We start from the raw sequence: 113,204 nt of genomic DNA, 5'->3' as shown, positions 1-113,204 counted from the left end.
GTGGCGGGCAGATCATCGTGCTCAGTTCGCTGTCGGGTTTTGCGCCGCTGCTCTATCGCAGCGCCTACAACGCCAGCAAGCATGCGCTGCATGGACTGTTTGAAACCCTGCGTTATGAGCTGAAAGGCTCCGGGGTCAATGTGATGCTGGTGTGCCCGGGTTTCACGGCCACCGACCTGCGCAAGAATGCTTTGGTTGGCGATGGCTCGGTGGCGGCCCAGCCGCCGTTGGCGATGGGTAAGGTGGCGTCAGCGCAGGATGTCGCCGAGGCGATTTATCAGGGCGCGCTGAAGCGTCGGCGTCTGTTGGTGTTGTCGAATGTCGACTGGCGCGCACGGGTGCTGGCGCGATTCTTCCCGCGGGTGTTTGAACGCGTGCTGTTACCGCGCTTGTCTGGCCTGAAACCTCAGCGCGCGGGGCGCTCCTGATGCCAGGCACGCCGCGTTCAGGCGTTGCCGTATCACTCGATGTCGGGCTGGCTGCTGCGCAGCATAAACAGGCGAAATAGCACGACGCTGGAAAACAGCTGGAGAAAGCGGCTGGTGCAGTCCAGTAATAGGCTGGCCAGGGCATTGTCGGCGATGGCTGCGTTGGACTGGCTCCAGCCGTCGAGCAGCCACAGCGGCAGCATGACAATCAGGATGCAACCGAGCATGGGCCAGAAATAACCGCTGCTCATCTCGAAGCTTGTATGCAGTGCTTTCATTGGGCCCAGGCCACGCAGGACCAACAGGTACTCGGCAAACGCCAGTTTGACCATCAGCCATAGCCCCGGCAGCACGAATAACGATGCGCCAAGCAAAATAGCCAGGGTGTTGAGTCCTGCCAGTACAGCAAAGCTTGGCCACAGACGCAGGCTTGCGGCGAGCAGGTCGCGGGCGGGTGGTTGCACACCTTGGCTGCGCGCATCGAGAAACAAAATCAGCGCGGCGCTGTAGAGCGGGTAGAACAACAGGCCAGCGAGCAGGCGCCAGAGCGCCGCAGACTCGGCGGCGACCAAACCACTGACCTGTTGCAGCAGCAAGCCTTCAAGCACGATCAGCGGCAGGCACAGACGGGTAATCGCCGCCAGGTTGTGGGTAAAGAAATACCAGGCGTCACGCAATACAAAGAACAGGTTCATGATGGGCCGCGTTGAGGAAGGCAGCCGCCACTTTAGCCGATTGCTCCAGGGCCTCCAATTGATGCCGGCGCTGCCTGCATTGATCTTCAGGCATACTGCCCGGCGCTTATTGCCCTGTTATGAGGATTGCCGGTGAAGAAGATCGCCGTATTCGCCGATGTACAGAACCTCTATTACACCGTGCGCCAGGCCTATGGGTGCCACTTCAATTACGCCGCGTTGTGGGCTGATATCAGCCAGCATGGGCAGATTGTCGAGGCTTACGCCTATGCCATCGATCGCGGTGATCAGAAGCAGCAGCAGTTTCAGCAGATCCTGCGCAACCTCGGTTTTACCGTCAAACTCAAACCCTATATCCAACGCAGCGATGGCTCGGCCAAGGGTGATTGGGATGTGGGCATTACCATCGACATCATGGACGCCGCGCCGCATGTCGATGAGGTGGTGCTGGCCTCGGGTGATGGTGATTTTGACCTGTTGCTGGAGAAAATTCGCAGCAGTCATGGTGTCGAGGCTGTCGCCTATGGCGTGCCAGGGCTGACAGCGCAATCGCTGGTGCGCGCGGCGAGCCGTTATGTGCCGATTGAAGGCAGCCTGTTGCTGAGAAACTGATCAATGCTTGCAGATTCCATCGCGGTACTCGACTTCGAAACCACTGGCATGTCGCCGGCTCAGCAGGCTCGTGCAACTGAGATCGGGGTGGTGATAGTCGAGGGCGGGCAGATCGTCGCTCGTTATCAAAGCCTGATGAACAGCGGTGCCTGGGTGCCGCCCTTTATCGAGCAGCTCACCGGTATCAGCAATGCCATGTTGCGCACGGCACCGCCTGCCGCGCAGGTGATGCAGGAGGTGGCGGCGTTTGTCGGTGATCGCCCGCTGCTGGCGCACAACGCCAGCTTCGACCAGAAGTTCTGGGATGCCGAGCTGGCGCTGATTCGTCGTCAGCGCGTGCAGCCGTTTGCCTGTTCACTGTTGTTGTCGCGTCGCCTGTTACCGATGGCGCCGAGCCACAAGTTGGGCAATCTCAACCGCTGGGCGGGCTTGCCGGATACCGGCCAGGCGCACCGGGCGCTGGCCGATGCGGAGATGGCCGCCAACCTGACCTGCTTTATGGCGGCGCTGCTGCGTGAGCGTCATGGCATAGCCGATATTTCCCATGAGCTGCTGTGTAACCTGCAGCGGGTACCGGCGGCCAAGATGTCTCAGGCGTTGCAGAAAATACGCGATCACGCGCGTGGCTGAAGTGACGCCTTCGTACCTTGTTACATCTGGGTACCGAGTTGCGCGCGGGACTGAATTAAGCTGAGCAAGCGCTTATCTCGGCGTTTCTCGGCAGAGGCATCAAGCATGTTTGGTTTGTTTAAAAGCGACCCCGCTAAGAAGTTGCGCAAGCAATACAGCGCCAAGTTGGAAGAAGCCATGCAGGCTCAACGCAACGGCGATATCCGCAGTTACGCCACCCTGAGTGAAGAGGCGCAGGCGTTGTGGGTTCAGCTTGAACCGTTGGAGCGCGATAAGCCCTGACTGTTCGGGGAATGAAAAAGGCTGCCCTGGGCAGCCTTTTACGTTGCTGCGGTGCTCAGCTGGAGCGTTGAGCGGCGACCTTATGCGTGGCTGTCCTTGTGCTGGAACTGCCGGCGGTACTGGTTGGGTGATAGCTCTGTGTGTTGGCGGAATAGCCGGGCGAAGAAGCTGGCATCGTCGTAACCCACTTCATAACTGATGGTCTTGATGCTCTTACGCGTGGCGCTGAGCAGGCCTTTGGCCGTTTCAATGCGCAGGCGTTGCAGGTAATGCAGAGGTTTATCGCCCGTGGCCGTCTGAAAACGCCGCATAAAATTACGAATGCTCATGCCGTGTTCGCGGGCGACATCCTCGAAACGAAATTTGTCGGCGAAGTGACCTTCCAGCCACTGCTGGATCTGCAGAATGGTCATGTCATGGTGCAGCTTCTGCCCGCCAAAACCAATGCGCCCAGGGGCGTAGTTGCGTTGCACTTCATAGAGGATGTCGCGGGCCACGCCCTGGGCTACGTTGGCGCCGCAGAAGCGCTCGATTAAGTAGATGTACAAGTCGCAGGCCGAGGTGGTGCCGCCGGCGCAGTAAAGGTTGTCGGCATCTGACAAGTGTTTCTCTTGGTTGAGCAGTACCTTGGGGAAGCGCTCGGTGAACTCGTTAAAAAACCGCCAGTAGGTGGTCGCTTCCTTACCATCGAGCAAGCCGGCCTGGGCCATCCAGAATACGCCGGTGGCTTCGCCGCAAATCACGCTGCCGGCAGCATGGCGCTGTTTCAGCCAGCTGAGTACCTGCGGATGGCGTTGGCACAGCGCGTCGAAGTCATCCCAGAACGCCGGCAGAATGATCACGTCGGCATCCTCCAGCGCGCCGTCGACTGGGATCAGTACATCACTGAAGCTGCGCACCGGCAGACCGTCGGGGCTGACCAGGTGGATCTCGAAGGTCGGTGTCAGGCCCAGGCCCTGCTGTTTGCCGTAGCGCAGGCTGGCCATGTGGAAGAAATCCTTGGCCTGCATCAGCGTCGAGGCAAATACGCCTTCGGTGGCTAGGATGCTGACGCGGTGCAGCGGCGCTGGTGACGAAATCAACATAAATATTGTTCTTATAGGGGCTAAGTGGTCATGAGCTGGCTGGATCGTCTTATTTATTGGCGCTTGTGTCCAGTGTAACCAAGCGTTTGCTTGGCTAAAGTCGAGGCCACTTTAAACGCTACTCGCTTAGTAGGTGTTGCCATGATCCCCAGAACGATTTTCAGCGCTGAACACGAACAGTTTCGCGACAGCGTGCGTAAGTTTCTTGAGCGGGAAGCCGTGCCATTCCATCAGCAATGGGAGAAGGACGGCCACATCGATCGTGCGCTGTGGAGCAAGGCCGGGGAGGCGGGGATGCTTTGTTCGCATCTCCCCGAAGAGTATGGCGGCATGGCGGCGGACTTTCTCTACAGCACGGTGGTGATCGAGGAGGTGGGGCGCCTGGGCCTGACCGGTATTGGCTTCTCGCTGCACTCCGACATCGTGGCGCCTTATATTTTGCATTACGGCAGCGAGGCGCAAAAACAGCACTACCTGCCCAAATTGGTATCCGGTGAAATGGTGACCGCCATCGCCATGACTGAACCGGGTGCCGGTTCTGACCTGCAGGGCGTTAAAACTACTGCGGTGCTGGACGGCGACGAGTATGTGATCAATGGCTCGAAGACCTTTATCACCAACGGCTTTCTCGCTGATCTGGTTGTGGTCGTGGCCAAAACCGACCCAAAAGCCGGCGCCAAGGGCACCAGTCTGTTTTTGGTGGAAGCCAACACGCCAGGCTTCTCCAAGGGTAAGCGCCTGGAAAAGGTCGGGATGAAGGCGCAGGACACCTCCGAGCTGTTCTTTCAGGATGTGCGGGTGCCCAAGGAAAACCTGCTGGGCCAGGCCGGTATGGGCTTCGCTTATCTGATGCAGGAACTGCCGCAAGAGCGCCTGACCGTCGGTGTGGGGGCGTTATCGTCGGCCGAGGCGGCGTTGCAGTGGACGCTGGACTACACCCGCGAGCGCAAGGCGTTTGGCAAGGCGGTGGCAGACTTCCAGAACACCCGCTTCAAGCTGGCTGAAATGGCCACTGAAATTCAGATCGGTCGCGTATTTGTCGATCGCTGCCTGGAGCTGCACCTGCAGGGCAAGCTGGATGTGCCGACCGCGGCGATGCTCAAGTACTGGGGCACCGACTTGCAGTGCAAGGTGCTGGATGAGTGCGTGCAGCTGCACGGCGGCTACGGCTATATGTGGGAGTATCCGGTGGCGCGCGCCTGGGCTGATGCGCGAGTTCAGCGCATCTATGCCGGCACCAATGAGATCATGAAAGAAATCATCGCCCGTTCGCTGTAATCATTTGCGGAATAAAACAAGCCCGGCAATTGCCGGGCTTTTTTGTGCCGCTGTAACGGTCAGGGCGCTGGGTTGGGTTGGGCTTTGTGAATCGCTTCGATACCAGCCAGTACCTCGGCGGAGAGTTTCAGCTCGCTACTGGCCAAATTGCTGTCCAGCTGCTCCAGGCTGGTCGCGCCGATGATATTGCTGGTGACGAACGGCTGTGCAGTGACAAACGCCAGCGCCATTTGCGCGGGATCCAGGCCATGCTCGCGTGCCAGGGCAACATAGCCTGCGCAGGCCGCTTCCGATTCTGGGTTGGTGTAGCGGGTAAAGCGGCTGAACAGGCTGATCCGCGCATCGGCCGGGCGGGCGCCACCCTCGTACTTGCCACTGAGCATGCCGAAGGCCAGGGGCGAGTAGGCCAGTAGGCCGCACTGTTCGCGGATGGCAATTTCTGCCAGGCCCACTTCGAAGCTGCGATTGAGCAGGTTGTAGGGGTTCTGGATCGATACGCTGCGCGGCCAGCCGCGTTCTTCAGCCAGCTGGAGGAATTTCATGGTGCCCCAGGGCGTTTCGTTGGACAGGCCGATATGGCGGATTTTACCGGCCTTGACCTGCTCATCGAGGGCTTCGAGGGTGTCTTCCAGTGGGGTGAATTCACTGTCCTGATGGTGATAGCCGAGTTGGCCGAAGTAATTGGTCGGGCGTTCTGGCCAGTGCAGTTGGTAGAGGTCAATCCAGTCGGTCTGCAGGCGCTTGAGGCTGGCATCCAGTGCTGCGACGATGTGCGCACGGTTGTGCTTGAGTTGGCCGTCACGGATATGGCTGATGCTGTTGCCGGGGCCGGCAATCTTGCTGGCCAGTACCCAGTCAGCGCGGTCGCCGCGTTGCTTGAAGTAATCGCCGATGATTTGTTCGGTCTTGCTGTAGGTTTCGGCGCGCGGCGGGACCGGGTACATCTCGGCGGTGTCGATAAAATTTATACCGTAAGCCTTGGCGCGCTCGATCTGGGCGATACCCTCGTCGGCGCTGTTCTGTTCGCCCCAGGTCATGGTGCCGAGGCACAGGCTGCTGACCGTGATATCGGTGCGGCCGAGTTGGCGATAATCCATTGCAAGCTCCTTAAAACGACGGGTTGGCGTAAGTGTGTTGAAATTCTCCGCGAAATCTGCATAATTGCGCACCTCTTTCTGCAGTGGAAGTGATGCGCCGCCTGCCGAAGAATCTTGCCGTATTACGGACGCGCTGACCCGAGCCCCCGATAGCGCCTGTTTTCGGCTGCCTTTGACCTTGTCAAAGTAAGCACTATTCAGTAAGATCCGCCGTCTTATTTATCAGGGCGGCCCCTGAGGCTATAAAGAATGAAAACTTTTACTGCTAAACCGGAAACAGTTAAGCGCGACTGGTTTGTCGTCGACGCTGCAGGTCAGACCCTGGGTCGTCTGGCTACCGAAGTTGCAAGCCGTCTGCGTGGCAAGCATAAGCCTGAATACACTCCGCACGTTGATACCGGTGACTACATCGTGATCATCAACGCTGAGCAGATTCGCGTTACCGGTGCCAAGACCACTGACAAGATGTACTACTCCCACTCCGGTTTCCCGGGCGGCATTAAGTCGATCAACTTCGAAAAGTTGATCGCTAAAGCCCCTGAGCGCGTGATCGAGACCGCGGTTAAAGGCATGCTGCCGAAGAACCCGCTGGGTCGCGACATGTATCGTAAGCTGAAAGTGTATGCGGGCGCTGCTCACCCCCACACTGCTCAGCAGCCCCAAGAACTGAAGTTTTAACGGAATAGTTCATTATGTCGGCGACTCAAAATTACGGCACTGGCCGTCGCAAGACTTCAACCGCTCGTGTTTTCCTGCGTGCGGGCACTGGTAAAATCTCCATCAACAACCGCACTCTTGAAGGTTTCTTCGGTCGCGAAACTGCCCGCATGGTAGTTCGTCAGCCGCTGGAACTGGTTGAGATGACCGAGAAGTTTGATGTGTTCATCACCGTTGTCGGTGGTGGTGTAAGTGGTCAGGCTGGCGCAATCCGCCACGGCATCACTCGCGCCCTGATGGACTATGATGAAACTCTGCGTCCTGCACTGCGTAAAGCTGGCTTCGTGACTCGCGATGCCCGTGAAGTTGAACGTAAGAAGGTTGGCCTGCGTAAAGCGCGTAAGCGTCCGCAGTACTCCAAGCGTTAATTCGCTACCTGCGTTCAAAAAGACGCCCAGCTTCCTTTCGGAGCTGGGCGTTTTTTATGGGTGATTATTTGCTCTGCGGCATCATGCCGCATCCGCGAATGGCCTGATTTGTAAGGGGTTGCGCCTGCTCTGTATGGGTAATTACCTTGTCAGTAGAGGGGCTTTTCTTTACCATTTGGCAAATTTTTTGCGCGACTCGATTTTTACCTAGTATAGGCCTGACCAACAGGCCATAAAGCTGATGGGAGACGACTGAATGAGCAATGACGGCGTGAATGCAGGCCGGCGTCGCTTCCTGGTAGCGGCCACCTCTGTGGTGGGTGCTGCAGGAGCGGTGGGTGCCGCGGTCCCGTTCGTGGGATCCTGGTTCCCTAGTGCCAAGGCTAAAGCTGCCGGAGCACCCGTTAAGGTGAACGTCAGCAAAATTGAGCCTGGCCAGCAGATGGTTGCGGAGTGGCGGGGGCAGCCGGTGTTTATCGTGCGCCGTACTGAGGAAATCCTCAGTAACTTGGTGAAAATCGAAGGGCAGCTCGCTGACTTCGACTCCAAGGCGTCCGACCAGCCGGGTTATGTCGATCCGAAAACCCGTTCGATCAAGCCGGAGTTGTTGCTCTTGGTAGGTCTGTGTACTCACCTGGGTTGTGCGCCGTCCTTCCGTCCGGAAGTTGCGCCTGCAGATTTGGGTGCGGACTGGGTCGGTGGTTATTTTTGCCCATGCCACGGCTCGCGTTATGACCTCGCCGGTCGCGTGTACAAGGGTCAGCCTGCGCCCCTGAACCTGCCGGTTCCACCGTATACGTACGAGACGGATGATGTGGTCATCATCGGTGTGGATCAGGAGAAAGCATCATGAGTAAATTCATGGAATGGGTCGATGCGCGCTTTCCCGCGACCAAGATGTGGGAAGACCATCTCGCCAAATACTATGCACCCAAGAACTTCAACTTCTTCTACTTCTTCGGCTCGCTGGCTCTGCTGGTACTGGTGAATCAGATTGTTACCGGCGTCTGGCTGACCATGAGCTATAACCCGTCGGCTGAAGAGGCGTTTGCTTCTGTCGAATACATCATGCGTGATGTGGAGTACGGCTGGATTCTTCGCTACCTGCACTCTACGGGCGCTTCGGCATTCTTCGTCGTGGTGTATCTGCATATGTTCCGCGGCCTGCTCTACGGTTCTTATCAGAAGCCGCGCGAGCTGGTGTGGATCTTCGGCATGTTGATCTACCTGATGCTGATGGCTGAAGCCTTCATGGGCTACCTGCTGCCGTGGGGTCAGATGTCCTACTGGGGTGCCCAGGTGATCATCTCGCTGTTCGGTGCCATTCCGGTGATCGGTGCGGACCTGACTCAGTGGATTCGTGGTGACTACCTGATCTCTGGTATTACCCTGAATCGCTTCTTCGCCCTGCACGTGGTGGCGTTGCCCATCGTGATTCTTGGCTTGGTGGTGCTGCACATTCTGGCGTTGCACGAGGTTGGTTCGAACAACCCGGACGGCGTTGATATTAAGAAGAAAAAAGATGAGAACGGCGTTCCGCTCGACGGCATCGCGTTCCACCCGTACTACACCGTTAAAGATATCGTCGGTGTCGTGGTCTTCTTGTTTATCTTCTGCTTCGTGATCTTCTTCTTCCCGGAAATGGGTGGTTATTTCCTCGAAAAGCCGAACTTTGAAGCGGCTAACCCGTTCAAGACGCCTGCGCACATTGCTCCGGTTTGGTACTTCACACCGTTCTACGCAATCCTGCGTGCGGTCCCTGACAAGCTGCTGGGTGTAATCGCCATGGGCGCAGCTATCGCGGTGTTGTTTGTGCTGCCATGGTTGGACCGTAGTCCGGTCAAGTCGATGCGCTACAAGGGGTGGATGAGCAAGATCTGGTTGCTGATCTTCTGTGTGTCCTTCGTGATTTTGGGTGTGTTGGGTGTGTTGTCGCCGACACCAGGTCGTACGTTGCTGTCGCAGGTGTGTACCTTCCTGTACTTCGCGTACTTCATCCTGATGCCGTTCTACACCAAACTCGAGAAGACCAAACCGGTTCCGGAAAGGGTGACTGGCTGATGAAAAAGCATTTTGCAGCACTAATTATTGCGCTTCTGCCAACCTTTGGCTTTGCCGCCTCTGTTGCTGAGTATCCGCTGGACAAGGTTGATATTGATCTGACCGATAAAGCAGCTTTGCAGGATGGTGCGCGTACCTTCGCTAACTACTGCATGGGTTGCCATTCGGCCAAATACCAGCGTTATGAGCGTGTCGCCAATGATCTGGGGATCCCGCATGACGTCATGCTGGAGAACCTGGTCTTCAATGACTCGAAAATTGGCGATCACATGAAGATCGGCATGCAGCCTTCCGATGCCAAGGCTTGGTTCGGCGCTGCGCCGCCCGACCTGACTCTGGTTGCTCGTGTGCGTGGTAACGATTGGTTGTACACCTACTTGCGGACCTTCTATGAAGACACCGCGCGTCCATTGGGTGCCAACAACAAGGTGTTCCCGAACGTGGGTATGCCGAACGTATTGGTGGGGTTGCAGGGTCGTCAGTACATCGGTTGTAAGCAGGTTCAGGTGGTTGAGGATGGCAAGAAGCTATTCGATCCGCTGACGGGTACACCGATTACTCATGAGGCTTGCGATCAGCTGACCATCGAGCCTAAGACCGGTGCGCTGAGCACTGAAGAGTTTGACGAGAAGATCCAGAACCTGGTGACCTTCCTCGCTTACTCGGCCAACCCGGTTAAATTGCAAAGTCAGCGTATCGGTACTTACGTTCTGCTGTATCTTGCCTTCTTCTTCGTGTTCGCCTATCTGCTTAAGCGCGAGTACTGGAAGGACGTGCATTAAACCGTTGCATCTCCGCTGTTGACCTGCGCGCCCCTTTGGGCGCGCAGGTCTTTCTGCTTTACATAACTTTATAAGCGAGGAGGACCGCCATGGGCGTGACCAATCGGTTGGCCTGTTACTCCGACCCCGCCGACCACTATTCCCACCGCGTACGCATTGTGCTCGCCGAGAAGGGTGTCAGCGCCGAGATCATCAGTGTCGAAAAGGGCCGCTACCCGGCCGGTCTGCTGGAGGTTAATCCCTACGCCAGCCTGCCTACACTGGTGGATCGCGATTTGGCTCTGTATGAGTCAACAGTGGTGATGGAATACCTGGATGAGCGCTACCCGCATCCGCCCTTGTTGCCGGTGTATCCGGTGGCTCGTGCCAATAGCCGTCTGCTGATTCATCGCATTCAGCGTGACTGGTGCGCGCAGGTGGACCTGATTCTTGATTCGCGCAGCAAAGAGCCGGCTCGAGCTCTGGCGCGTAAAGAGCTGCGTGAAAGCCTGACCGGCGTATCGCCGCTGTTTGCCGATAAGGCGTATTTCCTCAGTGAAGAGCTGAGCCTGGTGGATTGCTGCCTGCTGCCGATCCTGTGGCGTTTACCGGTGCTGGGTATAGAGCTGCCAAAGCCGGCGAAGCCGCTTTTGGACTATATGGATCGCCAGTTTGCCCGTGAAGCGTTTCAGGCCAGTCTGTCGCCTGCTGAACGTGATATGCGTTAACCCGAGGAGGTAGAGATGAAGTCGAGTCGTCCTTATCTGGTGCGTGCTCTCTATGAGTGGATCGTCGACAACGACTGCACTCCGCACTTGCTGGTTAATGCCGAGTATCCAGGCGTGCAAGTGCCTAGCGGTTTTGCCAGTGATGGGCAGATCGTTCTGAATGTTTCGCCCACTGCTGTGCGTCACCTGCATATGGATAACGAGGCGGTCAGCTTTGAGGGGCGCTTTGCCGGAGTTCCGCAGCGCCTGTATGTCCCCGCAGCCGCCGTGCTGGCGATCTATGCGCGGGAAAATGGTCAGGGCATGGTCTTTGATTCGGAGTCGTCGATGCTCGACGGTGGCGAAATCGATGATCCGGATGATCAGGGGCCGCCTGATGGCGAGCCGCCGCGTCCAAGTGGTCGGCCAAGTCTTAAAGTGGTCAAGTAAACAAAAAGGCGATCCTAGGATCGCCTTTTTTATTGCTGTGAAGCAGGTGCCCTTGGCGTTGCAGCTATCAGTTGGTGTACTGGAACAGCTTTACCACTTTCTGCACGCCAGACACGCTTTGCACCAGGTTGGTGGCGTGGGTGGCTTCGGCTTGCGAGACCAGGCCGAGCATAAACACGACGCCGTTCTCGGTGATGACCTTGATGCGTGACCCCGGCACATTGCTGTCAGCAAGCATCTGCGTCTTGATGCGGCTGGTCAGTAGCGAGTCATTGCTGCGTGCCAGCAGTGACGTTGGCTGCATAACCTGCAGTTCGTTGTGCACCTTGCTGACATTGTTGACTCTGCGGGCGGCTTGTTCGGCGAGGCCTTTAAGCTCGTTACGCGGTGTTTGCCCGGCCAGCAGCACCACCCCGTTATAGCTGGTGACGACGATGTGTGAGGTCGGGCTGGTCAGATCGATGTGCGCGCTGGCCACGCGGGAGCTCACTTCCGGAGCAATAAACTGGTCGTCAATCTTGTTGCCGACACTGCGGTTGCCACAGCCGGCTAGAACGAGGGTCAGTGCAAGTGTGGCCAGGAGCAGAGGTGAGCGGCTCATTCGTCACTCCCAAACAGTTGGCAGTCGATCAGGTCGCACAGGCAGTGAATGGCCAGCAAGTGGACTTCCTGCACGCGTGCGGTGACTTTTGATGGAACGCGGATTTCCACGTCTTCTGGCAGTAACAGTGAGGCCATGCCGCCGCCGTCGCGTCCTGTGAGGGCCACTACGGTCATTTCGCGGTCGTGGGCTGCCTGGATCGCCTGAATTACATTGGCCGAGTTACCGCTGGTGGAGATCGCCAGCAGCACGTCACCGGGTTGGCCCAGGGCGCGAATCTGCTTGGAGAAAATTTCGTTGTAGCTGTAATCGTTGGCAATCGAGGTAATGGTCGAGCTGTCAGTAGTCAGGGCAATGGCTGGTAGGCTCGGGCGCTCGCGCTCGAAGCGATTAAGCAGCTCGGAGGAAAAGTGCTGAGCGTCGCCGGCCGAACCGCCATTGCCGCAGGTGAGAATTTTGCCCTCGCTGAGCAGGGCCTGGACCATGGCCTGGCTGCCTTGCTCGATAACGGGGATGAGCACTTCCATAGCCTGCTGCTTGGTTTCAATGCTGGCTTGGAACAGGTGGCGAATACGGGCTTGCATATCCATTGGAGATATAACCTTCAGTGGGGCGTCTGTTCAGGTATCAAAGGCGTTTTGAATCCAGTCCAGTTTCGCGGGGGCTTGGCTGTCGGCGGTTATGGCAATCACATCAAAACGGCATGGGTACTTGGCCCACCGTGATTCTTTTTGCAGGAAGTGCTGGGCCGCGCTGCTGAGTTTCTCACGTTTGCGTGCATCCACGCTCTCTGCCGCACCGCCCCAGGCGCTATGGCGCCGATAGCGAACTTCTACGAATACTACTGTATCGGCGTCGAGCATGACCAGATCGAGCTCGCCGAGCCGGCAGCGCCAGTTTTGCGCCAGCAGGCGCAGGCCGTGCTGCTCAAGATGCTGTCGCGCGAGGGCTTCGGCAGCATCTCCGCATTGTTGCGCGCTAGTGCGTTCGGTCAATTGAGGTGCTCAGGCAGCGATTGCACCTGGCCATCGCGGAATTCGGCCCAGGGTAATTGCCGCTCAATACGTTGTGTTGGGCTTAGGCTAAGCGTGCCGGTCAGGCCTTGCAGGCGGGTGTCCGGTAGGGCTTTGAGTTGGTTCAGGCGCGGGGTGAGCAGGTAGGCGTCCGCACCCATTGCGTAAAGGCGTCCAAGGCTGGTGCCGGCTTGCGGCCATTGTGCGCTGGCTTGTTGGCGCAGCGGATCGTTGACGTTGAGTAGCCAAGGCGTCTCGCAAAACATGATGCCGTTGAGATCAAGGTACTGCGCCTGGTTGTGGGTGCCGGTAAACAGGTGCGAGGTGGCGTACACCGGCACATCACCGGCGTATTGGAAGGCTAGGGTTGGTTTGATCTGCTGGGCTTGCTGTGGGGTGGCGGCGAGGAAGATAAAGTCGACGTCGCGGCGGCGCGAAGGCGCTGCTGCTACAGCTGTACCTAGGGTGTCCTGCAGGCGCTTGCCACGGGCTTCGCTTTCGCGCAGTTGGAATAGCTCGGCGATCTGCCGCGCCAGCTCAACCGGCTGGTCGACATGCTCGGCGGCGATCAGAGTGCCGCCCTGGGCTTGCCAGTCTTGGCGGAAGGCGGCAAGCACGCGGTCGCCCCATTCGCCCGCAGGCACAAGGGCGACAGCGCGACGCATGCCATCAGCCCAGGCGCGGCGGGCCACTTCGCGTGCTTCGTCCTCGGCAGCCAGGCCGAACTGGAACAGCTGAGCCGGGCCTTCCTGGGTGCCTTCGCTGTAATTCAGGGCGAGGGTGGTGATGGGCAGTTGTTCGCGGCTATTCAGTTGGCTGACCAGGTTTTTTTCCAGCGGGCCGATCACCAGTTGCACGCCGGCGGCCTTGGCTTGGGCGTAGAAGGCGTCCATTGAGCCAATGCGTGAACTGTCGAACAGCTGGATGTTGGGCGGGTTCTGCCCAGCTTGCTGTGCTTGATAGTGAGCGGCCAGGAAGCCGTCACGCAGGGCGCGAGCGACGCTGGCCAGCTGACCATCCTGTGGCAGCAGCAGGGCGATCTCGGTTAGCGGTTGGCTGGAGAGTTTTTTTAGCTCGACCAGCGGTTGAGGGAGCTGCTGGGCGGCCGGATGCTGAGGGTTTTGTTCAATCCAAGTGTCGATGGCGGCCTGTTGTTGCTCGAGCGTTGCAGCGTTTTTGATGGCGCGTGCGAGCGCCAGCCAGCCGTCTAGGTCGGTATCACCGCTCGCCTGCAGCTCCGTCAGTGGCAGGTTGGAAACCAGGCTCCAGATCGTTTCATTATTTTGTAGCGCGCTGGTGCCGCTGAGCAGGGGGGCAATAAAGGCGCGCTCGCGGGCGGCAGAAAGATTCTGCCCGGTGGCTTGCAAGGCGCTGGCGCGGACGAGCTGGCTGCGCACTTGTTGCTCAACAGGCAGCTCGCCGAGGCGTTCCATGCTCGGGTGGCTCAGGGCGCGCAAGGACGCTTTGGGTTTGTTGTCGTGCATATCCAGTTCCGCGCGCAGGGTGCTGGCAAAAATCTGCTGCGCGGGGCTTAGGCTTTCCAGTGATACCTGTTGGAGAATACTGCTGGCGCGGGCAAAGTCCTTTTGTGTGTACGCCAGGTCGGCTGCTGACAGGCGCAGCGGAGCGGCCTGCTCAATTGGGCTCTGCTCTGCTTGCTGCAGCAGTTGTTCGATGCTGGCTTGCGGTGTGCGCGGCAGCTCTCCCAAGGTTGATGAGGGTTGGCTGGCGCAGGCGGCGAGTAGGCCGGCAAGGCAGAGAACAGAAAGGGGGCGCAGGCAGGCGATCATGTAAGCGTTCCTGATACTTGATCAAATTGAGTGTCGAATTGTACCCAAGCCCGCCGGGTGACGCGATGTCGAAGGTTGGAAACGGGCTACAATGCGCGCTTTGCTGATTTGAGAGGCCAGTGCTGTGACCCCTTCCGCTGCTGCGAATTCGCCCCTGGGCAGTCTTTATGTGGTTGCCACGCCGATAGGCAACCTGGATGACATCAGTGCGCGAGCACTGAATATCCTGCGCAGCGTTGCTCTGGTCGCCGCAGAGGACACCCGTCATTCGGCGCGGCTGATGCAGCATTTCGGTATCGGTACGCCGCTGGCGGCCTGCCATGAGCACAATGAGCGTGACCAAGGGGGCGTTTTCTCGCACGTCTGCTGGCCGGTGATGATGTCGCGCTGATTTCCGATGCGGGTACGCCGCTGATTTCTGATCCGGGCTATCACCTGGTACGCCAGGCGCGCGCTGCCGGTATTGCGGTGGTGCCCGTACCAGGAGCCTGCGCATTGATTGCTGCACTGTCTGCTGCGGGTTTGCCGTCGGATCGCTTTATCTTCGAAGGCTTTCTCCCGGCCAAGGCGGCTGGGCGGCGTGCACGGCTTGAGCAGGTAAAAGAAGAGCCGCGCACGCTGATCTTCTATGAGGCGCCGCATCGCATCCTCGAATGCCTGCAGGATATGCAGGCGGTGTTCGGTGATGAGCGTCCGGCCTTGCTGGCTCGCGAACTGACCAAGACCTTCGAAACGCTTAAAGGTATGCCGCTCGCTGAGCTGGCGGCCTGGGTAGCAGCTGACAGCAATCAGCAGCGCGGTGAGTGTGTGGTGTTGGTGGCTGGCTGGCAGGCGCCGGAAGGCGAGGAGGCGGTGAGCAGCGAAGCGCTGCGTGTGCTGAACCTGCTGTTGGCGGAAATGCCGCTCAAGCGCGCGGCGGCATTGGCGGCGGAGATCACTGGAGTGCGTAAAAACGTGCTTTATCAGGCGGCGCTTGAGCAGCAAAAAGACCTTTAATCCTTGTTCTGTAAGGCGTGTGCCGTTAATCTTGCCGGCGGAGAGTCGATCGGACAGTCGCTGCCGTGTTGCGTTCTGCGTAATGCGGGGGAGGAAAGTCCGGGCTCCATAGGGCGGAGTGCCAGGTAACGCCTGGGAGGCGTGAGCCTACGGAAAGTGCCACAGAAAATAACCGCCTAAGCACTTCGGTGCCGGTAAGGGTGAAAAGGTGCGGTAAGAGCGCACCGCGCGACTGGTAACAGTTCGTGGCTAGGCAAACCCCACTCGGAGCAAGACCAAATAGGGTTCCATTGGCGTGGCCCGCGCTGGAACCGGGTAGGTTGCTAAAGGCGTGCAGTGATGTACGTCGTAGAGGAATGACTGTCCTCGACAGAACCCGGCTTACAGATCGACTCTCCACCTTCCCCTCTTCTGCGCTTCAATGTTTTGCCTCCTTTCTAATACCGAAAAAATCTTACTCTTAACAAACTACTTTAACTTTGAAGTTCAGTGCCCTGTATTGGCTTGTTTTTGCGTTCGCGCCTTCAGGTTATTTCTCCGTTTACCCCCTCGCTATGCTCGCTAAATCGCCGTTCTATAAGGAGTTTTCCCGCTATGGGTGCCTTGACGGTGGGGGGCGTGCGTTCCTATAGTGTGCGCGAGTGGCAAGAAGTGGCATAAAGTGGGTTTCTTAGGCACGGATAGCCAATAAAAAGGGGAAGCGCGATCGTGTTTCGCGGAGCAAACGCCATCAGTCTCGACGCCAAAGGGCGGCTCGCGATGCCAAGTCGGTATCGGGATGAGCTTGTGTCGCGTTGTGCTGGCCAGCTTATTGTCACGATTGACGCCATCGATCCCTGCCTATGTGTCTATCCGCTGTCTGAGTGGGAGCTGATTGAAGCCAAGCTCCGTGAGCTCGCCTCATTCCGTGAAGAAAACCGCCGTTTGCAGCGTCTGCTGATCGGCAATGCTGTTGACCTTGAGTTGGACGCCAGTGGGCGCTTTCTGGTACCGCCGCGTTTACGCGAGTACGCCAAGCTGGATAAGCGCGCGATGCTGGTTGGCCAACTCAATAAATTCCAACTGTGGGATGAAGATGCCTGGAATGCCGTGGCCGATGCCGATTTGGCCGCGATCAAGCAACCGGGTGCCTTGTCCGACGACTTACGTGATTTGATCCTGTGACCATGACCAGTAACTACCGCCATATCACTGTGCTACTCGACGAGGCTGTCGAAGGGCTGGCTGTGCGCGCGAGTGGCTGCTACCTAGACGGTACCTTTGGTCGCGGCGGGCATAGTCGGTTGATCCTAGAAAAGCTTGGCTCAGATGGTCGCCTGCTAGGGTTTGATAAAGATCCCCTGGCGATTGCCACGGGGAATGCGCTAGCGGCCGAAGACGGCCGCTTTGTCGTTGTGCAGCGCAGCTTTGCGGAGATGGCAGATGAACTCGCGCAGCGCGATCTGGCCGGCAAGGTCAGCGGCATTCTGCTCGATCTAGGCGTGTCTTCGCCGCAACTCGATGATGCCGAGCGCGGCTTCAGCTTTATGCATGACGGCCCGCTGGACATGCGCATGAATCCGGATGCAGGTGTCAGTGCTGCTGAGTTTATTGCCAGCGCTGGCGAAGAAGAAATAGCCCGGGTGTTCAAGGAGTACGGTGAAGAGCGCTTTGCCAAGCGTATGGCTCGCGCTGTGGTTCTGCGCCGCGCCGAGCAGCCGTTTGAGCGTACCGCCGACTTGGCTCAGGTGCTGACCGTGGCCAATCCGGCCTGGGAAAAGGGCAAGAACCCGGCAACGCGTGCCTTTCAGGGGCTGCGTATCTATATCAACAACGAGCTGGGCGATCTGGAGAGTGGCCTCGATGCAGCCCTGGAAAACCTGGAAGTGGGCGGCCGCCTCGTTGTGATCAGCTTTCATTCGCTGGAAGACCGCATCGTCAAGCTGTTCATGCGCAAGCACGCCAAAGGCGAGATGGACAAGTTGCCGCGTGACTTGCCCATCATCCCGAAAGCCTTCGAGCCGCGTTTGAAACTCATCGGTAAGCCGGTATTTGCCTCCGAAGCCGAGCTTGCGGCCAATCCACGTTCGCGCAGTGCGGTGATGCGCATTGCCGAGAAGGTGCGATGAGCGCGCTTTTCGCCAAGCCTTTGCCAGGTGGCAGCCTATTCATGCTGCTGCTGTTTCTGGCTGTGTTGGTGTCTGCGATTGGGGTGTCATACAGCGCCCACTGGAACCGCCAGCTGCTCAATGACCTGTATGCCGAACTCAGCGTGCGCGATAAGGCTCAGGCCGAGTGGGGTCGTTTGATCCTTGAGCAGAGTACCTGGACTGCACATAACCGTATTGAGGCGTTGGCCACCGAACGGCTGAGCATGCGCATCCCTGATGCCGCTGAAGTCCGCATGGTGGCGCCATGATTGGCCTCGAAGGCGCGCTCTATCCATGGCGCTTTCGCTTAGTGCTGCTGTTGCTGGCGCTGATGGTGGGCGCTATTGCCTGGCGTATTGTCGACCTTCAGGTGTTCGATCAAAGCTTCCTGCAGGCCCATGGCGATGCGCGCAGCGTGCGGCATATCCCGATTCCCGCACACCGCGGGCTGATCACCGACCGTAACGGCGAGCCGCTGGCCGTTAGTACGCCCGTGACCACCCTGTGGGCTAATGGTAAGGAACTGCAAAGCGGCAAGGCCAAGTGGGATGAGCTGGCCGCTGCGCTGGGTCAGGACCCCAAGGCATTCGGTGTGCGCCTGCAGGCCAATGCCGGGCGTGAGTTTATGTACCTGGTGCGCGGGCTGACGCCTGAGCAGGGCCAGCGCATTCTCGATATGAAAGTGCCAGGCGTATATGGCATTGAAGAATTCCGCCGCTTCTATCCAGCGGGTGAAGTGGCTGCCCACGTGGTGGGTTTTACCGATATTGACGACCGCGGCCGTGAAGGCATGGAGCTGGCCTTCGAGGATTGGCTGGCCGGCGTGCCCGGCAAGCGTCAGGTGCTCAAGGACCGGCGCGGTCGGCTGATTAAAGATGTACAGGTTGCGCAGAATGCCAAGGCCGGTAAGACCTTGGCATTGTCGATTGACCTGCGCCTGCAATACCTCGCGCATCGTGAATTACGCAATGCGCTGCTCGAATTCGGTGCCAAGGCCGGCAGCCTGGTCATGGTGGATGTGCGTACCGGTGAAGTGTTGGCAATGGTCAACCAGCCTACCTATAACCCGAACAACCGGCGCAACCTGCAGCCCGCGGCGATGCGTAACCGGGCGATGATTGATGTATTCGAGCCCGGCTCAACCATGAAGCCGTTCTCCATGAGTGCTGCCTTGGCCAGTGGTCGCTGGAAGGCCTCGGATACCGTCGATGTGTATCCGGGCACCCTGCAGATTGGCAAGTACACCATTCGTGACGTCTCGCGCAGCAGTGGCCCGCTTACCCTCACCGAAATTTTGATCAAGTCGAGTAACGTCGGCATGAGCAAGATTGCGTTTGATATCGGTGGTCAGTCGATCTTTGAAGTGATGCAGCAAGTCGGCTTGGGCCAGGATACCGGCCTCGGCTTCCCAGGTGAGCGTGTTGGCAACCTGCCGAACTACCGTGAGTGGCGCAAAGCCGAAACGGCCACGCTGTCTTATGGCTATGGCTTGTCGGTGACCGCTGTACAACTGGCCCATGCCTATTCGGTGCTGGCCAACAATGGCCGCAGCACGCACCTGTCCCTGGCGCGTGTTGACCGTAAACCCGATGCCGTTCAGGTGATCCCTGAGAATATTGCAGTGACCATGCAGGGCATGTTGCAGCAGGTCATTGAAGCCCCAGGTGGGGTTTACCGCGCCAAGGTGCCGGGCTACCACGTGGCTGGCAAGAGCGGTACGGCGCGCAAGGTTTCAGTGGGTAGCCGTGGCTATCGGGACAATGCGTACCGCTCACTCTTTGCCGGTTTTGGCCCCGTTAGCGACCCGCGTATTGCCGTGGCCATCGTGATCGATGAGCCGAGCCAGGGCGGTTACTACGGTGGCCTGGTCTCCGCACCGGTATTTGGCAAGGTCATGGCCGGAGCCCTGCGCCTGATGAACGTCGCCCCAGACAACCTGGTAGAGCCGCAAACCGCGGCCGCCGAAATTACTAAAGGAGGGCGTATCTGATGCCTATGCCCCTCAGCAAATTGCTGCCCGAAGCCGCCAGCTCCACCCTGATCCGCGAGTTGACCCTGGACAGCCGCAAGGTTCGTCCTGGTGATTTGTTCTTGGCCGTGCCCGGTACCCAGCAGGACGGTCGTGTGCATATCGCCGATGCCATTGCGCGTGGCGCTGCGGCCGTCGCCTTTGAAGCCGAAGGCGCGGCTGACATGACGGCCAGCAGCAGTGAATTGGTCGCGATCAAAGGCTTGGCGGGCCAGCTTTCGGCGATTGCCGGGCGTTTCTACGGTGAGCCAAGCCGTGGCCTGAACCTGGTAGGTATTACCGGCACTAACGGCAAAACCAGTGTCAGCCAGTTGTTGGCTCAGGCGCTGGACCTGCTGGGTCAGCGCTGCGGTATTGTCGGCACGCTCGGCAATGGCTTCTACGGTGCGCTCGAACAAGGGCTCCACACCACGCCAGACCCCATCGGCGTGCAGGCCACCCTGGCCGATATGAAAAATGCCGGTGCTCGTGCGGTGGCGATGGAAGTCTCGTCCCACGGCCTGCATCAAGGGCGCGTGACTGCGCTGGCGTTTGATGTGGCGGTACTGACCAACCTATCCCGCGACCATCTGGATTATCACGGTTCGATGCAGGCTTACGCCGAGGCAAAAGCTGCGTTGTTCGCCTGGCCGGGTCTGCGCTGCCGGGTGCTTAACCTGGATGATGCCTTTGGCCGTGAGTTGGCGGTTGCTGTGCATGAGTCGCGCCTGATCAGCTACAGCCTGGAAGACGCAAGCGCGTACTTGTATTGCCGTGATGTACAGTTTGACGAGCAAGGCGTACGTGCCACGCTGGTAACCCCGCGCGGCGAAGGCAGTCTGCGTAGTTCGCTGCTCGGTCGCTTCAACCTGAGCAACCTGCTGGCGGTGGTCGGTGCGCTGCTCGGCCTGGATTATGCGCTGGATGAAATTCTCAAGGTGTTGCCGCAGCTGCAGGGTCCTATTGGTCGCATGCAGCGTTTAGGTGGCGCCACTTCAGGGCGCGCCAAGCAGCCGTTGGTGGTCGTTGATTACGCGCACACCCCGGATGCTCTGGAAAAGGTTCTCGAAGCCCTGCGCCCGCACGTTAAGGGTCGCCTGCTGTGCCTATTTGGCTGCGGTGGCGATCGCGACAGCGGCAAGCGCCCGCTGATGGCCGCTGTGGTTGAACGCCTGGCCGATGCGGTGTTGGTCACCGATGACAACCCGCGCACCGAAGCACCAGCACAGATTTTCAGCGACATCCGCGCCGGCTTCGTCAGCCCCGAGTCGGTGCAGTTTGTTCATGGCCGTGGCCAGGCGATTGCCCAGCTGATTGCTGCAGCCAGTGCCGATGATGTGCTGGTGTTGGCCGGCAAGGGCCATGAGGACTATCAGGAAATCAACGGCGTACGTCAGCCGTTCTCCGACTTGGTCGAAGCTGCTAACGCGTTGGCAGCATGGGAGGCGGCGCATGCTTAAGCCGCTGCTATTGAGCGAAGTGGCTGCACCGCTGAACGCGCAGGTAATCGGTGCGGACGTGGCATTCAGCGCCGTCAGCAGCGACAGCCGGGCGATTCAGCCAGGTCAGCTGTTTGTCGCCCTGGCAGGCCCGCGTTTTGATGGCCATGACTACCTGACAGAAGTCGCCGACAAAGGCGCAGTGGCCGCTCTGGTTGAGCGTGAGGTGGCAAATGCACCGCTGCCACAGCTGCTGGTGGCCGATAGCCGTTTGGCCCTCGGCCAATTGGGCGCGCTCAATCGCCAGGCGTTTAATGCCCCAGTAGTGGCGATTACCGGTTCCAGCGGCAAGACCACGGTCAAAGAAATGCTCGCCAGTATTCTGCGCGAAGGCCTGCAAGGTCCGGTGCTGGCGACCCGTGGCAACCTGAATAACGACCTCGGCGCGCCACTGACCCTGCTAGAGCTGGCGCCTGAGCATGTTGCGGCCGTGATCGAACTGGGCGCCAACCATGTCGGCGAGATCGCCTACACCGTGGGCCTTACCCAGCCGCAGGTGGCCATCCTCAACAATGCCGGCACCGCTCACGTCGGTGAGTTCGGCGGGCCAGAAAAAATTGTTGAGGCCAAGGGTGAAATTCTCGAAGGCCTGAGCGACAGCGGCGTGGCCGTGCTCAACCTCGACGACAGGGCTTTCGCCATCTGGCAGCAGCGTACCAAGGGTCGCACCGTTCGCTCGTTTGCCCTGAGTAATCCGGCGGCGGACGTTTATGCCAGCGAGCTGGCGCGCGATGCCCGTGGTTGCTCAGCTTTTACTCTGCATTGCGCCGACGGTCAGGCACGTATTCAGCTCAACCTGCTCGGCGAGCATAATGTGGCTAACGCCCTGGCCGCTGCTGCCGCCGCGTTGGCATTGGAGATTGCGCCTGCTGCGATCAAGGCCGGGCTGGAGAAATTGCAGCCGGTCCAGGGCCGCACCGTCGCGCAGATTGCGCCGAACGGTCTGCGGGTGATCGACGACAGCTACAACGCCAACCCGACCTCCGTGTGCGCCGCCATCGATATCCTCGCCGGTTTCTCGGGGCGTCGGGTGCTGGTGCTGGGTGACATTGGCGAGCTGGGTGCGTGGGCCGAACAGGGGCATCGCCAGGTCGGTAGCTATGCCCTCGGTAAGGTTAATGCACTGTTTGCTGTGGGCCCCCTGATGGCTCATGCCATTGACGAATTCGGCACAAATGGCCGGCATTTTGCCGACCAAGCCAGCCTGATTGCTGCGCTGCAAAGCGAGCAGGGCGACACCACTCTTTTAATTAAAGGTTCACGCAGCGCGGCGATGGAAAACGTCGTGGCGGCGCTGTGTGGCACATCCGGGGAGATTCACTAATGCTGCTGCTGCTGGCGGAATACCTGCAACAGTTCCACAAGGGTTTTGCAGTGTTTCAGTACCTGACGCTGCGCGGCATTCTTGGCGTGCTGACGGCGCTGGCATTGTCCCTGTGGCTTGGCCCGTGGATGATCCGCACCCTGCAGATTCGCCAAATCGGCCAGTCGGTACGCAACGATGGCCCACAGTCGCACCTGTCGAAAAAGGGCACGCCCACCATGGGCGGCGCGCTGATTCTTTCTGCGATAGCCGTTAGCACCTTGCTCTGGGCTGATCTGTCCAACCGTTATGTTTGGACCGTTCTGGCCGTGACCTTGCTGTTCGGCGCCGTCGGCTGGGTTGATGACTACCGCAAAGTGATTGAAAAGAACTCCAAAGGCCTGCCGAGCCGCTGGAAGTATTTCTGGCAGTCAGTGTTTGGCCTGGGCGCGGCGCTGTTTTTGTACATGACGGCGCAAAGCCCGGTGGAAACTACCCTTATTCTGCCGATGCTCAAAGACTTCAGCCTGGAGCTGGGGTTGGGCTTCGTGGTGCTGAGCTACTTCGTGATCGTTGGTTCGAGCAACGCAGTGAACCTGACAGACGGCCTCGATGGCCTGGCCATCTTGCCAACCGTGATGGTTGGCGGCGCGCTGGGGATCTTCTGCTACTTGTCAGGCAACGTGAAGTTCGCCGAATACCTGTTTATTCCCTATGTGCCGGGCGCAGGTGAGCTGATCGTGTTCTGCGCCGCACTGGTCGGTGCTGGCCTGGGTTTCCTCTGGTTCAACACCTACCCGGCGCAAGTGTTTATGGGCGATGTCGGCGCGCTGGCGCTCGGTGCGGCCCTGGGCACCATCGCGGTGATCGTCCGCCAGGAAGTGGTGCTGTTCATCATGGGCGGCATCTTCGTGGTGGAAACCCTGTCGGTGATTATCCAGGTCGCGTCTTTCAAGTTGACCGGCAAGCGCGTGTTCCGCATGGCACCGATTCATCACCATTTCGAACTCAAAGGCTGGCCCGAGCCGCGCGTGATCGTGCGCTTCTGGATCATCACCGTGATTCTGGTGCTGATCGGCCTTGCTACCCTGAAACTGCGTTGAGGAACCCATGAGCCTGATCGCGTCTGACCACTTCCGCATCGTTGTCGGCCTCGGCAAGAGCGGCATGTCCCTGGTGCGTTTCCTCGCGCGCCAGGGCTTGCCGTTTGCCGTGGTCGATACCCGTGCCAATCCGCCAGAACTCGCTACCTTGCGTGAGCAGTTCCCGCAGGTCGACGTACGTTGTGGCGAGCTGGATGTGGAGTTTCTCTGCCGCGCCAGTGAGCTGCTGGTCAGCCCGGGTCTGGCCGTCGCCACGCCGGCGTTGCAGGCGGCTGCGGCGCGCGGGGTGAAGCTGTCGGGTGACATCGACCTGTTTGCTCGCTATGCCAAGGCGCCGATCATCGCCATCACCGGTTCTAACGCCAAAAGCACCGTCACCACCCTGGTCGGTGAGATGGCCGCTGCGGCCGGTAAGAAGGTCGCCGTGGGAGGCAACCTTGGCACCCCAGCGCTGGATTTGCTGGATGACAGCGTTGAGCTGTATGTCATGGAATTATCGAGCTTCCAGTTGGAAACCACCGACCAGCTGAATGCGGAAGTGGCGACCTGCCTGAACATCAGCGAAGACCATATGGATCGCTACGCCGATCTGCCGGCCTATCACCTGGCCAAGCACCGCATCTTCCGCGGCGCGCGGCAGGTTGTGGTCAACCGTGATGACGCGCTGTCGCGTCCCCTGGTGGCCGATCAATTGCCATGCTGGTACTTCGGCCTCGGCAAACCGGACTTCAAACGCTTTGGTTTGATTGAGGAAAACGGCGAGAAGAGCCTGGGTTACCAGTTCGCCGCCTTGTTACCCGTGCGGGAGTTGAAAATTCGTGGCGCACACAACCAGTCCAACGCCCTGGCGGCATTGGCGCTGGGCCATGCCGTTGGTCTACCGTTCGAACCTATGCTGGCCACGCTTAAGCAGTTCGCTGGTCTGCCGCACCGTTGTCAGTGGGTGGGTGAGCGCGCTGCGGTGAGCTATTACGACGACTCCAAGGCCACCAACGTTGGTGCCGCACTGGCGGCCATCGACGGCCTGGGCGCGGATATCGAAGGCAAGCTAGTGCTGATCGCCGGTGGTGATGGCAAGGGCGCGGACTTTTCGGCGTTGAAGACTCCGGTCGGCAAGTTCTGCCGCGCCGTGGTGTTGCTGGGTCGCGACGCTGAATTGCTGGCCGATGCGCTGGGTGACACCGCGCCGCTGGTCCGGGTCAAGACCCTGGACGAAGCGGTGCAGCGTGCTGCCGAATTGGCTGAAGCGGGGGATGCCGTGCTGCTGTCGCCGGCCTGTGCCAGCCTCGACATGTTCAAGAACTTTGAAGAGCGTGGGCGTCTGTTCGCTCAGGCTGTGGAGGGTTTGCAGTGATGCTCGCCCGCCTGCTCGCCGCACCTTCGCCGCTGCATACCCGTCGGGGTATCGACCTGGACTTCCCGCTGCTTGCCGGTTGTCTGGCGCTGCTCGGCCTGGGTTTGGTGATGATCACTTCGGCGTCCTCGGAAGTGGCGGCTTTGCAATCAGGCAATCCGCTGTATCACATGATTCGCCACCTGATTTATCTGTCCATTGGTACTGCGGCGGCGCTGGCTACTTTGCTGGTGCCGATGGCCTTGTGGCAGCGTTACAGCGGTACATTGTTGCTGGTGGCGGTGGTGCTGTTGATCTTGGTGTTGTTGCCGGGCATTGGCCGCGAAGTCAACGGTGCTAAACGCTGGATCGGCCTGGGTATCTTCAACCTGCAGCCGTCCGAGTTGGCCAAGCTGTTTAGCGTAATGTTTATTGCCGCCTATCTGGTGCGTCGTCAGACCGAGGTGCGCGAGAAGCTCACCGGCTTTATCAAGCCAATGATGGTGCTGGGGCCGATTGCCATGCTGTTGCTGGCCGAACCCGACTTTGGCGCCACCGTGGTGTTGGTCGGTGCCTCGATCGCCATGCTGTTTCTCGGTGGCGTCAACCTGCTGCGTTTTATTCCGCTGGCAGCCTGCGTGCTCGGCCTGGGCGTGCTGGTGATGACCAGTCAGGCCTATCGCCTGGAACGCCTGACCAACTTTGTTGACCCTTGGGCGGACCAGTACGGCGCCGGCTACCAGCTGAGCCAGGCGTTAATCGCCTTCGGCCGTGGTGAGTGGTTTGGCGTCGGGCTGGGCAACAGTGTGCAAAAGCAGTTCTACCTGCCGGAAGCGCATACCGACTTCGTGTTTGCCGTGTTGGCAGAAGAGCTGGGCATGGTTGGTGCGTTGCTCACCGTCGGCCTGTTCGTGTTTGTCAGCGTGCGCGCGCTGTATATCGGCCTGTGGGCGGAGAAGGCCAAGCAGTTCTTCTCGGCGTATGTGGCCTACGGCCTGGCTTTCTTGTGGATCGGCCAGGTGCTGATCAACATCGGGGTAAATGTGGGCTTGCTGCCGACCAAAGGTCTGACCCTGCCATTTCTCAGCTACGGCGGCAGCTCGTTGGTGATCTGCTGCATCAGCCTGGCGTTGTTGCTGCGCATCGAATGGGAGCGTCGCACTCAACTGGGTAGCGAGGATGTCGACTTCAAAGAATCCGATTTCTTCGAAGGCCAGTCCGCCGAGGAGGTTCAGCATGCGCGGTAATGTGCTGATCATGGCCGGCGGCACCGGTGGCCATGTATTCCCGGCGCTGGCCTGTGCCCGCGAGTTCAAGGCGCGTGGCTACAGCGTGCATTGGCTGGGTACGCCACGCGGTATCGAGAATGAACTGGTGCCGGCGGCTGGTTTGCCGCTGCACCTGATCGACGTCACCGGCCTGCGTGGCAAAGGCAAGCTGTCACTGCTGAAGGCTCCGTTCCAGTTGATCAAGGCGTTGTTCCAAGCGCGCAAGGTGATGCGTGAGCTGCAGCCAGTCTGCGTGCTGGGCATGGGCGGCTATGTCACCGGGCCGGGCGGCTTGGCTGCGAAGATGAGCGGTGCGCCGCTGATCATCCATGAGCAGAACGCTGTGGCCGGCACGGCCAACCGCAGCTTGGTGCCATTCGCCAGCCGCGTGTGTGAAGCCTTCCCGAATACTTTCGCCAACAGTGACAAACGCCGTACCACCGGCAACCCGGTGCGTGAAGAACTGTTCCTGGAAACCCCGCGTGATTCGCTGCGCAATCGCCAGCCGCGTTTGCTGGTGTTGGGCGGCAGCCTGGGCGCCGAACCCCTGAACAAAATGTTGCCCGAAGCCCTGGCGCTGGTGGCTGCAGAGCTGCGCCCTGAAGTGTTTCATCAGGCCGGCAAGCAACATGATGCAATTACCGCTGAACGCTATCGCGTCGTTGGCGTCGAAGCGCAGGTCGCACCGTTTATCAAAGACATGGCGCGTGCGTATGCCTGGGCCGATCTGGTGGTCTGCCGCGCTGGCGCACTGACTGTCAGCGAGCTGGCCGCAGCGGGTTTGCCGGCATTCCTCGTGCCGCTGCCCCATGCGATTGACGATCACCAGACACGCAATGCCGACTATCTGGCCAGTGCCGGCGCTGCCGTACTGCTGCCACAACGTTCCACTGACGCCGCCACGCTGGCCGCGCAGCTGACCGAGGTTTTGATGCACCCCGAACAACTCGTTGAAATGGGCCAGACGGCCCGCCGTCAGGCCAAGCCCGACGCTACCTGCACCGTTGTCGATATTTGCCTGGAGGTGGCCCGTGGCTAAGTCTCCCGCTGCTGCTCGTTCGGAAATCCGTCGTATGCGCCGTATTCGCCGTATCCATTTTGTCGGCATCGGTGGTGCGGGCATGTGTGGCATCGCCGAAGTGCTGCTCAACCTCGGTTATGAAGTGTCCGGTTCTGACCTGAAAATTTCGGCCGTAACCGAGCGCCTGGAAAGCTTCGGTGCGCAGATTTTTATTGGCCATCGCGCGGAAAACGCCGAGCAGGCCGATGTGCTCGTGGTGTCCAGCGCAATCAATACCAGTAACCCGGAAGTCGCTATCGCCCTTGAGCGGCGTATTCCGGTGGTGCCGCGCGCTGAGATGCTCGCCGAGCTGATGCGCTACCGCCACGGCATCGCCGTCGCCGGCACCCACGGTAAAACCACCACCACCAGCTTGTTGGCCTCGGTGTTTGCCGCGGGTGGCCTGGACCCGACGTTTGTGATTGGTGGCCGCCTGAATGCAGCCGGTACCAATGCCCAGCTCGGTAGCAGCCGCTACCTGATCGCTGAGGCCGATGAAAGCGATGCCAGCTTCCTGCACCTGCAGCCCATGGTCTCGGTCGTTACCAATATCGATATGGACCACATGAGCACGTACGGAGGTGACTTCAACAAGTTGAAGAAAACCTTCCTCGAGTTCCTGCACAACCTGCCGTTTTATGGCCTGGCAGTGATGTGCGTGGATGACCCGATCGTGCGCGAAATTCTGCCGCAGGTGGCGCGCCCCACCGTGACCTATGGCTTCGATGACGGTGCTGACGTACGGGCGATCAATGTGCGCCAGCAGGGCATGCAGACCTTCTTCACCGTACTGCGCACAGGCCGCGAGCCGCTGGATGTGTCGGTCAATATGCCGGGCAACCACAATGTATTGAACGCCCTGGCGACCATTGCGATTGCCACTGACGAGGGCATCAGTGATGAGGCCATCGTCCAGGGCTTGTCGGGTTTCCAGGGTGTCGGTCGGCGTTTTCAGGTGTATGGCGAGCTGCCGGTTGAGGGTGGCAACGTGATGCTGGTCGATGACTACGGTCATCACCCGCGTGAAGTCGCCGCGGTGATTAAGGCTGTGCGCGGCGGTTGGCCGGAGCGCCGTCTGGTCATGGTGTACCAGCCGCACCGCTTTAGCCGCACCCGCGACCTGTATGACGACTTCGTACAGGTTTTGGGCGATGCCAACGTGTTGTTGCTGATGGAAGTTTATCCGGCGGGCGAAGAGCCCATCCCGGGTGCGGACAGTCGTCAGCTGTGCCACAGCATTCGTCAGCGCGGCCAACTCGACCCGATCTACATCGAGCGCGGCGTGGACCTCGCGCCGATCGTCAAGCCGCTGCTGCGCGCTGGCGACATTCTTCTTTGTCAGGGTGCCGGCGATATCGGTGGCTTGGCTCCGCAACTGCTGCAAAGCCCGCTGTTCGCCGCGGCGCAAGGTAAGTCGAAATGAATGCCGAGAACTTGAAGTCCCAGTACCCGGTCAGTGCCTTCGGTCGCGTGGCTGTGCTGTTTGGCGGCAAGAGTGCCGAGCGTGAAGTGTCGCTGAAGTCCGGTAATGCCGTGTTGCAAGCACTGCAGGCCGCCGGCGTGGATGCCTTTGGCATCGATGTTGGGACAGATTTTCTGCAGTGCTTGGTCAGTGAAAAAATTGACCGCGCCTTTGTCGTTCTGCACGGTCGCGGCGGTGAAGACGGTGCCATGCAAGGGTTGCTTGAGTGCGCCGGTATCCCCTACACCGGCAGCGGCATCCTGGCCTCGGCCCTGGCCATGGACAAACTGCGTACCAAGCAGGTTTGGCAGAGCCTGGGCCTCTCCACGCCACGTCATGCGGTGCTGGCCTCGGTCGCGGATTGCGAGGCTGCGGCGGCTGACTTGGGCTTCCCGCTGATCGTCAAGCCGGCGCATGAAGGTTCGAGCATTGGCATGGCCAAGGTGGGTGATCTGCAGGCGTTGATTGCGGCCTGGCAGGATGCCAGTGGTTATGACCCCCAAGTACTGGTTGAACAGTGGATTGCCGGCCCGGAGTTCACGGTCGCGGTGCTGCGTGGTCAGGTGCTGCCGCCGATTGCCCTGGGTACGCCCCACAGTTTTTACGACTACGACGCCAAGTACCTGGCCAATGACACCCAGTACCGCATCCCGTGCGGCCTGGACGCCGGCAAAGAGGCTGAGCTTGTCGAGCTCACTGCGCGCGCCTGCGAAGCCGTGGGCATTCAGGGCTGGGCCCGGGCTGACGTCATGCAGGATAGCGATGGCCGGTTCTGGTTGCTTGAAGTCAACACGGTTCCAGGTATGACCGACCACAGCCTGGTGCCGATGGCAGCACAGGCAGCCGGTCTGGATTTTCAACAGTTGGTGTTGGCGATTCTTGCTGACAGCCTAGAAGCACGGGGTTAAGTCATGACGGCTAACGTGCGCCACCAGCCAGGGACTTCCCGCGCGCCTCTGCGCGGCAAGCCTGTGCCGCGCGGCGCCAGCCGTTTGGTGGCCAAGGAGCCGATCAGCCTGCGCGTCAACGTGCAGAAAACCCGGCTTGTCGGGTTTGGCGCCTGGTTGAAGCGACTGACCTGGCCGCTGTTATTGCTGGGCCTCGGTTACGGCACATACGAGCTGTCGTTGCGTGCCATGCCGTATGCCGACCAGCCGATCGCCAGAATCAGCGTCGAGGGCGACCTCAGCTACGTCAATCAGCAGGCCGTACAGCAGCGCATTGCGCCTTACGCCAACGCCAGCTTCTTCAGTGTCGATCTGCTCAGCCTGCGTCATGAGCTGGAGTCGATGCCCTGGATCGCCAGCGCTCAGGTACGCCGTGTATGGCCGGATCAGCTGGTGGTGCGTCTGGAAGAACAATTACCGATTGCCCGTTGGGGCGATGAGGCGCTGTTGAACAACCAGGGTGAGGCGTTTGCGCCTTTGGAACTGGCCAATTACCCCCACCTGCCGCAGTTGTATGGCCCCAAGCGTGCGCAACAGCAGGTGATGCAGCAATACCAAGTGATCAGCCAGATGCTGCGTCCCGTGGGTTTTTCCGTAGCGCGCCTGGAATTGCGTGAGCGTGGCAGCTGGTTCCTCTCCACTGGGCAGGGTATCGAGCTGCTGCTGGGGCGTGACCATCTGGTAGAAAAAATGCGGCGTTTCACGGCCATTTATGACAAGGCCCTGAAAGAGCAACAAGCGAATATCGCGCGCATCGATTTGCGTTATGCCAACGGCCTGGCCGTTGCATGGCGTGAGCCGGTCGCGCCCACGGCGGCACCAACCGCTGTCGTGCAGTGAATCAGGAGAAAGTAAGAGCCATGGCAAACGTGCAGAGCGGCAAGATGATCGTCGGTCTCGATATCGGTACCTCCAAAGTGGTGGCATTGGTCGGCGAAGTGAATGCGGACGGCCAGTTGGAAATCGTCGGCATCGGCACCCACCCATCACGTGGTCTGAAAAAGGGCGTGGTGGTGAATATCGAGTCAACCGTGCAGTCCATCCAGCGCGCTGTCGAAGAAGCGCAGCTGATGGCCGGTTGCCGTATCCACTCGGCTTTTGTCGGCCTGGCCGGTAACCATATCCGCAGCCTTAACAGTCACGGCATCGTCGCGATTCGTGATCGCGAAGTCAGTTCGGCTGACCTTGAGCGGGTACTCGATGCCGCACAGGCTGTGGCCATTCCTGCCGACCAGCGGGTGCTGCATACCCTGCCGCAGGATTATGTGATCGATAACCAAGAGGGCGTGCGCGAGCCACTGGGGATGTCCGGTGTGCGCCTGGAAGCCAAGGTGCACGTGGTCACTTGCGCGGTGAATGCCGCGCAGAACATCGAGAAGTGTGTGCGTCGCTGCGGCCTTGAAGTTGACGACATCATTCTTGAGCAGCTGGCCTCGGCTTATGCCGTGTTAACGGATGACGAGAAAGAGCTGGGTGTGTGTTTGGTCGATATCGGCGGTGGCACCACTGACATCTGCATCTTCACCGAAGGCGCGATCCGCCATACCGCGGTGATCCCGATTGCCGGTGATCAGGTCACCAATGACATCGCCATGGCCCTGCGCACGCCAACTCAGTATGCCGAAGAGATCAAGATTCGGTATGCTTGCGCGTTGGCCAAACTGGCCGGTGCGGGCGAGACCATCAAGGTGCCGAGCGTCGGTGATCGTCCGCCGCGCGATTTGTCGCGTCAGTCCCTGGCTGAAGTGGTTGAGCCACGTTACGACGAGCTGTTCACCCTGATTCAGGCTGAGCTGCGTCGCAGTGGTTATGAGGACTTGATCCCGGCCGGGATCGTTCTCACAGGCGGTACAGCGAAGATGGAAGGAGCCGTCGAGCTGGCCGAAGAAATTTTCCATATGCCGGTACGCCTGGGTATTCCCCAGGGTGTCAAAGGATTGGCCGACGTCGTGCGTAACCCCATCTATTCCACAGGCGTAGGCCTGCTGCTGTACGGGCTGCAAAAGCAGGCCGACGGCGTTTCGATGTCTGCGCTTGGCAGCTACAGCGATGAACCCAAACAACCTGTTCTGGAACGGCTGAAACGCTGGGTCCAGGGCAATTTCTGATTTTGCAGTAGGCGTTATAACTAGAAAGTAAAGGAGAGGGAAAATGTTTGAACTCGTAGACAGCGCTCCAGCAAGTGCGGTTATCAAGGTCATCGGCGTGGGCGGCGGCGGCGGTAATGCTGTCAACCATATGGCGAAAAACAACATTGAAGGCGTTGAGTTCATCTGCGCCAACACGGATGCACAGGCACTGAAAAACATCGGCGCACGCACTGTTCTGCAGCTAGGCACTGCAGTGACTAAAGGGCTCGGTGCGGGTGCTAACCCAGAAGTTGGCCGTCAGGCTGCTATGGAAGATCGCGAGCGTATCGCTGAAGTGCTGCAGGGCACCGATATGGTCTTTATCACCACCGGCATGGGCGGCGGTACCGGTACCGGTGCAGCCCCAGTAATCGCTCAAGTGGCCAAGGAAATGGGCATCCTCACCGTTGCGGTGGTGACCCGTCCGTTCCCGTTCGAAGGCAAGAAGCGCATGCTGATCGCCGAAGAAGGCATCCGCGCGTTGTCGGAAAGTGTCGACTCGCTGATCACCATCCCTAACGAAAAACTGCTGACCATCCTCGGTAAGGACGCCAGCCTGTTGTCCGCGTTCGCTAAGGCTGACGATGTACTGGCGGGTGCCGTGCGCGGTATCTCCGACATCATCAAGCGTCCGGGCATGATCAACGTCGACTTCGCCGACGTGAAAACCGTGATGAGCGAAATGGGCATGGCGATGATGGGCACTGGCTGCGCCAGCGGTCCGAACCGTGCGCGTGAAGCCACCGAAGCGGCCATTCGCAATCCATTGCTCGAAGACGTCAACCTGCAAGGCGCGCGCGGTATTCTGGTGAACATCACTGCCGGTCCTGACCTGTCCCTGGGTGAGTACTCCGACGTGGGTAACATCATCGAGCAGTTCGCCTCCGAGCACGCCACCGTCAAGGTCGGCACCGTGATCGATCCGGACATGCGCGACGAGCTGCACGTCACCGTAGTGGCCACCGGTCTGGGTGCGCGTATCGAGAAGCCGGTCAAGGTTATCGACAATACTGTGCAGGTTTCTGCCAACGCTCATAGCAACGCAGCCGCACCGGCGCGTGGCGAGCAAAGCGTCAATTACAAAGATTACGAGCGTCCTACTGTTCAGCGTCAAAGCCACGGCGGCGCAGCCACTGCGGCCAAGATGAATCCGCAGGATGATCTGGATTACCTGGATATTCCGGCCTTCCTGCGTCGTCAGGCCGATTGATGAAATGTATCAGGAGTATTGGGACGATTGGTGTTCAGCAAAGGCCGGTTCTGCTATCATCGCCGGCCATTGTTGAAAACTATTCGCAACTAGTGCTATAGCGGTCCAATCCATGATCAGACAACGCACCCTGAAGAACATCATCCGCGCCACTGGCGTAGGCCTGCATTCCGGGGAAAAGGTATACCTGACCCTAAAGCCGGCACCAGTGGACACCGGTATCGTGTTCCGTCGTACCGACCTGGACCCTGTCGTGGAAATTCCCGCGCGTGCAGGGAATGTCGGTGAAACCACCATGTCGACCACGCTGGTCAATGGTGATGTCAAGGTGGATACGGTAGAGCACCTGCTTTCGGCCATGGCTGGCCTGGGCATCGATAACGCCTACGTCGAGCTCTCCGCATCCGAAGTGCCGATCATGGATGGCAGTGCGGGTCCTTTTGTATTCCTGATTCAATCGGCTGGTCTGCAAGAGCAGGACGCCCACAAGAAGTTCATTCGTATCCTTCGTGAAGTCACGGTTGAAGATGGCGACAAGCGCGCCACTTTTGTGCCTTTCGAAGGGTTCAAGGTGACCTTTGAGATCGATTTCGATCACCCTGTGTTCCGCAATCGCACCCAGTCGGCCAGCGTCGACTTCTCCAGCACGTCATTCGTGAAGGAAGTAAGTCGCGCTCGCACGTTCGGTTTTATGCGTGATATCGAGTTCCTGCGTTCACAGAACCTGGCGCTCGGCGGCAGCGTGGATAACGCCATCGTAGTGGATGAGTTCCGCGTGTTGAACGAAGACGGCCTGCGTTATGAGGACGAATTCGTTAAGCACAAGATTCTCGATGCGATCGGCGATCTTTACCTGCTGGGTAACAGCCTGATTGGCGAGTTCAAAGGTTTCAAATCGGGTCATGCGTTGAATAATCTTCTGCTGCGCACCCTGATTGAGCAAACCGATGCGTGGGAAGTTGTCACTTTTGATGACCCCAATACCGCGCCAATCTCTTACATGCGCCCGGTTGCGGCGGTGTAACGTACGACCTTCCTTCTTTGCTTTCTAAGGCCACCCTCGGGTGGCCTTTTTTTATCGATTGTCGGAGCTGGAGGCCAATCGATGAGCAGTCGTAGCGCCCGGATAAGCATGCGTATAGGGCATGTTGGCCGGATTTTTTAGTCCGTCGGTTTGTCGCTTTGGGTGTGTTTTGCCAGGCGTTCTAGGGCTGCGCGGAGTTTGGGGTCGCTGATGCCCTCGGCGGTAGATTGGATGTTTTCTGCGGCGCTGCTGGACAAATTCATTGTGCGACTTGGCGCACGCCTTTCAGCAGTCGGAGGTTGCACCTTGAACAGAATCTTCGTTAAGGTCGCGAACTCTTCGAGTGCCTGTAGCTGTTTCAGCAAGCGTTTTTGTTGATAGCGCAGGCGTGTGGCCCAATGGCCATCGGTGATTATCAGCAGCAGGCAGCCTTCGCGCCATGACGCTACATGGCAGTGTTCGCGAGCTGCCGGCTGCAGTTGGCTCTCGAGTAAGTGTTGCAAGCGATCAATGCGTTGCGCTTGATTGAACAGCGCTTTCAGAGGCTTCGCTTCGCGCAAGAGTGCGGCTGGAGCCCGGGCCGGCAAAGGACGAAATGTCATGGCAGGACGCCTGAGAAAGTGAAGTCAGCATGGTAGCAGAATCACTGCTGCCGGCTGTGCCTTCACCGTTAGGGGAATGCAGTGCAGATCATATTACTCAGCCGGCACCACGGTGCCGCCCGTTCACTCAGCCTAAATTTGCGCGGGCTACTGTTGGTAGTGTTGCTAGCGCTCGGTGCCGCGCTGGCCAGTGGTGTGGCTGTGGGGGCCTGGTGGGCGCCCGCCACTGTTAGGGTGCAGGACGATACGCAAATTAATCAGGTGCTCGATCAACAGCGTGCCGAAGTGGGCGCCGTGCGTCTGGATGCACAGCGCCAGCTGGATGCGTTCGCTGCTCATGTGGCCGAGCTGCAGGCGCGGCTAACGCGTCTGGACGCGCTGGGTGCGCGGCTGACCGAGTTGGCGGATCTTGATGCCAGTGAATTCGACTTTTCGCTCAATGTTGGTCAGGGCGGTGCTGAAGATAGCTTGGGCGATGCGGCTTATGCGCCGCCGCTGTTTATGGATGAACTCGACCGCTTGAGCCTGCGCCTGGACAGTCGTGAGCAGTTATTGGAGGTGCTTGAGCAGTTGATCGGCGAGCGCCAGCTGAGCGAAGCCGAATACCTGTCAGGTATGCCAGTGCGCAATGGCTACATGTCTTCACCTTTTGGCCGCCGCGTACACCCGCTCACCGGGCGTAATACTCAGCATAAAGGTGTCGATTTTGCCGCCAAGCCAGGCAGTGATGTGGTCGCTGTTGCTGCGGGTGTGGTGAGCTTCTCTGGGGTAAAGTCCGGTTATGGTAATGTCGTGGAGGTCAGTCATGCCGACGGCTACACCACGCTGTATGCGCACAACCAGAGTAACTTGGTACAGATTGGTGATCTGGTGCAGCGCGACCAAACGATTGCCAGGGTTGGTCGCAGCGGGCGCGCCAGTGGTTACCATGTACACTTCGAAGTCACCAAGAATGGTCGGGTGGTTAATCCGGCCAGCTACATCGCCCGAGTGGGCAGCGTCGAATAACGCCGCTTTCCTCATTAGCGTTTCCGAGTAGAATGCCCACCTCGCACGCAGCCAAAAATGCTGCATGGGTCGCTGTTCAGTAGCCCTCAATCCATACGCCTGGAAGATCCTGTCGATATGTTTGCGCCTTTGTTAAAGAAACTCTTTGGAAGCAAGAACGAGCGTGAAGTCAAACGCATGCTCAAGGCGGTAAGCGCCGTCAATGCCTTCGAGGAGCAGATGCTTGCCCTTTCCGATGAGCAACTGCGAGCCAAGACGGATGAGTTCAAAGCCCGTCTGGCTAAAGGCGAAACCCTCGACCAGCTGCTCGCCGAAGCCTTTGCGGTAGCCCGCGAAGCCGGCAAGCGGGTGATGGGCATGCGCCACTTCGACGTGCAGTTGATTGGTGGCATGACCTTGCACGAAGGCAAGATCGCCGAGATGCGCACTGGTGAGGGTAAGACCCTGGTGGCGACCCTGGCGGTGTACCTCAATGCGCTGTCCGGTAAGGGTGTGCATGTGGTCACGGTCAACGACTACCTGGCCCGCCGCGATGCCAACTGGATGCGTCCGCTGTATGAATTCCTTGGCATGACCGTGGGGATTGTCACCCCATTTATGCCGCCGGAAGAGAAGCGTGAAGCCTACGCGGCCGATATTACCTACGGCACTAACAACGAATTCGGTTTTGATTACCTGCGCGACAACATGGCGTTCAGCCTGGACGATAAATTCCAGCGTGAGCTGAATTTCGCTGTAATCGACGAAGTTGACTCCATTCTGATCGATGAAGCGCGCACCCCGTTGATCATCTCTGGTCAGGCCGAAGACAGTTCGCGCCTTTACACCGAGGTCAACAAGCTGATCCCGCGCCTCAAGCTTCATGTTGAGGAAGAAGAGGGCGTCGTCACTCAGGAAGGCCATTACAAGCTTGATGAGAAGGCTCGCCAGGTTGAGCTGAATGAAGCCGGCCACCAGTTTGTTGAAGAAATGCTTACCGAAGTCGGTTTGCTGGCTGAGGGCGAGAGCCTGTATTCCGCACACAACCTGGGCCTGCTGACCCATGTGTATTCCGGGCTGCGTGCGCACAAACTGTTCAACCGCAACGTTGAATACATCGTGCAGAACAACCAAGTGCTGCTCATCGATGAACACACCGGTCGTACCATGCCGGGTCGTCGTTTGTCTGAGGGTTTGCACCAGGCCATCGAAGCCAAAGAAGGCTTGCCGATCCAGGCTGAGAGCCAGACGCTGGCTTCGACCACCTTCCAGAACTACTTCCGCCTGTATAACAAGCTGTCCGGCATGACCGGTACGGCTGATACCGAAGCGTTCGAGTTCCATCAGATTTACGGCTTGGCGGTGATCGTAATCCCGACTAACCGTGCCCTGGCGCGTAAAGACTTCAACGACCTGGTCTACCTTACTGCGGACGAGAAGTACGCCGCCATCGTTACCGACATCAAGGAAAGCATGGCGCTAGGCCGGCCCGTTCTGGTCGGTACGGCGACTATCGAAACGTCCGAGCACATGTCGGCGCTGCTCAATCAGGAAGGCATCGAGCACAAAGTGCTGAATGCCAAGTTCCACGAGAAGGAAGCCGAGATCATTGCCCAGGCCGGTCGTCCGGGCGCGCTAACCATTGCCACTAACATGGCGGGTCGCGGTACCGACATCTTGCTGGGGGTAACTGGGAAGTTGAAGTTGCCAACCAAGAGAACGCTACGCCTGAGCAAATTGCACAGATCAAAGCCGATTGGCAGAAGCGTCACCAGCAGGTGATTGAAGCCGGTGGCTTGCATGTAATTGCTTCTGAGCGTCATGAATCGCGACGCATCGACAATCAGCTGCGTGGTCGTGCCGGCCGCCAGGGTGACCCAGGTTCCAGTCGCTTTTACCTGTCGTTGGAAGACAACCTGATGCGTATCTTCGCCTCGGACCGGGTGAAGAACTTTATGAAGGCCCTGGGTATGCAGCCTGGCGAGGCCATCGAGCACCGCATGGTCAGCAATGCCATCGAGAAGGCTCAGCGCAAGGTTGAAGGCCGCAACTTCGACATGCGTAAGCAGCTGCTGGAATACGACGACGTGGCGAACGAGCAGCGCAAGGTGATCTATCACATGCGCAATACCCTGCTCGCCGCTGACAACATTGGCGAAACTATTGCCGATTTCCGCCGCGAAGTAGTCGAGAGCCTGGTTAACGAACACATTGCGCCACAGTCGCTGCCTGAGCAGTGGGACATCGCCGGTCTAGAAGAAGCGCTGTACACCAGCTTCAACCTGCGTCTGCCGATTCAGCAGTGGCTTGACGATGATCACAAGTTGTATGAAGAGACCCTGCGTGAGCGCATTCTTGAAGAGCTGATCAAGGCCTACAACGAGAAGGAAATCGAGGCCAGTGCCGAGGCGCTGCGTACCTTCGAGAAGCAGATTCTGCTGCGTGTGCTCGACGACCTGTGGAAAGACCACCTGTCGACCATGGATCACCTGCGCCACGGTATTCACCTGCGCGGCTATGCACAAAAGAACCCCAAGCAGGAATACAAGCGCGAGTCCTTCACCTTGTTCCAAGAGTTGCTGGATTCGATCAAGCGCGACACCATCCGCGTGCTGTCGCATGTGCAGGTGCGCCGCGAAGATCCGGTCGAAGAAGAGGCGCGTCTGCGTCGCGAGGCCGAGGCATTGGCTGAGCGCATGCAGTTTCAGCACGCGGACGCCTCGGCCCTGCCGCAGCAAACCTCTGAAGAAGAGGGTGATGTAGCGGTGGCTGTGGCGCCTGTGCGCACTGAACCGAAGATTGGTCGCAACGAGCCGTGCCCGTGTGGTTCCGGCAAGAAGTACAAGCACTGCCACGGCCAGGTTAACTAAACCGACTGTGTAGAGCGGGTTGCGCCGACAGTGACGTTGGCTATGCTTGGCCCCGCTTGAATAACGCCGCGAACGGTTCGACCGCTCGCGGCGTTTTACCATCTCTCATGTCCTACCCCTCAAGGAGTGTTCCCTATGGCTGTTGGTCTTGGCCCATTGTCTACCCTGCACCCGGTTCCAGGTTTCGAATTGGGCATCGCTTCTGCGGGCATCAAGCGTCCTGGGCGTAAAGATGTGGTAGTCATGCGATGTGCCGAGGGCTCCAGCGTAGCGGGGGTGTTCACCCTCAATGCGTTCTGCGCAGCGCCCGTGATTCTGGCTAAGAAGCGTGTGCTGGGCAGCGTGCGTTACCTGCTGACCAACACCGGTAATGCCAACGCTGGCACCGGTGAGCCAGGTTTGCAGAATGCGGCACGTGCCTGCGCTGCCCTTGCTCAGCTGGCTGGCGTTGAGGAAGGGGCGGTGCTGCCGTTTTCCACCGGGGTCATCGGCGAGCCGTTGCCGGTTGAGAAGATCGAAGGCGCGCTGCAGGCCGCGCTGGATAACTTGTCCGAGGCCAATTGGGCAGATGCCGCGACCGGCATTATGACCACCGACACCCTGGCCAAGGGCGCGAGTCGCCAGTTCGTGCATGATGGCGTGACAGTCACCGTGACCGGTATCAGTAAGGGTGCCGGCATGATCAAGCCGAACATGGCGACCATGCTGGGTTACATCGCCACTGACGCCAAGGTTGCCCAAGGCGTACTGCAGGATTTGCTGCGCGACGCGGCGAATAAGTCGTTCAACCGCATCACCATCGACGGCGACACCTCGACTAACGATTGCTGCATGCTGATTGCCACCGGTCAGGCGGCCCTGCCAGAGATCACCCAGACAAGTGGCGACCTGTTCGCCAAGCTCAAAGAAGCGGTATTCAGTGTGTGCATGGACGTGGCACAGGCCATCGTGCGTGACGGTGAGGGTGCAACCAAGTTCGTCACCGTTCAGGTGAATGGCGGTGCAACCCATCAGGAATGCCTGGATGTGGGGTACGCCGTGGCGCATTCGCCGCTGATCAAGACGGCACTGTTCGCCTCCGATCCAAACTGGGGGCGCATTCTCGCCGCCGTCGGTCGTGCCGGTGTGGCGCAGCTGGATGTCAGCTTGATCGACGTGTTCCTGGGTGACGTGTGCATCGCCAGCCGCGGCTGTCGCGCGGCCAGCTACACCGAAGAGCAGGGTTCTGCGGTGATGGCTGAGGAAGAAATCACCATCCGCATTGAGTTGGGGCGTGGCAGCTGCAGCGAGACCATTTGGACCACCGATCTGTCCCATGAGTACGTGAAGATCAACGCTGAATACCGCACCTGATCTGCCACGTACCTGCTGTTTGGCGGCCCGCATTCCCGTTGTTCATGCCGCTATGAACAACGAGAATTTGCTATTGCAGGGGGCGCCTTTTAAGGTCGTTTGACCTTCCTGCCTCGAGCGCAGCCCATGTCTCTTACTCTGGTTATCGGCGACAAAACCTATTCGTCCTGGTCGCTGCGTGCGGCGCTGGCCCTGGAACTCACCGGTGCGCCCTATAGCGAACAGCTGATCGCCCTGAACCGGCCCGAGACTCGCACACAGATTCTGCAGCACTCGCCGACCGGCAAGGTGCCGTTGCTGATCACTGACGACGGCGCCATCTGGGACTCCATGGCGATTGGCGAATACCTGGCCGAGTGTTTCCCCGCGGCCCAGCTGTGGCCGCAGGGGCAAGCGGCGCGTGCGCTGGCTCGCAGTGCCTGCGCCGAGATGCACAGTGGTTTTATCGCGCTGCGCAGCCACCTACCGATGGACCTCAAGCGTAACCAAGCCTTACCCGAAATACCGGCCGATGCCATGGCCGATATTCAGCGCGTGTGCGCTTTGTGGGCCGAGTGCCAGCAGCGCTTTGCTCAGGGTGGCAGCTTCCTGTTTGGCCGGCCGAGCCTGGCGGATGCCTGCTTTGCCCCGGTGGCGGCGCGTTTGCGCAGTTATCAGGTGGTGCTGCCGGCTGAGGCGGCTGCCTATGTCGAGACAATCTATCAATGGCCGGCGTTTCAGCGCTGGTATCAAGCCGCCCAGGAGGAATATCTGGCGTGAAGCGTATTCATGTAGCTGCTGCAGTCATTCGCGGCGAAGACGGGCAAATCCTGCTCGCCAAACGTGCCGAAGATCAACACCAAGGCGGTTTTTGGGAGTTTCCTGGCGGCAAGGTCGAGGCCGGGGAAACAGTTCAGGCGGCTTTGGCGCGTGAGCTGGAGGAGGAGCTGGGTATTCGCCCCAGCACAGCCCGGCCGTTGATTCAGGTACGTCACGACTACCCAGACAAGCAGGTATTGCTGGATGTCTGGGACGTCTCGGCTTTTACCGGTGAACCCCACGGCGCCGAAGGCCAGCCACTGGCCTGGGTCAGCCCCCGGCAGCTCGGCGACTATGAGTTCCCGGCCGCTAACCGGCCGATTGTTGCGGCCGCGCGCTTGCCCGAGCGCTACCTGATCACCCCAGAGGGCTTGAGCGGGCCTGAGCTGCTACGTGGCATTCAAACAGCGTTGAAAAACGGTATTCGCCTGCTGCAATTGCGCGCGCCGGCGATGTTCGATGCGCAGTACCGTGATATTGCCGTCGACGCTTTAGGGCTGTGCGCAGGAAAGGCACAACTGATGCTCAAAGGACCACTGGAGTGGCTGGGGGACTTCCCGGCAGCCGGTTGGCATCTGACGGCGCGGCAATTGCGCGAGTTGAGCGCGGCGGGGCGGCCGTTTCCACGCGAGCGCTGGTTGGCGGCATCCTGTCATTCGGCAGACGAGCTCGCCTTGGCTGCGCAGATGGGCGTGGACTTCATCACCCTGTCGCCCGTACAGGCGACGCACACCCATCCCGATGCTCAGCCGCTGGGCTGGACGCAGGTTGCCACGTTATTGCAGGGCTTTAATCAGCCGACCTACCTGCTGGGCGGGGTGACCCCAAGCGACGTTGAGCGGGCTTGGCAGGTTGGAGCACAGGGCGTGGCGGGTATTCGTGCGTTCTGGCCAGAGTAACTGCAGCCGTTGGGAAAAGGGCGTTATAGTCGCGCCCTCAAATGGTGCGTTACAGGTGGGCAGTTGACGGTGCAAAGTTTCAAGGCGTGGATGAGGGGCTTCTGGCCTGCGCCGATGATGGTCAGTTTCAGCGAGCGTGTGCTGAGTTGTATGGGTGCAGTGCTCGGGCTGCTGTTCAGTGGTTGGCTGTCTTATGAGGTGCTGGGTAATGCCAGCCCATGGCTGATAGCGCCAATGGGCGCGTCGGCGGTGCTGCTGTTTGCGGTGCCGGCCAGCCCGTTGGCACAGCCGTGGTCGATTATCGGCGGCAACCTGATCTCTGCCCTGATCGGGGTCACCTGCGCCACTGTGCTTGGACACGATGCCTGGGTGGCAGCATTAGCGGGTGGCCTGGCGATTGCGGCGATGTTTGCGTTGCGTTGCCTGCACCCGCCGGGTGGCGCGGTGGCGCTGACGGCAGTGCTGGCAGGCCCGCAAGTGGCCGAGTTGGGTTACCACTTCGCCCTCTATCCGGTCGGGCTGAACTCCTTGGGCCTGCTGCTGATTGCGTTGCTGTTCAACAACGCCTTACGCCGGCAATACCCGCACCGCCCCCTTGAACATGGCAACCTGCACAAGACCCGCGATCCGCTCCCGCGTGAGCGTCTGGGCTTTACCCCAGACGACCTGAGCGCCGTACTCGAAGCCCGTGGCGAACTGCTCGATATTTCCCGCGAAGACCTCGAAGAGATTTTTCTGCAAACCGAAGCGCGGGCCTATCAGCGGCGTTTTGGTGAGGTGCGCTGCGCCGACATCATGTCTCGTGATGTGCAGACACTGAGTCCTCTGACAGGCCTGGACGCCGCCCGCGCCCGCTTGTATGAGCACCGCCTGACTGCGCTGCCGGTGGTTAACGCCGAGGGCCAGCTGCTCGGCATGCTTGGGCTGCATGAGGTGTTGCAGGCGCATGCTGATGCCGAGGATGTCAGCACCTGCATGCGCCGTGAGGTGCCAAGCTGTCGTGCGGATTGGCCGGTCACCGACCTGCTGCAGATGCTCACCGACGCGGATATGCATCAGGTACCGGTGATCGACGACGCGCGGCGGGTTGTGGGGATTGTCAGCCAGTCCGACCTGCTGGCGGCCATCTTCCGTATGGCCTTGCAAGGCTCTGGAGCGGCCGCCGCAGGCAGCTGACCGCTGCATCTGGGTTATCCTGTGGGCTTTCCGCTGTCTGGCTGTTGAGTGTGTCCATGTCGATAGATGCTCGTTCCCCCTCGAATATGCGCCCCAGTACGTTGCACCTGCCGCGTGGCAACTGGGCGACGGTGTTCGAGTGCCTATGCGCACACTTCCCGGCGATTAAGCCGGCGGTGTGGCAGGAACGTATCGCCCGTGGACGGGTGTTGGACGCCCAGGGGCAGCCAATCAGCCTGCTGACGGTCTATCGCGAAGGGTTCAAGGTGCATTACTTCCGCGAAGTGCCCGCCGAGACGCCGATTCCGTTCGAGGAAAGCGTGCTGTATGTCGATGAGCATGTGTTGGTCGCCGATAAGCCGCATTTTCTGCCGGTGATGCCGGCCGGCGAGTATGTCGAGCAGACATTGCAGGCGCGTCTGGCCAAGCGTTTGGGCAATGCCGATCTGGTGCCCTTACATCGCATCGATCGGCATACCGCGGGTCTGGTGCTGTTTTCCACCAACCGCCAGAGCCGCGGCCAGTACCAGGCGTTGTTTCGCCTGCGGCAGATGGACAAGTGCTACGAGGCCTTGGCGGCCGCCCTGCCGCAGCTGACCTTCCCGTTGCTACGCGCCACGCGGCTGGACGCGGCTGAGCCGTTTTTCCGCATGCAGGAAGTGGCGGGGGAAGCCAACACCGAAACCCGTATCGAGGTCGCCCAGCGTCTGGGCGAACACTGGCTGTACCGCCTCTACCCGGTGACGGGCAAGAAGCATCAGTTGCGCGTGCACCTGGCCGCGCTGGGCGCGCCGATTGTTAATGACCCGTTCTACCCTGAGGTCACCGACGCCCCTGATAGCCCTGATGACTACAGCAAACCGTTGAAGCTGCTGGCGCGCGGGCTGGCGTTCGATGATCCGCTGACGGGGCAGCGGCGCAGTTTCGAAAGCCAGCTCAGCCTGCTCTGAGGCTGTAATTCGAGGGTGTTTCCCCGCGCGGCCTCCGGGCTCGGGTTATTCCTTTTTGGCGGCCTGCCACAGCACTTCATCAATCTGCTGACGCTTGGCGATCACGCGGGCAGCGACAAACAACAGGTCAGAGAGGCGGTTGACGTAGGCCAGGCCGACGCCGCGAATCGGTTCCACCGCATTCAGGTGTTGGCAGCGGCGCTCGGCGCTACGGGCCAGGCTGCGGCAAACATGCGCTTGGGCAATCAGCCGTGAACCACCGGGCAGGATGAAATTCTCCAGCGGTCCGACTTCTTCGTTCCAGCGGTCGATGGCCGCTTCCAGGCGCTCGATTTCCGGCGTCTGGAGCGCCTGATAGTCGGGCATTGCCAGTTCGCCACCGAGATCAAACAGGCGGTGCTGGCAGGGCGCGAGCACCTCGATAATCTCGCCCAGGCCCGTGCATTTAGCCTGTTGCTCGGCCAGGTCGGCGAGCAGCAAGCCAATCTGGCTGTTTAGCGTATCCACCTCGCCCATGGCATCCACGCGCGGGTGGTCCTTGGTCACGCGGCGGCCGTCGGCCAGGCCGGTTTCGCCGGTATCGCCGGTGCGGGTATAAATCTTCGAGAGTCGGTAGCCCATATTCAGATGCCTGTATCAGGAGTGGCGGTTGGCAGCGGCAGGCGCAGGGTGAAGCAGGTGCCCTGATCGGGTTTGGACTGCACCTCCATCTGCCCTTTGTGGTTATTGGTGATGATGAAGTAAGAAACCGATAGGCCGAGGCCGGTGCCCTGGCCGACTTCCTTGGTGGTGAAGAACGGCTCGAAGATGCGTTTGCGCACCGACTCGGGCATACCGACGCCGTTATCTTCGACCTGGATCTCGGCCCAGGCCCCGGCCAGGCGTACTCGCAGAATGATCTGCCCTGGTACTTGGCTGTCACTGCGCTGATGAATCGCCTGGGCGGCGTTTTTCAGCAAGTTGAGCAGCACCTGCTCCAGTTCGTTGGCGGTGGCGGGTACGGCGGGTAGATCGGCCGCGAACTCGCGCTGAATGTTCAGGCTCTTGAAGTCAAAACTATCGGTCAGGTCAAAGTCGTTGCTGGCGATTTCCACGGCTTGGTCGATCAGCGCCGGCAAGTGGCATGGGGCGAGTTGACGATCACTGCGGCGGCTGAAATTGAGCATGTGGCTGACAATCTTGGCGGCGCGGCTACCGGCCTGCTGAATGCCATCGAGCAGGCGCGGGATCTCTCGGGCCTGCAGGTAACGGTCGATGGCTTCCAGGCAGATGCCGGCTTGTTCGGCCTGTTCGCGGTTTTTTTCCAGCTCCGGTGACAGGCGCCGGCGGATGTTCTGCACGTTATGCAGGATGGCCCCCAGCGGGTTGTTGATCTCGTGCGCCATGCCGGCGGCGAGGCCACCCACGGAGAGCATCTTCTCTGACTGCACCATCATTTCTTCGAGGTTGAGGCGCTGGGTGATGTCGTCGATGCGGATCACCACGCCACGGCCGCTGCTGCCGGTCAGCGGGTAGAAGGTCAAGGCGAAGTGCAGAGGTTGTTCATTGCTGCCCCAGGTGACGCGTTCGATTTTTTCCACTTGATGCTGTTCGACAGTGCGTTTTAGCTGCGGCAGGAAGGGCTTGAGCGGCGGGAAGGCGAGGAAAATCGGCTGATTCAGTGCTTCGTCCAGGCGGGTGCCTGACAGGCTGCTGGCTTCCTGGTTCCACTGCGTCACATAGAGCTGCTCGTCGAGGGCGATCAGGGCCGAGGGCATGGAGTCGATGATGCTGTTGAGGTAGTTCTGAAAACCAGTGAGCTTTTTCTCGATTTTGCTGCGCACCTGCACTTCCAGCTCCAGTTTACGGTTGGAGTGGCGGGTTTCTTCCGCGAGGTGCTGGGCCTGGTCGAAGGCTTGTTGGACGTCATCACGGGCGCGCTTGAGCTGTTGCTCGCGGGCTTCGATGCGCACCAGCATGGTGTTGAAGGCATCGGCCAGGCCGCCGATTTCGTCGGCGTTGCCGCGGCGTGCGCGCAGGGCGTAGTTCTCCTCGCGGGTGACTTGGCGTGAGAGTTCTTCCAGGCGGCGGATCGGTCGGGTGATCAGGCGGCGTACCTGGCGCGAGACAATCAGCCAGAGCACGACGCTCAGGGCGAGAATCACCAGGCTCGCGGTCAGTGTGCCGGTGTAGAACACCCCTGGCAGTTCGCTGGAGGCGACCAGCAGTAAATGGCCGGAATGGCCGGTGTCTTGGGGTAACTCGATTAACTGACTGATGCGGAACTCACTGTGCCGCCAGGACTCGACCTCTTCAATGTGCTGCGGCAGCTGCAGTTTGCTGCCGCGCTGCAGCTGCGCCAGGCTCAGGCCGTCGGCGTCATAAATCATCGCCGCGCGCAGCGGTGCGTAGTCATCCAGGCGCTTGAGCAAGGCTTTGGCCGCGGTGGGAGAGCTCAGCGCATGTTTGCTCAACTGTGGGCTGGCAATCAGCCGGCCGAGGGTGTGCAGCGCTTGGGGCGCCATGCTTTCCTGGGAAATCCAGTAAGCGGCGCTGATAAAGGCCAGGTTGGCGACCAGCAGTACGGTGGCTAGCAATGCCAGCAGAGCGACCAGCAATTTGCGGCCGACCGGGAGATTTTCAAGGCGCTGACGCAGGGGCATGGCGAGGTGTGTCGGTGGTGAGCGTGTCGGCAGGTTAACGCGCGGCTCAGTAACTGGGCAATCCGCGTGCGTTGAGGTGCGTGAGCAGTTGGCTGTGCAGGGCATTTAAATGGGGCAGCAGCAGTTGGTGGCGCTGCGCGGCATCGCAGGCATAACCCAGCAGGTAGGCGATTTCTGTGCGTCGGCCTTGGCTGACATCTTGGTGCATGGAGGAAAAGTTTGCGGCGGTGGCCAGGATCACTCGCTGCACGTCGTCATGCAGGTTTTCGGCGGCCGCACTGTGGCCGCAGCGCCGCAGCAACTCACTCAGCTCACTGCACAGGCAGGCGACTTGCGCCGGGTGCTCGCGCAGCCCGCCATTGCGGCAGTCATGCAGCACGGTAAGGGGGTTGATGGCGCAGTTCAGCGCCAGTTTGCGCCACAAGCGACTGAGGATATCCAGGCTCCAGTCATGGGCAATACCGGCGCGTTGTAAATCAGCCAGCCAGACCGGAGGCTGCACATCAAGCGGGTCACCGAGCCAGGTATGGCCGTGGCCGGCAAACACCACTTGGAAATCCGCCTGGCGAAACGCGCCTTCGGTGCTGGACGCCATAATGCAGCGCGCATGTGGGGCCGCGCGCGCGACCTCGTCCTGGCTGCCCAGGCCATTTTGCAGCAATAGAATTTCTGCACCGTCGACTAAGCGTGGCGCCAGTTGGCTCACCGCGGTGGCGGCGTCGTAGGCTTTGCAGGCCAGCAGCAGGCGCTGGATCGGTTGCGGATCGGCGGCTGTTTGGGCCGCGATGGCGAAGCGCTGGGCCTGGCCTTGTTCAATGAGGGTCAGGCCGCCGGCGTGTTGATAGCTGCGTAGGCGTTGTGCATCACGCAGGATCAGCTGCACCGGCAGGCCTGCCCGCGCCAGACGAGTTGCCCACAGGGTGCCCAGGCTGCCGGCCCCGAGGATATGCCACATGCTCAGCGCGGGCTACTGCGGCAACGGCAGACGCACTGCCGTTACGCGGCCGCTGCTGTAAGACTCGCTCAGCAATTTCTCGGCGTGTTGAGTGATTTGCTCCGCAGTACAAGGCAGGCCTTTGGCGTCGAGGCCTACCAGGCTGATCCCGGCTTTGAGACTGATAAAACCTTCGCTGGTTTTGAAAGCCTTGAGGTTGATGCCATCGTGCAGGCGTTTAAAGCTGCTGGGCGAACACTCGTGCAGGTCGCTTAGCAGGGTGATGAGGCCAAAGTGGTTTTCATCCAGACGCACCAACACATCCAGTGGCCGCACTAACTGCTGCAGGCGTCGGGAAACACCGCTCAGCAGCTCGTTATAAAAGGCTTCGCCATGCTGCTGGTGCAGTCTATGAACGTCCTGTAAGCCAATCAGCAGGTAACACAGCGCGCCGCCACGGGATTCAATCTGGCGCAGGCTGTCGAGCATCTTCTGATGTAAATAGCGGTTGTTACCCAGGCCCGTGAGCGGGTCGATCAGGTTGCGTTGCTCCAGGCTGGCGATGTTGTCGGTGAGCAGGCGATTCTCTTGCAGTAGGCGCTGCAGGCTGTTGCACAGACGGTCGGCGGCGAAGACCCGTGGCAGCAGTTGCTCGTTCATGGCCGCTTTGCTAATGAAATCATCAACACCGCTGTCGAAGGCTTCGCTCAGTACGTTTTCGCCTTCCTTGCCGGTGAGCAGGATGACGTAGGTGTAGTGGTGAGCCATTTCGTCGAACTGACGCACCTGCACGGTCAACTCCAGGCCATTCATCTCCGGCATCAGCCAATCGGCCAATAAAACGCTGGCGGGGCGCTGTTCGAGCAGTTTGATGGCTTCGGCGGCGCTGCTGGCGAAGCGTAGATCCTGATAACCCGCCTGGCTCAGGGCTCGCCCGATCATGGCGCTGGAGAACTTGGCGTCATCGACGACCAAAATACTCAGGTGGGGGTTCGACATGGGCAGGCTCGCTAAAGGGAAATCACGTGGGCCCGGTACTTCGCCGGGCAGTGTGTGTCGCTAGCATTATATAATGGTCGGGTTTTTTTACCGTCAAGCCAGGCGTGCCCCATTCGTGATGCAGGGCGCGCCGTCTATCAGGAGTAAGCCCATGCCCTCGTTCGACGTGGTGTCCGAGTTGGACAAACATGAAGTGACCAACGCCATCGACAGCGCCATCAAAGAGCTGGACCGTCGTTATGACCTGCGCGGTAAAGGTAGCTTTGAGCTGAAAGAGCTGACTGTCAACCTGACAGCCGATGCGGATTTTCAGTTGGAGCAGATGGTTGAGATTCTCAAGCTCTGCCTTGTCAAACGCAAGATTGACGTGCAGTGCCTGGAGTTTAAGGACGCCTACCCATCGGGCAAGAGCGTCAAGCAAGAGGTGATCTTGCGCGAAGGCATCGAGAAGGACCTGGCGAAGAAGATCGTCGCGCACGTCAAGGACAGCAAGCTCAAGGTTCAGGCTGCAATCCAGGGCGAGCAGGTGCGTATTACCGGGAAGAAACGTGATGACCTGCAGGAAGCAATTGCCGCCCTGCGCACCAAGGATTTCGGTATGCCCTTGCAGTTCAACAACTTCCGCGATTAATGCGTGAGTATTGAACCTTGGCGTCGAGCAGGCGTCGCAACGGTGTAAGTGCAGTAAAACCGCCACGGCTTGCCGTGGCGGTTTGTTTTTAGGCTTTAAAAAGGATTAACAAATGGAATTTAACGTCGAACAAGTCGTGAAAATGTCGGAAGCCTGGTTGCCCGTCGTGCTGGAATACAGTGGCAAGCTGACCCTGGCTTTGATCACTTTGCTGATCGGTTGGTGGTTGGTCAGTAAGCTCGTCAGCAGTATTGGCCGTGTACTCGACATGCGTCAGGTGGACCGGGCGCTCGGCAGTTTTATCTGCAGCCTGGTCGGCATCGTGCTGAAAGTGCTGCTGCTGGTCAGCGTGGCCTCGATGGTTGGGGTGGAAACCACCTCCTTTATAGCCGTTATCGGTGCCGCCGGTCTGGCCATTGGCCTGGCCTTGCAAGGCAGCCTGGCAAACTTCGCGGGCGGCGTCTTGATCATGCTGTTTCGTCCGTTCCGGGCCGGCGATTGGATCGAGGCACAGGGCGTGTCGGGCAGTGTCGACAGCATTCAGATTTTCCATACCACACTGAAAACCGCCGATAACAAAGTGGTGATCGTGCCCAACGGCAGCTTGTCGAATGGTCATATCACCAACTATTCGCGCGAGCCTAAGCGTCGCGTCGACATTAATGTGGGTATCGATTACTCCAGCGATATCAAAACGGCGCGTGACGTGCTCCTGGAAATCGCCAAAGACCCGCGCGTGCACAGCGAACCCGCTCCCGTGGTGTTTGTGACCGGGCTGGGTGACAGTGCGGTCAACCTGTCTTTGCGGGTGTGGGTGGCAACTCCCGATTTCTGGCCGGTCACTTTCGCCTTTACTGAGCAGACAAAGGAACGCATGGACGAGGCGGGTATTGGTATTCCATTCCCGCAGCGCGTGGTGCATTTGGTGCAGGCAAACTAAGCATCTCAGCATAAAAAAGCCCCGCTAATGCGGGGCTTTTTTATGCGTGTTCGGATGGTGTTTGTACCGCACTGTCAACGGCCTGCGTTCGCTCGCGTCGCCATTGCAGAATAATCAGGATCAAGGTCGGGACACCCAGTGCAGCGGTCACTAGGAAGAACTGGGCGTAGCCGAATGTTTCCACCATCACGCCTGAATAACCACCGATCAGTCGTGGTAACAACAACATGATTGAGCTGAGTAGGGCGTACTGGGTGGCGGAGAATTTCAGGTTGGTCAGGCTCGACAGGTAGGCGACGAAAGCAGCGGTCGCCAGGCCAGCGCTAAAGTTGTCGGCAGAAATGGTCACGATCAACATCTGCAGGTCCGCGCCCATGCCTGTGAGCATAAGGAACAGCAGGTTAGTTGCTGCCGAGGCGGCGCCGCCAATAAACAGGATCGGCATAATGCCGAAGCGCACGATCAGCAAGCCGCCGACCCCGGCCCCCACGAGCGTCATCACCAGGCCAAATAGCTTGCTGACGCTGGCGATCTGATCCTTGGTAAAGCCCTGGTCGATATAGAACACGTTGGCCATTACGCCCATCACGGTGTCCGACATGCGATAGGTGGCAATCAGGCCCAGCAGCAGGAAGGCCTGCCAGCGGTAACGGGTAATAAAATCGTTGACCGGCGTTAGCACCGGCGCCAGGCCGCGACGCCCCATGGACGACAAGCACAGGGCGCTGAGAATGGTGTAGAGCAGGGCGCGCAGAAAGGCGCGGTCTTCCAGCAGCAAGTCGAGCACGCTGTTCTGGCCATTAACTAGGCTGGCAAAGTCGGTGTAATAAAACTGGGTGAACATCGCCGGTACCGACACCAGCAGCACAATCAACACCAGTACCGAGGCAATCTGATGGCTGAAGCCATAACGCGCTGCGGCGAGTTGGGTGCGCAGCGGCACATCCGGCTCGCGCATCCACAGGCTGGTCAGCAGCCCGGGGAGCATCAACATGGCAAACAGCATGTAGGTACCTGCCCAGGCGCCGTGCTGGTAGAGCAGGGCGGTGGAGCCAAAGCCTTCTGCGAAATATAACGCGCCGGCGGTGGCGAGCAGGGCGGCAACGCGGTAGCCGGCCATATAGCTCGCGGCTAGGGCGGCTTGACGGCTGTCGTCGACAATTTCCAGGCGATAGGCGTCGACGGCTATGTCCTGGGTGGCCGAGGCGAAGGCCACCAGTACGGCCAGGGAAATCAGCCAGGTTAGGTGGGTTTGTGGGTCACACAGGGCCATGCCGGCCAGGCCGATGGCGATCAGGATCTGTGACAGCACCAGCCAGGAGCGTCGCCGTCCCAGCTTGCCCAATAGCGGCAGGCGCCATTGGTCGAGCAGGGGCGACCAGACCCATTTAAAGGCGTATGCCAGGCCGATCAGACTGGCAAAGCCAATGGTGTCGCGCGCCACACCGGCTTCGCGTAACCACACGGAAAGGGTCGAAAACACCAGCATGTAGGGTAGGCCGGCGGCGAACCCTAGCAGGAGCAGCACCAATGTCGACGGGCTGGAGTAGGCAGCAATGGCATCACGCCAGCTTTTACGAGGCATTGAAGGGGTATCAGCCTGAGATTGACCTAACAAAGGGCGCACTCTAACCGCTGTGCTCTGTTGGGCGCCAGCCATAGCGCGGCATATCCACCCGATCGTTATGGATTTGCACACCTTCCTCGCGTAGGCGGCTGCGCTGCTCTGCGCCGGCGTGGCTACCGGCAGGCAAGCCGAGACGCCCGCCTGCGCAAATGACCCGGTGCCACGGCAGGGTTGTGCCGTCCGGGAGCTGGCTGAGGGTGCGCCCGACCCAGCGCGCGGCGCGGCCCAAGCCTGCAAAGGTGGCCAGTTGTCCGTAGCTCACCACGCGGCCTGCGGGTATGAGGCTCAGCGCTGCATAAAGTGCCGTGCAGCGCTCTGTCTGGCTTGCTGTGTGCTGACCTGGCGCGGCATGCTTCGGCACCTGTCCTGGTTCGCTATCTGGCTTTTCCAACATGCTGCTACGTAACCTGGTGTGTTTACTGATTTTTAGTCTGGCCGCGCCTGCGTGGGCGGACACGGTGTGGCTGAACAATGGTGACCGTCTGAGCGGCGAGATAGTTCTACTCGATGGTGGAAAACTGGCCCTGAAGACTAAATATGCCGGACAGGTGCTGATTGCCTGGAAGGATATCGACACCCTGCGCTCGGACAAACCCCTGCTGGTTCGGCGTCAGGGCCTCGACAGCGAGCGCAGCAATCAGCTGGAAGCCGCCGGCAAGGGCATGGTGCGGGTGGTCAGTGAGCGCACGCAAACGGTACCGCTGGCCAGCATCACACGGTTGATTCCACCAAAACCGGTACTGCAGGACCGCCTTTGGGAGGGCAATCTGGATGCCAAGCTCGATATGGAGCGCGATGACAACGACACCGACGAGTGGAAGCTCAAGGGCAATACACGCATGGAACATGGACGCTGGCGGCACGTGCTCAGCGGTGAGCTCGAGCGTAAGGTCAAGAATGGGGCGAAAACCGCAGACAACTGGCAGTTGGAATACGACCTTGACCGCTTTATCACGGATAACTGGTTCTGGCGGGTCGGTGCCGAACAAAATGAGGATGAGTTCGCCTTCTTCACCCGTCAGCGTTCGCTGGGAACAGGCCCGGGTTATCGTTTCTGGGACAACGAATTAGGTCGGCTGGATGTGGTTGGTCAATTCAATCGTTTGCAACTGCAAACCCGCGATGCCGATCTGGCGCTCAATACCTACTCATTGTCTTGGGATTACAAGCGCTTGCTCTGGGGGACCCGGCTGGAGTTTTACAGCACGGCCGAGCTGCAGCTGCCGGATATCAAGCAGATCGACTACGTACTCGACAGTGAAATAGGCCTGCGTTACCGCCTGAATCAATGGGCACGGCTGTCGCTGCTGTACGAGCTGGATCAGGTGCGCGGGCTTGGTCAGTCCGCAAGTGAGCGGCGCTATTTGTTGGGGGTGGGGGTCGGCTGGTAGGACGGATAGGGTGAACTCACAGTACATCTGTCGGTCAGTGCTTGCTCTGGCATCGTGCGTACGGATAATGCGCGGCCCTACGCACACATCTAGATAGAAAGCCTCTTCCTATGTTTTCCAGAACGCTGCTTTGCTTGGCCCTTACGCTTGCTGCCACACCCGCATTGGCGGACACCGTTTGGTTGAAAAACGGTGACCGGTTGACCGGCAAGATCAGGTTCTACGACGGTGGCAAGCTGCTGCTGGTAACCGACTACGGCGGCGCCATTGCCCTGAGCTGGAACAAGATCGCCACCCTGGAAAGTGATCAGGAATTGCTGGTCAAGGAAAGTGCCATCAGCGGCGAGCGGGCAAAAGCCCTGCAGGCGGCGGAGCCTGGCAAGGTCACGCTGGTCAATGGCGAGGCGCCCAAGACCATTGAGTTGGCCAGCATTCAGCAGATCCTCAAGCCCAAGCCATTGGTTGAGGACCTTGTCTGGAAAGGCAATGTTGATGCCGCGCTGGACTACAAGCGTGCCGAACGCGACACCGACGACTATGACGTCAGCCTGAAAACCCAGGCGCGCCACGGGCTGTGGCGGCACAACGCGCAAGCGGAATACAACCGTGAGTTCCAGGATGACGTGGTGACCACCGATAACTGGAGCGCCGAATATGCGCTGGACCGTTTCCTTACGGAGAAATGGTTCTGGCAGGGGCGCATGGAGTACAAGCGTGATCGCATTGAAGACGTGCGGCGTCAGCGTACATTGGGTACCGGTCCTGGTTATCAGTTCTGGGACAACGAACTGGGCGCCTTCTCCGTGGCGGGCCTGCTTAACCGGTCGGACTATGAGTACGACAATGGCGAGCGTGACAACTTCTATGCGGTGAGCATGAAGTGGGATTACAACCGCTACCTGATCGGTAAGAGTGTCGAGTTGTTCAGCGATGGTGAGGTGGGTAAGCCGCTGGCCAATGTGGCGGACTACACCCTGGATGCTGCCGTAGGGCTGCGCTACAAGCTGACCGACTGGGCCTCGCTGAATATGAAGGCCGAGAAAGACCTGGTTAGTGGTTCGGAAGGCGAGCTGGATGAAACCCGTTATAGCTTGGGTTTTGGCGTCGGCTGGTAAGCTGAGGCCGTAAACAAAAAGCCCCGCATCTGCGCGAGCCGTTCGCTTAATCTGTTGAAAACCTAAGGCCCGGTGAAGTACAGGATATCCTCGTATTTCACTGGGCCTTTGGCTAATCCAAGGCGCATAGCCGGTGTTTTCTTGTCCTTACCGCCCTTCAGCACGTAGTTCTGTACCACTCGCAGGATATCGAGCAGCTTTTGAACCTGATTTGGGCTGTACGGCGCGTAACCACTCCAGACCCGTCCAGTATTCGATTGGGATGAAATGCCCCGTTCCAGGAGCGACTGACGCCGCCTAACTCGGTTGAAGTACGAATCGACACCGTGCAGGCTGGCTCTGTTGTAAAGCCAAGCTGCGTGATCAGGCTCAAGGTCACCTAGGTCGGTCAGATGGCATAAGGCCTTTTCAGGCTCGTTCATCGTTGCCAGCGGGTGAAACACCCAGCGATCCTTCCATTTTCCGATGAGCTTTGCCTCCTCGATACGCTGCTTGAGCAGCATCAAGACGGCCTCTCGCTTGTTCAAGCCGAGATTCTCTTTCATCACCTTGGCGATAGCCTTATTCGACTCATTGATCAGCCTGCGCTTCTGATCCACGGTCATCATCTTGTTGATCCTCACGTAAAAGGCATCGACTCGACGGGATTTGATTCCTTCTTGGAACGCTGCCAAGCATGCCGCCCGCATCCCCGAGTCCTGGTCGAGAAAGAACCTGAGCTTTTCGACACTGGCCAGCAGGTGACGCAAATACAGGAAGTGGCCGTACAGGGTGTACTCGGAATGAGTTTGCATGCCCCGATCCGGCAGCTTTTCGTCTTTGGTAGGCTCATCCGAGATTTCGACATCCTCTCGCTTCTCAGAGCTGGAGTAGGTCGCAGCGATATCACCTTCCAGGCTGCCAGATGCCTTGGATTTCTTCGATGCAGCCATGGAAGCTAAATAGTCAGAGGCCATCCAGAGCCTTGCATACTTACGGTGAGGAGTCGGCAGGTTGATGTCGGCGATCTGCTTGGCATCCTCCTCAATGGCCTCTGGATCAAGTCGAGGGTCGAAATTGAGATGCATGGCGAAAATGTACTGACTGGTGTTATCGGCTGACGCAACAGCCGAAACCACCGTGTTACGCCGATCATCACGCCGAGACCAGTTGATCACGTAATCCTGGCGATCCACGCTGATGTACAGGCGACGAATGGGCATATCAGGAAGTTTCGACTCCCGCTCACTGGCGAAGGCCAAACACTGCCGATGGATAAAGTCGATCTTGTCGTAGACCGTTTGCAGGGCGATTTCTTCAATTTCGGCAATCCTGCGCACTGGCACCTTGTTGACGATTAGCTTGAAGATGCTCTTGTTCTTGTGAGTCAGGCGCTGGCGGCTGGTTGATTTACTGGCAACGGAAAAGGTTTTGCCGCATGGCTTGCCATCTACCGTGCCTTTGCAGAGGTAACGTTGGCTGCCCGTACTGGTCACCCCAAATGCAGAGTAGAAGGCCTTACCGCTGGAGACTGGCATTGCATGATTGGAACAACCGTCAACCGGGCAGCAAGATTGCACCGTGGCTTCAACCAAGAAAGCCAACATCCGCTCTAGCTCTTCATGGATACCTTTGTTACTTTTCAGGGGAAAGCTTTCGTTGCAGCTATAGCAATAACCAACCGGCAAGCCTTTTCCTGAGGCTGCGATTCGGTATGGATTTTGGGAACGAGAAAGCTTGTCGCCTACTGGCGAACCAAAATTCGCGCAAATTGGATTTTTGCAGAAATTGACCTGAATGCCCTGATGGGCTGCGGGTGAGCGCTGCTTGCGAGCAGCTTGTGCACCATCTGCGTCAGCGAGGGGATTTTTCGCCTTGGCCGTATCCGCTGATTCGACTGCTTGGCCTTGGGAAGATTTCTTCCCCATGGCTGTCTCCTGAAAAGATGAGGTGCATAGCCTCATACAAGACCATGCACCTCAAAATTTCAACAGATTAAGCGAACGGCTCGGCATCTGCGGGGCTTTTTTAGTTCAAGTATCGACTCTGCGAGCTAGAGCCAGGCAAGGCGAAATTGGGCGAGGGTGCGGAGTTTACGAGCTGTAAATGAGCAACCCGAGCCCAATTTCAACGCAGTCTGGCCGACGCGCAGCAAGTCGAAGCAATTCAGAGGCGCAGGCCGCCGTCTAGCTCCAGAATCCGACCGGTGTAGTAGTCGTTTTCCAGGATGTAGGCTACCGAGTGAGCGATCTCGGCTGGCTTGCCCATACGGCGCAGTGGAATGACCGAGGTCATGCGCTCCAGCGCTTCCGGCTTCATGCTGGCAACCATTTCGGTTTCGATAAAGCCCGGTGCTACGCCCGCAACGCGGATGCCGTAACGCGCCAGCTCCTTGGCCCAGACCACGGTATCGGCTGCCACACCGGCCTTGGCGGCGGAGTAGTTGGCCTGGCCGATATTGCCCGCGCGGGAGATCGAGGAGATGTTGATGATCGCGCCTTCGTTCTTCAGCTCGATCATCTTCGCCGCGATTTCACGGGTGCAGAGGAACACGCCAGTGAGGTTGACGTCGATCACCGACTGCCACTGGGCCAGGCTCAGCTTGGTCATTTCGCCGTCCTTGACCTTGATGGTCAGGCCGTCGCGCAGGATGCCGGCGTTGTTCACCAAGCCGTTGATCGCGCCGAAATCGTCGGCAATCTGCGCCACGGTCTGGGTCACTTGCTCTTCATTGGCGACGTTGCACAGGTAAGCACGCGCTTCTACGCCCATGGCTTTGCACGCGGCCACGGCTTCGTCGAGCTTTTCTTGGTTGAGGTCGACCAGCGCCAGTTTGACGCTTTTCTCGGCCAGGTACTCGGCCATGGCGCGACCCAGGCCTTGGCAGCCGCCGGTGATGACGATCACTTTGTCTTTGAGTTGCATTGCTTATCCCCAAGTAAATGGAGCCGCTGCAACCTCTGCTGCCGCGCCGGCCATAACGCGTTAAGAGTGTTTGGCCCTGCTTCGAGAGGTTCAGTCGGCTCTTCGGTGTAACCTTGCCGGCGCTGTAACCGTTATCCTAAAGCGCCTGTCCGTTAGTGACGGATTCTATGCAAGGAGTCATAAGGTGAGCGTGAAAGCCGGCAAGCATGCCCGAGAATTGCTGCTCAAGGAATACCGGGGCGTGCTCAGCACCCATTCCAAGGCCATGCCGGGTTTCCCTTTCGGATCAGTGGTGCCCTATTGCCTGGATGCCGACGGTTATCCGTTGATGTTGATCAGCCGCATTGCCCAGCACACCCACAATCTCAAACAAGACGGCAAATGCTCACTGCTGGTGGGCGAGCGTGGCGCGGAGGATGTGCAGGCGGTTGGCCGCCTCACCTTGCTCGCTGAAGCCCGACCGTTGCAGGATGGCGCGCAGATTGAGGCCGCCGCGCAGCGCTATTACCGCTATTTCCCTGAATCGCGCGGTTATCACCAGGCACATGACTTCGATTTCTGGCGACTGGAGCCAGTGCGCTGGCGTTATATCGGTGGTTTTGGCGCGATTCATTGGCTGGATCAGGTGGCGTTGAGCAATCCGTTTGCCGGCGACAGTGAGCTCAGCATGCTCGAGCACATGAACAGCGATCATGCCGTGGCGATCGCCCATTACGTCGAACTGGCCGGTTTGCCCGCTCAGGCCCCCGCCGAGTTGGTTGGTATCGACAGCGAAGGGTTCCATCTGCGTATTGCCCAAGGGGTGCACTGGCTGGCCTTTCCAACATCCTGTAACAGTCCGCTTGAGGTGCGCCAGGCCTTGGTAACCCTGGCGCGCGCGGCAGCCTGGCCGACCGACGGTCAGCCTTCAGCTTGAATTCAGCGCGATACCCCATACTTCACCTCTACTGGAAGCTGTTCTTCCGTTAAGGAACCTTTGATGCGTGCTTTTCTGTTCTTATTTTTGCTCTTCCCAATTATTGAGCTGGCCGTGCTGATTCAGGTGGGCAGCACCATCGGCGTATTGCCGACTCTGCTGCTGGTCGTCGGCTCGGCGATTCTCGGCAGTGTGCTGCTGCGGGTGGCGGGTGTTGCCACGGCGTGGCGGGCGCGCGAAAAACTGGCGCGTGGTGAGTTGCCTGAGCAGGAGATGCTTGAAGGTCTGCTGATTGCTGTCGGCGGTGGCCTGCTGCTGCTGCCCGGCTTTATCAGCGATTTCTTCGGGATCTTCTGCCTGATCCCCTTCACCCGCCGTTTGCTGGTCAACAAGGTGCGCCTGCGTGCTGCCGAGCAGGCCATGCGTCAGCGCGCTTTTTTTGATGATCAGGCCGCGCGCTCGGGGCAAGTGCGCCCGAATGTGCTGGAAGGCGAGTACGAGCGCCGCGAGTGAGCGACTCGGCGCGTAATTTTCGATAAAGAATTCGCCCTCAGCCCTTGAAATCCCTCCGCGCGCCCCTATGTACCGGTCACCGCAAGGTTTTTTGTCATTCAGACAAATCAGACTTCAGCGCTGCGCCTGGCGTAGTGCTACCGGCCTAGCCGGATTTTGCTAACCCACCGGTGCATACACCGGTCGAAAAACCATCTATTGGGAGAGATCGACAATGAAGCTTCGTCCTCTGCATGACCGCGTCGTAATCCGTCGCAGCGAAGAAGAAAAGAAAACCGCAGGCGGCATCGTTCTGCCAGGTTCCGCTGCTGAGAAAGCCAACAGCGGTGAAATCCTCGCTGTCGGTACCGGCCGCGTGCTGGACAACGGTGAAGTGCGTGCGCTGGCCGTCAAGGTCGGTGACAAAGTGGTGTTCGGCCCGTACTCCGGCAGCAACACCGTCAAAGTTGATGGCGAAGACCTGCTGGTAATGGCTGAGAACGAAATTCTCGCCGTTATCGAAGGCTGATTGCAGCGTCCGTCGCTACCAATTGCGCTCTATTTGAACGAATTAAGGAATAACCATCATGGCTGCTAAAGAAGTTAAATTCGGCGATTCCGCCCGTAAGAAAATGCTCGTTGGCGTTAACGTTCTGGCTGACGCGGTAAAAGCGACCCTCGGCCCGAAAGGCCGTAACGTTGTTATCGAGAAGAGCTACGGCGCGCCAACCATCACCAAAGACGGTGTTTCGGTTGCCAAAGAAATCGAGCTGAAAGATCGCTTCGAGAATATGGGCGCTCAGCTGGTTAAAGACGTTGCTTCGCGCGCTAACGATGACGCTGGCGACGGCACCACCACCGCGACCGTTCTGGCTCAAGCCATCGTCAACGAAGGCCTGAAAGCCGTCGCTGCCGGCATGAACCCAATGGACCTGAAGCGCGGCATCGACAAGGCGACTATCGCCATCGTTGCTGAGCTGAAGAACCTGTCCAAGCCGTGCGCTGACACCAAGGCCATTGCTCAGGTGGGTTCGATCTCCGCTAACTCCGACACCTCCATCGGCGAAATCATTGCCGAAGCCATGGAAAAAGTCGGTAAAGAAGGCGTGATCACCGTTGAAGAAGGCTCGGGCCTGGAAAACGAACTGTCGGTTGTTGAAGGCATGCAGTTCGACCGTGGCTACCTGTCCCCTTACTTCATCAACAAGCCAGACACCATGGTGGCTGAACTTGACGGCCCGCTGATCCTGCTGGTTGACAAGAAAATCTCCAACATCCGTGAGCTGCTGCCAGTTCTGGAAGCTGTGGCTAAGTCCGGCCGTCCGCTGCTGATCGTGGCTGAAGACGTTGAAGGCGAAGCCTTGGCGACTCTGGTTGTGAACAACATGCGCGGTATCGTTAAAGTCGCTGCCGTTAAGGCGCCAGGCTTTGGTGATCGTCGCAAGGCCATGCTGCAGGACATCGCTGTGCTGACTGGCGGTACCGTCATCTCCGAAGAGATCGGTCTGAGCCTGGAAAGCGCCACCCTGGAGCACCTGGGTAACGCCAAGCGCGTCATCCTCAGCAAAGAAAACACCACCATCATCGACGGTGCTGGCGTTCAGGCTGATATCGAATCGCGCGTTCTGCAGATCCGTAAGCAGATCGAAGACACTTCGTCCGACTACGACAAAGAGAAGCTGCAAGAGCGTCTGGCCAAGTTGGCTGGCGGTGTTGCCGTGATCAAAGTCGGTGCCGGTACCGAAGTTGAAATGAAAGAGAAGAAAGCCCGCGTTGACGACGCTCTGCACGCAACCCGCGCAGCCGTTGAAGAAGGCGTGGTACCTGGCGGTGGCGTGGCACTGGTGCGCGCTCTGCAGGCCATCAGCGAACTGAAAGGCGAGAACGCTGATCAGGACGTCGGTATCGCGCTGCTGCGTCGTGCGGTTGAAGCACCGCTGCGTCAGATCGTTTCCAACGCTGGCGGCGAGCCAAGCGTAGTGGTCGACAAGGTTAAGCAGGGTTCGGGCAACTACGGCTTCAACGCCGCGACCGATACCTACGGCGACATGATCGAGATGGGTATTCTCGATCCAGCCAAGGTGACTCGTTCGGCGCTGCAAGCGGCTGCTTCGATCGCCAGCCTGATGATCACCACCGAAGCGATGATCGCTGAAGTGGCTGAAGACAAGCCGGCCGGTGGCGGTATGCCAGACATGGGCGGTATGGGTGGCATGGGCGGCATGATGTAAGCCAGCCTGGCTCCCAGCAGGCCGCCGCCAGGCGGCTTGCACCTTGTAAAGAAACCCCCGTGCCTGTCACGGGGTTTTCATTTTTCTGCGCTATAACATTCCGGCACAGCAAAGCGGTACGCCAATTGCTTTGGGTAATACGTGCTCCCGGACTGGAGCCTGTCAACTTGCGCAGTGCTGCCAAGCAGTATTGCCGCTTCTTGTTTTGACCTCACCTGGATGTGCTCTACCACGCTGTTTTTACGGGGTGGGTGTCGTTTACGGCTTGCCAGTGACTGCTTTAAAGCCGTGTGTTCTATGAAGCACCGCTTTAATGCAAATGGGCAATTAAGTGACCTTGGGGTTGTTACCGCCCAGGGCGCACGCCTCGGTTTGCCGAAGTATTGAACCATTGGTGCGTGTGCGGTTCGAAGGCGTGGCCTGCCAAATGGCTTGCGTGTGGATCAGGACGATCTGAATGCAGTTGCCGGAAGCGTCCGGCACTAACGGCCGTCGGTCGCCTAACGCGACGCAGCGGTGATCAGTGAACTAAGGTCCATAAACAGCGTTTGGCAGCGCTATCAAGAGGTTGCAGTGATGAAGTTAGAAATCGCACGAGGTTTGTTTTTAGTAGGCGCACTCAGTGTGGCTTCGCTCGCGGCGGCGGCTTGGCACGAAGCCAGCCCCCAGGTCATCACGTTGAGTGAGCGGGGCTACTGCCCGTTACCGCTGCAGGCGCGCGCGAGCGAGGTGATGAGGCCTGATCAGGACCTGCTGCTGTTTATGTTTAGCCTGTCCCAGGGAGGGCGCTCGCAAGGTTGATGCGCTTTACCTGACGTACTCGATAGCCACAAAAAAGCCCTGCATTGCAGGGCTTTTTGTGGGCGGCCTTCCATGGCCGCCACGGTTCGCTTCGCTGTGTTATCCGTGAGCCTTGGCAGGTGCTGCGGGTGCATCCGGTTGCGCCAGCAGGCTGTAGACACAGGGCAGCACGAACAGGGTGAACAAGGTGCCGATCGACATGCCGGTGGCGATCACCAGGCCAATATCGAAGCGGCTGACCGCGCCGGCGCCGGTGGCGAGGATCAGCGGCACCATACCGAAGACCATCGCGGCGGTGGTCATCAGCACCGGACGCAGGCGAATCGCCGCCGCTTCCTCAACGGCCTCACGCCGCGACAGACCTTTTTCGCGGCGCAGCTGGTTGGCGAACTCGACGATCAGGATGCCGTGCTTGGTGATCAAGCCAATCAGTGTGACCAGGCCCACCTGGGTGTAGATGTTCATGCTCGACAGGCCGAGGAACAGCGGTATCAGCGCGCCACAGATCGACAGCGGTACCGTGACCATAATCACCAGTGGGTCGCGGAAGCTTTCGAATTGCGCCGCCAACACCAGGAAGATCAGCGCCAGGGCTAGGCCAAAGGTCACGTACAGCGCGTTACCTTCCTGCACCAGCTGGCGCGAGGCGCCGGCAAAGTCGTAGGCAAAGCCCGCCGGCGCTTCCTCACGCATGATTTGCTCAACGGTTTCGATGGCTTCACCCATGCTGACGATCGGTACGCCCTGAATGATCGCCGAGTTGAGTTGTTGGAACTGATTGAGCTGGGTCGGCCGGGCGCGGTCGCTGACCTTGACCAGGGTGGACAGGGCCAGCATCGCGCCGCTTTCGCTTTTCACGTAGTAGCTGCCCAGCCACTCGGGATTATCGCGGTACGCGCGCTCGACCTGGGCAATCACCTTGTAGCTGCGCCCGTCGATGGTGAAACGGTTGATCTCACCTTCACCGAGCAAGCTGGCCAGGGTCAGGCCGAGGTCTTCCATGGATACGCCCATTTGCGCGGCTTTCTCGCGGTCGATCTCCACCACCACTTCTGGCTTATCGAAGGCCAGGTCAACGTCGAGGAAGGCAAACTTGCCGGATTCCACAGCGCGTGTTTTGACCTTCTCCGCGACCTGCAGCAGTGACTGATAGTCACTCGGCGTATTGATCACGAACTGGAACGGCAGGCCCTCACCCGTGCCCGGTAGGGAAGGGAGGTTGAAGCCGAAGATCTGCAGGCCGGCAATTTGCGACAGACGGCTTTGTACCTCCGGCAGGATCTCCATTTGCGTGCGCTCGCGCTCGTTCCACGGGGTCATCAGAAAACCCCCGATACCCGATTGCACGCCGTTGAAGCCGTTGATCTGGAACGAGGAGTAGTACTCGGGGAACTCCTTGAAGATGCTGACGAATTCATCGGTGTACTTGTTCAGGTATTCCAGGTTGGTGGGCTGCGGTGCGTTGGCGATCATGAAAATGATGCCTTGGTCTTCCTCGGGGGCCAGTTCGCTTTTGGTGAATTTAAGCAGCACCGGGATCAGGCACATGACGATCACCGCAAACACCAGCACCACCGGGCGCGTGTCCAGGGTGCCGTGCAGGGCGCGTTGATAGCGCTGCTTAAGGCCATCGAAAATCTGGTCGAGCTTGTGCGCGAGGCCCGACGGATTCTCTTCGTGGCGCAGCAGCTTGGCGCACATCATCGGAGACAGGGTCAGGGCGACGATGCCGGAGATGATTACGGCGCCCGCGAGGGTCAGGGCAAACTCTTTGAACAAGGCGCCCGTGAGGCCTTCAAGGAAGCCGATAGGCGCGTACACCGCCGCCAGGGTGATGGTCATCGACACCACCGGTACGGCGATCTCGCGTGCGCCTTCGATGGCCGCATCGAACGGCGTTTTGCCTTCTTCGATATGCCGGTGGATGTTCTCCACCACCACGATGGCATCGTCCACCACCAGGCCGATCGCCAGCACCATGGCCAGCAATGTCAGCAGGTTGATCGAGTAACCCATGAGCTGCATAAAGAACAGCACGCCGATCATCGACAGCGGAATGGTGATTACCGGGATCAGCACCGAGCGGAAGGCGCCGAGGAACAGGAACACCACGACGATGACGATCAGCACCGCTTCAAACAGGGTCTTGACCACCTCATCGATGGACGCCTGGATAAACAGCGTGGCGTCGTAAGCGATGGATACCTTGAGGTTGGGTGGCAGCTGGGCTTCGAGGTCCGGCATGACCTTGCGTACTTCTTTGATCACATCCAGCGGGTTGGCCCCTGGTGTGCCCTTGATGGCGATGTACACCGACGGCGTACCGTCGAAGGAGCTGATTGCGTCGTAGCTTTCTGCGCCCATTTCCACCCGCGCCACATCGCGGATCAGCACCCGGCTATCGCCCACGGTTTTCAGCGGGATAGCGGCAAAGGCCTCGGGCGACTTGAGGTCGGTTTCGGCGTTGATGCTGGTGACCACGTACTCGCCTTTTACTTCACCCGCAGCGGCGAGGAAGTTGTACTTGCGCACCGCATCGTTGACGTCGCCGGCGGTCACGCCATAGGCACCCATCTTCACCGGGTCGAGCCACAGGCGCATGGCGAATACTTGATTGCCGAGAATCTCGGCCTCGGCCATGCCGGGCAGTGTGGCCAGCTTGGGCTGGATGACGCGTGACAAATAGTCGGTGATCTGCGGGTTGGACAGTTCATCGCTGTAGAAGCTGACGTACATCAGTGCGGTGGAGTCGGCGGCTTCCTTGCTCAGTACAGGGTCTTGCGCATCCTGCGGCAGCTGGTTTTTCACCTCGTTGGCCTTGGCCAGCAGTTCGGTAAACAAACGGTCGCTGTTGGCGCCGATACGTGCGTAGATCGAAATGATCGACACGTTCTGCCGGCTTACCGAAGTCATGTAATCAATGCCGTCGGCGCTGGCCAGGCTCTGTTGCAGCGGCTGGGTGATATAGCCCTGGATGGTCTCGGCATTGGCCCCGGGATAGGACGTGGTCACCGTGATCAGGGCGTTTTCCATCTGCGGGTACTGGCGAATGGTCAGTTTGCTGAATGCCTGGAAACCAAGCAGGATAATCAGCAGGCTGACCACCGTCGCCAGTACCGGGCGACGGATAAAGGGATCAGTAAAAGCCATAAATAAGTTCCTTTGAGCCGCGCCCGATTAGTCGGCGCTCGGCTTGTCCTGCGCGTTGGCGATGCGCACGTGGGCACCGTTATCCAGCTTCAGCTGGCCGGCAGACACCACCTGCTCACCGGCTTGCAGACCTTTAACAATCACCACCTGGCCTTCACGGCGTTCGCCGGTATCGACGTAACGGCGCTCGACCGCCAGTTCGGCCTGGCCGCTGTCGTTTTTGACCACCTGGCCGTTGTCATCCTTTTTCTCGCTGATCAGGTACACCGAGTTGCCGTAGAGGGTGTAGGTGATCGCAGTTTCCGGTACGACAACGACGTTCTGCTCGCCCGGCAGTAGGACTTCCAGGTTGGCGAACATACCGGGCAGCAGCTTGCTGTCCGGGTTGACCAGCATGGCGCGCACTTGCACGTTGCGGGTGGTGTCTTCGACCTTGGGGTTGATGGCGGCAATTTCGCCCTCGAACACCTCGTCCGGGTACGCCGCCACGTTGAAGCGCACGCGTTCGCCGATGCTCAGCTTGGGCACGGCCTGTTCCGGCAGGAAGAAGTCGACGTAGAGCTTGCTCAGATCCTGCAGGGTCGCAATGGCGGTGCCGGAGGCCAGGTAGTCACCGACATCGACCTGGCGGATGCCGATGGTGCCGGCAAAGGGGGCCAGGATGCGTTTTTTCGCCAGCAGCGCCTGTAGCTGCGCCACGCTGGCGTTGGCTTTTTGCAGGCTGGCGGAAAGGCGGTCGAACTCACTCTTGGAGATGCTCTGGCGGTTGACCAGGCTGCGGCCGCGCTCATATTCCACGCGCGCCAGGCCCAGCTCAGCCTGTGCGGTGGCCAGGCTGGCTTGCTCAACATCGCTGTTCATCTGGATCAGCGGCTGCTGCAGGGTGACCTGCTCGCCGGAGCGGAACAGCACCTTTTGTACGGTACCGGCGACCTCAACGGTCAGGTCGACGCCTTGGAAGGCGACCAGCGTGCCGATGGCCGGCAGGCGGCTCTGCCAGGGGCGTTCTTCTGCCGTCGCGGCATCCACGCTGATGGCCGGCTGCGGAGCTGAGAACATCTGCACTTGTTGGTAGATGGAGAAGCCTTTATAGGCGGCGAGGGCGAGTACCACGAGGAGTACCACACCGAGCATGATCAGCATGCGGCGGAGCAACATATTCCGGTTCCTTGGCAAGACGGGGAGGGGCCTGGGAATAGGCAAGTGGGGCACAGTAGTCCCCCTTAAAAGACATGTCAAAGATTCGCATTTGCAAAATTTTGCAGGGCCGGTTGCCGCGGGTTTATTGATCGTTTAATAAGCAAAATGCCAGCATTTGCTGGCATTTTGCTTACCGTTGCGCGGGTTAGGCGCTTAGGCGTTGGGTCACGTCACTCAGTTGCCCAGACAGTTCGTGCAGGTTCTGCCCGGCGCTTTCGGTGCGTTGCACGTTCTCCTGATTCGCCGTGGCAATGGCGGTGATCTCGGTGAGGTTGCGCGAGATGTCCTCGGCAACCGAGGTCTGCTCCTCGGCGGCGGTGGCAATCTGCCGGTTCATGTCGCGGATGGCTTCAACCGCTTGGGTGATCAGCTGCAGGGTGGCCCCAGCTTCGGTGACCTGAGTCACGCCTTCTTCGCTGCGTTGCTGGCCGCTCTCAATGGCACGTACTGCATTGATGGCCCCGGTTTGCACGGTGTCGATGATCTGGTGAATTTCTGCGGTGGACTCGGCCGTGCGTTGAGCCAGGGTGCGCACCTCGTCAGCCACCACGGCAAAACCGCGGCCCTGCTCGCCTGCCCGCGCGGCTTCGATAGCAGCGTTGAGGGCCAGTAGGTTGGTTTGCTCGGCAATTCCGCGAATCACTTCTAGCACCTTGCTGATGCGGCCGGTGTCGCTTTCCAGGCGGCGAATGACGTCGGAGGTGTTGCTGATTTCGCCACGAATATCGGTGATGGTCTGGATGGTGGCCTGCATCACGGTTTCTCCTTGGCGTGCCGCTCTGTCGGCGTCATCGGCGGCATTCGCGGCTTCAGCCGCGTGGCGTGCCACTTCCTGGGCGGTGGCGGACATTTCGTGCATCGCCGTGGCCACCTGGTCGGTGCGCGAGAACTGGTCACGGGTGCCCTGGGCCATCAGGGTGGCGATTGAATTAAGCTCGCCGCTGGCGGTGTCGAGGTCTTCGGTGCTGCGCTTGAGGCGGGTGAAGGTGTCCGCGAGGAAGTCGCGCAGGATATTGGCGGCTATGGCCAGCCTTCCGAGCTCATCCTGCCGGGTGGACTCAACGCGCTTGCCGAAATTGCCGTGACTCAATTGGGCGATATGGTCGATCAGCTCACGGATCGGGTTGATCAGGTTGCGGTTGATCAGCCACAGGCTGAACAGTGCGATCACGACCGTAGCGCCGAGCATCAGCAGGGTGCCGTAGGTGATAGTGCGGTCGGCTGAGGCATTGATCAGGCTGGCTTGCTCCAGGCTTTGCTTGTGCAGTTCGCTGGACAGGGCTTCCAATTGCTGTGCGGTGTTGCGGTCAATGCCGGACACGGCTTTGTCGCCGACGGCGGCATCAGCGCCTGCCGCGATAAAGGCGTCGCGGCCCTTACGGTAATTGACGCCGAGTGACTGGTGCTCGCGCCGCAGGCTGTCAATCTTGCCTTTGAGGATATTGTCGCCGCTGGCCAGATCGCTCAAATTACCCAGCGTTTCCTGAACCTTGCGTTCCTGCGCTTCGAACTGGCCCCAATACTTGTCCAGTTGCGCCTTGTCGCTGCCGCGCAACAGGACATTCTTCCATTCTTGGACTTGGGTCTTGAAGTTGAGGTTGGTCACATCTATCAGTGTCGACGCCTCCAGCGGTCCCGCCAGCAGGCCACGGTAGGCTTGCATACCGCTGGACAGAAAGCTGAAGCAGGCCAGCGCGGTGACCAGAATCAGCGCCAGACTGCCGCCGAGCAGGGCGAGAATTTGCGCGCGTAAGGACTTTTGCAGAAACATTGGGGTACCTGACTGTGGGAGGTGAGATGCCGTTGACGCTTAGTGCGCCCTAACTGCGAAGGTCCCTATCGACAGGTATTGACTGAGCCGTGGCGAGCGGCACTCAAAGTATAGATCGGCTCTGCGACAGCGTTCTTTAGCCTGTCGCAGGTATATTACCGTTATGCGGGGAGGGCCTGCGATTAAGCGCTCAGGCCAGGCGCAGGTGATTGTCCCATAGCCCCGCAGGCAGCTGCAGGGGCTTGCTGGCGATGCGCTCGCTGCGGCAGTCGTACAAGCGGCAACGGCCCACGCCGCTGCTGACGACAAAGCCGTCAGCCACAGCGCCGACGCCCGCGCAGTCAGCCAGGTGCGCATCAAGGCGTAGCGCGGCGCTGTCCAGGTCCCAAATAAACACCCGATTGCCGCGTGGTGCAGTCAAGGCCAGCAGGCGTAGCTCACTGTGGATTGCCACACTGGCCGTGTATTGATTCATCAGCTGGCGCTGCGCATCGGCCACCGGGAAATGCTGGAAGGGCTGGCCGGGGCGCTTGATCGCCAGGAGTGGTACTCGATCGCTGAGTTCGCCCATGTATTGCTGGCCGGTGACGACGGTGCCATCGCTGGCAACGGCCATATGCCGCACGCTGTTCATCTGCTCTGGCAGTTGCTCCTGGCTGATCAGGCTGCCGTCGCGACGCATCAGCACCAGGCTAGACTGCATGGCGTTGAGGTTCATCTCTACCCGGCTATCGGCTTCAGTACGGATGCCGCCATTAGCCACCGCCAGGGTTTCGCCGTCTGGCAGCCAGAGCAGCTGGTGCGGGCCGATGCCGTGGGTCGAGAGTTCATCGCTGCGCTGCAGTTGTTCGCCTTGCAGGCGGTAAACCCCCAGTACACCGCGACCGGGATCGCGGGTGTCGTTCTCCGTGGCGTACAGCCATTCGCCGTCTTTGTGGAACACCGCATGGCCGTAGAAGTGGCGCTGCTTTTCTGAACGCAGGGTTTGCAGCAGGCGGCCGTCACGGGTGTCGATCAGGTAGCTCTCGGTGCTTGGACGGCGCCCGACAAACAACGCCATCGGTAGAAACGGATGGCCGATAACGTCATGGCAACGTTCGTTGACCTGGGTGGCAAACACCTGGCTGCCATCCAGGCGGTAGCCCACCGCGAAATGCTTGCCGCTGCTGTCATTGCGTGCCGAGAGCAGCAGCGGTTGTGGGCCGCCGTGCATCAGTGTCCAGCCACCCAAGGCGCTAGCCGCTAAGGCAGCAGCGCCCAGCCCCAGGAAGGTACGGCGTTTGATCTGCATCACTCAGTCACCGTCATGGGCGTTGAAGCCCAGTTGAATGCCCAGGGTCTTCGCCAGTTCCGACTCATGCAGGCGATGCAGGGTATTCAGGCTGTCATACAGGGCGTTCAGCTCGGCGCGGCCGGCTTCGTCACTGAGCAGCTCGCCAAGCGGACGCTGTGCGGCGGCCAGGCGCTGACGGGTGTCGCTGTAGGCCGCGTTGATGCGCTGTTTTAGCTCGGCGTGGTCGCTGCCGAGCAACGCCTGCATGCCATCCTGCTCGGCGCCCAGCCAAATGCGTTCGGCGCTGGCCAGGCTGGCGGCAAGATTGGTCAGGCTGGCTTTGCTGCGCCAGGCTTCGGCCTGATAAGGCTGTGGCTGGCCTTTACTCTGGCGGCCCATGGGCGTGCCAAGCTTCTTTTTCAGCCCGTCGATGGCGCTGACCTGGGTGCGCAGCAACTCCGCCACCGCTTCCGCTGCTTCGGCGTAGCGTTCATTGGGGAAGTTCTTTAGCTGCGCGGCCATGCCGTCGGCACGCTGCCAACTGGCCAGCACATCGGCGGCGAGTACTTGCTGATGCTCACCAATGGCGACCATCAATGGGCAATAGCGGGCCTTCTGCTCAACGTTATTCAGGTCAATCGCCGGATCAAACAGCAGGTATTCATAGGCTGTCAGGCCTTGCACGACGACGCTGGATTTATCCAGATCGGCCGGGGTCAGCTCAGGCTTGCTGTTGAGCAGCGCTTCAACTTGGCGCGCGACCAGGTTTTTCTTATCGGGCCAAAACTGCACCTGCCACGCACGGTTGCCTTCGGCCAAAGGGCCGACCGCAGCCGGTTGCACCGCCGCCCAGGCGCTTTGCGCGCTGGCGAAGGCCTGGCGGGCCTCGGTCAGGCTCTGCTGGTCGCTACAGAAGGCCTGGGCACTCACGGCCAGTTGGCGGTCGGCTTCGTGCCATGCGCTGTAGATGGGTAGCAGCACGCCATCTGTCAGTGCCTGGCTGACTTGCTGTTGCGGGTTGCTCGGGCTGCAAGCTGTGAGTGTCAGGCTGAGTAGGGCCAGGCCCAGGGGGGAGCGGATCATGAGTGACTCCTACAGCGAGTTCAGAAAAGCCAACAGCGCATGGCGCTGATCAGCGTTGAAAGTCAGGACGTGTTGTTTGGCGGCGTGCGCTTCGCCGCCGTGCCAGAGGATGGCCTCTAGCAGGTTGCGTGCGCGACCGTCATGCAGAAACTGGGTGTGGCCATTAACCGTTTCCGTCAAACCAATGCCCCACAGGGGCGGGGTGCGCCATTCCTGGCCGCTGGCGAGGAACTCCGGGCGATTGTCGGCCAGGCCGGCGCCCATGTCATGCAGCAGCAAATCGCTGTGCGGACGGATTGTTTGATTGGCCAGTTCTGGCTCGGCAGCGTCGCCGGCGGTGGTGAATTGCGCGGTGTGACAGCTTTGGCAGCCGGCCTGATAGAACAGGTTTTTGCCGGTGATTACCTGCGTGGTGTCCGCGCCGCGTCGTGCGGGTACGCCGAGGTTGCGGGTGTAGAACAGAACGTTGGCCAGAATGTTGTCGCTGACTTCCGGCTCGCCGCCGTGGGGTGCGGTACGGCAGTCCCGCTGTGCCGCCGTGCAGTTGTCCTGGCTAATCAGATTGCTGGTCAGGCCCATGTCATTGGCAAAGGCTTCGGCATTCTGCTGGTTGAGCGTGGGTTGTCCGGCTTTCCAGCCGAAGCGCCCGAGCACCGTGCGCTGCTCGGCACGGTCCCAGACTTGGTTGGCACGTCCGGAAATACCATCGCCGTTGCGGTCTTCAGGGTCGGCATTGGCCAGGATGTCAGCTTCGCTAATGGCTTCCAGTAGGCCGAGACCGATCATCGGTGGGGCGATGCGAGCGGAAAATAGCGTGTCGGGATGCAGGGCGCCGTAGCCGAGCCGGCTGATCTCAAGGGTGGGCTTGCGCAGTTCGACCTCTAGGCCATCGGCAAAGCGCACGCGTTGCAGGCTGTAACTGACGCGTACCTTGCCTTCAGGCGCAGTGCCAGGGTTGGCCATGTCCTGTAATTGGCTGCCATAGGTCGGTTCGGCGAGTACGCCAAGACGCTTGATGATCTGCGCATGCTCGCTGCCTGCCGGGATCGACAGGCGCACCAGCATGGACACCGCGTTCTGTGCGCCCGGGCCTGGTGGGTGGCCGCGACCGTCCTTGATATGGCAGTTCTGGCAGGCGTTGGTGTTGAACAGCGGGCCCAGCCCATCACGCGCGGTGGTGGTGGCCGGTGCGCTAATCCAAGGGTTGCGGAAGAAACTGTTACCGACGCTGAAATCCAGCCGACGTGAAGGCGACAGATTAGCCGAGGGCAAGGAAAAGGCATTCTGGTCAGCCTTACGCACAGTGGCACTGCCGGCAGACAGGGCTTCGCCAGGCTCTGCCTGGGCGAACTGTGGGGGTTTATCGCAGGCGACCAAGCTCAGGCTCAAGGCCAGCAGGAAAGCAATGCGATGCGGCGCAAGCATGGGAGGGGTCCGCGACAGAAAAACAGGCCGCCGATATTAACAGCCTGATCTGCATTAAATAAGACGGATTTGCATTATCAGTGGTGGTTGAAGGTCGCAGGCCGTAAAACGCCAGAAGCGCTTGCTGGTGTTATGGCGCGACAGCCCAGAAAGGTACCCGTCCGGAAGTGCAGGCGAAAAAAAAAGCCTCGACGCCAGTTAAGGCGTCGCGGCTTTCTATGCACTATCGCTTTTCGGACGTTGTGAGCTAACGCGAAAGAGGCTGTTTCAACGCAGCGTCTAAACGCGCGGCAAGTTCTGCGCGCTTAGAAGCTGTGGTCAGCGGTGTCCGGATTCAGGTCACTGATCCCCAGCTTGCCGGCTGCCTGCTCGATGGCGCCGGTTTGCTTGACCAGGGCGGCGATGGCGTCACGAACGATCTGCTGGCCTTCGGTGTTGTCAGCCGCGATTAGCTGGTCGAAGTGCTGGCCGTTGTTGGCGCTGTCGACCAGTGCCTGCAGTTTACCTTCTGTGGCTGCTAGGTCCGCTTTCAGTGTGTTGTCGGCGGCGGCGTCAGCCTTGGCCACCAGCGACGACAAACTCGGGCCGCTCAGGGTGCTGCCGTCAACTTTCTTGTACTCGCCCAGGTAAACGTTACGGATCCCTTTAGCGTTGTAGAAATGCGAGTTGTGGGTGTTGTCGCTGAAGCAATCGTGCTCGTCTTCAGTGGAGTTAGCTTCCAGCGCGACCTTCATGCGCTCGCCGGCCAATTCGCCGAGCGACAGGCTGCCCATGCCGAAGAGCATCTTGCGCAGGCCGTTCTCGGCGGTGTCGGCTTGTAGTTCGGCGCGGTAGTTGTCGGCGTTACCGGCTTGCCATTGCACAACCATCGCGTCGAGGTCGCTGACCAGCAGATCGCTGGCCGCTTTGATAAAGGCACGGCGGCGTTCGGTATTGCCACCGGTAGCGCCTTCGCCTACCACGAAGTCGGTTGCAGGTCGCTCGCCGGCGCCTGGGTTGGTGCCATTGAGGTCTTGGCCCCAGAGCAGGAATTCGATGGCGTGGTAGCCGGTGGCAACGTTGGCCTCGGAACCGCCCAGTTCATTCAGACTGGCCAGCAGTTCTGGCGTGATGGTGCTGACATCGAGTGTGTCTTCACCGACCTGGATTTCAGTGTTGGCGATGATGTTGGCGCTGGCGCCCGGGTTGCCCAAGGCGTGCTGGTAGTCCGTGGCGACGTAGTCGATCAGCCCTTCATCCAGCGGCCAGGCATTCATCTGGCCTTCCCAGTCGTCGACTACGGCGTTGCCGAAACGGAACACTTCACTTTGCATATACGGCGTGCGGGCTGCCAACCAGGCTTCACGGGCGGCGTTCAGGGTGTCGTCATTTGGGTTGGCGAGCAGTGCATCAATTGCGCTTTGCAGTGCCTTACCGGTGCTGGCAGCGTCGCTGAAAACGGCCAGGGCCAGGTCCGCATAGTGACTGACGACAGCTTTGCTGGCAGCTTCGTCGACTTGGCTGGCGACCACTGCCGGTGCGCTGGTGCTGCTGGCAGCAGGGGAGGCGGCTTGGTTGGCGGGGGCTTTGTCTTCACCGCAACCTGCGAGTGAAATGGCGATGGCAAGCAGGCTGGCTGAGGCCAGGGGCATACGGAGCATGGCGGAATCCTTTGCAAGTAAGAGTGAAGTGCCCGTGCAAGTAGGCGCAAAAACTTAACCATAATGCGAAAGATTTTCATTTTGCGCAAAGGGTCGTTGGTGTTTTTTCACTAATAGCTGTGTGCAAGGTCTGCGATGGGGCTATTTGATAGGGCTAAAATGCCCAACAAAATTGTTTTTTGATAACAGCTCGGAGTAACGCATGAGCCTGACCAGTGTCGTCATTGTTGTGCTGCTGATTCTGCTCGCGGCCTATGCCGTGGTGCTCTACAACGCGCTGGTGCGTTTAAAGCACGGCGTGAGCAAGGCGTGGTCGAATATCGAGGTGATGCTCAAGCAGCGTCACGAAGAACTGCCCAAACTGGTGGAAACCTGCAAACAGTACATGCAGAACGAGCGCGGCACGCTGGAGGCCGTTATTGCCGCACGTCAGGCGGTTTCTAATGCTCAGGCAAAAGGTGACATGCAGGCGCTGGGCAAGGCCGAAACGGGTTTGCGTGCCGGGCTTGGTCAGCTGTTTGCGCTTGCCGAGAACTACCCGGAACTTAAAGCCAATGAAAGCTTCCAGCACTTGCAACAGCGCATCAGTGGCCTGGAAAACGGCATTGCCGACCGGCGCGAGCTTTATAACGAAGCGGTCAACTTGAACAACGTGCGCATCGAGCAATTTCCCGATGTGCTGATTGCGCGCGCATTTGCCTTTAAGGAAGCCGTGCTGTTGCAATTTAGCGAGTCGGAAAAGGCCGATGTCGACCTCAAATCGCTGTTTGGTTAACCGTGGATAACCCAGGGCAATTGATTGGACTGGCCTGCAGCGTGGCGGTGAGCGCAGGCGGTGCGTGGTTGTTTCTGCAGCGTTTTGCGCACGCGCGGCACCTACTCGATACGCCAACCTCAAAGATTCGCTCGGCCGCTCAGGGTTATGTCGAGTTCTATGGCGTACTGAGCGATAGCGCCGAGGTGCCGCTGCTCGGGCCGCTGACCAATACTCCTTGCCTGTGGTGGCGTTACAAAATCGAGGAGTACACCTCAAGCGGTAAGAAACGTAGCTGGCGTACCCTTGAAAGCGCCAGCAGCGAAGCCTTGCTGCAACTTGACGACAGCACCGGCAGTTGCCTGATTGACCCGCGTGGCGCACAGGTTCGGCCGCAGACGCGTGAAATCTGGAAAGGCAGCTTGCGCCACCCGCTGGGTTCCGCGAAAACCGGTTGGCGGGCGCTATTTAGCGATGGTGAGCGCTACCGCTATACCGAGGAACGCTTGCATGCCGGCCAACCGCTGTATGCCATCGGCGACTTTCGCAGCAGCGGAGGCGGGCGTCAGGGGCTTGATCTGACAGCCGCACAAGGTGCTGTGATTCGTGAGTGGAAGGGGAACTTTGGCGGCCTGCTGCAGCGCTTCGACAGCGACGGTAATGGCCAGCTGGATGAGCGGGAGTGGCAGCGGGTGCAGCTCGCCGCGAGCCTGGAAGCCGAAGACCGTCATCGTCGGCAAAGTACTCAGCCGGTGCAGCATCACTTGGCCAAGCCGCGCGAAACTCAGCCGTTTATTCTGTCCTGCGCCGGTGAGGATGAGCTGGTGCGTCAGTTCTACTGGCAAGCGGCAGGCGGGGTAGTGCTGTGTGTGGCCGGTGCGCTGGGCGCTGCCTGGCTACTGGGGATCAACAGCTTTTAAGCGAATGCGCTGTATAAGCAAAAGCCCGCCGATTGGCGGGCTTTTTAATTTGTGTTTGGCATTAAAGCGTTGCGGGGTTGGCGGCGCTGTTCAGGCGTCTCGCTTGCTTCAGGTAGGCCGTCAGTTCACGGGCTGGGAGTGGCTTACTGTACAGATAGCCCTGGCCCTCGTTGCAACCCTGGGCGATGATGTAGGCCTCCTGCTCGACAGTTTCCACCCCTTCGGCGATCACCTGCATGCCGAGGCTTTTACCCAGCTGAATGATGGCGCGTACGATGGTCGCATCGTCTTCGTCTTCCAGCAGATCCTGGACGAAGCTCTTGTCGATCTTGATCTTGTCCAGCGGCAGGCTTTTCAGATAACTCAGCGAAGAGTAGCCGGTACCAAAGTCATCAATCGCAATCAGCGCACCGGAGCGGCGCAGGCTAAGCAGGTGCTGGGCCGCGGTATTGATGTCTTCCATCAGGCCGGTTTCGGTGACTTCCAGCTCTAGGCTACGCAGCGGCAGGCGATAGACCTGCATCAGGTTATTGACCACCCGCGGCAACTCGGCGTGGTGCAGTTGTACGGTGGACAGGTTGACCGCCATGCGCAGCTCATTAAAGCCTTGGTCGTGCCATTCACGCAGCTGGCGGCAGGTTTGGTCGAGGATCCATTCGCCAATCGGGATGATGGTGCCGTTCTGTTCGGCCAGTGGAATAAACAGATCGGGCGGGACCAAACCGTGTTGCGGATGTTGCCAGCGCAGTAGGGCCTCGACACCGACCACGCGGTGGTCGCGGTAATCCACCTGTGGCTGATAAACGAGGTGCAGTTGGTTTAAGGCCAGGGCGTCGCGCAGGTCTTTTTCCAGCTCACGGCGGCGGCGCATTTCACTGTCGACACTGGCGATGTAGAACTGGTAGCGGTTGCGTGAGCGGCTCTTGGCCAGGGTCATGGTTTGTTCGGCTTTTTGCAGCAGCTTCTCCGTGCTGTCGCCGTCTTCCGGGAACAGGGTGATGCCGATGGTGGCACGCAGGCGCACTTGCTGCTGGTCGAGCATAAATGGGTTGTCGAGGTCGTCGAGTACGCTTTGCGCCAGCTCGGCGGCCTCGTAAGGCTGCTCGATATCGGCCTGAACCAGCGCAAACTGGTCGCCGCCGAGACGGGCTAGAGCGCCGAGGCGGCCGCTGTGGCTGCGCAGGCGATCGGACAGGGCCAGCAACAACTGGTCGCCGGTCTGATAACTGAACTGCTCATTGATGCCTTTGAAATCATCCAAACCGACGCACAGCACGGCTACGCGCCGGTTCAGGCGGCCTGCGTCTTCGAGAATCTTGTCGAGCTGCTGTTGCAGTTGCAGGCGGTTCGGCAGGCCCGTGAGGAAGTCGTACTGAGCCATGCGCAGCAGGCTGTTTTCCGCTTCGCGCCGCAGGTTGGTGTTGCGCTCGATGGACGAGAGCAGCTGATTGGCCGTGTTGACCCATAACCCCAGCTCGTTTTTCTCGTTGCCCTTGAGCATCGGTAACTTGTGCTCGCTGGGGCGGTCCGGGTTGATGTTGGTCAGGTGCTCGATGATCTTTGACAGTGGCTTGGTCAGCAGCCAGTGGTAGACCAAATACAGCACCAGGCCCATGGCCATGGCGCGCAGCACGCCGGAAATAAAGATGACCACCGAGTTGGTGACGAAGCTCTCGCCATAAGGGGCGGTGTCGAGGGTGATGCTGAGGTCGCCGTAGTACTCACTGTATGGGCCACGGCCTACCAATTTAGTGGTGAAGCTCTGTTCTTTGCCGAGGATCTGGTCGGTCAGCCAGCGCGTGGGGCTGGCAACTTGGTCGCGGGATTTCTCCGCCAGCATCGGCTCGTTTGGGTGGCCGATGGATGCCATGCGCACCGACTCATGCTGGAATAGACCCTCGATCACTTGCATGCCCATTTCCCGGTCCAGGCTATAGACCGCCTGGGTAGAAGGGTCACGGAACATGCCAAGGATTCGGTGCGCCTCGTTGTCGACGGCCTGGCGTGTTTTGTACGCGTCGAAAACGATTTGGGCGAAACTCAGCACTACCCCGACGATGAGCGCTGAGAGCAGCACTACGCGGAGCAATTTAAGTGACAAACTGTTTTTGAGTTCCAGCTTCAAGTGGCGATTCCTTGTTCGAAGCCGTTGGCATCAGACACACTGAGTATTGGCAAAGTCGCGCTTGCAGTCAAAGGGCCATTACTCACATATGTCGAACACATTCTGTTGCGCTGCGATGGCGCGAATTCTGGCGTGCCTTGGTGTTGTTTGCAGTGTATCGGTGTGAGCTGTGTATGGCTTGAGCGCCGTTGGGCATTTTTTTGCGGTTGGTTGTTTTGATTGCAATGCCAGTGCTCATTGGGAATGTATACCAGCCTTTAGCTGATTATCCACAATACCTTTGGTGCAGTACTTGCGGGGCTGTGTAGGCCTGCTGGCGACGCGCAGCTCTGCTGGTTCAGTGCTGTTGGCTACCCCAGGGGATTGTCGTTTGAGTTGCCTGGCGGACAACAGCGCCAGTTGCCAGAACCATGACGCATATAGCAACAAACCCGGTACTTGGCCGGGTTTGTTGTGGGCTAACGCGAGGGCTTAAGCAGCGAAGTTTTTCGCGACGAAGTCCCAGTTAACCAGGTTCCAGAACGCCTCTACGTACTTCGGACGCACGTTGCGGTAGTCGATGTAGTAAGCGTGTTCCCAGACGTCGCAGGTCAGCAGCGGGGTGTCGCCGCTGGTCAGCGGGCAGCCAGCGCCGATGGTGCTGGCCAGAGCCAGGGAGCCGTCAGCCTTCTTCACCAGCCAGCCCCAGCCGGAGCCGAAGGTGCCGATGGAAACCTTGCTGAACTCTTCCTTGAACTTATCGAAGGAACCGAAGGCTGCGTTGATTGCGTCAGCCAGAGCGCCTGTCGGTTGGCCGCCGGCGTTTGGTGCCAGGCAGTTCCAGTAGAAGGTGTGGTTCCACACTTGAGCGGCGTTGTTGAAGATGCCACCCGAGGAGGTCTTAACGATCTCTTCCAGGGTTTTGCCTTCGAACTCGGTGCCAGGTACCAAGTTGTTCAGGTTTACGACATAGGTGTTGTGGTGCTTGTCGTGGTGGAATTCCAAGGTTTCCTTGGAAATGTGCGGCTGCAGGGCGTCATGTGCGTAGGGCAGCGGCGGCAATTCGAAAGCCATGGTTTATCTCCTAATCAGGTCAGGTGCGGTGTGCGCGAGGCCGATCACGGGCGGCCACTTCAGCGGCGTGAGTTATCTCTTTGCGCCGCAAGCCGAAGATCATAGCACTGGCCCTGCGCCTTAAACACGCGGCAACTGTGTGGGAACCCAACTTGGCAGAGTGTGCGCGGGCTTATTGCAGCGCTGTTTCAGGCCATGCTGGTGTCGCGCAGCAACTGCCAGGCAATGCTGAACATCATCATTGCCACGCCCAGATCGATAAAGCGCCAGGTGCTCGGGCGGGCTAACCAGGGGGCGAGCCAGGCCGCGCCGAGTGCCAGGAATAAGAACCACATTAATGAGGCGCTGGCCGCGCCCAGTGCGTAAGCCCCTGGCACTGTTTGCTGTGCGCCGAGCGAGCCGATCAGCAACACGGTATCCAGATAAACGTGCGGGTTGAGCAAGGTGACGGCCAGTGCCGCCAGCAGTACCGCGCGGCGTGAGCGTGGGCCCGTCTCGCCAGCGTGATTGAGTGCTTGCGGGCGTGCGGCGCGCAGCAGGGCTTGGGCGCCGTACCAGAGCAGAAACGCTGCACCGCCCCAGCGGGCGACTCCCAGCAAAATCGGGTTCTGTGCCAGCACGGCCGCCAAACCGAAGACCCCTGCGGTTACCAGCAGGGCATCGCAGACCACGCACAGCATGGCCACGGGCAGATGATGTTCGCGGCGCAGGCTTTGCGCCAGGACGAAGGCATTTTGTGCGCCCAGTGCAATGATCAGTCCGGCGGCAATCAGCAGGCCGTTGCTATAGCTTTGCCACATGCTGATTACTCCGTGCCATCGGCCAGTTGCTGCAGCACGCCGAGGGCACGCGGGCCGTCGGCGTGGGCGACAAACAGGTGGTCGTGGTAATAGCCGGCGATCACATTGCAGCTGATCCCTGCGCCCGCCAGCGCGCCGGCCACGGCCGCCGTCAGCCCCACTGCCGCTAGCGCTGAGTGAACTTCGAGGGTCAGCCAGGCCGCTACATAGTCGATTTCAAGATGCAGCTGTTCGGCCTGCTGGCGCTGCACAATCACGGTCAGGCCTTCGCGTTCCTGAAAGCTGCCCAGCGGCTGCACACCCTGCAGTTGAGTGGCGTCAGTCAGGCTGCAAAAGACGTAGGCGCCCTCGTTCAGCACGGGCGTCATGCTGCGTAACAAGGTTGTCAGTGAGGTTTCGCCGGCCATGGGGAGTGCTCTAATTGCGATAAGGAATGTGGCGAGTCTGTTACGCGCGGATGTATAAGAGAAACAAATATTGGTGATTGCTCATTAGGGAAACTGATTTGCTCGACTACAAATTACTCGCCGCCCTGGCTGCTGTTGTGGAGCAGGCCGGCTTCGAACGCGCCGCTCAGGTGCTGGGTTTGTCGCAGTCGGCGGTGTCCCAGCGCATCAAACTGCTGGAGGCGCGGGTGGGGCAGCCGGTGTTGGTGCGCGCGCTGCCGCCAGTGCCAACGGAAATTGGCCGGCGGTTGCTTAACCATGTGCAGCAGGTGCGACTGCTAGAGCGTGATATTCAGGCGCAGGTGCCTGGGCTGGATGAAGGCGGGCCGCCCGAGCGACTGCGCATCGCCTTAAATGCCGACAGCCTGGCCACCTGGTGGGCGCAGGCCGTGGGCGACTTTTGTACGGAGCAGGGCTTGCTGCTGGAGTTGGTGGTTGAAGATCAGGATGTTGGCCTCAAGCGTATGCGGGCCGGTGAGGTGGCGGCCTGTGTGTGTGGCAGCGAACGACCGGTGGCCGGTGCACGGGCACTGTTGCTGGGCAGCATGCGTTACCGTGCCTTGGCCAGCCCCGGGTTTATTGCGCGGCATTTTCCCCACGGCGTAACAGCCGCGGAGTTGGCGCAGGCGCCGGCGATTGTCTTTGGCCCGGATGATCTCTTGCAGCATCGCTACCTGTCGGCGCTGGGCGTAGAGGGCGGATTTGCTTACCACCTGTGTCCGTCGTCCGAAGGCTTCGTGCGGCTGGCCGAAGCCGGTTTGGGCTGGGGCTTGATGCCTGAGCTGCAGGTGCAGGCGGAGCTGGCGGCGGGCCGGTTATGCGAGTTACTGCCTGAGCGGCCGCTGGATGTGCCGCTGTATTGGCATCACTGGCGCAGCGGCGGCGAACTGCTGAGCGCATTGACCCAGCATTTGCAGCGTCATGCGGCTGCCGGGTTAGTGGCCGCGAAGCGCTAAGTCGTTAGCACCAACCGTGGCGCAGCCGTTAGTTGGTTTAGTCAAAGCGGATGGTCTTCGAGCCCGGCAATTGCTCCACACAGCGTGCGCCGAGGAGTTTCGACGGGGTGAAGTAGCCGCCAGGGCCGTTGTAATCAAGCAGGTGCCGTACCGCCAGCAAGGCCCCGTGCACGGTCACGTCATAGCCGTTGGCGGTTTCCAAACGAGCGGTTTTCACCACGCCGGCGGCATTGCGCGCCTCACCCCAGAGCCAGGTGCGCTGGCGCGCGCGGGTGGCTTCATCGGGGCCACTGACGCGTTTTTCAATCAGTCGCTTGAGCCAGTTCTGTACGGCATCCAGACCCAGTAGGGGGCGCAGCGGCTCGATCAGGCGCATGACTATCGAGGCGGCTGTCGGCGTCGGCAGGTACACCTCGATATTGTCGATGCCCGTGGAGTGGTAGGCGGTGGATACATCGCCCCAGGGAATCGTCACCGCGGGTTTTTCACCACGACCAAAGTTGATGGCGCGGCGTTTATAGCCCAGCGGCACATCGGTGATCACGCCTGCACGGCGCACTTTGCCGCCCAGCTTGAGGCCTTCCACCGAGGTTTTGGCGGTGCCTGGCGACAGCCCGCTGCCCGAGTCGAAACCCAGCGCCAGGTGGGTGGCATCCGGCAGCGCCTGATGCAGGCAGGCAGCCAGGCAATCGCTGGGGATTACATCGAAGCCTACGCCGGGGCACAACACCACGCCCTGTTCACGTGCTTGGTGGTCACGCCGATGCGCCGCCTCAAACACGCTGATCTCGCCCGTAATATCGACATAGTGGGTGGCGCTGGCCAGGCAGGCATCGATCATCGGCGCACTGGTGGCAGAAAATGGCCCGGCGCAGTGGGCGACCACCGCAATATCGGCCAGGGCTTCCTTGGCGCGGTCCGGTTGGTGAATATCGAAAATCCGGCACTCCAGGCCCAGCAGGCTGCCAAGGGCGTGCACCGCCGCCGGGTTGCGCCCCGCCAGAATCGGTGTGAGGCCCTGGCGCTTGGCTTCGCTGGCTAACAGGTGACCGGTGTAACCGTTCGCGCCGTAGATCATCCAGTGCGTGGCCATTCAGTGACTCCTTTGTCATACGGTGTGGGGCACAGCTTAGCTGCTAGCGCGTTGGCTGCTGGCCTATTAGAGGGTAGGCGCAGTCGTTGTTCTGGCCTGCAATGCCACGGCGAGCGCTGCTGGGCGCTGCTAAAGTGGCGCATCGAGTATGTTCAGCGGGGGCGGCAATGAAGATTCTGGTAACCGGGGCCAGCGGTTTTATTGGTGGGCGCTTTGCCCTCCATGCTCTGGAGCAGGGCATGGATGTGCGGGTCAACGGTCGCCGCGCCGAGGGCGTTGAGCACATGTGTGCACGTGGTGCGGAGTTTATCCAAGGTGACTTGTCCGATCCGGCGCTGGTGCAGCAGCTGTGCCGGGGTATCGATGCGGTGGTGCACTGCGCTGGCGCTGTCGGGGTGTGGGGGCGTTACGAGCACTTTTATCAGGCTAATGTCGGCGTCACTGAAAACGTGGTGGATGCCTGCCTGAAGCAGAAGGTACGACGGCTGGTGCACCTGTCTTCACCCTCGGTGTACTTCGACGGCCAGGCACATATCGGTTTAAAGGAAGAGCAACTGCCCAAGCGTTTTTCCGATCATTACGGCAAGACCAAGTTTCTCGCCGAGCAGCACGTATTCGCGGCCCAGGAATTTGGCCTGGAAGTGTTGGCGCTGCGTCCGCGGTTTGTCACCGGCGCAGGCGACACCAGCATTTTCCCGCGCTTGATCAATATGCAGCGCAAGGGCCGCTTGTCGATCATCGGCAACGGTTTGAATAAGGTCGACTTCACCAGCGTGCACAACCTTAACGAGGCCTTAACGAGTTGCCTGCTGGCCGCGGGGCCGGCACTGGGGCAGGTGTACAACATCAGTAATGGCGCGCCAGTGCCGCTGTGGGATGTGGTCAATTATGTGTTGCGCAAACTCGACCTTCCGACTGTCACACGCCATCTGCCCTATGGTCTGGCTTACGGCGCCGCAACGTTGAATGAAGGGCTGTGCAAGCTCTTGCCGGGCCGTCCGGAGCCGACGCTATTTCGCTTGGGCGTGGCTGTGATGGCTAAGGATTTCTCCCTGGATATCAGCCGCGTGCAGCAGTACCTGGGGTACGACCCCAAGGTCAGTCTGTGGAGTGCGTTAGATGAATTCTGCGCCGGGTGGCAAACGCAGCACCCGCGCTGACTCAGGCGTAGACGCGTTGGCCGCGGTACATGCGCACCGAGTCACTGGTCGGCCGAGGTGCCTGCTCTTCCACCAGCAGTGGATGCCCGGCCTGCGTGCGCGGGGCGGGGCCGGCCGGCGCGAAAGGGCGGTCGCTGTACTGGGCGAGCAGCTGCCCCAGTTGGCGGGTTTCCTCATTGCTTGAGGTGAGACAGGCACTGAGCATGCTGTTGATCGCGTCTGGTTGGCTCAGGCGAATGTCCAGCGCCAGCTCTTGTCGTAGCCGACGGCGCAGGCTCTTCATACAGTCCAACACTTCTCTGTTTAGCTCCATGAAATTTCCCCCCATTGTTGCCGCCGGACTGCATGCCCTGATGTTGCGCCGATGTCGCCAGTCTGTGATTGCAAAGCGCATACCAGCCCTGCGTCTGCGGAACTGCGCAGGTTGCAGCGTGTCGATGACCTGTGCCGTGCCCTTGGTCAGTGCGTTTCGCCCCGACTTGGCGCGACACTGAAGGGTTGCGCGCGAACCGTTATACTGCGCCGCATTTGTGACCCCCGCGCTTTCTTGAAGGTTGACCCATGCGTAACGATGCCCACGACGAACTCGATCACGTGCCCAGCCTGCGGGCAGAACAGCGCGATCACGATGAGTATGCTACCGATCACCCAGAGACCCCGCGCGGCAATGGCTATGGCCGTGCTGCCACGGCGGCACCGATGAAACCGGCCAGCACGGGCCCGCTGTGGGCGCTGGTTGGCGCGTTGATGATTGCCCTAGGCGGGCTCGGCTGGTGGAGTTTTCAGCAGATCAGCCTGATGGAGCAGCAACTGGTGGCCACCCAGGAGAGCTTCGCGCGGATCAGCGAGGAAGCGGCGGGGCGGATTCAGGATATTTCCGGCAAGGTGGTGGCCACTGAGTCTTCGGTGACCAGCGGCAGCGAAGCGCTGAAGCTGCGCGTTAAACAGCTGGAAAGCCAATTGGCGGAGTTGGGCAAGCGCCAGCAGGGTGCGAGCAGCCAGCAGAGCGAGCAGGGCAAACGCCTTGAGCAGCTGGCTGTGCAACTGAAGAACCAGGAAGGGGGTGGCGCAAAGCTGGAAGCCACACTCAACAAACTCAGTAGCGAGCAGACAGCCCTGGCAAAAGAACAGGCTAGCCTGAAAAGCGCCTTGGCGGCTCAAGCCAAACTCGATGAGAAGGTGGCTGAGTTGAGCGCTGATGTAGCGGCACTGAAGAAGCTTGGCAACCCGAACCAGGCCATCGCCCGTCTGGAGCAGGATCTGCTGGTGGTTAAAGGGGATCTGGAAACCCGTTCCGCCGGTAACAGCACGGCTGAGTTTGACGCCTTCCGCGCGCAGATGACCCGCAACATCAACACCCTGCAGGCCCAGGTGCAGAACCTGCAACAGCAGATCGACGCCCGCTGAGGCGCTTTGCGAGTCGGCTGTGCGCGGGGCGTCTATTGCCGTGGCACCCGACTAGTGGGCGATTAACCGCTCGCCTTCAGTTATGGACCCGCCAATCGGCGGGTTTTCCCATCTTGGCCGCACGGGCGTAACGGTGCGTCAGTAGCGCTCAGCAAAGACGACAGATGGACAGGGAGGTTCTGGATATAAAATGTTAGCTAGCTAATAATTAGCTGAGAATGTTTAGCTGCTCCCGTCATGGCCAGCTACTTTTTGTTTAGTGAATCATTCAGGTAGCCGCTGTGCGCGACGCTGTTTCCGCTTTTCTGATGCCCAGTAATGCCGCTTTGCAGTTTGCGGGCAAAACCTTGCTCAGTGGCGGGCTGGCGCTTTGGTGTGCCCTGCGTTTCGGGTTGGATCAGCCACAGTGGGCGCTGATGACGGCCTTTATCGTGGCCCAGCCGCTGGCCGGCATGGTCGTGCAAAAAGGCTTGGCGCGGCTACTGGGTACCCTGGTGGGCACGGTCATGGCGGTGGTGTTCATGGGCGCGTTTGCCCAAGCCCCGTGGTTGTTTCTGCTGACCATGGCGCTCTGGCTGGGGCTCTGCACGGCGGCGTCCACCTTGCTGCGCAGCGCCTGGGCTTACTCCTTTGTACTGGCCGGTTACACGGTGGCAATTATCTGCCTGCCGATTGTCGACAAACCCTTGCTAGTGTTCGATGAGGCGGTGGCGCGCTGCACCGAGATCTGCCTGGGTATTCTCTGTTCAATGGTAGTCAGTGCTGTGCTCTGGCCGCAGCGCGTGGAACAACAATTGGTGCTGCAGGCGCGGGCTGCTTTGCTGGGCGTTAGCCATGTGGCGGCGGCCGCGCTGCAGGGGCGTGAAGCCGGGCGGCAGGGCCTGTTGGAAACCCTCGGGCGTATCGTCGCGGTAGACGCCCAGCGTGAACATGCCTGGTTCGAGGGCCGTAGCGGCCGTCAGCGCGCGCGCGCCTTGCAGGTCTTGAGCCGGGAGTTGCTCGGGCTGTTGCGGTTGGCCCGCGGAGTGGCGCGCCAGTGGCAACAACTGGAGCCGCAGGATGCGCATGCACTGGCGCCATGGTTGGAACAGGTTCAGGCGCTGCTGGCCAACCCTGATGTGCAGCTGCAGCAAGCGCTCTACGACAGCCTTCGTGCAGCATCTGATGAGGGCAGCATGACCTCGCCTCGCCACTATTGCCTGGCCCGCCTGGGGGTGCTGGTGCGTCAGTTGATGCGCGCGCAGCAGGCGTTGTTGGCAGTGGAGTCGGGGGATGCCCCAGCCGATGCTTCGCCGGCGCTGTCCTGGCACCGCGATCTGCAGACGGCGGCGGTGTATGGCCTGCGCAGTTGTCTGGCGCTGCTGGTGCTGTTGGCCTTCTGGCTGGCGACCGGCTGGCCCGCCGCCAGTGGTGCGCTGCTGTTGGCGTCGGTGGTGTGCAGCCTGTTTGCCAGTCGCGAGAATGCCGACCTGATCGGCATGTCCTTCCTGCGCGGTATTTTCTATGCGTTGCCGGTGGCCTTTATTGTCGGCCAACTGCTGCTGCCGCAACTGAGTAGCTTTGCCATGCTTGGCTTGGTCCTCGGCGTGCCACTGTTTTTCGGTCTGCTGGGTATGGCGCGACCGGCGCTGGCCGGCACGGCAACCTCCTTTTGTCTGCACTTCATCGTGCTCTGTGCGCCGAGCAACACCATGATTTATGACGTCGCGTTCTTTCTCAACGAGGCACTGGCCATGCTGGTCGGCGTTGGTTGCGCGATTCTGGCGTTTCGCCTGATTACCCTGCGCGACCCGCGCTGGCATGGCCGGCGTTTATTGCGGGCGACCCTGGATGACCTGGCGCGGCTGTGCACGCGAGCGCTGGAAGGTGCAGAGAACTGGTTCGGTGGGCGCATGGCCGACCGCTTGTTGCAACTGGCCCGGCATTACCCGCAGCTGCCAGAGGCCGCCCGCAGTCGCTGGGACGATGGCGTCGACAGCCTCGATCTGGGCGATGAACTGCTGCACCTGCGTGCGTGCCTGGGGGCGGCTCGCAATAGGCCCCGCGAGGCTGAGCAGCGCTTCTTCAATGAGGTGCGCGACCTGCTGCGTCGCGGGCCTGTGGCCGAGCGTGCGGATGCTTTGCAAGCGCCTGTCGAGACGCTGGTGCAAGCCCTGCACGCGCAGCCGCCGGCCATCGAACTGCGCCTGGCCGAGGCCGCACTGTTGCAATTGACCCACAGCTGGCGCCACTGGTGCCTGCGTCAAGGAGAGCCGGATGGAATTGCGTGAATGGGCCGTGGGCGGCGTGTTGCTCAGCCCCATGCTGTTATATGCGCTGCTGGCATTGCTGTTGACCGGGCTATTGCGCCTGGGCTTACAGCGCGCGGGTCTGGCGCGCTGGATCTGGCACGAAGCGTTATTCGACTGTGCCCTCTATGTGTGCGTGCTGGCGGCGTTAGTCGCCACGCTGGCGACTTGGTAAGGAGTTGGAAATGAATGCACTTCCCCGCGTGGTCGTGACCCTAGTCGTCGTCTTAGTGGCCGTGCTGGCCGGTTGGTGGCTGTGGCACTTCTATATGTTTTCACCCTGGACCCGTGACGCCCGGGTGCGCGCCGATGTGGTGACCATTGCCCCGGATGTGTCCGGCTGGGTCGTCGAACTGCAGGTGCAGGATAACCAGCAGGTCAAGGCTGGTGATCTGTTGATGACGATTGACCGTGAGCGCTATCAGGCCGCTCTGGACAAGGCGCGGGCAATGGCGGAGACCCGTCGCCAGCAGCTAAACCTGCGGCAACACGAGGCCAGTCGGCGCGCCCGTTTAGGCACGCAGGCCATCAGTGCGGAGTTGCGTGAAAATGCGCTGATCACCGCGCAAATCGCCCGTGCCGAGCTTCAGCAGGCTGAGGCGGATGTGAAGGTGGCCGTGCTTAACCTGCAGCGCAGCGAAGTACGTGCCCCGCGTGACGGTCAGGTCACCAACTTACAATTGGCCCAGGGCAACTATGTGCAGGCCGGGCAGGCGGTGATGGCGTTGGTGGCCGATGGCTCCTTCTATGTGCAGGCCTATTTTGAGGAAACCAAGTTGCCCGGCATCCAGGTCGGCGCGGCGGCCGAGGTGATCTTGATGAGCAGCAATGAGCCGCTGCAGGGCAAGGTGCAAAGCATCAGCCGCGGCATCACCGACCGTAACGCGGTGGTGGATGCGCAGCTGCTGGCCAACGTTGAACCCACCTTTAACTGGGTGCGTTTGGCCCAACGAATTCCGGTGCGTATCGAGTTGCAGAGCCTGCCGCAGGATGTACCCCTGAGTGCGGGGATGTCGGCCAGCGTGAGGGTTGACCCGCCAGCCCCGCGTGATTAAGGCCTAGCCGAGGCGGCTGATCTGCGCGGGTGTGCGCTGCATCAGTACCTTGCCAGCACGGATCGAAACCAGCGCGTGGCCCTGGCTGCGCAGCATTTCATAGTCGTCAGGCGCGGACAGAATTAGCAAGTTCGCCGGGCGACCTACCGCCAATCCATAGCGCTCGCCCAGGTTCAGGGTCTTCGCACTGTGGTCGGTGATGAAGTCCAGGCAGCGCTGCAGGTCGTCGTAACCGAGCATGTGGCAGATGTGCAGGCCGGCTTCGAGAATACGCAGGATGTTGCCGTTACCCAGCGGGTACCAGGGGTCGACGATGGAATCCTGCGCCAGGCAGACATTCATCCCCGCCCGATCAAGCTCCGCCACGCGGGTCAGGCCGCGGCGCTTGGGGAAGCTGTCAAAGCGACCTTGCAGGTGGATGCTCTCGGTGGGGCAGGAGATAAAGTTGATCTGCGATTGCTTGAGCAGGCGAAACAGCTTCGAGCAATAAGCGTTGTCGTAAGAGCCCATGGCCGTGGTGTGGCTGGCGGTAACGCGCTCGCCCATGCCGCGCACGCGCGCTTCCTCGGCCAGCACTTCGAGAAACCGCGAGTGCGGATCGTCAGTTTCGTCGCAATGCACATCCACCAGGCAGTCGGTGCGTTCGGCCAGATCCATGAGGAACTTGATCGAGCTGACGCCCTGCTCGCGGGTGTTCTCAAAGTGCGGAATGCCGCCCACCACATCGGCGCCGAGGGCTATCGCCTGCTCCATCAATGCGCGGCCGTTGGCGAACGACTCGATACCCTCCTGAGGGAAGGCCACAATTTGTAGGTCGATCAAGTGACGCACTTCATCGCGCACCTCGACCATTGCTTTAAGTGCTGCGAGCGTTGGGTCGGTCACGTCGACGTGGGTGCGCACGTGCTGAATACCATGGTCGACCAGCATGTCGATGGTCTTGCGCGCCCGCTGCTTGGTGTCTTCATGGGTGACCAACGCCTTGCGCTCACCCCAGCGCTCGATCCCTTCAAACAACGTGCCGCTCATATTCCAGGCGGGTTCGCCGGCGGTGAGAGTGGCGTCGAGGTGAATGTGCGGCTCGATAAAGGGCGCAGTGACCAGATTGCCGGCGGCGTCCAGGTCGTTGGCCGTGGCAGCAACGAGGGCCGGCTGCTCCGTGATCGCGGCAATGCGCTCACCGTCCAGTTCGATGCGGTACAGGCCGGGTTGCTTGCGTAGGCGGGCGTTGACGATATTCATCCACTATTCCTTGTACTTCGCGGCGGCGAGAGCCGCCAGATTTGCAGGGCTACGGCGATGTTCAGGCGATCATGCGGATCGTCGAATGAACAGACGGTTAGGGCTTCGATACCTGGCAAACCCGTGTTTGGATGAGGCTAATCTACCCGAAGCAGTCGATGGCAACAGGCTGAAAACGGCCAGAAGCGGTCATCGAGTGCCTAGGAAATTCGGGCGATTCATTACACCTAATGATGTCAGCCGCTTTGGGCCAGGTGTAGCATCTCAACCTAAATCACCACCTGTTAAGGATAACAATGAAAAAAAATACGGTCCGCTTTGCACCTTGGGTCGGCTCCAAGTATGCGGAAGGGTTTTGCGGTCTACGCATTCTCTTGGTTTGCGAATCTCACTATGGCGATAAGAAGCATGAGCGCCCAACAGCTACTCCTGAAATAGTGAAGGCTCTAGCGTTAGGCGAGAGACATCCTCGGGCAACCGGCAAGCTCCGGCGTCACCCGCACTTCACTAAAATAATGAGTGCAGTGAAAAACGTTAGAGAAAGTTTCTCCAGAGCACAAAAAAAGGAATTCTGGCATAGCGTTGCCTATTACAACTTTCTGCAGGAATTCATACGCGACACACGTGTTTTACCACCCAAAGATGCTTGGGAGCGTGGTGACAGTGCATTTGCCGAAGTCTTGGACGTGTTGGCTCCGGATTTGATTGTTTGCCTCAGTGCGCGTAACGGTCGTCGGATTCGATCGCTAGCTAACGGCGTGCCGGTAGCAGTGGTGAATCACCCTTCTTCGCGTTTTGCTTATTCCAAAGTCAATCCAGTCATCGCTAAACATATGGTGATCGCCTTGGAGAGAAAGGCACAAGCACCGGCATTCACTAGCAGTGATTCTTTTGAACGCTGGTGCGAGGCCACAGCCTCTGCTTTACCCACACCTGGTTCACTCCTTTCAGAGTCGGACAAGATTGCGATTCTTTTGGAGCGGAGGGCATCTATGGCTGCGCTTGATGATTCGGTACTGGCATAGGCAATAAACGACTTCTTTTGGTCGATAGTTACCCGTCACAGAGTCGAGTTGGATGCAGTCGCTGGTCACGGCTACTGCAAATAGCTCGGCAGAGGTCGTGCAGTTGGGCGCTAGAGTGAGCAGCAGTTACACAACTGCAAGCTAACTAAAGCTGGCGGGTAGACCTAGGGTAGCGGGCAGGGATAGTTGCGCGATTTGCACGGTGAAATAAGTCCGTGGTGCATAAAGTAAAAAGCCCGGTGCAGTGCACCGGGCTTTTTTGCTGCAAGGAGCCTGCTCGGATAGGCGTGAACCTATTACCGGGCAAGGCATTGCGCCCTTGGCTTACAGCGTTGGGTAGTCGAGGTAGCCGACTGGGCCGGAGCCGTAGAAGGTTTCCGGGTGCGGGGCGTTCAGCTCGGCGTCTTGCGCCAGGCGTGCTGGCAGGTCTGGGTTGGCGATAAACGGAATGCCGAAGGCCACGGCATCGGCTTTGCCGCTTTGCAGCCAGGCGTTGGCCTGATCTTTAGTGAAACGCTCGTTGGCGATAAACACGCCGCCGAAGGCTTCTTTCAGGCTTGGCGACAGGCTGTCGTCGGCTTCTTTCTCACGGGCGCAGATAAAGGCGATGCCGCGTTTGCCCAGCTCGCGCGCGACGTAGGTAAAGGTCTCGGCGCGGTTGGCGTCGCCCATGTCATGGGAGTCGGCGCGCGGTGCCAGGTGCACACCCACGCGGCCAGCGCCCCAGACTTCAATCGCGGCATCGGTGACTTCCAGCAGCAGGCGCGCACGGTTTTCCAGGCTGCCGCCGTAGCGGTCAGTGCGCTGGTTGGTGCTGCTTTGCAGGAACTGGTCGAGCAGGTAACCATTGGCGCCGTGGATTTCCACGCCATCAAACCCAGCGGCTTTGGCGTTTTCTGCGCCCAGGCGATAGGCGTCGACGATGTCGGCGATTTCTTCTGTTTCCAGTGCGCGCGGGGGTGACGTAGTCCTTCATTGGGCGCACCAGGCTGACGTGCCCGGCCGGTTGGATGGCGCTTGGCGCTACCGGCAGTTGGCCATTCAGGTAAATCGGGTCGGAGATCCGGCCGACGTGCCACAGCTGCAGGACGATTTTGCTGCCGGCGGCATGCACAGCCTTGGTGATGTTGCTCCAGCCGCGTACCTGTTCATCCGACCAGATGCCGGGGGTGTCCGGGTAGCCGACGCCCATCGGGGTAACGGCGGTGGCTTCGCTGATGATCAGGCCAGCTGATGCGCGCTGCACGTAGTACTCGGCCATCATCGCGTTAGGCACGCGGCCTTCGTCGGCGCGGCAGCGGGTCAGCGGTGCCATGATGATGCGGTTGTTCAGTTCAAGGTCGCCGATCGTGATCGGGTCGAAAAGCGTAGTCATGGGACGGTCCTCTCAGGTTATTCGTTGAGTGCTAGTTCAGGTGCAGGCGCACGGGTGCTGAAGGTCAGCAGGGTGGCGAGCAGCGCCAGTACGGCCAGGGCTGCTGCTGCCAGGGGCACGCGGGTGAGGCCAAAACCTTCGGCAATCACCAGGCCGCCCACCCAGGCGCCAAGGGCATTGCCGAGGTTGAAGGCGCCAATATTCAGGGTCGAGACCAGGTTCGGTGCGCCGCTGCCGAAAGCCACCACATTGACCTGCAAGGCGGGTACGGCGGCAAAGGCGGCGATGGCCCAGAGGAACAGGGTGACTTCGGCCGGGATCAGCGCCTGGCTGGTCCAGCTAAACAGGGTCGAGACCACGGCCATGGCGACGAATACGCCGAGCAGGGTGGCTTTCAAATTACGGTCAGCCAGGCGGCCGCCGAGCACGTTGCCCAGGGTCAGGCCAAGGCCGATCAGCAGCAGGGTCCAGGTCACGCCGTTGGGTGACACGCCGGTAACATCACCAAGCAGCGGCGCGATATAGGTGAACAGGGCGAACATCGATGCGGAGAACATGACCGTGGTGCTCAGCGCCAGCCACAACCCAGCACCGCGCAGGGCGCGCACCTCGCTGGCAAAATCGGCCTTCACTTCATCGGTTTTGTTTGGCAGTACGCGCCACAAACCGATCAGTGCGATCACACCGATCACCGTGACCGCCCAAAAGGTCGAGCGCCAGCCGGCGTATTGGCCCAAGGCGGTGCCCAGCGGTACGCCCAGCACATTGGCCAGCGTCAGGCCGGTGAACATCAGCGCCACGGCTGAGGCGCGGCGGTTAGCCGGCACCAGGCTGGCGGCCACCACCGAGCCGATACCAAAGAATGCGCCATGGCAGAGGGCGGTGATCACCCGCGCCAGCATCAGCATTTGATAGTCGCTGGCCAGGGCACAGAATAGATTGCCGCCGATAAAGATGCTCATCAGCGTCAGCAGCGCGGCTTTGCGCGGCCAACTGGAGGTGACCAGCGCCATAAAGGGCGCGCCGATAGCAACGCCGAGGGCGTAACCGGTCACCAGCCAGCCGGCGCCGGGGATCGATACGCCGAGGTCGCCAGCCACTTCCGGCAGCAGACCCATGATGACGAATTCCGTGGTGCCGATGGCAAACGCGGATAAAGCGAGGACGAGAAGCGCTGTAGGCATGCCGTCAGTTCCTGATAAAGATGAATAAGGGTTAGGTTTAAAGCGTTTGGCTGATGTGCGTGAGGAACGCCTGGATGGTCTCTTCATTGCGTTTGAAGAAATTCCACTGGCCGACCTTCCTGCTGCTGATCAGGCCGGCGCGTTGCAAGGTCGCCAGGTGCGCGGACACTGTCGACTGCGACAGCCCGGTGCGTTGGTCGATTTGCCCGGCGCACACGCCGATGTCCAGCGGGTGGTCCTGGTCGGTGAAATACGCCTGAGGGTCTTTCAGCCATTGCAGAATGTCGCGCCGCACGGGGTGGGCCAGGGCTTTGATCACTTCATCAATGTCGAGTTGCATGCGGGTCGTCCCGTGTGTGCTGTCACGCCATATCGCGATGGGGCGAACCTTATATCGGTCGCTGACGATATACAGATCGTTCGTGACGATAGTCATCATCACGGGTGCTGATGTGTAAGCTGTAAGGCATGAATTACCTCGCGCATTTACACCTCGGCGGCGACGCGCCGGCTCAATTGCTGGGCAGCCTGTATGGCGATTTCGTCAAAGGGCCGCTGGCCGGGCAGTGGCCGGCGGATATCGAAGCGGCGATTCGCCTGCACCGGCGCATCGATGTGTTTACCGACAGCCATCCGCTGCAGTTGCAGGCGCGGGCGCGTTTTCCTGCCGAGCGGCGGCGTTATGCCGGGATTCTGCTGGACGTGTTTTTCGATCACTGCCTGGCGCTGAACTGGGCCGACTACGCCGCCGAGCCTTTGCCGATTTTTACCGGGCGGGTTTATCAGGTGCTCAATACCGAGCCGCGTTTGCCCGAACGCCTGGCGCTGATTGCGCCACGCATGGCGGCGCAGGACTGGTTGGGCAGTTACCGTGAATTTGCCGTGCTGGAGCAGGTGGTCGGCGGCATTCAGCGACGCCTGTCGCGCCCACAAGGGTTGGAGGGTGCGATGCCTGAGTTGCAGCGGCTGTACCAGCCGCTGCTGGCGGATTTTCAGCAGTTTTATCCCGAGCTACAGGCCTTTGTTGCCCGTGAGCGAGGGTTGGCGGATTAAGCGGCCTGGTCTTGAATGGCTACTGGCCGCTCAGCCTCGGCTGCACCAAACAGCGCCTGCCGGATCGATTGCTGCGCGGCGCGCGCCAGGGCATTGCGACTCAGCTCTGCGCTGGCAATCGGCGTGAGCAGCTGGATCTGCACCTCGGCCAGGTCACTGCCGAGCAAGCGCAGCAGGTGCGAGAGCATATCGTCATCACCAATAAACGGCGCCACGCTGCACGGCTGGCCGCCGCGCAGGTAACGGATGGCCACCGGTTGCACCGCGACGCCGCTGTCGATGGCGCTGCTCAGCAGGCGGCCGTGAAAGGTGCGCAGGTCGAGGCCATCGGTGGTGGTGCCTTCGGGGAAGATCAGCAGGTTGCGCCCTTGCTGCAAGTGTTTGCCGAGTTGCTGATTGAGCAGCCCGCTATCCGCCGAGCCGCGGCGGATAAACAGGGTGCCTGCCTTGAGTGCCAGCCAGCCTGCGACGGGCCAACTGCGCACCTCGGCCTTGGACAGAAACGACAGCGGAGTGAGCATGCCGAGCAGCGGGATATCGGTCCAGGACACGTGATTGCTGACCCACAGCATCGGCTGCTGCGGTAGATCACCCTGCACCTGCAGACGAAACGGCAGCGCCGCCGCCAGGCGTGCGAGAAACCAGCGGGTTAGGCGCTGGCGGGTTGGCATCAGGTCATGCCGGGCCAGGCGCTCCAGCAAGGTGATGCCCGCCGCCATCAGGGTGCCGAGGCTGATCACCGCCAATAGGCGCGCTAAACGCAGGTATAAACGCAATTTCTTCATCAGGCTCTCTCGCTGCCAAGACACAAACGCCGGCACTGTCTACAGAGTGCCGGCGAGTTGTGCAACATTACGCCGAGCTGCTGTTAAACAGCGGCTTTGAAATGCCGTGCATAGCGCGGACAAAGCTCATCACGCTTGAGCAGGATAAACACATCGGCGACCTGGAAGTCCTGGTCCCAGCACGGCTCGCCACAGATCTTCGCACCCAGGCGCATATAGGCCTTGAGCAGCGGCGGCATTTCGGTGATCACGTTGCTTGGCACATCCAGCGCCGGCAGCGGGGTCTTCGGCTCGGCGCGCAGGTGTTCGGTGCACAGGTAGCGTTCACGCAAGCGCTGCATGATCGCCTGGGCCTGAATGCCGCCGTCTTGCATGGAGATGCTGGCGCAGCCCATCAGGTAGCGGTAGCCGCCTTCATTGAGCACTTCGGCCAGTTCGCCCCAGAGCACGGCAATGGTCGCGCCGTTGCGGTAGGCGGGGTCAACGCAGGTGCGGCCGATTTCCAGCACGGGCCCTTCGAGGTGCACGAGGCCGTGTAGGCTGAATTCTTCTTCGCTGTAAAAGCGCCCCAGGCTGGCTGCGGCCTGATGATCGAGCAGGCGCGTGGTGGCCACCAGTTGGCCGCTGTTCATGTCACGCACGCCGATGTGCTGGCAGTGAATGTCATAGTCATCCATGTCCAGACCCTGTTCGGCACCCTTGAGCTTGGCATCGAACTCGGCGCTGAATACGCGAAAGCGTAAGGCCTGGGCTTCGCGTAGCGCGGCAGCACCGAGTAAACGCTCGGCCTGCAGGCGCCGTGCTGGAGTAGTGCGGTCGCGGGTGATTGCCATCTGAGTCATGCCTGAGTCTCCGTGAGCCGGTTTTTTGTCTTGCGGCCGGTCGATCTTGTTGGGCAAGCTCAGGCTAGGTAGCGGTGGTGTCACCTCCGTTAAGTTTTGGTGATGCTTGTGTGACAGATAACGCCAACAAGGAGCAATGCATGCACTGGCAACAACTGTTGAGCCCGCAGGCGCGTCTGCCCGTCGCGGGCCCGGAGGCGTGGTACGCCAGCCTGCTTGAGCGCATCGCCAACCCGTCGCCGTTGCAGCTGGCGGTGCTCGGCGGGCGCTTGGCGGCAACACCGGGGTTGGCATTTCTTGCCGGTTACCAAGGCGCGTTGCGCGCACTCTGGCCGGCGGCGCCCTGGACGTTGGGCGCATTGTGCGTGACTGAAAACCGCAGCACCCGTCCGGCGGACATGAGCACGCGGATCAGCGCACTGGCCCTCACCGGTCGCAAGGATTTCGTCACCGCTGCGCAAGCTGCTGATTGGCTGCTGGTGGCTGCGCGCGAGGAGGCGGCGGGTCAACCACCGCGGCTCGCCTTGGGTGTGGTGCGCAACGGCGCACCGGGCGTGCATGTTGAGACATTGCCGGCGTTACCGCTGATGCCAGATGTCAGCCATGGCCGTTTGCATCTGCACGAGGCGCATTGCGAACGCCTGCCCGGTGATGGTTGGGATGACTACGTGAAACCCTTCCGCACCTTGGAAGACACCCACGTGCTGGCGGCGCTCACCGCCTGGCTGTTTGCGGTGGGCCAGGAGTCAAACTGGCCGCAAGCCTTGCAGCTAAGACTGCTTGGCCTGTTGGCCGGCTGCGCGGAAGTGGCGCGGCAATGCCCGAGCGCGGCTGGCAGCCATTTGCTGCTGGCCGGCCTGTTTGCCCAGTTCGACAGCCTGGGTGGTGAGCTGAATGCCGCCTTTGCCGTCGGCGATGGGCACTGTGCGCAGTTGTGGCAACGCGACAAGGGCCTGTTGGCGATTGCCAACAGTGCGCGGCGCAAACGGCTGGAGAAGGCTCAGGCAGTGCATGGCATAACCCTCTAGCAGGGTTCAGCTGGCTGGCTAACCGCGCATGGGGGCCAACGGCATTTGATCGTTGATACGCCACGAGTAGCCCGGATGTAATCCGTGAAGGGTTTGAGGCAAAGGCTTGCCCCGGACTGCATCCGGGCTATGGGTTTAATCGGCACATGTTTGCCTGCTTGATCCAGATCAGTAAGGCTCGGTCGCTACAACATTAAGCTCGCCGCCTTTCGGGAGAGAGCCTGCCATGCGACGCGAGCCTATAGTACTGTTCGATAACGGCGAGCATCAGTGCATGATGTTCGATGACTTGGTCAGCGGGGAGGGCGTGCAGTCCAACCAGTTTCTGATCACCGACAACGAGCAATACCTGCTGCTCGATCCGGGCGGCGACTTGACCTACACGCCGCTGTCGATGGAGCTGTCCAAGCACATTCCGGTGCAGGACCTGACCTACATCTTCGCTTCGCACCAAGACCCGGACATCATCGCCTCGTTGGACAAATGGCTGCTGCATACCCGTGCGCAGGTGATTTGTTCCAAGCTGTGGGCGCGCTTTCTGCCGCACTTGACGGCCAACTATCTGGCACTCAGCCGTGGCATCAACACCTTTGACCGGATCATCGCTTTGCCGGATCGCGGTGAGTCGTTTGCCCTCGGCAAATGCACGCTCAAAGCAGTCCCGGCGCACTTCCTACACTCGGTGGGCAATTTCCAGCTGTATGACCCGGTAAGCAAAATCCTGTTCTCTGGCGATATGGGCGCCTCCTTGGTGGATGACGCGCACCCGGTGACGGACTTCGTCAACCATGTGCCGAACATGCTTGGCTTTCACCGGCGCTATATGGCCGGCAACAAGGTTTGCCGACTGTGGGCGGCCATGGTGCGCGAGATGGATGTGGCGATGATCGTGCCGCAACACGGGCGGCCGTTTATCGGCGCGCAAATGATCAATGCCTTTCTCTACTGGATCGAAAACCTGGAGTGCGGCATGGACCTGATGGGCCCCGAGGACTACCGCCTACCCAAGTGATCGGCGGCTAAGTGCACTGACTTTTCGCGCCGAATCGCCGGATAAACAGGCGCGTTCGACGCTTTTTGTCGTCATCGACGCCATGCTAGGGTGCCGCCTTCGATCCTTGTAGAGGCGGCGCCATGTCTTTCACTCTCTTTCCCGCACGGCGGCTGATACTGGCGTGTGTCTTCGGCCTGGGTGGCGCGACAGCGCAGGCCGAAAACTGGCCAGGTGACGACTGGGCCAGCCAACTGACGCCGCCCAGTGCCGCGCTCAGTGAGCTTGAACGTTACGCCTTCCCAACCCGCGATGACGCCACCCGCCAAGGCGTGCGCACCGATGCCTTGCTGGTGATCCGTGACGGCCAAGTGGTGTATGAACGTTATGCCGCGCCCACCACTGCCGATACCGCGCACCTGACGTGGTCGATGGCCAAGAGCCTTTTGGCGACCACCATGGGAGTGGCCTACGGTGAAGGGCGTTTCCGCCTGGATGCCCCGGTGGCCGATTACTACCCGCCATTTGCCGCGCATCCGCAGGTAAAAATCGGGCACCTGCTCAACTGGGCCTCGGGCCTGGACTGGCAGGAAGACTATGAATACGCACCGCTGAAATCCTCAGTGGTGGCGATGCTCTACACCCGTGGTCGCAGCGATATGGCGGCTTTCACTGCCGCACACAACGCCGACGCCGAACCGGGTCAGCGCTTTCGCTATTCCAGTGGCGACAGCAACGTCCTGGCTGCGGCGCTTAAGAACATGGTCGGCGCCGAGGCCTATGCCGATTACCCCTGGACTGCGCTGTTTGACCCGCTGGGTATCAAGACAGCGGTGTGGGAACGCGATGCGGCTGGCACCTTTGTCGGCTCGTCTTACGCCTACATGAGTGCCCGTGACTTGGCCCGCGTTGGCCTGCTGATGCAGCGCGATGGCCGCTGGGGCGAGCAGCAGTTGCTGCCCAAGGCCTGGGTCGAATTCAACCGCACGCCGTTTGCCAACTACCAGCCGCAGTCCGAGAAGCCTGGGGAAGCGGTGCCCGGCGGGCAGTGGTGGCTTAACGTGGCGGTGGCTGGCGCGGGTAAACCTTGGCCGGATGCGCCGAGCAACATGTTGGTCGCCTCAGGCCACTGGGGGCAGGGTTTGTATGTGTTGCCTGACGAGCAGCTGGTGATCGTGCGTTACGCCGATGATCGTGATGCCAGCTTTGATCGCAATCACTTCCTCAAACTGGTACTCGCGGCCATGGCCACTGAGGTGCAGCCATGATCCGTCGTCGCCCGTTCAGCGCAGTGTTGTTGCTGATCGTGTTGTTGCTCGCCGCCTTGATCTGGCAAAACCGCACCCATCTGCAAGCCTTCCCCGACATCATCGGCGCGTACTCTGCCAAGGAGTATTGCTCATGCCGCTACGTGGCCAACAATCCGGCGGATTATTGCGAGGCTTATGTGGCGCAGTACGTGCCGCTGTCAGGCTTTTGGGATGATGCAGCGCATAAGCGCGTTACGGCTCGCGGTCTAGGCCGTACGCACAGTGCACAGTGGCTGAGTCCGCGCCAGGGTTGCCAGCTGCTGCCAGAACCCGCTGCGCTGCCCACGCCTTGAAGACGACGCCATTGCGCGGGCTTGCATTGCAGGGCAGGGCGGCTATGGTGGCCTCTTCGTTGCTGTCCGTGACCTGTCATGCCTGAAACCCAGTGTTGTGTGGAGCCCCATGGCCTATAGCGTATTCCCTTGGCGGCGCGGCAATGCGGTGAGCTTGCTGGTCGATGGGCCGTGTTTTTTTGCGCAAATGCTCACGCGTATTAATGCGGCTCAGCGCCATGTTGAGTTGGAGCTGTATCTGCTGGAAAGTGGCGCCTGCGCCACGGCGTTACTGGATGCCCTGTGTGCTGCCGCGGAGCGCGGCGTCGCGGTGCGTTGCCTGTTCGATGGCTATGGTGCGCAAGGCTTGTTGCTGGCGGACCGTCAGCGCCTGGAAGCCGCGGGTATCCAGGTGCGGTGGTACAACCCAGTACGCTGGCGGCATGGCGTGCGTAACTTTCACCGTGACCACCGCAAAGTATTGGTGGTCGATGAGCAGTTCGCTTTTGTCGGCGGCACTGGCGCCACAGATGCCTTCTGGCAGCCTGGCGAGGCTGAGAGCCGCTGGCATGAGGTTATGGTCGAAATCAGCGGTCCTCTGGTGGCCGACTGGTTGCAGCTGTTTGAGCGCCAGTGGCAGGTGGACCAAAGCTGGATCGTCTGGCGACCGCGTTTGCCATTGCGCGTGAAAACCTTATTGGCAATACCTGCTGTGGGCGATGGCTTGGGCCGTGTCGCGTTTGCTGACGCGGTGCAGCATCGCGACATTCTGTTTTCGCTGGTGCGTATGTTGCGCAGTTCCAAGCGGCGTATCTGGCTGGCCACGCCTTATTTCTTACCGACTTGGCGGGTGCGCCGGGTGCTGCGCCAAGCGGCTGCGCGTGGTGTTGATGTGCGCCTGCTGTTGGCCGGTAACAATACGGACCATCCGCCAATCCGTTTTGCCGGGCAGCGTTATTACGCCAGTTTGCTGAAGGCCGGTGTGCAGATATTTGAATACCAGCCGCGCTTTCTGCATCTGAAGATGGTGCTAGTGGACGACTGGGTGAGCATTGGCTCCTGCAATTTCGATCACTGGAACCTGCGCTTTAACCTGGATGCCAACCTTGAGGCGCTCGATCCTTCGTTTACCGCCAGCGTGGCGGCGTGCTTTGAGCGAGACTTTGCCGACAGCCAGTTGATTGATGGCAAAGCCTGGCTGGCCAGGCCTTGGTACATCCGCGTGCAGCAGAAAGTTTGGGGCATTTTGGATCAGCTGATGTTCAAGCTGCTGAATCGTCGACGCTGAATCTGGCTGCTGCCCAGAATGGCGGGCGCAAAGGTGCGCGAGCCACTCTGGGCAGGGTGTGTTGCCTTAAATAAGCTCGACTGCCACGGCAGTCGCTTCACCACCGCCGATGCACAGCGAGGCGATGCCACGCTTGCCGCCGGTGTTTTTCAGCGCATTGATCAGGGTCAGGATGATCCGCGAACCGGTGGAACCGACCGGGTGACCCTGGGCGCACGCACCGCCGTAGATGTTGACCTTGGCGTGATCCAGGCCGTGCTCACGCATGGCCAGCATGGTGACCATGGCAAAGGCTTCGTTGATTTCGAACAGGTCGACCTCGGCCTTGTCCCAGCCGGTTTTCTTCAACAGGGTAGTGATTGAGCCAATCGGCGCGATGGTGAACTCGCTCGGGTCCTGGCTCTGGGTCGCGTGCGCCACGATTTTCGCCAACGGCTTGAGGCCACGCTTTGCCGCTTCGTCGGCGGTCATCAGCAGCAGGGCGGAGGCACCGTCGGAGATCGAACTGGCGTTGGCCGCGGTGATCGTGCCGTCCTTGCGGAAGGCCGGCTTGAGGCCGGGGATCTTCTCCAGGTTGGCGTTCAACGGCTGCTCATCGTCTTTGACCAGCACATCGCCCTTGCGGCCGCTGACGGTGATCGGGACGATTTCCGCATCCAGCGCGCCGCTGGCGATGGCGGCTTGGGCGCGTTTCAGTGACTCAATGGCATAGGCGTCCATTTCCTCGCGGGTGATGCCGTACTGGTCGGCGGTTTCCTGGGCGAAAGAGCCCATCAGGCGGCCCGTACGGGCATCTTCTAGGCCGTCGAGAAACATGTGATCCTTGATCTCGCCATGCCCCATGCGCAGGCCCGCGCGGGCTTTGGTCATGATGTAGGGCGCGTTGGACATGCTTTCCATGCCGCCGGCGATCATCACCTCATTGCTCCCAGCCTTTAGCGAATCAAAGGCCTGCATCACCGCCTTCATGCCCGAACCACAGAGTTTATTGATGGTGGTGCAGCCGGTGGCGGCCGGCAGGCCAGCATTCAACGAGGCCTGGCGCGCCGGGCCTTGCTTCAGGCCGGCAGGCAGCACGCAACCCATGATCACTTCCTGCACGTCGGCCGGGGCAATGCCAGCGCGCTCAACGGCCGCGCGAATAGCGGCTGCGCCCAGGTCTACCGCCGCAACGCTCGACAGGCTGCCTTGAAAACCACCCATCGGCGTACGTGCGCCGCTGACGATGACAATATCGGACATCGGAAAACTTCCTATATGAGGTAAACGAACGCAATGACGAGCCGTTGATTCTACTGCGTGACTAAAAATGCCCAAAGAGTCATGCGGAAAATCATTCTTTGGGCTGATTTGGGCGACCGCCGAGGGCTCTAAATTGACCGCACTGATAAAACTCGTGAATTAAGGTACCGCCATGCTGCAGACCCGTTTGATTCCCGCCGCCGCGAATGCTCATCAAGCCCCTCTGTTGATCAAACGCCTGCTGTTGTCCGGCATCCGTTATGAGAAAAGTCGTGAAATCGTTTACCGCGACCAGATGCGCTACAGCTATGCCACCCTCAATGAGCGGATTGCCCGACTGGCCAACGTGCTGACTGAGGCGGGGGTCAAGGCCGGTGATACCGTGGCGGTGATGGACTGGGACAGCCACCGCTACCTGGAGTGCATGTTCGCCATCCCGATGATTGGAGCGGTGCTGCACACCATCAACATTCGCCTCTCGGCCGATCAGATTTTGTACACCATGAACCATGCCGAGGATAAGTTCGTGCTGGTTAACAGCGAGTTCGTACCGCTCTATAAAGGTATTGAAAGTCAGCTGACCACGGTGCAGAAAACTATTCTGCTTACCGACGCAGCGGATAAGTCCGCAGACGTGGGCGGCCTGGTGGGTGAATACGAAAACTTGCTCGCCGCGGCCAGCCCCTGCTACGACTTCCAAGATTTCGACGAAAACTCAATCGCCACCACCTTCTACACCACAGGCACCACCGGCAACCCCAAAGGCGTGTACTTCAGCCACCGTCAGCTGGTGCTTCACACCCTGGCAGAAGCCAGTGTGCTGGGTAGCCTGGACAGCATTCGCCTGCTGGGCACCAACGATGTGTACATGCCGATTACTCCGATGTTCCACGTACATGCCTGGGGCATTCCTTATGTCGCCACCATGTTGGGGGTTAAACAGGTTTATCCCGGTCGTTATGAGCCGGACATGTTGTGCCAGCTGATCAAGCAGGAAAAGGTCACCTTCTCTCATTGTGTGCCGACCATTTTGCAAATGGTGATGAACGCCCCGATCGCTCAGGATCATGATTTCGGTGGGTTGAAAATGATCATCGGCGGCAGCGCCCTCAACCGCTCGCTCTACGATGCGGCCAAGGCGCGCGGCATTCAGCTGACGGCTGCTTACGGCATGTCAGAAACCTGCCCGCTGATTTCCTGCGCACATATCAATGATGAGTTGATGGCCGGCAGCGAGGACGAGCGCACCACTTACCGAATCAAAGCCGGCGTGCCAGTACCGCTGGTAGAAGCCGCCATTATGTCCGCCGATGGCACCCTGTTACCGGCCGACGGTGAAAGCCAGGGCGAGCTGGTGCTGCGTGCCCCGTGGCTGACTCAGGGTTACTTCCGCGAGCCGGAGAAGGGCGCTGAACTGTGGGAGCACGGCTGGCTGCACACCGGCGACGTGGCCACCATCGACGATTTCGGCTTTATCGATATCCGCGACCGCATCAAGGATGTGATCAAGACCGGCGGTGAGTGGATCTCCTCCCTGGCACTGGAAGACCTGATCAGCCGTCACCCCGCGGTGCGAGAAGTGGCTGTGGTGGGTGTGGTCGACCCGCAGTGGGGCGAGCGGCCGTTTGCGCTGCTGGTGTTACATGAAGGGCAGAGCCTGGATGCCAAGGGGCTAAAGGAACACCTTAAGCCGTTTGTTGATCAAGGCAGCATCAACAAGTGGGCGATACCGTCGCAAATTGCTCTTGTTACCGAAGTTCCCAAGACCAGTGTCGGTAAGCTCGACAAGAAACGTATTCGTCTGGATATCGTTCAGTGGCAGGCCGCCGGTAGTCCATTCCTCTCAACTGTTTAAGCATTTTTGTAACGGGCGCAGCCTTAGGCGGCGTCCATTGCACGGCTGTTTTTAAGTGTCATTTAGATCATGCAAATCAAGCGCTTAAGTTGGTTCTTTAGGCGGCTTTTAGAGTTGCTTGTACTGCGCAGCGCGCTATACCAGTGACTGCAAGCGAGATTGATTTTAGTGACTGGTCAGTCAAACAAGCGTTTGGCTTGCTAATTGCTCCCTTCAAACCATTCTTGGCTCTGCCGGTCGTGGCGAGCACGCTGAAACCAGCGAGCCAGAGTGCCTGGGAGCTAAAAATCACCCTTTCGAGGGATCAAGCAGAAGTACCCGCTGGCTATAGTCCGCACCATCCATAACAAAAAAACACATGGAGTAGCGTCGATGACAAAAACAAAACAAACCTGGCGCCTGGCAAGACTGCCACTGGCCGTCAGCCTCGCATCCACCCTCGCCGCCCCTGCATTCGGCGTTACTTTCAATATTGGTGAAATCGAAGGTCAGTTCGACTCGTCCCTGTCGGTTGGTGCGAGCTGGTCGGTTAAAGGTGCTGATAAAGACCTGATCGGGGTGAACAACGGTGGTCGTGGTCTTTCGCAGACTTCTGATGACGGGCACCTGAACTTTAAGAAAGGCGAAACTTTCTCGAAGATCTTTAAGGGTATTCATGACCTTGAATTGAAATATGGTGATACCGGCGTATTTGTTCGCGGTAAGTATTGGTATGACTTTGAACTTAAAGATGAAAGCCGTCAGTTTAAAGATATTAGTGATAGCAACCGTAAAGAAGGCGCTCAGTCTTCTGGTGCGCAAATTCTCGATGCTTTCGTTTACCACAATTACGCTATTGGCGATCAGCCAGGTTCCGTGCGTCTTGGTAAGCAAGTAGTTAGCTGGGGTGAAAGTACATTTATCCAGGGCGGTATTAACTCGATCAACCCTGTTGATGTATCAGCTTTTCGCCGTCCTGGAGCGGAAATCAAGGAAGGCTTGATTCCGGTCAACATGTTCTATGTTGCGCAAAGTCTGACTGAAAATCTCTCAATGGAGGCATTCTATCAATTAGAGTGGGATCAGACCGTTACTGATAACTGCGGTACGTTCTTCGCCCAGGCTGATATTGTTTCTGACGGGTGTGATCAAAATCTAAATGTTCTTGCCTCTTTGAGTCCTGCGCAGTTGGCGCAGATCAATGGCGGCCTTACTACATTCAACGGTCTTCTGGGTGGCGATGCCGCTTTGGTTTCATCTACCAGCGAGGGTGTTATTGTACCGCGCAAGGGTGATGTAGATGCTCGTGATAGTGGCCAGTGGGGCTTGGCTTTCCGTTATATGTTTGAGCCGCTTGATACTGAGTTTGGTGCATACTTTATGAATTATCATAGTCGTGCGCCGATATTTAGTGGTGCTGCTCAAAGTGCTTCTGCTCTCAGTTCCATCGATGCATTGGTTCAGACAACATTCAACCAAACTTATACTGGTCTAACTGGTGCCGGAGTGGGTGCTGTAGCTGCAGCAGGTCAAGCTGGTTCAAGTGCGTCTAATGTCGGTGCCTTGGCTTATGCCGCCAATGGTGGCTACTTCATGGAATATCCTGAAGATATCAAGCTTTATGGTATGAGCTTCTCAACCACGCTTCCGACCGGCACTGCATGGAGTGGTGAAATTAGCTATCGGCCTAACGCCCCTGTTCAATTGAACTCGACTGATGTGCTATATGCAGGTCTTCGTGGTATTAACTTTAACTTGCCTCCCGCGCTAGGTGGTGCAAACCGTAACCCCTATGATGCCGTGTCGCCGCTCGGTCCGGATTCTGAGGGGGTGCTACATGGGTACAAACGTAAAGAAATTACCCAGCTACAAACTACATTTACCCACTTCGTTGATCAGGTTATGGGCGCTTCTCGCCTGACTCTGGTTGGTGAAGTTGGTTGGACACATGTCGGTGGTTTGGAAAGCGACAAAGATATTCGTTATGGGCGTGACCCTATCTTTGGCACTGCTGGTGATATGTGTGGGCCGGTAAACGCTTCTACAGGTGGTGGGCGAAGTTCTTCGCAAATGCTGGATAAAGCTTGCGATCGAGACGGTTTCACTACTACCGACTCTTGGGGCTATCGCGCCCGTGCTATTTGGGACTATCCCGATGCATTCGCTGGTGTAAACCTCAAGCCAAGTGTGGCTTGGTCACATGATGTAGATGGTTACTCGCCTGGCCCAGGCGGTAACTTTGAAGAAGGCCGTAAAGCTATCAGCCTGGGGCTGGACGCCGAATACCAGAATACGTATACCGCCAGCGTTTCCTACACTAACTTCTTTGACGGTAAGTATTCGACTATTGATGACCGCGACTTCGTAGCACTCAGCTTCGGTATGAACTTCTAAGCGGACGAGATTTTGAGGACGACTATGACTATGAAAACAACAAAAAGTCTGCTGAAAACCGGCGCGTTGACACTCACGTTGCTGGCTAGCAGTGTGATGGCGGCGGTATCGCCAGATGAAGCGGCCAAGCTGGGGACTACGCTGACGCCTGTAGGTGCGGAAATGGCCGGCAACGCTGATGGTTCGATTCCAGCCTGGACCGGTGGCTTGCCGGTTAACGCCGGTGTTGTCGATTCAGCCGGCTTTCTAGCGGACCCGTTCCCGAATGAGCAACCGCTGTTTACCATCACTGCGCAAAACGTGGATCAGTACAAAGACAAGCTGACTCCAGGCCAACTGGCGATGTTTAAGCGTTACCCGGAAAGCTACAGAATGCCGGTGTTCGCTACTCACCGTACCGCCACCATGCCGGATTTCGTTTTGGATGCAGTGAAGAAAAACGCTGTTAATACCAAGATGGTCGAGGGCGGTAACGGTCTTGAGAACTTCGATCAGGCCATTCCTTTCCCAATCCCCAAGGATGGTTTAGAAGCCATCTGGAACCACATCACCCGCTACCGTGGTGGCAGCGTGAAGCGTCTGGTTACTCAGGCGACTCCGCAAGCCAATGGTTCCTACAGCCTGGTCTACTTCCAGGATGAGTTCACCTTCCGTGGGGCGCTGAAAGATGCCGACACCAGCAAGCCAAGCAACGTGCTGTTCTACTTTAAGCAACGCGTAACGGCACCTTCGCGTCTGGCCGGTAACGTGTTGCTGGTACACGAAACGCTCAACCAGGTGAAAGAGCCGCGTTTGGCGTGGCTATACAACGCTGGCCAGCGTCGTGTGCGTCGTGCGCCACAGGTGTCCTATGACGGTCCAGGTACTGCCGCTGATGGCCTGCGTACCTCCGATAACTTCGACTTGTACAACGGTGCGCCTGACCGTTACGACTGGAAGCTGGAAGGTAAGAAGGAAGTTTATATCCCTTACAACAGCTACCGTCTGGACTCGCCAAAGTTGAAGTATGACCAGATCATCAAAGCTGGCCATATCAACCAGGACCTGACCCGTTATGAGTTGCACCGTGTATGGCATGTGACCGCCACCCTGAAGTCGGGCGAGCGTCATATCTATGCAAAGCGTGACTTCTTTATCGACGAAGACACCTGGCAAGCGGCTGCCATCGACCACTACGACGGTCGCGGTACTCTGTGGCGTGTGGCAGAGGCCCATGCTCAGTACTACTACGACAAGAAAGTGCCGTGGTACAGCGTAGAGACTCTGTATGACTTGCTCTCGGGTCGTTACCTGGCTCTGGGTATGAAGAACGAAGAGAAGAGCTCTTACGAGTTCGACTATCCAGCTAAGGAAAGCGATTACACCCCTGCGGCCCTGCGCCAGGCGGGCGTTCGTTAAACCTGAGTAAAACTGCATAAAAGACCGGCCCAATAGGGCCGGTTTTTTTATGCCTTGGTATCCCAAACGACCAATCTGAGCGCCTTCACTTGAAGGCGTAAAAGTGTTTTCTCAATTTCCATATAGCTGCACGATGCTGATAAAAATGCAGCCTATGTATGACTAATCATTACTGTATCCCGCCTGATCGCCGCAAGGGCTTCAAATGCGTGTACCAAGCCGCTAGGCTGCTAGAGATCGCTAGTGCCTCTGTCTGACTACTATAAGAAAACAGCTGATGACTGATCTCTATCCCATTTCTGGCTTAGTTGCCGCGCCCAATGTATTGGGCGGGCATTTCTATCGGCCGCCGCTACCCGCCCGTTATGTACCGCGCCCAGCGCTGTGTGAGCGTTTGCTGGGCGGCTTGGCAGGGCGCCTGCTATTGGTTAGCGCGCCGGCTGGGTTTGGTAAAAGCTCACTGGCCATTGAGTTTTGTGAACATTTGCCCGAGCAGTGGCAAAGCCTGTGGCTGGGCTTGAGCTCGCGCGACAGTGACCCCGGGCGTTTTCTTGAGCGCTTGCTCAGCGGCCTGCAGCCGTTCTTCCCCGGTGTCGGCAAGGAAGCGCTGGGGTTATTACGTTTGCGCCAGCGGCATCAACCGTTTGCTTTCGAAGAGTGGCTTGATGGTCTGCTCGATGAGCTGACGCTGCGCCTTAACCCACAGCAGCCGCTGTTGCTGGTGTTGGACGATTACCATTTGGCCCAAGGTCCGGTTCTCGACCGTTGCCTGCAGTTTTTTCTAAATCACCTGCCGCCAGGGCTGGTGATGCTGGTAACCAGTCGCCAGCGCCCTGATTGGCATTTGTCCCGTTTGCGCCTATCGCGGCAACTGCTGGAGTTGCACGAGCAGGACCTGCGTCTTAGCGACAGCGAAAGTACCGAATTGCTTGCCTTGCAGGGCTCTGAGTTGTCCGCAGAGGCGCTAGCGGTCCTGCTACTGCGCAGCGAAGGATGGGTGGCGGGCTTGCGCTTGTGGTCACTGGCTGCCAGTGAGGCGCAGGCATCTGGCGTACTGTCGACGTTGGCCCAGGGCGGTGATGGGCTCATTCATGACTATCTGCTGGAGGAAGTGATCGAGCGGCAACCCGCAGAGGTACAAGCCTTTCTCTATGAGACGGCCAGCCAGGAGCGCTTCTGCGCCGAACTCTGTGATGCCCTGCGCGATGCCCATGACAGCGCTGCGATTCTTCGCCATCTGCAGGCGCATCAGGTTTTTCTGGTGCCGCTGGATGAGCAGGGTAAATGGTTTCGCTATCACCATCTGTTTTCCGACTTGCTGCGCAGCCGTCCGCAGCCGTCGACCGGTTTGCATTTGCGGGCGTGTCGCTGGTTCAGCGGCGAAGGGCTGCTGGATGAAGCCATTGAGCAGGCGCTACGGGCTGGTCAGCCGGATGTGGCGGCCAACCTGGTGCAGAATCTCTCCGAGGAGCAGCTACTGGCTGAGCAGAACGTCGCCACGTTGCTGCGCTGGAAGATGGATTTGCCCGACAGCCTTCTGACCAGTACCCCGCGTTTGATCTTGTTATACGGCTGGGCATTGGCGTTGGCCTGCCAGCTGGATGCGGCCGAGGAGCTTCTTTTGCAGCTTGGGAGTTTTTTACCTGCACGCGACAGCGCTGAGCAGGAGGGCTTGTTGGCGCAATGGCTCGCCCTGAGCGGCGTGATTGCCCGTGGTCGTGGCGACAGTGCCAAGGCGCAGGCCTATTGCAGTGAAGCGCTAAGTTGTCTGCCACTGGACCGTTATGGTCAGCGGCTGATGTGCCTGTCCAGTCTGGCCAACCTGGCGATTGTGCACGGGGACCTATGGCGCGCGCGCGGGCTGAATCGCGAGGCGTTGGAGTTGGCGCAGCGGGTCGGTAACCCGCTGTTTGAAGCCCTGGCTCATTACGACCGGGCGCGGGTTCTGCAGGCGCGGGGGAAGTACTCCGAGCGCTGGATGAAGTCCGTCTGGGCCTGCAACGCCTTGATAATTTGCCGGCGCGGCGACAGTACGCGGTGCGCGGACGATTGACCCTGTATGAAGGCCATCTGTTGAGCTTGCGCCTGCAGCCCCAGCAGGCACGGCAGAAGCTTCTGGCCGGAATTGCTGAGGCGCGCAATTGTCGTGATATCAGTGTGCTGATCGGTTACTGCGTGCTGGCTAGCCTGGAGGGTCGCAGTGGCAATTTGTCGGAGGCATTTGCCCATTTGGCCGAGGCCGAGCGGCTGATGCATATCTGGGATATTCCACCGATCTACTACCTGGCAATGATCACCCTGACGAAGTGCGAGCTGTGGTTACGCCAGGATCAGCGTGAATTGGCCGGTGTTTGGTTGAGTCGCCTGCTGGATGCCTATGGCGGCGAGCAGGCGGCTGCCGCGCCTGAATTCCATCCGCAACTGCCGCTGCATATTCAGTTACACCTGGCCACCTACGAGCGCCTGCAGGGCGAAGCGGAGCAGGCCGAACGGCGCTTGCGTGGGCTGAGTCAGCTGGCGCATAACGCCGGTGGTCAGCTGCTGGGGGCCATTGCGCAGATGCAGCTGACAGCCATGCTGCGGGATGGCGGGCGTGAGCGTGAGGCGCAGCAACACCTGTGCAGTGCTTTGCAGAGCGCCGCAGGGGTGGCCTGCTGCCCTTCTACGACGTTTTGAGCCAGCACCCCGAGTGGCTGCGCGAACAATTGCTGGCGCTGGATGCGAGTCCCTTGATTGACGCCTTGCTGCAGCATCTACCGCTTACTGCGCAGGCGACCGCTCCTGAAGAAGACGATGCAACGCTCGTCGATGCGCTGAGCGTGCGTGAGCTGGGGGTTTTGGAGTTGATCGCCCAAGGCTGTTCCAATCAGCAAATCAGTGAGCGGTTGTTTATCTCGTTGCATACAGTGAAAACCCACGCGCGGCACATCAATAGCAAGCTAGGGGTCGAGCGGCGAACCCAAGCAGTGGCGCGCGCCAAGAGCCTGGGACTGCTGCACTGATTCAGCTGCCTACTAGGTGACGACTCCGTCTAGGCGGCTTGCGCTGCAGGAGCGGGCCTGTATTGCAGACTGGCTCTTGAGCGGATGGGGTGGTTGGCGTCACCCTTTAGCACTTGTTTGAGCATGCCGCTGCAAGAACCATTGTGACCGAGTGTCCTATGTTGGCGTGCCGTAACCGTAACCGTGCCATTTAATCTGCTGGAGTCTTCATGCAAACCGCTCAACCCGCGCTAATCCGCGAAACCTTCCCTGTTGGGCCTTTGCAGTGCAACTGCACGATCATTGGTGACCCGCTGAGCAAGAAGGCGATTGTGATTGATCCGGGTGGCAACCCCGAGTTGATCATGGCGCGCCTCGAAGCCCATGGCCTCAAAGTGGTCAGCATCATTCATACCCATGCGCACCTGGATCACTTTCTCGCCTCTGGGCAGATGAAGGCGCTGACTGGTGCGACTCTGCACCTGCATAAAGAGGATCAGTTCCTCTGGGATAGCCTCGAAATGCAGTGCCGCATGTTTGGCGTGCCTTACACGCCGGTCCCCGCGCCGGATCAGTGGCTGAGCGACGATCAGGCGCTCGATTGCGGATGTGGCGTGGCGCTGCACACCCCAGGGCACACGCCCGGCTCGATGAGTTTTTGGTTCCCGCAGGACAAGCTGCTGATTGCGGGAGACACGCTGTTCAAGCGTGGTATCGGCCGTACTGATCTGTGGGGCGGCGATTACACCACTATCGAACGCTCGATCAAGCAGCGGCTGTATTGTTTGGATGAAGACGCCACCGTCGTGACCGGCCATGGTGCCGACACGCGATTGGGCGATGAAATGCGTGATAATCCGTTTGTTCGCGCATAGCTGCCGCGCCCTGTTAGCGTGCTGCATCGCCTGGAAAGGAACTTTGCGCGTTATTTCGGCTCTAAACGCCAAGCGAAAGCTCGTATCTAATTGAAATATAAGGAAGCACGCATGAACCTATGGCGAAATCTTGCAGTGGTCACCCTCGGTCTTGGCGTGCTCGCCGGCTGTACCACCAACCCCTATACCGGTGAGCGCGAGGCAGGCAAGGCGGGCATCTACGGTGGTGTCGGTGCTGTTACCGGGGCGGTGATTGGCGCGGCCACATCGAGCAAAAAGGATCGCGGCAAGGGTGCTTTGATTGGTGCTGCTGTCGGTGGCGCGGCCGGTGGTGGTTACGGCTATTACGTCGACACCCAAGAAGCCAAACTGCGCCAGACCCTGCAAGGCACTGGCGTGCAGGTACAGCGCAATGGCGATGACCTGAAGCTGATCATGCCGGGCAATATCACCTTCGCCAGCAACTCGGCGGATATCTCCAGCAGCTTTTACCCAACCCTAAACTCCTTGGTTACCGTGTTTAAGGAATTCAACAAGAATGGCGTCGATATCGTCGGCCATACCGACAGCACCGGCTCCCTTGAGTTGAACCAGAATCTCTCCAATCGCCGTGCGCAGAGTGTCGCCTCTTACCTGAGCGCCAATGGTGTTCCCGCTTCACGGTTGTCGTCTTATGGCGCGGGCCCTAACCAGCCGATTGCCAGTAATGCCACTGAAGCAGGCCGCGCGCAGAACCGTCGGGTTGAAATCAACCTGCGTCCGCTGTAACTGCTGCGTACGTCTAACAGCCGCGCATTCGCCCGAATGCGCGGCTTTTTTATGTCTGCTAGTTGGGCGCGTGGTGTTTAACCGGGATCCAGAGAGCGCGCCTTTAATACCTGACTAGACTGCTGACAGGGGTTACTTAAATCCCGCCGCCGTGGTGCAACAGTTTGCGCCTTACATGGATGAAGATTGGAGATCGCATGGACGACCGGCTTGCTGTTACCCCTCGCAAACCCTGGCTACCCATTTGGGTCACCCTGATTCTCCTGGTTGGTCTAAGCGGCCTGTCACTCTGGCAATGGCGCGCCCTCGAGCAGCGAGAGCACGAGCAGCGTCAGCTGCGCTTCGAGCTTGATGTACAGGACGTCAGTCAGCGGGTCCTCAGTCGCATGCAGTCCTATGAAATGGTGCTGCGCGGGACGTCAGGCTTGATGACTGGTAGCGAATACGTCTCCTCGGTTGAGTGGGAGCGGGCCATGGATCAGCTGCAGTTACAGGATCGCTACCCGGGTATTCAGGCGCTAGCGTGGTCGCGTTATTTGCTAGCGGATCAGCTTGAAAAGCTTGTTGCGCAAGAGCAGGGAATAGACCGTGATAGACCATTGTTCTTTCCGTCTGGGCCGCGAGAGCAGTACTTACTCATCGAGTACATCAGTCCGCTGGATTGGCGAAATCGGCGGGTGCTAGGGTTTGACATGCTCAGTGAGACAGTGCGGCAAACGGCCATTGAGCAGGCTATTGATAGTGGCGTCGCGACCCTCAGTGCACCGGTCACACTCCGCCAGGAAACCAAGGAAAATATTCAAGCGGGCGTGTTGCTGTATTTGCCGGTGTATAAGCCGGATAAACCGTTGAATACGGTGGAAGAGCGCCGTGCGGCACTATTAGGCATGGTGCATGCCGCATTTCGCAGCCAGGATTTGATGTTCGGCATCCTGGGCGCGCAGGCCAGTCGTTTTGCGATCGTCCTCACCGATAAGCAAGCGCCGGAGACGCTCCTGCTCAGAGGTGAAACCTCCAGCGCAACAGCACCCCCGGCGTTTCGCCATGTGCTGGAGCTACCACTGTACGGCCGTAACTGGGTGCTCGAAGTCAGCAGTACTGCCGTTTATGACGCCGAGCAACTCAACCAGGCCAGCAGCCTGCGTCTGTGGCTGAGCTTGGCGGCGGCCGCACTGCTGGCGCTGTTAATCGGTGGGTATCTGTATTTACGTGAACGTGAGTTAGTGGCCAATCAGCTGGCGACGGAGCAATTGCGTGAGCGCGAAGAGCGTTTTCGCCTGCTGGTTGAGCTCTTGCCGGTGGCCACCCTGTTATGCGATGCCGAGGGGCGCATCGAGATGGCGAATCGCAGCGCTGCGGAACTGCTCGATTCGACGCCGGCGAGCTTGCTCGGTGAGCGCGTAAGGCGCTTTCTACCGACAGTTGGGCAACTCAGCACGTTGGCGATTGACCATGACACGCCCGAGTCGGCTCATGAGTATCAGGTTCGTCCTGAGCGCGGGGCGAGCTGCCGGTTGCTCTGAGTGTGAGCGTGCTGGGTGATTCGACTGGGGTGAACTACCTGATCAACCTCGTCGATTTACGAGCCCGCAAAGGTGCCGAGGAGCGCTTTCGTCTCGTGGTCGAAGCCTCGCCCAACGCTATTGTGCTGGTGGACAGCCAAGGCTGTATCGCCATGGTCAACCGCCAGACCGAGCAGCTTTTTGGCTATGACCGTGAGACGTTGCTGTCACAGCCCGTTGAAATGCTCTTGCCGACTGATTTGCGCCATAGCCACGTGCCGCAGCGTAAGGCCTACCAGGACAATCCAGAGCCTCGACGCATGGGCAGTAACCGTGAATTGTTTGGCCAGCATCGCGACGGTCACCTGATCCCCCTTGAGGTGGGGCTGTCGCCCATACGCAGTGGCGAAGAGGCGTTGGTGCAAGCGGTGATCATTGACATCAGCGAACGTAAGGCCGCCGAGCAACGCCTGCGCGATCAGGCCGATCAGCTGATGCTGGCCAACCGCTACAAGTCAGAGTTTCTCGCCAATATGTCCCATGAGCTGCGCACGCCGCTCAACAGTATTCTGATACTCAGCGATCAATTACGTCTCAATAGCGCGGGCAATCTGACCGAGAAGCAGGCCAAGCATGCTGACATCGTGCACCGCGCGGGCAGTGATCTACTGCAATTGATCAACGACGTGCTCGATCTGGCCAAGGTTGAGTCCGGGCGCATGCAGCTGAAAATAGAGCCGTTGAATATGCAGGATATTCTGGTCGAGCTGGATGCCGGCCTGCGGCCCATGGCGGAGATTAAAGGCCTGCGCCTGCACACCCAGTTGGAGGCGGGCGTGCCGCGGGTGATTCACAGTGACCGCGTACGCTTGCATCAGATTCTGCGCAATTTGCTCTCCAATGCCCTGAAGT

General features: G+C 59.5%; 101 protein-coding genes, 1 other RNA gene and 5 pseudogenes (2 of these 107 running past the window's edge). 71 read left to right on the top strand and 36 right to left on the bottom strand.

Annotated elements, in window-relative coordinates; translation table 11 throughout:
- On the top strand, positions 1-428 hold the 3' portion of the coding sequence (locus ACEPAJ_RS18135; RefSeq protein ID WP_274087530.1) for an SDR family oxidoreductase. 418 nt of this gene lie to the left of the window's left edge; 428 of the gene's 846 nt are visible here — the last part of the coding sequence; its start codon lies off the left edge, out of view; its stop codon occupies positions 426-428.
- A 32-nt stretch (positions 429-460) separates the two neighbouring features.
- On the opposite strand, the gene ACEPAJ_RS18130 is transcribed toward ACEPAJ_RS18135, so the two are convergent.
- Positions 461-1,123 (bottom strand): YciC family protein, encoded by a 663-nt coding sequence (locus tag ACEPAJ_RS18130; RefSeq protein WP_425916748.1) that lies wholly within the window; start codon positions 1,121-1,123, stop codon positions 461-463.
- Positions 1,124-1,255: 132 nt separating this feature from the next.
- Between ACEPAJ_RS18130 and ACEPAJ_RS18125 the strand changes: the two genes are divergently transcribed.
- The 3 genes from ACEPAJ_RS18125 (at position 1,256) to ACEPAJ_RS18115 (ending at position 2,647) form a co-directional block, all read left to right on the top strand.
- Positions 1,256-1,735: an NYN domain-containing protein gene (locus ACEPAJ_RS18125; RefSeq protein ID WP_425916746.1), complete on the top strand. Its 480-nt coding sequence runs from the start codon at positions 1,256-1,258 to the stop codon at positions 1,733-1,735.
- Between the two features lie 3 nt (positions 1,736-1,738).
- Positions 1,739-2,365 (top strand): 3'-5' exonuclease, encoded by a 627-nt coding sequence (locus ACEPAJ_RS18120; protein WP_274087527.1) that lies wholly within the window; start codon positions 1,739-1,741, stop codon positions 2,363-2,365.
- 105 nt (positions 2,366-2,470) lie between these two features.
- Positions 2,471-2,647, top strand: coding sequence for a DUF6435 family protein (locus tag ACEPAJ_RS18115; RefSeq protein WP_274087526.1), 177 nt, complete (start codon positions 2,471-2,473; stop codon positions 2,645-2,647).
- An 80-nt stretch (positions 2,648-2,727) separates the two neighbouring features.
- Here ACEPAJ_RS18115 and ACEPAJ_RS18110 read toward each other — a convergent pair whose 3' ends face one another.
- Positions 2,728-3,633 carry a GlxA family transcriptional regulator gene (locus tag ACEPAJ_RS18110; RefSeq protein ID WP_425918091.1) on the bottom strand — a complete coding sequence of 302 codons (906 nt, stop codon included), beginning with the start codon at positions 3,631-3,633 and terminating at the stop codon, positions 2,728-2,730.
- Positions 3,634-3,873: 240 nt separating this feature from the next.
- Between ACEPAJ_RS18110 and ACEPAJ_RS18105 the strand changes: the two genes are divergently transcribed.
- Positions 3,874-5,010, top strand: a complete 1,137-nt coding sequence (locus ACEPAJ_RS18105; RefSeq protein WP_425916743.1) for an acyl-CoA dehydrogenase family protein — start codon at positions 3,874-3,876, stop codon at positions 5,008-5,010.
- Between the two features lie 59 nt (positions 5,011-5,069).
- Here the strand turns inward: ACEPAJ_RS18105 and ACEPAJ_RS18100 are convergent, their stop codons facing one another.
- Positions 5,070-6,107, bottom strand: coding sequence for an NADP(H)-dependent aldo-keto reductase (locus tag ACEPAJ_RS18100; protein ID WP_425916741.1), 1,038 nt, complete (start codon positions 6,105-6,107; stop codon positions 5,070-5,072).
- Positions 6,108-6,356: 249 nt separating this feature from the next.
- On the opposite strand from ACEPAJ_RS18100, the gene rplM reads away from it, so the two are divergent.
- The 7 genes from rplM (at position 6,357) to ACEPAJ_RS18065 (ending at position 11,171) form a co-directional block, all read left to right on the top strand.
- Complete coding sequence (rplM, locus tag ACEPAJ_RS18095; protein WP_090249152.1) at positions 6,357-6,785, top strand: 50S ribosomal protein L13; 429 nt, start codon at positions 6,357-6,359, stop codon at positions 6,783-6,785.
- Between the two features lie 14 nt (positions 6,786-6,799).
- Positions 6,800-7,192 (top strand): 30S ribosomal protein S9, encoded by a 393-nt coding sequence (gene rpsI / locus ACEPAJ_RS18090; protein WP_425916739.1) that lies wholly within the window; start codon positions 6,800-6,802, stop codon positions 7,190-7,192.
- A gap of 256 nt (positions 7,193-7,448) precedes the next feature.
- Complete coding sequence (gene petA / locus ACEPAJ_RS18085; protein WP_425916737.1) at positions 7,449-8,045, top strand: ubiquinol-cytochrome c reductase iron-sulfur subunit; 597 nt, start codon at positions 7,449-7,451, stop codon at positions 8,043-8,045.
- A complete protein-coding gene (locus ACEPAJ_RS18080) occupies positions 8,042-9,253 on the top strand; it encodes a cytochrome b (RefSeq protein WP_274087521.1) in 1,212 nt (403 codons plus the stop codon). The genes petA and ACEPAJ_RS18080 overlap by 4 nt, the downstream gene beginning before the upstream one ends.
- Complete coding sequence (locus tag ACEPAJ_RS18075; RefSeq protein WP_322950245.1) at positions 9,253-10,035, top strand: cytochrome c1; 783 nt, start codon at positions 9,253-9,255, stop codon at positions 10,033-10,035. The genes ACEPAJ_RS18080 and ACEPAJ_RS18075 overlap by 1 nt, the downstream gene beginning before the upstream one ends.
- An 89-nt stretch (positions 10,036-10,124) precedes the next feature.
- On the top strand, positions 10,125-10,742 hold the full coding sequence (locus tag ACEPAJ_RS18070) for a glutathione S-transferase N-terminal domain-containing protein (protein WP_274087519.1): 618 nt from the start codon (positions 10,125-10,127) through the stop codon (positions 10,740-10,742).
- 15 nt (positions 10,743-10,757) lie between these two features.
- Positions 10,758-11,171, top strand: a complete 414-nt coding sequence (locus ACEPAJ_RS18065; protein WP_322950246.1) for a ClpXP protease specificity-enhancing factor — start codon at positions 10,758-10,760, stop codon at positions 11,169-11,171.
- A 67-nt stretch (positions 11,172-11,238) separates the two neighbouring features.
- Here the strand turns inward: ACEPAJ_RS18065 and ACEPAJ_RS18060 are convergent, their stop codons facing one another.
- From ACEPAJ_RS18060 to ACEPAJ_RS18045, 4 genes are read right to left on the bottom strand one after another with little or no spacing between them, the layout of a single operon-like run.
- Entirely contained in the window at positions 11,239-11,772 is a 534-nt protein-coding gene (locus ACEPAJ_RS18060) for a BON domain-containing protein (RefSeq protein WP_425916733.1), read from the bottom strand.
- Positions 11,769-12,362: a phosphoheptose isomerase gene (locus tag ACEPAJ_RS18055; protein WP_274087516.1), complete on the bottom strand. Its 594-nt coding sequence runs from the start codon at positions 12,360-12,362 to the stop codon at positions 11,769-11,771. The genes ACEPAJ_RS18060 and ACEPAJ_RS18055 overlap by 4 nt, the downstream gene beginning before the upstream one ends.
- Before the next feature lie 30 nt (positions 12,363-12,392).
- Positions 12,393-12,767, bottom strand: a complete 375-nt coding sequence (locus ACEPAJ_RS18050; protein WP_425916731.1) for a YraN family protein — start codon at positions 12,765-12,767, stop codon at positions 12,393-12,395.
- Entirely contained in the window at positions 12,764-14,575 is a 1,812-nt protein-coding gene (locus tag ACEPAJ_RS18045) for a penicillin-binding protein activator (protein ID WP_425916729.1), read from the bottom strand. The genes ACEPAJ_RS18050 and ACEPAJ_RS18045 overlap by 4 nt, the downstream gene beginning before the upstream one ends.
- A 154-nt stretch (positions 14,576-14,729) precedes the next feature.
- Between ACEPAJ_RS18045 and rsmI the strand changes: the two are divergent.
- From rsmI to lpxC, 18 genes and pseudogenes are all read left to right on the top strand, one after another.
- A pseudogene (rsmI, locus tag ACEPAJ_RS18040) lies at positions 14,730-15,571 on the top strand (16S rRNA (cytidine(1402)-2'-O)-methyltransferase).
- 41 nt (positions 15,572-15,612) lie between these two features.
- Positions 15,613-15,971, top strand: an RNA gene (gene rnpB, locus ACEPAJ_RS18035) — RNase P RNA component class A.
- A gap of 308 nt (positions 15,972-16,279) precedes the next feature.
- Complete coding sequence (mraZ, locus tag ACEPAJ_RS18030) at positions 16,280-16,735, top strand: division/cell wall cluster transcriptional repressor MraZ (protein WP_090249128.1); 456 nt, start codon at positions 16,280-16,282, stop codon at positions 16,733-16,735.
- A gap of 2 nt (positions 16,736-16,737) precedes the next feature.
- Positions 16,738-17,679, top strand: a complete 942-nt coding sequence (gene rsmH / locus ACEPAJ_RS18025; protein ID WP_425916726.1) for a 16S rRNA (cytosine(1402)-N(4))-methyltransferase RsmH — start codon at positions 16,738-16,740, stop codon at positions 17,677-17,679.
- Positions 17,676-17,969 (top strand): cell division protein FtsL, encoded by a 294-nt coding sequence (gene ftsL, locus ACEPAJ_RS18020; protein WP_425916724.1) that lies wholly within the window; start codon positions 17,676-17,678, stop codon positions 17,967-17,969. Before rsmH ends, ftsL begins: the two co-directional genes overlap by 4 nt.
- On the top strand, positions 17,966-19,690 hold the full coding sequence (locus ACEPAJ_RS18015; protein ID WP_425916722.1) for a peptidoglycan D,D-transpeptidase FtsI family protein: 1,725 nt from the start codon (positions 17,966-17,968) through the stop codon (positions 19,688-19,690). The genes ftsL and ACEPAJ_RS18015 overlap by 4 nt, the downstream gene beginning before the upstream one ends.
- Complete coding sequence (locus ACEPAJ_RS18010; protein WP_425916720.1) at positions 19,690-21,168, top strand: UDP-N-acetylmuramoyl-L-alanyl-D-glutamate--2,6-diaminopimelate ligase; 1,479 nt, start codon at positions 19,690-19,692, stop codon at positions 21,166-21,168. The genes ACEPAJ_RS18015 and ACEPAJ_RS18010 overlap by 1 nt, the downstream gene beginning before the upstream one ends.
- The gene (locus tag ACEPAJ_RS18005) at positions 21,161-22,531 is read left to right on the top strand and encodes a UDP-N-acetylmuramoyl-tripeptide--D-alanyl-D-alanine ligase (protein ID WP_425916718.1); all 1,371 of its coding nucleotides are present in this window, start codon (positions 21,161-21,163) and stop codon (positions 22,529-22,531) included. The genes ACEPAJ_RS18010 and ACEPAJ_RS18005 overlap by 8 nt, the downstream gene beginning before the upstream one ends.
- A complete protein-coding gene (gene mraY, locus ACEPAJ_RS18000) occupies positions 22,531-23,613 on the top strand; it encodes a phospho-N-acetylmuramoyl-pentapeptide-transferase (RefSeq protein ID WP_090239854.1) in 1,083 nt (360 codons plus the stop codon). Before ACEPAJ_RS18005 ends, mraY begins: the two co-directional genes overlap by 1 nt.
- 7 nt (positions 23,614-23,620) lie before the next feature.
- Positions 23,621-24,967: a UDP-N-acetylmuramoyl-L-alanine--D-glutamate ligase gene (gene murD / locus ACEPAJ_RS17995; protein WP_425916716.1), complete on the top strand. Its 1,347-nt coding sequence runs from the start codon at positions 23,621-23,623 to the stop codon at positions 24,965-24,967.
- Positions 24,967-26,193, top strand: coding sequence for a putative lipid II flippase FtsW (gene ftsW, locus ACEPAJ_RS17990; RefSeq protein ID WP_425916714.1), 1,227 nt, complete (start codon positions 24,967-24,969; stop codon positions 26,191-26,193). Before murD ends, ftsW begins: the two co-directional genes overlap by 1 nt.
- Positions 26,183-27,253: an undecaprenyldiphospho-muramoylpentapeptide beta-N-acetylglucosaminyltransferase gene (murG, locus tag ACEPAJ_RS17985; protein ID WP_425916712.1), complete on the top strand. Its 1,071-nt coding sequence runs from the start codon at positions 26,183-26,185 to the stop codon at positions 27,251-27,253. Before ftsW ends, murG begins: the two co-directional genes overlap by 11 nt.
- 34 nt (positions 27,254-27,287) lie before the next feature.
- Positions 27,288-28,697, top strand: coding sequence for a UDP-N-acetylmuramate--L-alanine ligase (gene murC / locus ACEPAJ_RS17980; protein ID WP_274087573.1), 1,410 nt, complete (start codon positions 27,288-27,290; stop codon positions 28,695-28,697).
- The gene (locus tag ACEPAJ_RS17975) at positions 28,694-29,644 is read left to right on the top strand and encodes a D-alanine--D-alanine ligase (RefSeq protein WP_425916710.1); all 951 of its coding nucleotides are present in this window, start codon (positions 28,694-28,696) and stop codon (positions 29,642-29,644) included. The genes murC and ACEPAJ_RS17975 overlap by 4 nt, the downstream gene beginning before the upstream one ends.
- Positions 29,645-29,647: 3 nt before the next feature.
- Complete coding sequence (locus tag ACEPAJ_RS17970) at positions 29,648-30,523, top strand: cell division protein FtsQ/DivIB (RefSeq protein ID WP_425916708.1); 876 nt, start codon at positions 29,648-29,650, stop codon at positions 30,521-30,523.
- A gap of 20 nt (positions 30,524-30,543) precedes the next feature.
- Positions 30,544-31,791 (top strand): cell division protein FtsA, encoded by a 1,248-nt coding sequence (ftsA, locus tag ACEPAJ_RS17965; RefSeq protein ID WP_274087501.1) that lies wholly within the window; start codon positions 30,544-30,546, stop codon positions 31,789-31,791.
- 43 nt (positions 31,792-31,834) lie between these two features.
- Complete coding sequence (gene ftsZ, locus ACEPAJ_RS17960; protein WP_274087500.1) at positions 31,835-33,022, top strand: cell division protein FtsZ; 1,188 nt, start codon at positions 31,835-31,837, stop codon at positions 33,020-33,022.
- Between the two features lie 112 nt (positions 33,023-33,134).
- Positions 33,135-34,046, top strand: coding sequence for a UDP-3-O-acyl-N-acetylglucosamine deacetylase (gene lpxC / locus ACEPAJ_RS17955; protein WP_274087499.1), 912 nt, complete (start codon positions 33,135-33,137; stop codon positions 34,044-34,046).
- Positions 34,047-34,183: 137 nt separating this feature from the next.
- Here the strand turns inward: lpxC and ACEPAJ_RS17950 are convergent, their stop codons facing one another.
- Positions 34,184-34,648: a DUF721 domain-containing protein gene (locus ACEPAJ_RS17950; protein ID WP_425916705.1), complete on the bottom strand. Its 465-nt coding sequence runs from the start codon at positions 34,646-34,648 to the stop codon at positions 34,184-34,186.
- 81 nt (positions 34,649-34,729) lie between these two features.
- Between ACEPAJ_RS17950 and ACEPAJ_RS17945 the strand changes: the two genes are divergently transcribed.
- The 8 genes and pseudogenes from ACEPAJ_RS17945 to ACEPAJ_RS17910 all read left to right on the top strand — a co-directional run bounded on the left by ACEPAJ_RS17945 (position 34,730) and on the right by ACEPAJ_RS17910 (position 43,681).
- Positions 34,730-35,656 (top strand): M23 family metallopeptidase, encoded by a 927-nt coding sequence (locus tag ACEPAJ_RS17945; RefSeq protein ID WP_425916703.1) that lies wholly within the window; start codon positions 34,730-34,732, stop codon positions 35,654-35,656.
- Positions 35,657-35,713: 57 nt separating this feature from the next.
- Positions 35,714-37,554: pseudogene (gene secA / locus ACEPAJ_RS17940) on the top strand (preprotein translocase subunit SecA); the annotation flags it as partial.
- Entirely contained in the window at positions 37,555-38,505 is a 951-nt protein-coding gene (locus ACEPAJ_RS17935; protein WP_425918088.1) for an SEC-C metal-binding domain-containing protein, read from the top strand.
- A 135-nt stretch (positions 38,506-38,640) separates the two neighbouring features.
- A complete protein-coding gene (argJ, locus tag ACEPAJ_RS17930) occupies positions 38,641-39,858 on the top strand; it encodes a bifunctional glutamate N-acetyltransferase/amino-acid acetyltransferase ArgJ (RefSeq protein ID WP_425916701.1) in 1,218 nt (405 codons plus the stop codon).
- A gap of 126 nt (positions 39,859-39,984) precedes the next feature.
- Positions 39,985-40,617: a glutathione S-transferase family protein gene (locus ACEPAJ_RS17925; RefSeq protein WP_425916699.1), complete on the top strand. Its 633-nt coding sequence runs from the start codon at positions 39,985-39,987 to the stop codon at positions 40,615-40,617.
- The gene (locus ACEPAJ_RS17920) at positions 40,614-41,555 is read left to right on the top strand and encodes a Nudix family hydrolase (protein ID WP_425916697.1); all 942 of its coding nucleotides are present in this window, start codon (positions 40,614-40,616) and stop codon (positions 41,553-41,555) included. The genes ACEPAJ_RS17925 and ACEPAJ_RS17920 overlap by 4 nt, the downstream gene beginning before the upstream one ends.
- 69 nt (positions 41,556-41,624) lie before the next feature.
- A complete protein-coding gene (locus tag ACEPAJ_RS17915) occupies positions 41,625-42,731 on the top strand; it encodes an HPP family protein (RefSeq protein ID WP_425918086.1) in 1,107 nt (368 codons plus the stop codon).
- Positions 42,732-42,787: 56 nt separating this feature from the next.
- Positions 42,788-43,681 (top strand): RluA family pseudouridine synthase, encoded by an 894-nt coding sequence (locus ACEPAJ_RS17910; protein ID WP_425916695.1) that lies wholly within the window; start codon positions 42,788-42,790, stop codon positions 43,679-43,681.
- 45 nt (positions 43,682-43,726) lie between these two features.
- Here the strand turns inward: ACEPAJ_RS17910 and ACEPAJ_RS17905 are convergent, their stop codons facing one another.
- The 4 genes from ACEPAJ_RS17905 to ACEPAJ_RS17890 are packed head-to-tail and all read right to left on the bottom strand — an operon-like array spanning position 43,727 to position 48,256.
- Complete coding sequence (locus tag ACEPAJ_RS17905; protein ID WP_425916693.1) at positions 43,727-44,302, bottom strand: cob(I)yrinic acid a,c-diamide adenosyltransferase; 576 nt, start codon at positions 44,300-44,302, stop codon at positions 43,727-43,729.
- Between the two features lie 2 nt (positions 44,303-44,304).
- Positions 44,305-46,323: a sensor histidine kinase gene (locus tag ACEPAJ_RS17900; RefSeq protein WP_425916691.1), complete on the bottom strand. Its 2,019-nt coding sequence runs from the start codon at positions 46,321-46,323 to the stop codon at positions 44,305-44,307.
- Between the two features lie 46 nt (positions 46,324-46,369).
- The gene (locus tag ACEPAJ_RS17895) at positions 46,370-47,278 is read right to left on the bottom strand and encodes a putative 2-dehydropantoate 2-reductase (RefSeq protein ID WP_425916689.1); all 909 of its coding nucleotides are present in this window, start codon (positions 47,276-47,278) and stop codon (positions 46,370-46,372) included.
- Positions 47,279-47,290: 12 nt separating this feature from the next.
- The gene (locus ACEPAJ_RS17890; RefSeq protein WP_425916687.1) at positions 47,291-48,256 is read right to left on the bottom strand and encodes a response regulator; all 966 of its coding nucleotides are present in this window, start codon (positions 48,254-48,256) and stop codon (positions 47,291-47,293) included.
- 151 nt (positions 48,257-48,407) lie between these two features.
- Between ACEPAJ_RS17890 and ACEPAJ_RS17885 the strand changes: the two genes are divergently transcribed.
- On the top strand, positions 48,408-48,887 hold the full coding sequence (locus ACEPAJ_RS17885; RefSeq protein WP_425916685.1) for a YajQ family cyclic di-GMP-binding protein: 480 nt from the start codon (positions 48,408-48,410) through the stop codon (positions 48,885-48,887).
- A 112-nt stretch (positions 48,888-48,999) separates the two neighbouring features.
- Positions 49,000-49,827 carry a mechanosensitive ion channel family protein gene (locus ACEPAJ_RS17880; RefSeq protein WP_425916683.1) on the top strand — a complete coding sequence of 276 codons (828 nt, stop codon included), beginning with the start codon at positions 49,000-49,002 and terminating at the stop codon, positions 49,825-49,827.
- Between the two features lie 40 nt (positions 49,828-49,867).
- On the opposite strand, the gene ACEPAJ_RS17875 is transcribed toward ACEPAJ_RS17880, so the two are convergent.
- Both ACEPAJ_RS17875 and ACEPAJ_RS17870 read right to left on the bottom strand, forming a co-directional pair.
- On the bottom strand, positions 49,868-51,412 hold the full coding sequence (locus ACEPAJ_RS17875; RefSeq protein WP_425916681.1) for an AmpG family muropeptide MFS transporter: 1,545 nt from the start codon (positions 51,410-51,412) through the stop codon (positions 49,868-49,870).
- A 43-nt stretch (positions 51,413-51,455) separates the two neighbouring features.
- Positions 51,456-51,848 carry an MGMT family protein gene (locus ACEPAJ_RS17870; protein ID WP_425916679.1) on the bottom strand — a complete coding sequence of 131 codons (393 nt, stop codon included), beginning with the start codon at positions 51,846-51,848 and terminating at the stop codon, positions 51,456-51,458.
- On the opposite strand from ACEPAJ_RS17870, the gene ACEPAJ_RS17865 reads away from it, so the two are divergent.
- Together ACEPAJ_RS17865 and ACEPAJ_RS17860 are read left to right on the top strand one after the other, a co-directional pair.
- The gene (locus ACEPAJ_RS17865; RefSeq protein ID WP_425916677.1) at positions 51,847-52,845 is read left to right on the top strand and encodes a DUF481 domain-containing protein; all 999 of its coding nucleotides are present in this window, start codon (positions 51,847-51,849) and stop codon (positions 52,843-52,845) included. The genes ACEPAJ_RS17870 and ACEPAJ_RS17865 overlap by 2 nt on opposite strands.
- A 110-nt stretch (positions 52,846-52,955) precedes the next feature.
- Positions 52,956-53,960, top strand: coding sequence for a DUF481 domain-containing protein (locus ACEPAJ_RS17860; protein WP_425916675.1), 1,005 nt, complete (start codon positions 52,956-52,958; stop codon positions 53,958-53,960).
- A gap of 62 nt (positions 53,961-54,022) precedes the next feature.
- Here the strand turns inward: ACEPAJ_RS17860 and ACEPAJ_RS17855 are convergent, their stop codons facing one another.
- Positions 54,023-55,867, bottom strand: a complete 1,845-nt coding sequence (locus ACEPAJ_RS17855) for a hypothetical protein (protein ID WP_223181899.1) — start codon at positions 55,865-55,867, stop codon at positions 54,023-54,025.
- 238 nt (positions 55,868-56,105) lie between these two features.
- Complete coding sequence (locus ACEPAJ_RS17850) at positions 56,106-56,864, bottom strand: SDR family oxidoreductase (RefSeq protein WP_425916673.1); 759 nt, start codon at positions 56,862-56,864, stop codon at positions 56,106-56,108.
- 184 nt (positions 56,865-57,048) lie between these two features.
- Here ACEPAJ_RS17850 and ACEPAJ_RS17845 point away from each other — a divergent pair, with 184 nt between their 5' ends.
- The 5 genes from ACEPAJ_RS17845 to ACEPAJ_RS17825 all read left to right on the top strand — a co-directional run bounded on the left by ACEPAJ_RS17845 (position 57,049) and on the right by ACEPAJ_RS17825 (position 61,304).
- Positions 57,049-57,780, top strand: a complete 732-nt coding sequence (locus tag ACEPAJ_RS17845) for a HugZ family protein (protein ID WP_425916671.1) — start codon at positions 57,049-57,051, stop codon at positions 57,778-57,780.
- Positions 57,781-57,843: 63 nt separating this feature from the next.
- Positions 57,844-58,293 carry an FxsA family protein gene (locus tag ACEPAJ_RS17840; RefSeq protein ID WP_425916669.1) on the top strand — a complete coding sequence of 150 codons (450 nt, stop codon included), beginning with the start codon at positions 57,844-57,846 and terminating at the stop codon, positions 58,291-58,293.
- Positions 58,294-58,507: 214 nt separating this feature from the next.
- Entirely contained in the window at positions 58,508-58,801 is a 294-nt protein-coding gene (locus ACEPAJ_RS17835) for a co-chaperone GroES (protein WP_019827816.1), read from the top strand.
- Between the two features lie 58 nt (positions 58,802-58,859).
- The gene (gene groL / locus ACEPAJ_RS17830) at positions 58,860-60,503 is read left to right on the top strand and encodes a chaperonin GroEL (protein ID WP_411184165.1); all 1,644 of its coding nucleotides are present in this window, start codon (positions 58,860-58,862) and stop codon (positions 60,501-60,503) included.
- Positions 60,504-61,079: 576 nt separating this feature from the next.
- Positions 61,080-61,304, top strand: a complete 225-nt coding sequence (locus tag ACEPAJ_RS17825; RefSeq protein WP_425916665.1) for a hypothetical protein — start codon at positions 61,080-61,082, stop codon at positions 61,302-61,304.
- A 99-nt stretch (positions 61,305-61,403) separates the two neighbouring features.
- Here ACEPAJ_RS17825 and ACEPAJ_RS17820 read toward each other — a convergent pair whose 3' ends face one another.
- The 7 genes from ACEPAJ_RS17820 to ACEPAJ_RS17790 form a co-directional block, all read right to left on the bottom strand.
- Entirely contained in the window at positions 61,404-64,454 is a 3,051-nt protein-coding gene (locus ACEPAJ_RS17820; protein ID WP_425916663.1) for a multidrug efflux RND transporter permease subunit, read from the bottom strand.
- Between the two features lie 27 nt (positions 64,455-64,481).
- Positions 64,482-65,612, bottom strand: coding sequence for an efflux RND transporter periplasmic adaptor subunit (locus ACEPAJ_RS17815; protein WP_425916661.1), 1,131 nt, complete (start codon positions 65,610-65,612; stop codon positions 64,482-64,484).
- 187 nt (positions 65,613-65,799) lie between these two features.
- Entirely contained in the window at positions 65,800-67,425 is a 1,626-nt protein-coding gene (locus ACEPAJ_RS17810; RefSeq protein WP_425916659.1) for a methyl-accepting chemotaxis protein, read from the bottom strand.
- 190 nt (positions 67,426-67,615) lie between these two features.
- A complete protein-coding gene (locus tag ACEPAJ_RS17805; RefSeq protein ID WP_425918084.1) occupies positions 67,616-68,710 on the bottom strand; it encodes a DUF1513 domain-containing protein in 1,095 nt (364 codons plus the stop codon).
- Between the two features lie 9 nt (positions 68,711-68,719).
- Positions 68,720-69,781 (bottom strand): imelysin family protein, encoded by a 1,062-nt coding sequence (locus ACEPAJ_RS17800; RefSeq protein ID WP_425916657.1) that lies wholly within the window; start codon positions 69,779-69,781, stop codon positions 68,720-68,722.
- 9 nt (positions 69,782-69,790) lie between these two features.
- Entirely contained in the window at positions 69,791-71,206 is a 1,416-nt protein-coding gene (locus ACEPAJ_RS17795) for a di-heme oxidoredictase family protein (protein WP_425916655.1), read from the bottom strand.
- A gap of 305 nt (positions 71,207-71,511) precedes the next feature.
- The gene (locus tag ACEPAJ_RS17790; RefSeq protein WP_425916653.1) at positions 71,512-72,846 is read right to left on the bottom strand and encodes an imelysin family protein; all 1,335 of its coding nucleotides are present in this window, start codon (positions 72,844-72,846) and stop codon (positions 71,512-71,514) included.
- Positions 72,847-73,048: 202 nt separating this feature from the next.
- Between ACEPAJ_RS17790 and ACEPAJ_RS17785 the strand changes: the two genes are divergently transcribed.
- Both ACEPAJ_RS17785 and ACEPAJ_RS17780 read left to right on the top strand, forming a co-directional pair.
- A complete protein-coding gene (locus tag ACEPAJ_RS17785; RefSeq protein WP_425916651.1) occupies positions 73,049-73,621 on the top strand; it encodes a LemA family protein in 573 nt (190 codons plus the stop codon).
- A gap of 47 nt (positions 73,622-73,668) precedes the next feature.
- The gene (locus tag ACEPAJ_RS17780; protein ID WP_425916649.1) at positions 73,669-74,520 is read left to right on the top strand and encodes a GIDE domain-containing protein; all 852 of its coding nucleotides are present in this window, start codon (positions 73,669-73,671) and stop codon (positions 74,518-74,520) included.
- Between the two features lie 61 nt (positions 74,521-74,581).
- Here the strand turns inward: ACEPAJ_RS17780 and ACEPAJ_RS17775 are convergent, their stop codons facing one another.
- The 4 genes from ACEPAJ_RS17775 to ACEPAJ_RS17760 form a co-directional block, all read right to left on the bottom strand.
- A complete protein-coding gene (locus ACEPAJ_RS17775) occupies positions 74,582-76,645 on the bottom strand; it encodes a putative bifunctional diguanylate cyclase/phosphodiesterase (RefSeq protein ID WP_425916647.1) in 2,064 nt (687 codons plus the stop codon).
- A gap of 471 nt (positions 76,646-77,116) precedes the next feature.
- The gene (locus ACEPAJ_RS17770) at positions 77,117-77,698 is read right to left on the bottom strand and encodes a superoxide dismutase (RefSeq protein WP_274087467.1); all 582 of its coding nucleotides are present in this window, start codon (positions 77,696-77,698) and stop codon (positions 77,117-77,119) included.
- Positions 77,699-77,886: 188 nt separating this feature from the next.
- Positions 77,887-78,498: a LysE/ArgO family amino acid transporter gene (locus ACEPAJ_RS17765; protein WP_425916645.1), complete on the bottom strand. Its 612-nt coding sequence runs from the start codon at positions 78,496-78,498 to the stop codon at positions 77,887-77,889.
- A 5-nt stretch (positions 78,499-78,503) separates the two neighbouring features.
- The gene (locus ACEPAJ_RS17760; protein WP_425916643.1) at positions 78,504-78,905 is read right to left on the bottom strand and encodes an ACT domain-containing protein; all 402 of its coding nucleotides are present in this window, start codon (positions 78,903-78,905) and stop codon (positions 78,504-78,506) included.
- A gap of 98 nt (positions 78,906-79,003) precedes the next feature.
- Here ACEPAJ_RS17760 and ACEPAJ_RS17755 point away from each other — a divergent pair, with 98 nt between their 5' ends.
- Positions 79,004-79,900, top strand: a complete 897-nt coding sequence (locus tag ACEPAJ_RS17755) for a LysR family transcriptional regulator ArgP (RefSeq protein WP_425916641.1) — start codon at positions 79,004-79,006, stop codon at positions 79,898-79,900.
- Positions 79,901-79,937: 37 nt separating this feature from the next.
- Here the strand turns inward: ACEPAJ_RS17755 and ACEPAJ_RS17750 are convergent, their stop codons facing one another.
- The gene (locus ACEPAJ_RS17750; RefSeq protein WP_425916639.1) at positions 79,938-80,993 is read right to left on the bottom strand and encodes a saccharopine dehydrogenase family protein; all 1,056 of its coding nucleotides are present in this window, start codon (positions 80,991-80,993) and stop codon (positions 79,938-79,940) included.
- A gap of 167 nt (positions 80,994-81,160) precedes the next feature.
- On the opposite strand from ACEPAJ_RS17750, the gene ACEPAJ_RS17745 reads away from it, so the two are divergent.
- Positions 81,161-82,153, top strand: a complete 993-nt coding sequence (locus ACEPAJ_RS17745) for an NAD-dependent epimerase/dehydratase family protein (RefSeq protein WP_425916637.1) — start codon at positions 81,161-81,163, stop codon at positions 82,151-82,153.
- A 1-nt stretch (position 82,154) separates the two neighbouring features.
- On the opposite strand, the gene ACEPAJ_RS17740 is transcribed toward ACEPAJ_RS17745, so the two are convergent.
- Positions 82,155-82,466, bottom strand: coding sequence for a hypothetical protein (locus ACEPAJ_RS17740; protein WP_425916635.1), 312 nt, complete (start codon positions 82,464-82,466; stop codon positions 82,155-82,157).
- A gap of 248 nt (positions 82,467-82,714) precedes the next feature.
- On the opposite strand from ACEPAJ_RS17740, the gene ACEPAJ_RS17735 reads away from it, so the two are divergent.
- The 4 genes from ACEPAJ_RS17735 (at position 82,715) to ACEPAJ_RS17720 (ending at position 86,903) form a co-directional block, all read left to right on the top strand.
- The gene (locus tag ACEPAJ_RS17735) at positions 82,715-83,560 is read left to right on the top strand and encodes an ATPase (protein WP_425916634.1); all 846 of its coding nucleotides are present in this window, start codon (positions 82,715-82,717) and stop codon (positions 83,558-83,560) included.
- A 281-nt stretch (positions 83,561-83,841) separates the two neighbouring features.
- Complete coding sequence (locus ACEPAJ_RS17730) at positions 83,842-85,830, top strand: FUSC family protein (RefSeq protein WP_425916633.1); 1,989 nt, start codon at positions 83,842-83,844, stop codon at positions 85,828-85,830.
- The gene (locus tag ACEPAJ_RS17725; RefSeq protein ID WP_274087459.1) at positions 85,817-86,023 is read left to right on the top strand and encodes a DUF1656 domain-containing protein; all 207 of its coding nucleotides are present in this window, start codon (positions 85,817-85,819) and stop codon (positions 86,021-86,023) included. Before ACEPAJ_RS17730 ends, ACEPAJ_RS17725 begins: the two co-directional genes overlap by 14 nt.
- Before the next feature lie 10 nt (positions 86,024-86,033).
- Complete coding sequence (locus ACEPAJ_RS17720) at positions 86,034-86,903, top strand: HlyD family secretion protein (protein ID WP_322950294.1); 870 nt, start codon at positions 86,034-86,036, stop codon at positions 86,901-86,903.
- 3 nt (positions 86,904-86,906) lie between these two features.
- On the opposite strand, the gene codA is transcribed toward ACEPAJ_RS17720, so the two are convergent.
- A complete protein-coding gene (gene codA, locus ACEPAJ_RS17715; protein WP_425916630.1) occupies positions 86,907-88,145 on the bottom strand; it encodes a cytosine deaminase in 1,239 nt (412 codons plus the stop codon).
- A 296-nt stretch (positions 88,146-88,441) separates the two neighbouring features.
- Between codA and ACEPAJ_RS17710 the strand changes: the two genes are divergently transcribed.
- A complete protein-coding gene (locus tag ACEPAJ_RS17710) occupies positions 88,442-89,170 on the top strand; it encodes a hypothetical protein (RefSeq protein ID WP_425916628.1) in 729 nt (242 codons plus the stop codon).
- A gap of 324 nt (positions 89,171-89,494) precedes the next feature.
- On the opposite strand, the pseudogene ACEPAJ_RS17705 reads toward ACEPAJ_RS17710, so the two are convergent.
- The 3 genes and pseudogenes from ACEPAJ_RS17705 to ACEPAJ_RS17695 form a co-directional block, all read right to left on the bottom strand.
- Positions 89,495-90,545 (bottom strand): annotated as a pseudogene (locus tag ACEPAJ_RS17705) (alkene reductase).
- Between the two features lie 17 nt (positions 90,546-90,562).
- Complete coding sequence (locus tag ACEPAJ_RS17700) at positions 90,563-91,729, bottom strand: MFS transporter (protein WP_425916627.1); 1,167 nt, start codon at positions 91,727-91,729, stop codon at positions 90,563-90,565.
- 37 nt (positions 91,730-91,766) lie between these two features.
- Positions 91,767-92,069, bottom strand: a complete 303-nt coding sequence (locus ACEPAJ_RS17695; protein WP_425916625.1) for an ArsR/SmtB family transcription factor — start codon at positions 92,067-92,069, stop codon at positions 91,767-91,769.
- 128 nt (positions 92,070-92,197) lie between these two features.
- Here ACEPAJ_RS17695 and ACEPAJ_RS17690 point away from each other — a divergent pair, with 128 nt between their 5' ends.
- A complete protein-coding gene (locus ACEPAJ_RS17690) occupies positions 92,198-92,782 on the top strand; it encodes an ACP phosphodiesterase (protein WP_425916623.1) in 585 nt (194 codons plus the stop codon).
- Here ACEPAJ_RS17690 and ACEPAJ_RS17685 read toward each other — a convergent pair.
- Both ACEPAJ_RS17685 and olsB read right to left on the bottom strand, forming a co-directional pair.
- Positions 92,779-93,567 carry a lysophospholipid acyltransferase family protein gene (locus tag ACEPAJ_RS17685; protein ID WP_425916621.1) on the bottom strand — a complete coding sequence of 263 codons (789 nt, stop codon included), beginning with the start codon at positions 93,565-93,567 and terminating at the stop codon, positions 92,779-92,781. The two genes, ACEPAJ_RS17690 and ACEPAJ_RS17685, sit on opposite strands and share 4 nt — an antisense overlap.
- 83 nt (positions 93,568-93,650) lie before the next feature.
- Complete coding sequence (gene olsB / locus ACEPAJ_RS17680) at positions 93,651-94,409, bottom strand: L-ornithine N(alpha)-acyltransferase (protein WP_425916619.1); 759 nt, start codon at positions 94,407-94,409, stop codon at positions 93,651-93,653.
- A gap of 140 nt (positions 94,410-94,549) precedes the next feature.
- On the opposite strand from olsB, the gene ACEPAJ_RS17675 reads away from it, so the two are divergent.
- The 5 genes from ACEPAJ_RS17675 (at position 94,550) to ACEPAJ_RS17655 (ending at position 99,298) form a co-directional block, all read left to right on the top strand.
- Positions 94,550-95,437, top strand: coding sequence for an acyl-CoA dehydrogenase (locus ACEPAJ_RS17675; RefSeq protein WP_425916617.1), 888 nt, complete (start codon positions 94,550-94,552; stop codon positions 95,435-95,437).
- A 226-nt stretch (positions 95,438-95,663) separates the two neighbouring features.
- Positions 95,664-96,449 carry an MBL fold metallo-hydrolase gene (locus tag ACEPAJ_RS17670; RefSeq protein WP_425916615.1) on the top strand — a complete coding sequence of 262 codons (786 nt, stop codon included), beginning with the start codon at positions 95,664-95,666 and terminating at the stop codon, positions 96,447-96,449.
- A gap of 122 nt (positions 96,450-96,571) precedes the next feature.
- The gene (locus ACEPAJ_RS17665; protein WP_425916613.1) at positions 96,572-97,696 is read left to right on the top strand and encodes a serine hydrolase domain-containing protein; all 1,125 of its coding nucleotides are present in this window, start codon (positions 96,572-96,574) and stop codon (positions 97,694-97,696) included.
- Positions 97,693-98,031, top strand: a complete 339-nt coding sequence (locus ACEPAJ_RS17660) for an amidase (RefSeq protein WP_425916611.1) — start codon at positions 97,693-97,695, stop codon at positions 98,029-98,031. Before ACEPAJ_RS17665 ends, ACEPAJ_RS17660 begins: the two co-directional genes overlap by 4 nt.
- Positions 98,032-98,140: 109 nt before the next feature.
- Entirely contained in the window at positions 98,141-99,298 is a 1,158-nt protein-coding gene (locus ACEPAJ_RS17655; RefSeq protein WP_425916609.1) for a phospholipase D-like domain-containing protein, read from the top strand.
- Positions 99,299-99,364: 66 nt separating this feature from the next.
- On the opposite strand, the gene ACEPAJ_RS17650 is transcribed toward ACEPAJ_RS17655, so the two are convergent.
- The gene (locus ACEPAJ_RS17650; RefSeq protein WP_425916607.1) at positions 99,365-100,540 is read right to left on the bottom strand and encodes a thiolase family protein; all 1,176 of its coding nucleotides are present in this window, start codon (positions 100,538-100,540) and stop codon (positions 99,365-99,367) included.
- A 172-nt stretch (positions 100,541-100,712) separates the two neighbouring features.
- Here ACEPAJ_RS17650 and ACEPAJ_RS17645 point away from each other — a divergent pair, with 172 nt between their 5' ends.
- The 9 genes and pseudogenes from ACEPAJ_RS17645 to ACEPAJ_RS17605 form a co-directional block, all read left to right on the top strand.
- The gene (locus ACEPAJ_RS17645; protein ID WP_425916605.1) at positions 100,713-102,395 is read left to right on the top strand and encodes a fatty acid--CoA ligase; all 1,683 of its coding nucleotides are present in this window, start codon (positions 100,713-100,715) and stop codon (positions 102,393-102,395) included.
- Positions 102,396-102,767: 372 nt separating this feature from the next.
- Positions 102,768-104,768, top strand: a complete 2,001-nt coding sequence (locus ACEPAJ_RS17640; RefSeq protein WP_425916603.1) for a DUF1302 domain-containing protein — start codon at positions 102,768-102,770, stop codon at positions 104,766-104,768.
- Positions 104,769-104,798: 30 nt separating this feature from the next.
- Positions 104,799-106,166, top strand: coding sequence for a DUF1329 domain-containing protein (locus ACEPAJ_RS17635; protein WP_425916601.1), 1,368 nt, complete (start codon positions 104,799-104,801; stop codon positions 106,164-106,166).
- 277 nt (positions 106,167-106,443) lie between these two features.
- Positions 106,444-108,219: a hypothetical protein gene (locus ACEPAJ_RS17630; protein WP_425916599.1), complete on the top strand. Its 1,776-nt coding sequence runs from the start codon at positions 106,444-106,446 to the stop codon at positions 108,217-108,219.
- Entirely contained in the window at positions 108,216-108,842 is a 627-nt protein-coding gene (locus ACEPAJ_RS17625; RefSeq protein WP_425916597.1) for a hypothetical protein, read from the top strand. Before ACEPAJ_RS17630 ends, ACEPAJ_RS17625 begins: the two co-directional genes overlap by 4 nt.
- Positions 108,843-108,973: 131 nt before the next feature.
- A pseudogene (locus ACEPAJ_RS17620) lies at positions 108,974-109,168 on the top strand (response regulator transcription factor); the annotation flags it as partial.
- Positions 109,169-109,377: 209 nt separating this feature from the next.
- Positions 109,378-110,022 carry an MBL fold metallo-hydrolase gene (locus tag ACEPAJ_RS17615; RefSeq protein WP_425916595.1) on the top strand — a complete coding sequence of 215 codons (645 nt, stop codon included), beginning with the start codon at positions 109,378-109,380 and terminating at the stop codon, positions 110,020-110,022.
- Positions 110,023-110,133: 111 nt separating this feature from the next.
- On the top strand, positions 110,134-110,790 hold the full coding sequence (locus tag ACEPAJ_RS17610; protein ID WP_425916593.1) for an OmpA family protein: 657 nt from the start codon (positions 110,134-110,136) through the stop codon (positions 110,788-110,790).
- Positions 110,791-110,987: 197 nt separating this feature from the next.
- Positions 110,988-113,204 (top strand): annotated as a pseudogene (locus ACEPAJ_RS17605) (response regulator); it runs 1,544 nt beyond the window's last position.

This window comes from Pseudomonas sp. GWSMS-1, from assembly GCF_049847425.1.
Lineage (GTDB): Bacteria > Pseudomonadota > Gammaproteobacteria > Pseudomonadales > Pseudomonadaceae > Aquipseudomonas.
This window is presented reverse-complemented; position numbering and strand designations above follow the sequence as displayed.

Excerpts from the sequence above, each read along its gene's own strand:
- ACEPAJ_RS17800 (WP_425916657.1), bottom strand. The coding sequence starts at position 69,781 with ATGATCCGCTCCCCCCTGGGCCTGGCCCTACTCAGCCTGACACTCACA.
- ACEPAJ_RS17925 (WP_425916699.1), top strand. The coding sequence starts at position 39,985 with ATGTCTCTTACTCTGGTTATCGGCGACAAAACCTATTCGTCCTGGTCG.
- ACEPAJ_RS17720 (WP_322950294.1), top strand. The coding sequence starts at position 86,034 with ATGAATGCACTTCCCCGCGTGGTCGTGACCCTAGTCGTCGTCTTAGTG.
- groL (WP_411184165.1), top strand. The coding sequence starts at position 58,860 with ATGGCTGCTAAAGAAGTTAAATTCGGCGATTCCGCCCGTAAGAAAATG.
- ACEPAJ_RS17905 (WP_425916693.1), bottom strand. The coding sequence starts at position 44,302 with ATGGGCTACCGACTCTCGAAGATTTATACCCGCACCGGCGATACCGGC.
- ACEPAJ_RS17815 (WP_425916661.1), bottom strand. The coding sequence starts at position 65,612 with ATGTTGCTCCGCCGCATGCTGATCATGCTCGGTGTGGTACTCCTCGTG.
- ACEPAJ_RS17975 (WP_425916710.1), top strand. The coding sequence starts at position 28,694 with ATGAATGCCGAGAACTTGAAGTCCCAGTACCCGGTCAGTGCCTTCGGT.
- ACEPAJ_RS18005 (WP_425916718.1), top strand. The coding sequence starts at position 21,161 with ATGCTTAAGCCGCTGCTATTGAGCGAAGTGGCTGCACCGCTGAACGCG.
- ACEPAJ_RS17695 (WP_425916625.1), bottom strand. The coding sequence starts at position 92,069 with ATGCAACTCGACATTGATGAAGTGATCAAAGCCCTGGCCCACCCCGTG.
- ACEPAJ_RS17770 (WP_274087467.1), bottom strand. The coding sequence starts at position 77,698 with ATGGCTTTCGAATTGCCGCCGCTGCCCTACGCACATGACGCCCTGCAG.
- ACEPAJ_RS18075 (WP_322950245.1), top strand. The coding sequence starts at position 9,253 with ATGAAAAAGCATTTTGCAGCACTAATTATTGCGCTTCTGCCAACCTTT.
- ACEPAJ_RS18130 (WP_425916748.1), bottom strand. The coding sequence starts at position 1,123 with ATGAACCTGTTCTTTGTATTGCGTGACGCCTGGTATTTCTTTACCCAC.
- murC (WP_274087573.1), top strand. The coding sequence starts at position 27,288 with ATGCGCCGTATTCGCCGTATCCATTTTGTCGGCATCGGTGGTGCGGGC.
- ACEPAJ_RS17795 (WP_425916655.1), bottom strand. The coding sequence starts at position 71,206 with ATGCTTGCGCCGCATCGCATTGCTTTCCTGCTGGCCTTGAGCCTGAGC.
- ACEPAJ_RS17970 (WP_425916708.1), top strand. The coding sequence starts at position 29,648 with ATGACGGCTAACGTGCGCCACCAGCCAGGGACTTCCCGCGCGCCTCTG.
- ACEPAJ_RS18115 (WP_274087526.1), top strand. The coding sequence starts at position 2,471 with ATGTTTGGTTTGTTTAAAAGCGACCCCGCTAAGAAGTTGCGCAAGCAA.
- ACEPAJ_RS18100 (WP_425916741.1), bottom strand. The coding sequence starts at position 6,107 with ATGGATTATCGCCAACTCGGCCGCACCGATATCACGGTCAGCAGCCTG.
- ACEPAJ_RS18070 (WP_274087519.1), top strand. The coding sequence starts at position 10,125 with ATGGGCGTGACCAATCGGTTGGCCTGTTACTCCGACCCCGCCGACCAC.
- ACEPAJ_RS17935 (WP_425918088.1), top strand. The coding sequence starts at position 37,555 with ATGCGTATCTTCGCCTCGGACCGGGTGAAGAACTTTATGAAGGCCCTG.
- ACEPAJ_RS18010 (WP_425916720.1), top strand. The coding sequence starts at position 19,690 with ATGCCTATGCCCCTCAGCAAATTGCTGCCCGAAGCCGCCAGCTCCACC.
- ACEPAJ_RS17865 (WP_425916677.1), top strand. The coding sequence starts at position 51,847 with ATGCTGCTACGTAACCTGGTGTGTTTACTGATTTTTAGTCTGGCCGCG.
- ftsZ (WP_274087500.1), top strand. The coding sequence starts at position 31,835 with ATGTTTGAACTCGTAGACAGCGCTCCAGCAAGTGCGGTTATCAAGGTC.
- ACEPAJ_RS17890 (WP_425916687.1), bottom strand. The coding sequence starts at position 48,256 with ATGTCGAACCCCCACCTGAGTATTTTGGTCGTCGATGACGCCAAGTTC.
- ACEPAJ_RS17810 (WP_425916659.1), bottom strand. The coding sequence starts at position 67,425 with ATGTTTCTGCAAAAGTCCTTACGCGCGCAAATTCTCGCCCTGCTCGGC.
- ACEPAJ_RS18110 (WP_425918091.1), bottom strand. The coding sequence starts at position 3,633 with ATGGCCAGCCTGCGCTACGGCAAACAGCAGGGCCTGGGCCTGACACCG.
- ACEPAJ_RS17660 (WP_425916611.1), top strand. The coding sequence starts at position 97,693 with ATGATCCGTCGTCGCCCGTTCAGCGCAGTGTTGTTGCTGATCGTGTTG.
- ACEPAJ_RS17650 (WP_425916607.1), bottom strand. The coding sequence starts at position 100,540 with ATGTCCGATATTGTCATCGTCAGCGGCGCACGTACGCCGATGGGTGGT.
- ACEPAJ_RS18120 (WP_274087527.1), top strand. The coding sequence starts at position 1,739 with ATGCTTGCAGATTCCATCGCGGTACTCGACTTCGAAACCACTGGCATG.
- ACEPAJ_RS17610 (WP_425916593.1), top strand. The coding sequence starts at position 110,134 with ATGAACCTATGGCGAAATCTTGCAGTGGTCACCCTCGGTCTTGGCGTG.
- ftsL (WP_425916724.1), top strand. The coding sequence starts at position 17,676 with ATGAGCGCGCTTTTCGCCAAGCCTTTGCCAGGTGGCAGCCTATTCATG.
- ftsA (WP_274087501.1), top strand. The coding sequence starts at position 30,544 with ATGGCAAACGTGCAGAGCGGCAAGATGATCGTCGGTCTCGATATCGGT.
- ACEPAJ_RS17760 (WP_425916643.1), bottom strand. The coding sequence starts at position 78,905 with ATGGCCGGCGAAACCTCACTGACAACCTTGTTACGCAGCATGACGCCC.
- ACEPAJ_RS17655 (WP_425916609.1), top strand. The coding sequence starts at position 98,141 with ATGGCCTATAGCGTATTCCCTTGGCGGCGCGGCAATGCGGTGAGCTTG.
- rpsI (WP_425916739.1), top strand. The coding sequence starts at position 6,800 with ATGTCGGCGACTCAAAATTACGGCACTGGCCGTCGCAAGACTTCAACC.
- ACEPAJ_RS17675 (WP_425916617.1), top strand. The coding sequence starts at position 94,550 with ATGCACTGGCAACAACTGTTGAGCCCGCAGGCGCGTCTGCCCGTCGCG.
- ACEPAJ_RS18045 (WP_425916729.1), bottom strand. The coding sequence starts at position 14,575 with ATGATCGCCTGCCTGCGCCCCCTTTCTGTTCTCTGCCTTGCCGGCCTA.
- olsB (WP_425916619.1), bottom strand. The coding sequence starts at position 94,409 with ATGACTCAGATGGCAATCACCCGCGACCGCACTACTCCAGCACGGCGC.
- ACEPAJ_RS18015 (WP_425916722.1), top strand. The coding sequence starts at position 17,966 with ATGATTGGCCTCGAAGGCGCGCTCTATCCATGGCGCTTTCGCTTAGTG.
- ACEPAJ_RS17855 (WP_223181899.1), bottom strand. The coding sequence starts at position 55,867 with ATGGGGAAGAAATCTTCCCAAGGCCAAGCAGTCGAATCAGCGGATACG.
- ACEPAJ_RS17910 (WP_425916695.1), top strand. The coding sequence starts at position 42,788 with ATGTCGATAGATGCTCGTTCCCCCTCGAATATGCGCCCCAGTACGTTG.
- codA (WP_425916630.1), bottom strand. The coding sequence starts at position 88,145 with ATGAATATCGTCAACGCCCGCCTACGCAAGCAACCCGGCCTGTACCGC.
- ACEPAJ_RS17825 (WP_425916665.1), top strand. The coding sequence starts at position 61,080 with ATGAAGTTAGAAATCGCACGAGGTTTGTTTTTAGTAGGCGCACTCAGT.
- rsmH (WP_425916726.1), top strand. The coding sequence starts at position 16,738 with ATGACCAGTAACTACCGCCATATCACTGTGCTACTCGACGAGGCTGTC.
- ACEPAJ_RS17685 (WP_425916621.1), bottom strand. The coding sequence starts at position 93,567 with ATGAAGAAATTGCGTTTATACCTGCGTTTAGCGCGCCTATTGGCGGTG.
- ACEPAJ_RS17740 (WP_425916635.1), bottom strand. The coding sequence starts at position 82,466 with ATGGAGCTAAACAGAGAAGTGTTGGACTGTATGAAGAGCCTGCGCCGT.
- ACEPAJ_RS17880 (WP_425916683.1), top strand. The coding sequence starts at position 49,000 with ATGGAATTTAACGTCGAACAAGTCGTGAAAATGTCGGAAGCCTGGTTG.
- ACEPAJ_RS17735 (WP_425916634.1), top strand. The coding sequence starts at position 82,715 with ATGCGTAACGATGCCCACGACGAACTCGATCACGTGCCCAGCCTGCGG.
- ACEPAJ_RS17615 (WP_425916595.1), top strand. The coding sequence starts at position 109,378 with ATGCAAACCGCTCAACCCGCGCTAATCCGCGAAACCTTCCCTGTTGGG.
- ACEPAJ_RS17690 (WP_425916623.1), top strand. The coding sequence starts at position 92,198 with ATGAATTACCTCGCGCATTTACACCTCGGCGGCGACGCGCCGGCTCAA.
- ACEPAJ_RS17765 (WP_425916645.1), bottom strand. The coding sequence starts at position 78,498 with ATGTGGCAAAGCTATAGCAACGGCCTGCTGATTGCCGCCGGACTGATC.
- rplM (WP_090249152.1), top strand. The coding sequence starts at position 6,357 with ATGAAAACTTTTACTGCTAAACCGGAAACAGTTAAGCGCGACTGGTTT.
- ACEPAJ_RS17710 (WP_425916628.1), top strand. The coding sequence starts at position 88,442 with ATGAAAAAAAATACGGTCCGCTTTGCACCTTGGGTCGGCTCCAAGTAT.
- murG (WP_425916712.1), top strand. The coding sequence starts at position 26,183 with ATGCGCGGTAATGTGCTGATCATGGCCGGCGGCACCGGTGGCCATGTA.
- ACEPAJ_RS17885 (WP_425916685.1), top strand. The coding sequence starts at position 48,408 with ATGCCCTCGTTCGACGTGGTGTCCGAGTTGGACAAACATGAAGTGACC.
- ACEPAJ_RS17790 (WP_425916653.1), bottom strand. The coding sequence starts at position 72,846 with ATGCTCCGTATGCCCCTGGCCTCAGCCAGCCTGCTTGCCATCGCCATT.
- ACEPAJ_RS17670 (WP_425916615.1), top strand. The coding sequence starts at position 95,664 with ATGCGACGCGAGCCTATAGTACTGTTCGATAACGGCGAGCATCAGTGC.
- ACEPAJ_RS17870 (WP_425916679.1), bottom strand. The coding sequence starts at position 51,848 with ATGTTGGAAAAGCCAGATAGCGAACCAGGACAGGTGCCGAAGCATGCC.
- ACEPAJ_RS17785 (WP_425916651.1), top strand. The coding sequence starts at position 73,049 with ATGAGCCTGACCAGTGTCGTCATTGTTGTGCTGCTGATTCTGCTCGCG.
- ftsW (WP_425916714.1), top strand. The coding sequence starts at position 24,967 with ATGCTCGCCCGCCTGCTCGCCGCACCTTCGCCGCTGCATACCCGTCGG.
- murD (WP_425916716.1), top strand. The coding sequence starts at position 23,621 with ATGAGCCTGATCGCGTCTGACCACTTCCGCATCGTTGTCGGCCTCGGC.
- ACEPAJ_RS17860 (WP_425916675.1), top strand. The coding sequence starts at position 52,956 with ATGTTTTCCAGAACGCTGCTTTGCTTGGCCCTTACGCTTGCTGCCACA.
- ACEPAJ_RS18105 (WP_425916743.1), top strand. The coding sequence starts at position 3,874 with ATGATCCCCAGAACGATTTTCAGCGCTGAACACGAACAGTTTCGCGAC.
- ACEPAJ_RS17630 (WP_425916599.1), top strand. The coding sequence starts at position 106,444 with ATGACTGATCTCTATCCCATTTCTGGCTTAGTTGCCGCGCCCAATGTA.
- mraY (WP_090239854.1), top strand. The coding sequence starts at position 22,531 with ATGCTGCTGCTGCTGGCGGAATACCTGCAACAGTTCCACAAGGGTTTT.
- ACEPAJ_RS18080 (WP_274087521.1), top strand. The coding sequence starts at position 8,042 with ATGAGTAAATTCATGGAATGGGTCGATGCGCGCTTTCCCGCGACCAAG.
- ACEPAJ_RS17645 (WP_425916605.1), top strand. The coding sequence starts at position 100,713 with ATGCTGCAGACCCGTTTGATTCCCGCCGCCGCGAATGCTCATCAAGCC.
- argJ (WP_425916701.1), top strand. The coding sequence starts at position 38,641 with ATGGCTGTTGGTCTTGGCCCATTGTCTACCCTGCACCCGGTTCCAGGT.
- ACEPAJ_RS17725 (WP_274087459.1), top strand. The coding sequence starts at position 85,817 with ATGGAATTGCGTGAATGGGCCGTGGGCGGCGTGTTGCTCAGCCCCATG.
- ACEPAJ_RS17750 (WP_425916639.1), bottom strand. The coding sequence starts at position 80,993 with ATGGCCACGCACTGGATGATCTACGGCGCGAACGGTTACACCGGTCAC.
- ACEPAJ_RS17835 (WP_019827816.1), top strand. The coding sequence starts at position 58,508 with ATGAAGCTTCGTCCTCTGCATGACCGCGTCGTAATCCGTCGCAGCGAA.
- ACEPAJ_RS17635 (WP_425916601.1), top strand. The coding sequence starts at position 104,799 with ATGAAAACAACAAAAAGTCTGCTGAAAACCGGCGCGTTGACACTCACG.
- ACEPAJ_RS17745 (WP_425916637.1), top strand. The coding sequence starts at position 81,161 with ATGAAGATTCTGGTAACCGGGGCCAGCGGTTTTATTGGTGGGCGCTTT.
- ACEPAJ_RS17850 (WP_425916673.1), bottom strand. The coding sequence starts at position 56,864 with ATGCAACTCAAAGACAAAGTGATCGTCATCACCGGCGGCTGCCAAGGC.
- ACEPAJ_RS18060 (WP_425916733.1), bottom strand. The coding sequence starts at position 11,772 with ATGAGCCGCTCACCTCTGCTCCTGGCCACACTTGCACTGACCCTCGTT.
- ACEPAJ_RS17665 (WP_425916613.1), top strand. The coding sequence starts at position 96,572 with ATGTCTTTCACTCTCTTTCCCGCACGGCGGCTGATACTGGCGTGTGTC.
- lpxC (WP_274087499.1), top strand. The coding sequence starts at position 33,135 with ATGATCAGACAACGCACCCTGAAGAACATCATCCGCGCCACTGGCGTA.
- ACEPAJ_RS17840 (WP_425916669.1), top strand. The coding sequence starts at position 57,844 with ATGCGTGCTTTTCTGTTCTTATTTTTGCTCTTCCCAATTATTGAGCTG.
- ACEPAJ_RS17900 (WP_425916691.1), bottom strand. The coding sequence starts at position 46,323 with ATGCCCCTGCGTCAGCGCCTTGAAAATCTCCCGGTCGGCCGCAAATTG.
- ACEPAJ_RS17700 (WP_425916627.1), bottom strand. The coding sequence starts at position 91,729 with ATGCCTACAGCGCTTCTCGTCCTCGCTTTATCCGCGTTTGCCATCGGC.
- ACEPAJ_RS17875 (WP_425916681.1), bottom strand. The coding sequence starts at position 51,412 with ATGCCTCGTAAAAGCTGGCGTGATGCCATTGCTGCCTACTCCAGCCCG.
- ACEPAJ_RS17950 (WP_425916705.1), bottom strand. The coding sequence starts at position 34,648 with ATGACATTTCGTCCTTTGCCGGCCCGGGCTCCAGCCGCACTCTTGCGC.
- petA (WP_425916737.1), top strand. The coding sequence starts at position 7,449 with ATGAGCAATGACGGCGTGAATGCAGGCCGGCGTCGCTTCCTGGTAGCG.
- ACEPAJ_RS17640 (WP_425916603.1), top strand. The coding sequence starts at position 102,768 with ATGACAAAAACAAAACAAACCTGGCGCCTGGCAAGACTGCCACTGGCC.
- ACEPAJ_RS18065 (WP_322950246.1), top strand. The coding sequence starts at position 10,758 with ATGAAGTCGAGTCGTCCTTATCTGGTGCGTGCTCTCTATGAGTGGATC.
- ACEPAJ_RS17820 (WP_425916663.1), bottom strand. The coding sequence starts at position 64,454 with ATGGCTTTTACTGATCCCTTTATCCGTCGCCCGGTACTGGCGACGGTG.
- ACEPAJ_RS18055 (WP_274087516.1), bottom strand. The coding sequence starts at position 12,362 with ATGGATATGCAAGCCCGTATTCGCCACCTGTTCCAAGCCAGCATTGAA.
- ACEPAJ_RS17895 (WP_425916689.1), bottom strand. The coding sequence starts at position 47,278 with ATGTGGCATATCCTCGGGGCCGGCAGCCTGGGCACCCTGTGGGCAACT.